104 protein-coding genes, 1 tRNA gene and 1 pseudogene (1 of these 106 running past the window's edge) are annotated in these 113,102 nt (G+C 66.4%); 81 read left to right on the top strand and 25 right to left on the bottom strand.

The window, feature by feature from the left end:
- The 5 genes from OIK44_RS22030 to OIK44_RS22010 all read left to right on the top strand — a co-directional run.
- On the top strand, nt 1-228 hold the 3' end of the coding sequence (locus OIK44_RS22030; RefSeq protein WP_273673933.1) for a cytochrome c biogenesis protein ResB. Its footprint begins 1,872 nt before the window's first position; the window shows 228 of its 2,100 coding nt (coding positions 1,873-2,100); its start codon lies off the left edge, out of view; the stop codon is at nt 226-228.
- A 57-nt stretch (nt 229-285) separates the two neighbouring features.
- Nucleotides 286-1,437 (top strand): c-type cytochrome biogenesis protein CcsB, encoded by a 1,152-nt coding sequence (ccsB, locus tag OIK44_RS22025; protein WP_273674043.1) that lies wholly within the window; start codon nt 286-288, stop codon nt 1,435-1,437.
- 98 nt (nt 1,438-1,535) lie between these two features.
- Nucleotides 1,536-2,516 (top strand): protein-methionine-sulfoxide reductase catalytic subunit MsrP, encoded by a 981-nt coding sequence (gene msrP, locus OIK44_RS22020; protein WP_273673932.1) that lies wholly within the window; start codon nt 1,536-1,538, stop codon nt 2,514-2,516.
- Complete coding sequence (locus tag OIK44_RS22015; protein WP_273673930.1) at nt 2,517-3,149, top strand: protein-methionine-sulfoxide reductase heme-binding subunit MsrQ; 633 nt, start codon at nt 2,517-2,519, stop codon at nt 3,147-3,149.
- Between the two features lie 43 nt (nt 3,150-3,192).
- Nucleotides 3,193-4,203 (top strand): Rpn family recombination-promoting nuclease/putative transposase, encoded by a 1,011-nt coding sequence (locus OIK44_RS22010; RefSeq protein ID WP_273673929.1) that lies wholly within the window; start codon nt 3,193-3,195, stop codon nt 4,201-4,203.
- 8 nt (nt 4,204-4,211) lie between these two features.
- Here OIK44_RS22010 and lptM read toward each other — a convergent pair whose 3' ends face one another.
- Nucleotides 4,212-4,409, bottom strand: coding sequence for an LPS translocon maturation chaperone LptM (gene lptM, locus OIK44_RS22005; protein WP_273673928.1), 198 nt, complete (start codon nt 4,407-4,409; stop codon nt 4,212-4,214).
- Nucleotides 4,410-4,449: 40 nt separating this feature from the next.
- On the opposite strand from lptM, the gene cyaY reads away from it, so the two are divergent.
- Nucleotides 4,450-4,779: an iron donor protein CyaY gene (cyaY, locus tag OIK44_RS22000; RefSeq protein ID WP_273673927.1), complete on the top strand. Its 330-nt coding sequence runs from the start codon at nt 4,450-4,452 to the stop codon at nt 4,777-4,779.
- Between the two features lie 53 nt (nt 4,780-4,832).
- Here the strand turns inward: cyaY and OIK44_RS21995 are convergent, their stop codons facing one another.
- The gene (locus OIK44_RS21995) at nt 4,833-7,175 is read right to left on the bottom strand and encodes a penicillin-binding protein 1A (protein WP_273673926.1); all 2,343 of its coding nucleotides are present in this window, start codon (nt 7,173-7,175) and stop codon (nt 4,833-4,835) included.
- A gap of 372 nt (nt 7,176-7,547) precedes the next feature.
- On the opposite strand from OIK44_RS21995, the gene OIK44_RS21990 reads away from it, so the two are divergent.
- The 12 genes from OIK44_RS21990 (at nt 7,548) to OIK44_RS21935 (ending at nt 23,968) form a co-directional block, all read left to right on the top strand.
- Nucleotides 7,548-8,582, top strand: a complete 1,035-nt coding sequence (locus OIK44_RS21990; RefSeq protein WP_273674042.1) for a pilus assembly protein PilM — start codon at nt 7,548-7,550, stop codon at nt 8,580-8,582.
- Nucleotides 8,582-9,250 carry a PilN domain-containing protein gene (locus OIK44_RS21985; RefSeq protein ID WP_273673925.1) on the top strand — a complete coding sequence of 223 codons (669 nt, stop codon included), beginning with the start codon at nt 8,582-8,584 and terminating at the stop codon, nt 9,248-9,250. The genes OIK44_RS21990 and OIK44_RS21985 overlap by 1 nt, the downstream gene beginning before the upstream one ends.
- Before the next feature lie 16 nt (nt 9,251-9,266).
- Nucleotides 9,267-9,926, top strand: a complete 660-nt coding sequence (locus tag OIK44_RS21980; RefSeq protein WP_273673924.1) for a type IV pilus inner membrane component PilO — start codon at nt 9,267-9,269, stop codon at nt 9,924-9,926.
- A complete protein-coding gene (locus OIK44_RS21975) occupies nt 9,923-10,471 on the top strand; it encodes a pilus assembly protein PilP (RefSeq protein ID WP_273673923.1) in 549 nt (182 codons plus the stop codon). The genes OIK44_RS21980 and OIK44_RS21975 overlap by 4 nt, the downstream gene beginning before the upstream one ends.
- Complete coding sequence (locus OIK44_RS21970) at nt 10,468-12,603, top strand: type IV pilus secretin PilQ (RefSeq protein ID WP_273673914.1); 2,136 nt, start codon at nt 10,468-10,470, stop codon at nt 12,601-12,603. The genes OIK44_RS21975 and OIK44_RS21970 overlap by 4 nt, the downstream gene beginning before the upstream one ends.
- A 53-nt stretch (nt 12,604-12,656) precedes the next feature.
- Complete coding sequence (locus tag OIK44_RS21965; RefSeq protein ID WP_273673913.1) at nt 12,657-14,576, top strand: Ig-like domain-containing protein; 1,920 nt, start codon at nt 12,657-12,659, stop codon at nt 14,574-14,576.
- A gap of 108 nt (nt 14,577-14,684) precedes the next feature.
- Nucleotides 14,685-16,301, top strand: a complete 1,617-nt coding sequence (aroKB, locus tag OIK44_RS21960) for a bifunctional shikimate kinase/3-dehydroquinate synthase AroKB (RefSeq protein ID WP_420213880.1) — start codon at nt 14,685-14,687, stop codon at nt 16,299-16,301.
- A 1-nt stretch (nt 16,302) separates the two neighbouring features.
- Nucleotides 16,303-17,439, top strand: coding sequence for a deoxyguanosinetriphosphate triphosphohydrolase (locus OIK44_RS21955; protein WP_273673911.1), 1,137 nt, complete (start codon nt 16,303-16,305; stop codon nt 17,437-17,439).
- Between the two features lie 174 nt (nt 17,440-17,613).
- On the top strand, nt 17,614-18,786 hold the full coding sequence (locus OIK44_RS21950) for a hypothetical protein (RefSeq protein ID WP_273673910.1): 1,173 nt from the start codon (nt 17,614-17,616) through the stop codon (nt 18,784-18,786).
- A gap of 142 nt (nt 18,787-18,928) precedes the next feature.
- Nucleotides 18,929-19,636 (top strand): sulfate reduction electron transfer complex DsrMKJOP subunit DsrO, encoded by a 708-nt coding sequence (gene dsrO, locus OIK44_RS21945; RefSeq protein ID WP_420213877.1) that lies wholly within the window; start codon nt 18,929-18,931, stop codon nt 19,634-19,636.
- Between the two features lie 3 nt (nt 19,637-19,639).
- A complete protein-coding gene (nrfD, locus tag OIK44_RS21940; RefSeq protein ID WP_273673908.1) occupies nt 19,640-20,767 on the top strand; it encodes an NrfD/PsrC family molybdoenzyme membrane anchor subunit in 1,128 nt (375 codons plus the stop codon).
- Nucleotides 20,768-20,776: 9 nt separating this feature from the next.
- Nucleotides 20,777-23,968, top strand: coding sequence for a molybdopterin dinucleotide binding domain-containing protein (locus OIK44_RS21935; protein ID WP_273673907.1), 3,192 nt, complete (start codon nt 20,777-20,779; stop codon nt 23,966-23,968).
- Nucleotides 23,969-23,998: 30 nt separating this feature from the next.
- On the opposite strand, the gene OIK44_RS21930 is transcribed toward OIK44_RS21935, so the two are convergent.
- The 5 genes from OIK44_RS21930 to mutM are packed head-to-tail and all read right to left on the bottom strand — an operon-like array spanning nt 23,999 to nt 30,370.
- On the bottom strand, nt 23,999-24,616 hold the full coding sequence (locus OIK44_RS21930; RefSeq protein ID WP_273673906.1) for a response regulator transcription factor: 618 nt from the start codon (nt 24,614-24,616) through the stop codon (nt 23,999-24,001).
- A complete protein-coding gene (locus OIK44_RS21925) occupies nt 24,613-26,403 on the bottom strand; it encodes a sensor histidine kinase (protein WP_273673905.1) in 1,791 nt (596 codons plus the stop codon). The genes OIK44_RS21930 and OIK44_RS21925 overlap by 4 nt, the downstream gene beginning before the upstream one ends.
- Nucleotides 26,404-27,570, bottom strand: coding sequence for an A/G-specific adenine glycosylase (gene mutY / locus OIK44_RS21920; RefSeq protein WP_273673904.1), 1,167 nt, complete (start codon nt 27,568-27,570; stop codon nt 26,404-26,406).
- Nucleotides 27,571-27,580: 10 nt separating this feature from the next.
- A complete protein-coding gene (locus OIK44_RS21915; protein WP_273674038.1) occupies nt 27,581-29,509 on the bottom strand; it encodes a dynamin family protein in 1,929 nt (642 codons plus the stop codon).
- Between the two features lie 27 nt (nt 29,510-29,536).
- Nucleotides 29,537-30,370, bottom strand: coding sequence for a bifunctional DNA-formamidopyrimidine glycosylase/DNA-(apurinic or apyrimidinic site) lyase (gene mutM, locus OIK44_RS21910; protein WP_273673903.1), 834 nt, complete (start codon nt 30,368-30,370; stop codon nt 29,537-29,539).
- A gap of 179 nt (nt 30,371-30,549) precedes the next feature.
- Here mutM and OIK44_RS21905 point away from each other — a divergent pair, with 179 nt between their 5' ends.
- The 7 genes from OIK44_RS21905 to pth all read left to right on the top strand — a co-directional run bounded on the left by OIK44_RS21905 (nt 30,550) and on the right by pth (nt 36,670).
- Nucleotides 30,550-32,301, top strand: coding sequence for a tetratricopeptide repeat protein (locus OIK44_RS21905; RefSeq protein WP_273674036.1), 1,752 nt, complete (start codon nt 30,550-30,552; stop codon nt 32,299-32,301).
- A 108-nt stretch (nt 32,302-32,409) separates the two neighbouring features.
- Nucleotides 32,410-33,018: an outer membrane lipoprotein LolB gene (locus OIK44_RS21900; RefSeq protein WP_273673901.1), complete on the top strand. Its 609-nt coding sequence runs from the start codon at nt 32,410-32,412 to the stop codon at nt 33,016-33,018.
- Nucleotides 33,015-33,899: a 4-(cytidine 5'-diphospho)-2-C-methyl-D-erythritol kinase gene (gene ispE, locus OIK44_RS21895; RefSeq protein ID WP_273673900.1), complete on the top strand. Its 885-nt coding sequence runs from the start codon at nt 33,015-33,017 to the stop codon at nt 33,897-33,899. The genes OIK44_RS21900 and ispE overlap by 4 nt, the downstream gene beginning before the upstream one ends.
- Nucleotides 33,900-33,976: 77 nt before the next feature.
- A tRNA-Gln gene (locus tag OIK44_RS21890) sits at nt 33,977-34,053 on the top strand.
- A gap of 159 nt (nt 34,054-34,212) precedes the next feature.
- Complete coding sequence (locus tag OIK44_RS21885) at nt 34,213-35,163, top strand: ribose-phosphate pyrophosphokinase (protein WP_273673899.1); 951 nt, start codon at nt 34,213-34,215, stop codon at nt 35,161-35,163.
- Between the two features lie 186 nt (nt 35,164-35,349).
- On the top strand, nt 35,350-35,973 hold the full coding sequence (locus OIK44_RS21880) for a 50S ribosomal protein L25/general stress protein Ctc (protein WP_273673898.1): 624 nt from the start codon (nt 35,350-35,352) through the stop codon (nt 35,971-35,973).
- Between the two features lie 112 nt (nt 35,974-36,085).
- A complete protein-coding gene (gene pth / locus OIK44_RS21875; RefSeq protein WP_273673897.1) occupies nt 36,086-36,670 on the top strand; it encodes an aminoacyl-tRNA hydrolase in 585 nt (194 codons plus the stop codon).
- Nucleotides 36,671-36,687: 17 nt separating this feature from the next.
- On the opposite strand, the gene OIK44_RS21870 is transcribed toward pth, so the two are convergent.
- Nucleotides 36,688-38,553 carry a DUF3857 domain-containing transglutaminase family protein gene (locus OIK44_RS21870; protein WP_273673896.1) on the bottom strand — a complete coding sequence of 622 codons (1,866 nt, stop codon included), beginning with the start codon at nt 38,551-38,553 and terminating at the stop codon, nt 36,688-36,690.
- Nucleotides 38,554-38,818: 265 nt separating this feature from the next.
- Here OIK44_RS21870 and ychF point away from each other — a divergent pair, with 265 nt between their 5' ends.
- Nucleotides 38,819-39,910 carry a redox-regulated ATPase YchF gene (ychF, locus tag OIK44_RS21865; RefSeq protein WP_273673895.1) on the top strand — a complete coding sequence of 364 codons (1,092 nt, stop codon included), beginning with the start codon at nt 38,819-38,821 and terminating at the stop codon, nt 39,908-39,910.
- Between the two features lie 188 nt (nt 39,911-40,098).
- On the opposite strand, the gene OIK44_RS21860 is transcribed toward ychF, so the two are convergent.
- The 3 genes from OIK44_RS21860 to OIK44_RS21850 all read right to left on the bottom strand — a co-directional run bounded on the left by OIK44_RS21860 (nt 40,099) and on the right by OIK44_RS21850 (nt 40,971).
- Nucleotides 40,099-40,404 (bottom strand): STAS-like domain-containing protein, encoded by a 306-nt coding sequence (locus OIK44_RS21860; protein ID WP_273673894.1) that lies wholly within the window; start codon nt 40,402-40,404, stop codon nt 40,099-40,101.
- Nucleotides 40,385-40,519, bottom strand: a complete 135-nt coding sequence (locus OIK44_RS21855; protein WP_273673893.1) for a hypothetical protein — start codon at nt 40,517-40,519, stop codon at nt 40,385-40,387. The genes OIK44_RS21860 and OIK44_RS21855 overlap by 20 nt, the downstream gene beginning before the upstream one ends.
- 119 nt (nt 40,520-40,638) lie before the next feature.
- Nucleotides 40,639-40,971: a DUF2917 domain-containing protein gene (locus OIK44_RS21850; RefSeq protein ID WP_273673892.1), complete on the bottom strand. Its 333-nt coding sequence runs from the start codon at nt 40,969-40,971 to the stop codon at nt 40,639-40,641.
- Between the two features lie 151 nt (nt 40,972-41,122).
- On the opposite strand from OIK44_RS21850, the gene gcvA reads away from it, so the two are divergent.
- The 4 genes from gcvA to OIK44_RS21830 all read left to right on the top strand — a co-directional run bounded on the left by gcvA (nt 41,123) and on the right by OIK44_RS21830 (nt 45,551).
- The gene (gene gcvA / locus OIK44_RS21845; protein WP_273673891.1) at nt 41,123-42,088 is read left to right on the top strand and encodes a transcriptional regulator GcvA; all 966 of its coding nucleotides are present in this window, start codon (nt 41,123-41,125) and stop codon (nt 42,086-42,088) included.
- Between the two features lie 154 nt (nt 42,089-42,242).
- On the top strand, nt 42,243-43,304 hold the full coding sequence (locus tag OIK44_RS21840) for a type II asparaginase (protein WP_273674034.1): 1,062 nt from the start codon (nt 42,243-42,245) through the stop codon (nt 43,302-43,304).
- A 142-nt stretch (nt 43,305-43,446) separates the two neighbouring features.
- Entirely contained in the window at nt 43,447-44,298 is an 852-nt protein-coding gene (locus OIK44_RS21835) for an MOSC domain-containing protein (RefSeq protein WP_273673890.1), read from the top strand.
- Between the two features lie 116 nt (nt 44,299-44,414).
- Nucleotides 44,415-45,551, top strand: a complete 1,137-nt coding sequence (locus tag OIK44_RS21830) for a GGDEF domain-containing protein (RefSeq protein ID WP_273673889.1) — start codon at nt 44,415-44,417, stop codon at nt 45,549-45,551.
- An 18-nt stretch (nt 45,552-45,569) separates the two neighbouring features.
- Here OIK44_RS21830 and OIK44_RS21825 read toward each other — a convergent pair whose 3' ends face one another.
- Nucleotides 45,570-47,549, bottom strand: coding sequence for a monovalent cation:proton antiporter family protein (locus tag OIK44_RS21825; protein ID WP_273673888.1), 1,980 nt, complete (start codon nt 47,547-47,549; stop codon nt 45,570-45,572).
- A gap of 109 nt (nt 47,550-47,658) precedes the next feature.
- Here OIK44_RS21825 and OIK44_RS21820 point away from each other — a divergent pair, with 109 nt between their 5' ends.
- The 8 genes from OIK44_RS21820 to OIK44_RS21785 all read left to right on the top strand — a co-directional run bounded on the left by OIK44_RS21820 (nt 47,659) and on the right by OIK44_RS21785 (nt 54,302).
- Complete coding sequence (locus OIK44_RS21820) at nt 47,659-48,657, top strand: KpsF/GutQ family sugar-phosphate isomerase (protein WP_273673887.1); 999 nt, start codon at nt 47,659-47,661, stop codon at nt 48,655-48,657.
- Nucleotides 48,657-49,190: a KdsC family phosphatase gene (locus OIK44_RS21815; RefSeq protein ID WP_273673886.1), complete on the top strand. Its 534-nt coding sequence runs from the start codon at nt 48,657-48,659 to the stop codon at nt 49,188-49,190. Before OIK44_RS21820 ends, OIK44_RS21815 begins: the two co-directional genes overlap by 1 nt.
- Nucleotides 49,191-49,250: 60 nt before the next feature.
- Entirely contained in the window at nt 49,251-49,841 is a 591-nt protein-coding gene (lptC, locus tag OIK44_RS21810; protein WP_273673885.1) for an LPS export ABC transporter periplasmic protein LptC, read from the top strand.
- A 38-nt stretch (nt 49,842-49,879) separates the two neighbouring features.
- Nucleotides 49,880-50,446, top strand: coding sequence for a lipopolysaccharide transport periplasmic protein LptA (gene lptA, locus OIK44_RS21805; RefSeq protein ID WP_273673884.1), 567 nt, complete (start codon nt 49,880-49,882; stop codon nt 50,444-50,446).
- Nucleotides 50,446-51,201: an LPS export ABC transporter ATP-binding protein gene (gene lptB / locus OIK44_RS21800; protein ID WP_273673883.1), complete on the top strand. Its 756-nt coding sequence runs from the start codon at nt 50,446-50,448 to the stop codon at nt 51,199-51,201. Before lptA ends, lptB begins: the two co-directional genes overlap by 1 nt.
- Before the next feature lie 5 nt (nt 51,202-51,206).
- Entirely contained in the window at nt 51,207-52,670 is a 1,464-nt protein-coding gene (locus tag OIK44_RS21795; protein WP_273673882.1) for an RNA polymerase factor sigma-54, read from the top strand.
- Between the two features lie 72 nt (nt 52,671-52,742).
- Entirely contained in the window at nt 52,743-53,096 is a 354-nt protein-coding gene (gene hpf, locus OIK44_RS21790; RefSeq protein ID WP_273673881.1) for a ribosome hibernation-promoting factor, HPF/YfiA family, read from the top strand.
- A 120-nt stretch (nt 53,097-53,216) separates the two neighbouring features.
- Nucleotides 53,217-54,302, top strand: a complete 1,086-nt coding sequence (locus OIK44_RS21785) for an enoyl-CoA hydratase/isomerase family protein (protein WP_273673880.1) — start codon at nt 53,217-53,219, stop codon at nt 54,300-54,302.
- Nucleotides 54,303-54,338: 36 nt separating this feature from the next.
- Here OIK44_RS21785 and rapZ read toward each other — a convergent pair whose 3' ends face one another.
- The 5 genes from rapZ to ilvA all read right to left on the bottom strand — a co-directional run bounded on the left by rapZ (nt 54,339) and on the right by ilvA (nt 59,634).
- Entirely contained in the window at nt 54,339-55,202 is an 864-nt protein-coding gene (gene rapZ / locus OIK44_RS21780; RefSeq protein ID WP_273673879.1) for an RNase adapter RapZ, read from the bottom strand.
- A 75-nt stretch (nt 55,203-55,277) separates the two neighbouring features.
- Nucleotides 55,278-56,213: an HPr(Ser) kinase/phosphatase gene (gene hprK / locus OIK44_RS21775; protein WP_273673878.1), complete on the bottom strand. Its 936-nt coding sequence runs from the start codon at nt 56,211-56,213 to the stop codon at nt 55,278-55,280.
- A gap of 38 nt (nt 56,214-56,251) precedes the next feature.
- Nucleotides 56,252-56,734, bottom strand: a complete 483-nt coding sequence (locus OIK44_RS21770; protein ID WP_273673877.1) for a PTS sugar transporter subunit IIA — start codon at nt 56,732-56,734, stop codon at nt 56,252-56,254.
- 498 nt (nt 56,735-57,232) lie between these two features.
- The gene (gene queF, locus OIK44_RS21765; RefSeq protein ID WP_273674032.1) at nt 57,233-58,066 is read right to left on the bottom strand and encodes an NADPH-dependent 7-cyano-7-deazaguanine reductase QueF; all 834 of its coding nucleotides are present in this window, start codon (nt 58,064-58,066) and stop codon (nt 57,233-57,235) included.
- 32 nt (nt 58,067-58,098) lie between these two features.
- On the bottom strand, nt 58,099-59,634 hold the full coding sequence (gene ilvA, locus OIK44_RS21760; RefSeq protein ID WP_273673876.1) for a threonine ammonia-lyase, biosynthetic: 1,536 nt from the start codon (nt 59,632-59,634) through the stop codon (nt 58,099-58,101).
- 200 nt (nt 59,635-59,834) lie between these two features.
- Between ilvA and OIK44_RS21755 the strand changes: the two genes are divergently transcribed.
- The 9 genes from OIK44_RS21755 (at nt 59,835) to OIK44_RS21715 (ending at nt 70,259) form a co-directional block, all read left to right on the top strand.
- Entirely contained in the window at nt 59,835-60,326 is a 492-nt protein-coding gene (locus OIK44_RS21755; protein WP_273673875.1) for a YqaA family protein, read from the top strand.
- 226 nt (nt 60,327-60,552) lie between these two features.
- Entirely contained in the window at nt 60,553-64,575 is a 4,023-nt protein-coding gene (locus tag OIK44_RS21750; protein ID WP_273673874.1) for an FAD/FMN-binding oxidoreductase, read from the top strand.
- Nucleotides 64,572-65,024: an HIT family protein gene (locus tag OIK44_RS21745; RefSeq protein ID WP_273673873.1), complete on the top strand. Its 453-nt coding sequence runs from the start codon at nt 64,572-64,574 to the stop codon at nt 65,022-65,024. Before OIK44_RS21750 ends, OIK44_RS21745 begins: the two co-directional genes overlap by 4 nt.
- A gap of 30 nt (nt 65,025-65,054) precedes the next feature.
- Complete coding sequence (locus OIK44_RS21740) at nt 65,055-65,501, top strand: gamma-butyrobetaine hydroxylase family protein (RefSeq protein ID WP_273673872.1); 447 nt, start codon at nt 65,055-65,057, stop codon at nt 65,499-65,501.
- A gap of 128 nt (nt 65,502-65,629) precedes the next feature.
- Complete coding sequence (gene ubiE, locus OIK44_RS21735) at nt 65,630-66,364, top strand: bifunctional demethylmenaquinone methyltransferase/2-methoxy-6-polyprenyl-1,4-benzoquinol methylase UbiE (protein WP_273673871.1); 735 nt, start codon at nt 65,630-65,632, stop codon at nt 66,362-66,364.
- A gap of 8 nt (nt 66,365-66,372) precedes the next feature.
- Nucleotides 66,373-67,332 (top strand): Tim44 domain-containing protein, encoded by a 960-nt coding sequence (locus OIK44_RS21730; protein ID WP_273673870.1) that lies wholly within the window; start codon nt 66,373-66,375, stop codon nt 67,330-67,332.
- Nucleotides 67,333-67,439: 107 nt separating this feature from the next.
- Nucleotides 67,440-68,072 (top strand): ubiquinone biosynthesis accessory factor UbiJ, encoded by a 633-nt coding sequence (locus tag OIK44_RS21725; protein ID WP_273673869.1) that lies wholly within the window; start codon nt 67,440-67,442, stop codon nt 68,070-68,072.
- Complete coding sequence (gene ubiB, locus OIK44_RS21720; protein ID WP_273673868.1) at nt 68,069-69,637, top strand: ubiquinone biosynthesis regulatory protein kinase UbiB; 1,569 nt, start codon at nt 68,069-68,071, stop codon at nt 69,635-69,637. Before OIK44_RS21725 ends, ubiB begins: the two co-directional genes overlap by 4 nt.
- A gap of 13 nt (nt 69,638-69,650) precedes the next feature.
- Nucleotides 69,651-70,259 (top strand): methyltransferase, encoded by a 609-nt coding sequence (locus tag OIK44_RS21715; RefSeq protein ID WP_273673867.1) that lies wholly within the window; start codon nt 69,651-69,653, stop codon nt 70,257-70,259.
- A 44-nt stretch (nt 70,260-70,303) separates the two neighbouring features.
- On the opposite strand, the gene OIK44_RS21710 is transcribed toward OIK44_RS21715, so the two are convergent.
- On the bottom strand, nt 70,304-70,909 hold the full coding sequence (locus OIK44_RS21710) for a PEP-CTERM sorting domain-containing protein (RefSeq protein WP_273673866.1): 606 nt from the start codon (nt 70,907-70,909) through the stop codon (nt 70,304-70,306).
- A gap of 366 nt (nt 70,910-71,275) precedes the next feature.
- On the opposite strand from OIK44_RS21710, the gene OIK44_RS21705 reads away from it, so the two are divergent.
- From OIK44_RS21705 to OIK44_RS21625, 17 genes are all read left to right on the top strand, one after another.
- Nucleotides 71,276-71,584 carry an FmdB family zinc ribbon protein gene (locus OIK44_RS21705; protein WP_273673865.1) on the top strand — a complete coding sequence of 103 codons (309 nt, stop codon included), beginning with the start codon at nt 71,276-71,278 and terminating at the stop codon, nt 71,582-71,584.
- A 57-nt stretch (nt 71,585-71,641) separates the two neighbouring features.
- Nucleotides 71,642-72,265 (top strand): DUF502 domain-containing protein, encoded by a 624-nt coding sequence (locus tag OIK44_RS21700; protein WP_273673864.1) that lies wholly within the window; start codon nt 71,642-71,644, stop codon nt 72,263-72,265.
- Between the two features lie 62 nt (nt 72,266-72,327).
- Entirely contained in the window at nt 72,328-74,142 is a 1,815-nt protein-coding gene (gene aspS / locus OIK44_RS21695) for an aspartate--tRNA ligase (protein ID WP_273673862.1), read from the top strand.
- Between the two features lie 73 nt (nt 74,143-74,215).
- Entirely contained in the window at nt 74,216-74,710 is a 495-nt protein-coding gene (gene nudB / locus OIK44_RS21690) for a dihydroneopterin triphosphate diphosphatase (protein ID WP_273673861.1), read from the top strand.
- A 111-nt stretch (nt 74,711-74,821) separates the two neighbouring features.
- Complete coding sequence (locus tag OIK44_RS21685) at nt 74,822-76,135, top strand: M48 family metallopeptidase (protein WP_273673860.1); 1,314 nt, start codon at nt 74,822-74,824, stop codon at nt 76,133-76,135.
- Nucleotides 76,136-76,223: 88 nt separating this feature from the next.
- Nucleotides 76,224-77,042 (top strand): endonuclease/exonuclease/phosphatase family protein, encoded by an 819-nt coding sequence (locus OIK44_RS21680; RefSeq protein ID WP_273673859.1) that lies wholly within the window; start codon nt 76,224-76,226, stop codon nt 77,040-77,042.
- 9 nt (nt 77,043-77,051) lie between these two features.
- Nucleotides 77,052-78,227: a phospholipase D-like domain-containing protein gene (locus OIK44_RS21675; RefSeq protein ID WP_273673857.1), complete on the top strand. Its 1,176-nt coding sequence runs from the start codon at nt 77,052-77,054 to the stop codon at nt 78,225-78,227.
- Nucleotides 78,228-78,233: 6 nt separating this feature from the next.
- On the top strand, nt 78,234-78,623 hold the full coding sequence (locus tag OIK44_RS21670; protein WP_273673856.1) for an RNA-binding S4 domain-containing protein: 390 nt from the start codon (nt 78,234-78,236) through the stop codon (nt 78,621-78,623).
- A 196-nt stretch (nt 78,624-78,819) separates the two neighbouring features.
- Nucleotides 78,820-79,446, top strand: a complete 627-nt coding sequence (locus OIK44_RS21665; protein ID WP_273673855.1) for a TetR/AcrR family transcriptional regulator — start codon at nt 78,820-78,822, stop codon at nt 79,444-79,446.
- Between the two features lie 70 nt (nt 79,447-79,516).
- Nucleotides 79,517-81,307, top strand: coding sequence for an acyl-CoA dehydrogenase C-terminal domain-containing protein (locus OIK44_RS21660; RefSeq protein ID WP_273673853.1), 1,791 nt, complete (start codon nt 79,517-79,519; stop codon nt 81,305-81,307).
- Between the two features lie 16 nt (nt 81,308-81,323).
- Nucleotides 81,324-83,720 carry a 3-hydroxyacyl-CoA dehydrogenase/enoyl-CoA hydratase family protein gene (locus OIK44_RS21655; protein ID WP_273673852.1) on the top strand — a complete coding sequence of 799 codons (2,397 nt, stop codon included), beginning with the start codon at nt 81,324-81,326 and terminating at the stop codon, nt 83,718-83,720.
- Nucleotides 83,721-83,728: 8 nt separating this feature from the next.
- Nucleotides 83,729-84,226: a PaaI family thioesterase gene (locus tag OIK44_RS21650; RefSeq protein WP_273673851.1), complete on the top strand. Its 498-nt coding sequence runs from the start codon at nt 83,729-83,731 to the stop codon at nt 84,224-84,226.
- Between the two features lie 63 nt (nt 84,227-84,289).
- Nucleotides 84,290-85,486: an acetyl-CoA C-acyltransferase gene (locus OIK44_RS21645; protein ID WP_273673850.1), complete on the top strand. Its 1,197-nt coding sequence runs from the start codon at nt 84,290-84,292 to the stop codon at nt 85,484-85,486.
- A 72-nt stretch (nt 85,487-85,558) separates the two neighbouring features.
- Entirely contained in the window at nt 85,559-86,338 is a 780-nt protein-coding gene (locus OIK44_RS21640) for an enoyl-CoA hydratase (protein ID WP_273673849.1), read from the top strand.
- A 28-nt stretch (nt 86,339-86,366) separates the two neighbouring features.
- Complete coding sequence (locus OIK44_RS21635; protein WP_273673848.1) at nt 86,367-86,897, top strand: GNAT family N-acetyltransferase; 531 nt, start codon at nt 86,367-86,369, stop codon at nt 86,895-86,897.
- 113 nt (nt 86,898-87,010) lie between these two features.
- A complete protein-coding gene (locus tag OIK44_RS21630; protein ID WP_273673847.1) occupies nt 87,011-87,433 on the top strand; it encodes a hypothetical protein in 423 nt (140 codons plus the stop codon).
- A gap of 286 nt (nt 87,434-87,719) precedes the next feature.
- Entirely contained in the window at nt 87,720-87,902 is a 183-nt protein-coding gene (locus OIK44_RS21625; protein ID WP_273673845.1) for a hypothetical protein, read from the top strand.
- A gap of 13 nt (nt 87,903-87,915) precedes the next feature.
- On the opposite strand, the gene OIK44_RS21620 is transcribed toward OIK44_RS21625, so the two are convergent.
- Entirely contained in the window at nt 87,916-88,755 is an 840-nt protein-coding gene (locus OIK44_RS21620; RefSeq protein ID WP_273673843.1) for a substrate-binding periplasmic protein, read from the bottom strand.
- A gap of 115 nt (nt 88,756-88,870) precedes the next feature.
- Between OIK44_RS21620 and OIK44_RS21615 the strand changes: the two genes are divergently transcribed.
- On the top strand, nt 88,871-89,785 hold the full coding sequence (locus tag OIK44_RS21615) for an SAM hydrolase/SAM-dependent halogenase family protein (protein WP_273673841.1): 915 nt from the start codon (nt 88,871-88,873) through the stop codon (nt 89,783-89,785).
- A 308-nt stretch (nt 89,786-90,093) separates the two neighbouring features.
- Complete coding sequence (locus OIK44_RS21610) at nt 90,094-92,649, top strand: TonB-dependent receptor (protein ID WP_273673840.1); 2,556 nt, start codon at nt 90,094-90,096, stop codon at nt 92,647-92,649.
- Here OIK44_RS21610 and OIK44_RS21605 read toward each other — a convergent pair.
- The gene (locus OIK44_RS21605; RefSeq protein ID WP_273673838.1) at nt 92,637-93,425 is read right to left on the bottom strand and encodes a response regulator transcription factor; all 789 of its coding nucleotides are present in this window, start codon (nt 93,423-93,425) and stop codon (nt 92,637-92,639) included. The genes OIK44_RS21610 and OIK44_RS21605 overlap by 13 nt on opposite strands.
- A gap of 213 nt (nt 93,426-93,638) precedes the next feature.
- On the opposite strand from OIK44_RS21605, the gene OIK44_RS21600 reads away from it, so the two are divergent.
- From OIK44_RS21600 to OIK44_RS21585, 4 genes are read left to right on the top strand one after another with little or no spacing between them, the layout of a single operon-like run.
- On the top strand, nt 93,639-94,157 hold the full coding sequence (locus OIK44_RS21600) for a Csu type fimbrial protein (RefSeq protein WP_273673836.1): 519 nt from the start codon (nt 93,639-93,641) through the stop codon (nt 94,155-94,157).
- An 8-nt stretch (nt 94,158-94,165) separates the two neighbouring features.
- Nucleotides 94,166-94,894, top strand: a complete 729-nt coding sequence (locus OIK44_RS21595; protein ID WP_273673835.1) for a fimbrial biogenesis chaperone — start codon at nt 94,166-94,168, stop codon at nt 94,892-94,894.
- Nucleotides 94,891-97,197, top strand: a complete 2,307-nt coding sequence (locus OIK44_RS21590; protein WP_273673834.1) for a fimbria/pilus outer membrane usher protein — start codon at nt 94,891-94,893, stop codon at nt 97,195-97,197. The genes OIK44_RS21595 and OIK44_RS21590 overlap by 4 nt, the downstream gene beginning before the upstream one ends.
- The gene (locus OIK44_RS21585) at nt 97,194-98,198 is read left to right on the top strand and encodes a Csu type fimbrial protein (RefSeq protein ID WP_273673832.1); all 1,005 of its coding nucleotides are present in this window, start codon (nt 97,194-97,196) and stop codon (nt 98,196-98,198) included. Before OIK44_RS21590 ends, OIK44_RS21585 begins: the two co-directional genes overlap by 4 nt.
- 16 nt (nt 98,199-98,214) lie before the next feature.
- On the opposite strand, the gene OIK44_RS21580 is transcribed toward OIK44_RS21585, so the two are convergent.
- Nucleotides 98,215-98,493 carry a hypothetical protein gene (locus OIK44_RS21580; protein ID WP_273673831.1) on the bottom strand — a complete coding sequence of 93 codons (279 nt, stop codon included), beginning with the start codon at nt 98,491-98,493 and terminating at the stop codon, nt 98,215-98,217.
- 635 nt (nt 98,494-99,128) lie between these two features.
- Here OIK44_RS21580 and OIK44_RS21575 point away from each other — a divergent pair.
- From OIK44_RS21575 to OIK44_RS21565, 3 genes are all read left to right on the top strand, one after another.
- Nucleotides 99,129-99,626: a winged helix-turn-helix transcriptional regulator gene (locus OIK44_RS21575; RefSeq protein WP_273673829.1), complete on the top strand. Its 498-nt coding sequence runs from the start codon at nt 99,129-99,131 to the stop codon at nt 99,624-99,626.
- Between the two features lie 126 nt (nt 99,627-99,752).
- Nucleotides 99,753-101,432 (top strand): alkaline phosphatase D family protein, encoded by a 1,680-nt coding sequence (locus tag OIK44_RS21570; RefSeq protein WP_273673827.1) that lies wholly within the window; start codon nt 99,753-99,755, stop codon nt 101,430-101,432.
- Between the two features lie 196 nt (nt 101,433-101,628).
- Nucleotides 101,629-102,426 carry a class I SAM-dependent methyltransferase gene (locus OIK44_RS21565; protein WP_273673826.1) on the top strand — a complete coding sequence of 266 codons (798 nt, stop codon included), beginning with the start codon at nt 101,629-101,631 and terminating at the stop codon, nt 102,424-102,426.
- Between the two features lie 21 nt (nt 102,427-102,447).
- Here OIK44_RS21565 and OIK44_RS21560 read toward each other — a convergent pair whose 3' ends face one another.
- The 3 genes from OIK44_RS21560 to OIK44_RS21550 are packed head-to-tail and all read right to left on the bottom strand — an operon-like array spanning nt 102,448 to nt 103,946.
- Nucleotides 102,448-103,059, bottom strand: a complete 612-nt coding sequence (locus tag OIK44_RS21560) for an FMN-binding negative transcriptional regulator (RefSeq protein ID WP_273673825.1) — start codon at nt 103,057-103,059, stop codon at nt 102,448-102,450.
- Nucleotides 103,060-103,061: 2 nt separating this feature from the next.
- Nucleotides 103,062-103,532, bottom strand: coding sequence for an OsmC family protein (locus tag OIK44_RS21555; protein WP_273673824.1), 471 nt, complete (start codon nt 103,530-103,532; stop codon nt 103,062-103,064).
- Between the two features lie 12 nt (nt 103,533-103,544).
- Nucleotides 103,545-103,946, bottom strand: coding sequence for a GNAT family N-acetyltransferase (locus OIK44_RS21550; protein ID WP_273673822.1), 402 nt, complete (start codon nt 103,944-103,946; stop codon nt 103,545-103,547).
- 104 nt (nt 103,947-104,050) lie between these two features.
- On the opposite strand from OIK44_RS21550, the gene pdxR reads away from it, so the two are divergent.
- The 7 genes from pdxR (at nt 104,051) to OIK44_RS21515 (ending at nt 111,854) form a co-directional block, all read left to right on the top strand.
- Nucleotides 104,051-105,520: a MocR-like pyridoxine biosynthesis transcription factor PdxR gene (pdxR, locus tag OIK44_RS21545; RefSeq protein WP_273673821.1), complete on the top strand. Its 1,470-nt coding sequence runs from the start codon at nt 104,051-104,053 to the stop codon at nt 105,518-105,520.
- Nucleotides 105,521-105,558: 38 nt separating this feature from the next.
- Nucleotides 105,559-106,119: a DNA-3-methyladenine glycosylase I gene (locus OIK44_RS21540; RefSeq protein ID WP_273673820.1), complete on the top strand. Its 561-nt coding sequence runs from the start codon at nt 105,559-105,561 to the stop codon at nt 106,117-106,119.
- The gene (gene mnmC1, locus OIK44_RS21535; RefSeq protein WP_273673819.1) at nt 106,116-107,804 is read left to right on the top strand and encodes an FAD-dependent 5-carboxymethylaminomethyl-2-thiouridine(34) oxidoreductase MnmC1; all 1,689 of its coding nucleotides are present in this window, start codon (nt 106,116-106,118) and stop codon (nt 107,802-107,804) included. The genes OIK44_RS21540 and mnmC1 overlap by 4 nt, the downstream gene beginning before the upstream one ends.
- A 104-nt stretch (nt 107,805-107,908) precedes the next feature.
- The gene (locus OIK44_RS21530) at nt 107,909-108,973 is read left to right on the top strand and encodes a DUF418 domain-containing protein (protein ID WP_273673817.1); all 1,065 of its coding nucleotides are present in this window, start codon (nt 107,909-107,911) and stop codon (nt 108,971-108,973) included.
- Nucleotides 108,974-109,057: 84 nt separating this feature from the next.
- The gene (locus tag OIK44_RS21525; protein ID WP_273673815.1) at nt 109,058-109,765 is read left to right on the top strand and encodes a sensor histidine kinase; all 708 of its coding nucleotides are present in this window, start codon (nt 109,058-109,060) and stop codon (nt 109,763-109,765) included.
- A 17-nt stretch (nt 109,766-109,782) separates the two neighbouring features.
- Nucleotides 109,783-111,531 carry a tetratricopeptide repeat-containing response regulator gene (locus OIK44_RS21520; RefSeq protein ID WP_273673813.1) on the top strand — a complete coding sequence of 583 codons (1,749 nt, stop codon included), beginning with the start codon at nt 109,783-109,785 and terminating at the stop codon, nt 111,529-111,531.
- A gap of 107 nt (nt 111,532-111,638) precedes the next feature.
- The gene (locus tag OIK44_RS21515) at nt 111,639-111,854 is read left to right on the top strand and encodes a hypothetical protein (protein WP_273673812.1); all 216 of its coding nucleotides are present in this window, start codon (nt 111,639-111,641) and stop codon (nt 111,852-111,854) included.
- A gap of 52 nt (nt 111,855-111,906) precedes the next feature.
- Here the strand turns inward: OIK44_RS21515 and OIK44_RS21510 are convergent, their stop codons facing one another.
- Nucleotides 111,907-112,569 carry a PhaM family polyhydroxyalkanoate granule multifunctional regulatory protein gene (locus tag OIK44_RS21510; RefSeq protein ID WP_273673810.1) on the bottom strand — a complete coding sequence of 221 codons (663 nt, stop codon included), beginning with the start codon at nt 112,567-112,569 and terminating at the stop codon, nt 111,907-111,909.
- Between the two features lie 181 nt (nt 112,570-112,750).
- Here OIK44_RS21510 and OIK44_RS21505 point away from each other — a divergent pair.
- Nucleotides 112,751-113,102: pseudogene (locus OIK44_RS21505) on the top strand (DUF3108 domain-containing protein); the annotation flags it as partial.

Here is a 113,102-nt window from a genome sequence, read left to right as displayed (position 1 = left end):
CTGCAGGTGACGCGCTCGCCGGGCAAGAGCGTGGTCTATCTGGGTTGCCTGTTCCTGGTGATCGGCGTGTTTGCCATGTTTTACATCCGCGAACGCCGCCTGTGGGTGTGGGTCAAGGATGGCGCCGACGGGGCCGAGGCGTTGATGGCGATGAGCACGCAGCGCAAGACCCTCGATTTCGAGAAAGAATTTGATAACCTGAAGACCAAATTGCCGCAATCGGCGTAATCTGGACACAGTCGTTTCCGGCCCGCGCTCAGCGGCGGCCCGGTTTGGGAGAAGATGATGGAATTGACACAGAAACAAACCTACACGCAGGCGCCGGGCTTTTTCAAGCGCCTGAGCCTGCTCGACTGGGCCTTCGGCGCCCTGTTGCTGGCCGGCTCGCTGTTCGGCCTGAACCGCTACGGCGCCTATATGGACATCTATGAGAAGGCGATCCTGCTGGCGTCCGCGCCCACCTTCGCCTGGCTGGGCTGGCACTGGAAGCCGGTGCGCTGGCTGATGCCGGCGATGGCCGTGCTGGCGCTGTTCGCCATCTCGCAATACGGCGCCAGCCTGGATGCGGCCAACAGCAAGTTCTTCCTCAAATATATGTTGTCGAGCCAGTCGGCGATTTTGTGGATGGGCACCTTTTTCGTGCTGTCGACGCTGTTTTACTGGATCGGCCTGCTGGCCCGCTCCGATTTCGGCTCCTCGGTCGGCTCGGTGCTGTGCTGGGCCGGCGTGGTGCTGGGCTTTACCGGCTTGCTGGTGCGCTGGTACGAATCCTATCTGATCGGCGCCGACGTCGGGCATATCCCCGTGTCGAACCTGTATGAAGTGTTCATCCTGTTCTCGCTGATCACGGCGATGTTCTATCTGTACTACGAGCAAAGCTACGCGACGCGCCAGCTGGGCGCGTTTGTGATGCTGGTCATTTCGGCCGCCGTCGTCTTCCTGCTGTGGTATACGGTGACGCGCGACGCCGCCGACATCCAGCCGCTGGTGCCGGCGCTGCAAAGCTGGTGGATGAAAATCCACGTGCCGGCCAATTTCATCGGCTACGGCACGTTCTCGCTGTCGGCCATGGTCGCCGCGGCCTACCTGCTCAAGTCGAGCGGCCACCTGGCCGACCGTCTGCCGTCGCTGGAAGTGCTCGACGACGTCATGTACAAGGCGATCTCGGTCGGTTTCGCTTTCTTCACCGTGGCCACCATCCTGGGCGCGCTGTGGGCGGCCGAGGCCTGGGGCGGTTACTGGTCGTGGGATCCGAAGGAAACCTGGGCGCTGATCGTCTGGCTCAACTACGCGGCCTGGTTGCACATGCGCCTGATGACGGGCTTGCGCGGGCGCGTGGCGGCCTGGTGGGCGCTGGTCGGCCTGCTCGTGACGACCTTTGCCTTCCTGGGCGTGAATATGTTCCTGTCCGGCCTGCATTCCTATGGCAAGCTGTAAGCGCGTTTGAGCGGCAGCGCATTCGGGCCGGATAGTGTAAGGTTTGTGGGGCTTGGCCAGACCAAGATGCAATCCCTTCTTTTCCGCCCGGAGTCGCCATGTTGATCCAACGTAGTCCCAACGGCATCGAATTGCCGTTTTCCTCAGAAATCACGCCGCGCGCCGTGTTCGAGTCGCGCCGCCGCTTTATCGAGCAGATCGCGGCCGGCTCGATCGCCGGCGCCTCGCTGCTGGCGATGGCCGGCCGCGAGGCCCTGGCGCAAACGGGCGGCAACGCCAAGTTGGGCGCCAGATTGAATCCGGCCTACTCGTCGATGGACCAGCCGAGCGCCTACAAAGACGCCACGACCTACAATAATTTCTACGAATTCGGCACCGACAAGGCCGATCCGGCCCAGAACGCCGGCACGCTGAAGCCGCGGCCGTGGACGGTGACGATCGAGGGCGAGGTCAAGAAGCCGATGACGCTGGACCTGGACGCGCTGCTCAAGCTGGCGCCGCTGGAGGAGCGCGTCTACCGCCTGCGCTGCGTCGAGGGTTGGTCGATGGTGATTCCGTGGATAGGCTATTCGCTGTCGGAATTGATCAAGAAGGTCGAGCCGACCGGCAACGCGAAATACGTCGAGTTCGTCAGCCTGGCCGACAAGAAGCAGATGCCGGGTGTCGGCAGCCGCGTGCTGACCTGGCCCTATGTCGAGGGCTTGCGCATCGACGAGGCGAACCATCCGCTGGCGCTGCTGACCCTGGGCATGTACGACGAAACCCTGCCGAACCAGAACGGCGCGCCGGTGCGCATCGTGCTGCCGTGGAAGTATGGCTTCAAGTCGGCCAAGTCCATCGTCAAGATACGCTTCGTCAAGGAGCAGCCGCGCACGGCCTGGAACCTGGCGGCGCCGTCGGAGTACGGTTTTTACTCGAACGTCAACCCGAACGTCGACCACCCGCGCTGGTCGCAGGCGAGCGAGCGGCGCATCGGCGAGGACGGTTTCCTGGCGCGCAAGCGCAAGACGCTGATGTTCAACGGTTACAACGACGTCGCCTCGCTGTATGCGGGGATGGACTTGAAGAAATTCTTTTAAATGAACACCTTACCTTTCTTCCCGAGCCCCAAACAACTGGGCTGGCTCAAAGCGGCCATCTTTGTGCTGGCCCTGCTGCCGTTCGTGCGCATGGTGTGGCTGACGGCCGCCGGGCAACTGGTTGAGCCGCTGGAGTTCATTACGCGCGGCACCGGTGACTGGACGCTGTACTTCCTCTGCATCACGCTGGCGGTGACGCCGCTGCGCCGTCTGTCGAAGTGGAACTGGCTGATCAGGCTGCGGCGCATGCTGGGACTGTTTGTGTTCTTTTACGCCGCCCTGCATTTCACCACCTTCCTGTGGTTCGACCACTTTTTCGACGTGGCGGAAATGTGGGCGGACGTGCTCAAGCGGCCCTTCATCACGGTCGGCTTCATCGCCTTTGTGCCGCTCATTGCGCTGGCCGCGACCAGCAGCAACGCCATGGTGCGCCGGCTCGGCGGCAAGCGCTGGCAGTACCTGCACCGCCTCGTTTACGTGATCGCGCCGCTGGCCATCCTGCATTTCTGGTGGATGAAGGCCGGCAAGCACAATTTCGCGCAACCTATTTTATTTGGTTTGATCGTCGCGCTATTGCTCGGTATCCGCGTGTATTGGCGCTACGTGAAATCCACCGCCGGCAAGCCGGCATAATACTTCCCCGCTTTCCTTGCGCCCGCCCAAGCGGGCGCAAGCGATGCGCGCCTACCATGCCTGCATGGCGCACGATCACGACACTGGCTATAGGCAGTTGTTTGCGCACCCGGAAATGGTGCGCGACTTGCTGGCCGGTTTCCTTCCCTATCCCTGGGCCAAGGACTTGGACTTGCGCGCCTTTGAGCGCGTCAACGCCAGCTACGCCAGCGATACGGGCCGCCAGCGCCACGACGACATGGTGTGGCGGCTGCGCCTGGGGGCGGATTGGATTTACGTCTATCTGCTGCTTGAGTTCCAGTCCCGCAACGATCCCTGGATGGCTCTGCGGATGCAAGTGTACGTCGGCCTGCTGTGCCAGGACTTGGTCAAGCGCCACGAGCTGAGCCGGCAAGGCAAGTTGCCGCCCATCCTGCCTGTCGTGCTGTACAACGGCGCCGCGCCCTGGCGCGCCAGCACCGACCTGGCGCAATTGATGCTGGCGCCGCCTGAGGGGCTGGCGCCTTTGCAGCCGGAACAAAGGTATTTGCTGATCGATCAAAGCAGTTATGACAGCGCCACGCTGGCGGAGCAGCGCAATTTGATTGCCGCCGTGTTCCGCTTGCAGCGCTCGCGCGCCTACAAGGATATCCGCAACGTTATCGCCAGCCTGGCCGCATGGCTCAAGCACGGCGAATGCGAGTCTTTGCGCACCACGCTGACGCACTGGATTGCGGCGCATCTGCAACGACAGTTCAGTGGGCTGGATATGCCATCATTGGAGCAATTTTCGGAGGTCGAGATCATGCTCAAGCAAGAGTTCAAAAGCTGGGAAGAAGAATGGGAATACAACGCCATTCAAAAAGGCTTGAAGCGGGGCCTGCGGCAAGGGCGGCAGGAGGGCCGGCTGCAAGCCGACCGGGCGTGGCTGGAGTCGCTGTTGCATAAGCGTTTTGGCAATATGCCGCCGTCGATCGGCGCGCGCATCGAGGCGGCGCCGGTGGCCCGGATCGAGTATTGGTATGACCGGCTGTTCGACGCGTCCAGTCTTGAGGAAATATTTGCCGACGAATAAATGTTGGCTTATTGCTGAGTCGCGGGCAGGGCGGGCGGCGGCGGCACCGGGGCCGGCGCGATGGCCGGCTGGCTCGCGCTTGCCGCCGCGGCCGGCGGCTTGGCCGGCGGTTTCGGCATGTACAGGGGGCCAGGCTGGCCGCAGCCCGCCAGCATGCCGGAGATGAACAGGGATATGCCGATATACAACGCTAAAGTTGACTTCACGATTAGAATCACGGTTTGATAAAAGATCTTGGAGTGTAGCATGAGCGAATCAGAATTCCTGGCCTTGGCGGAAGCGACCCTGACGGCGATCGAGGCCGCGCTGGATAGGCTGAACGACGAGGATGTCCTCGATGTCGAATGCAGCCGCAGCGGCAATGTGCTGGAAATCGAGTTTATCGACAATGGTTCGAAAATCATCGTCAATAGCCAGGCGCCGATGCAGCAACTGTGGGTGGCGGCGAAAGCGGGCGGTTTCCACTACAACCGCGTCGGCGCCCAGTGGATCGACTCGCGCGACGGCTCGGAGTTGTTCGCCGCGCTGTCCGGCCTGGCCAGCGCCCAGGCCGGCGTGGCCGTGACCCTGGCCTGAACCGCACACAAGGCGGCGCGCCGGGCTAGGTTCCCGCTGCGCCGCCCGCGCCGTCAGAACAGCTCGTTCTTGACGGCGTCCTTGGCCTTCTCCTCGGCCGGCGTGCCGCGCGCCGCCCCCTCCAGGCTGTGCACGGCCGTGCCCGGCGGATTCTCCGCGTAATAGTAGTCGTCGCCGGACTGGATCACGCCGTCCGGAACGGCGCGCTCCTCGATCGGGATGCTTTTCAGCGCCTTCTGCATATAACTCATCCAGATCGGCAGGGCCAGGCCGCCGCCCGTCTCGCGGTTGCCGAGGTTCTTCGGCTGGTCGTAGCCTATCCACGCAATGCCCACCAGCTTCGCCTGGTAGCCGGCGAACCAGGCGTCGATCGAGTCGTTGGTGGTGCCGGTCTTGCCCGACAGGTCGGAGCGCTTCAGCGCCATCGCCTTCGCGGCGGTGCCGAAACGCACGACGTCGTTCATCATGCTGTTCATGATGAAGGCGTTGCGTTCGTCGATGACGCGGTTGGCCGCGACGCCGGCCAGGTCCGGGTTGGCCTGCGACAGCACCTTGCCCTCGCTGTCGGTGACCTTGGCGATCAGGTAAGGGTTGACCTTGTAGCCGCCGTTGGCGAACACGGCGTAGGCGCCGGCCATCTGCAGCGGCGTCACCGAGCCGGCGCCCAGCGCCAGCGTCAGGTAGGGCGGGTTCTTTTCGGCGTCGAAGCCGAAGCGGGTCGCGTATTCCTGGCCGTACTTGGCGCCTATCTTGTTCAGGATGCGGATCGAGATCATGTTCTTCGACTTGGTCAGGCCGCGCCGCATCGTCATCGGACCTTCGTACTTGCTATCGTAGTTCTTCGGTTCCCAGGCCTGGCCGCCCGTCTGGCCGGCGTCGAAGGAAATCGGCGCGTCGTTGATGATGGTGGCGGGCGACAGGCCGCGCTCCAGCGAGGCCGAGTAGATGAAGGGCTTGAAGGCCGAGCCGGGCTGGCGCCAGGCTTGCGTGACGTGGTTGAACTTGTTGCGGTTGAAGTCGAAGCCGCCCACCATCGCGCGGATCGCGCCGTCGCTGGTGCTGGCCGAGACGAAGGCCGACTCGACTTCCGGCATCTGCGTGACGGTCCAGGCGTTGCCCTCCTGCATGACGCGGATCACGGCGCCGCGGCGGATGCGCCGGTTCGGCGCCGCCTTCTCCGACAACCAGGCCGCGCCGAAGCTCAGGCCCGGGCCGCTGATGCTGATTTCCTCGCCGGCCGCCGTGACGGCGACGATTTTCTGCGGCGAGGCTTGCAGCACCATCGCGGCGATGATGTCGTCGCTGTCCGGGTGGTCGGCCAGCTCCGTTTCGATGGCGTCGTCGGCCTCTTCCTTGCGCTGCGGGATGTCGATATACGCTTCCGGGCCGCGGTAGCCGTGGCGTTTTTCATAGTCCATCACGCCGCGGCGCAGCGCCAGGTAGGCGGCGTCCTGGTCGGCCTTGGTGATGGTGGTGAAGACGTTCAGGCCGCGCGTGTAGGTGTCTTCCTTGAATTGCTCGTAGACCAGCTGGCGGGCCATTTCGGCGACGTATTCGGCATGCACGCCGAATTCGCTGCTGTCGGTCTTGACCTTGAGCTGCTCGGCACGGGCTTCCTCGAACTGGGCGTCGCTGATGTAGCCGAGCTGGTGCATGCGTTGCAGGATGTATTGCTGGCGCGTGCGCGCCCGCTTCGGGTTCACCACCGGGTTGTAGGCCGACGGCGCCTTCGGCAGGCCGGCCAGCATGGCCGCCTCGGCCACGCTGATTTCCTTGAGGCTCTTGCCGAAGTAGATTTGCGCGGCCGAGGAGAAACCGTAGGCGCGCTGGCCCAGGTAAATCTGGTTCATATACACCTCAAGGATCTGGTCCTTGCTGAGGTTCTGTTCGATTTTCCATGCCAGCAAGACCTCATAGGCTTTGCGCTTCAGGGTTTGCTCGCTCGACAGGAAGAAATTGCGCGCGACCTGCTGGGTGATGGTCGAGGCGCCCTGTTTCGCGCCGCCCGTCAGGTTGTGCAGCGCGGCGCGCGTGATGCCCAGGTAGTCGACGCCGCCATGCTCGTAGAAGCGGTCGTCCTCGATCGCCAGCACGGCTTTTTTCATGACGTCGGGAATGTCCTTGATGTGCACGAGGTTGCGCCGCTCTTCGCCGAATTCGCCGATGAGCACGTTGTCGGACGAGAAAATCCGCAGCGGCATCTTCGGCCTGTAATCGGTCAGCGTGTCGAGCGCCGGCAGGTTCGGGTAGGCCATCGCCAGGCCGAAGACCACCAGCAGCACGGCGACCAGCCCCAGCCCGAACAGGGAGACGAGGGACATCAGGAGGAAACGTTTGGACTTGCTGCCGGCGGCGGGCTGGGGGGCGGGCGCGCCGGCGGATTTGGAAGAGGTCATGCGCGTCGAGTCTTTCGCTGTAGTTATGCGAATCAATTATAAGCGAGGTGCCGGGCCTGCGGCGCGCCAAGCGCTGCGGCGGCGGACAAGTGGCGCCGCGCCGGCCGGCGCACAGTGTGGCGGATACGGCCACGCTTCGAATCATGCGCAATAGAAATACCTTTACATGCACCAAGCCTTATTGCTAGGATTTAAAGCACAGTCCGATGTGTGCCGTTTAAACGCAGCTTTGCGAACGAGTCCCCTTATGCCCAGAGTTTCAATGTGTGACCGGAAACACAATAGCGGCAGCGTAAGCGATCGCGCGGCGCGGCGCGGGGGAGGACGGCCTTGATCTCTATCAAAAATTTGTTCGCTCAGGCGCGCGGCCCCATGCTGGGCATCGACATCAGCACCTCCGGCGTGCGTCTGGTGGAATTGTCGCTGGCCGGCAAGCAGGACTTGCGGCTGGAGCGCTACGCGGCCGAGCCGCTGCCGCGCGGCGCCGTGGTCGACGGCAATATCGAAAACATCGAGCAAGTCTCCGACGCGCTGCGCCGCGTGTGGAAAAAGAGCGGCACGCGGGCCCGCCTGGTGGCGCTGGGCATGCCGCCGGCCTCGGTGATCACGAAGAAAATCATTTTGCCGGCCGGCCTTTCCGAGGACCAGCTGGAGGTCCAGGTCGAGTCCGAGGCCAGCCAGTACATTCCCTTCGCCCTCGACGAGGTCAGCCTGGATTTCGACGTGCTGGGGCCGGCCCAGAATTCGCCCGAGGACATCGAGGTCATGCTGGCGGCGTCGCGCCGCGAAAAGGTCGAGGACCGCGTCGCCATCGCCGAGGCGGCCGGCCTGAAGGCGGTCGTCATGGACATCGAATCGTATGCGGCGCGCGCGGCGCTGGACCGGGTCACGGCGCTGACGCCGAAGAGCACGCTGGGCCAGGTGGTGGCGCTGTTCCAGATCGGCGCCCAGGTCACCCATATTTCCGTGCTGCTGGACGGCGTCACCATCTATGAGCGCGAGCAGCCCTTCGGCGGCAACCAGCTGACCCAGGACATCGTGCGCGCCTTCGGCCTGCCCTTCGACGAGGCCGAGGCGCGCAAGAAGGCCGGCGAGCTGCCGGACAATTATGCGGCCGAGATTCTCGCCCCCTTCCTTGAGAGCGCCGCGCTGGAGGTGACGCGGGCGATCCAGTTCTTTTTCACGTCCACCCCCTATACCCGCGTCGACCAGCTGTTCCTGGCCGGCGGCTGCGCCCAGTTGCCCGGCCTGCTGGAGATGATCGCCGGGCGCACCAAGATCGCCGCCGCCGTGCTGTCGCCTTTCCAGGGCATGCAATTGGCGGCGGGCGTGCGCGAGGCGCAGTTGCGCAACGACGCGCCGGCCTATCTGGTGGCCTGCGGCCTGGCCTTGCGGAGGTTTGGCTGATGATACGCATCAATCTGCTGCCGCACCGCGAGGAAAAGCGCAAACAGAAGCACGCCGCCTTCCTGGCGCTGCTGACCTTGTGCGCGGTCGCCGGCGCCGCCGTGGTGCTGGCCGTGGCCGGCTACAACGCGCGCCGCATCGCCATCCAGAACGAGCGCAACGGCGTCATTGCGGCGGAGATCGCCGTGCTCGACAAGAAGATCGCCGAGATCGCCACGCTGAAGCAGGAAATCGAGGCGCTGAAGGCGCGCCAGCAGGCCGTCGAGGACTTGCAGGGCGACCGCAACCAGCCGGTGTTTCTGATGGACGAGCTGGTCAAGCAGACGCCGGAGGGCGTCTACCTGCGCGCGTTCAAGCAGGACGGCCAGCGCGTCAACATGAACGGCTACGCGCAGTCGCAGGAGCGGGTGTCGGAATTGTTGCGCAATCTGGCCGGGCGTTCGCCGTGGTTGGAGCGGCCCGAGCTGGTCGAGGTGCGCTCGACGGGGCTGGGGCAGGGCCGCAGCGCGAAGAAGGTGGTGGAATTTAATTTATTCGTCGGTATCAAGCGGCCGCGCGACAAGGAGCAGGCACAGGAGAAGGGACAGGAGAGAGTGGACAAGGACCGCGCCGGCCCGGGCGGCAAGCCGGCGCAGGCCGGCGCGGGCGCCGCGGCGCCCCCAAGCTGAGATCGGAGCGAGCGAGATGGCCAACCTGAAACATGCAGCGCAAGCGCTGGCGGCGCAATTCCACGGCCTGAACGCGCGCCATCCCGGCCAGTGGCCGCTGGCGCCGCGCCTGCTGTGCGGCGCCGGCGCGGCGGCGGCCGTGGTGGCGCTGGGCTATTTCGGCTATTGGAGCGGCCAGTTCGAGGAGCAGCAGGCGGGCGCCGCCCGCGAGGTGGCGCTGCGCGAGGAATACACGATCAAGGTGGGGCGGGCGATCAACCTGGACGCGCTGCGCGCGCAAAAGGTGCAGGTCGACCATTACGTGGAACGGCTGCAAAAGCAGTTGCCCAGCAAGGCGGAGATGGCGGCGCTGCTGTCCGACATCAACCAGGCCGGCCTGGGCCGCGGCTTGCAGTTCGAACTGTTCAAGCCGGGCCAGGTGGTGGTCAAGGAGTATTACGCCGAATTGCCGATCGACATCAAGGTCAGCGGCAGCTACCACGACCTGGGCGCGTTCGCCGGCGACATGGCGAATCTGCCGCGCATCGTCACGCTCAACAATATGGCCTTGAGCGCGGGCAAGGACGGCAATTTGACGCTGGACGCCGTCGCCAAGACTTTCCGCTACCTCGACCCGGACGAGGTGATCGCCCAGCGCAAGGCGCAGGCCGAGAAGAAGAACAAGGGGCGGAAATGAGCGCCGCCGCGCGGCACAGGGCGGCCGCCGCGCTGGCCCTGGCGCTGGCCCTGGGCGGCTGCGGCGACAGCGACGTGCAGGAGGTGCGGCGCTGGATGGCCGAGGTGAAGGCGCAGACCCGCGTCGTGGTGCCGCCGCTGAGCGAGCCGAAGACCTTCATCCCCTTCGCCTACGAGGCCAAGGACGCGGTCGACCCGTTCAGCCCGAACAAGCTGCTGGCCGAGCTGGCCCGGGCGGCGCGCAGCAGCGGCGCCTTCAAGCCGGACCTGGAGCGGCGCAAGGAATTGCTGGAAAGTTATCCCCTGGACACGGTCAAGATGGTCGGCACGCTGCAGAAAGGCAGCGTCGTCTACGCCTTGCTGCAGATCGACCGCGCCGTCCACCAGGTCCAGGCGGGGCAGCACCTGGGCCAGAATTTCGGCCTGATCACCAGTGTCACCGAGGATGCGGTGGCGATCAAGGAAATCGTCCAGGATGCGGGCGGCGACTGGGTCGAGCGCATGACGAAGTTGGAGTTGCAGGACAGCAAGGAGACAAAAAAATGAGTCCATACAGACTGTCCATGGCCGCCGCGCTGGCCCTGCTGGCGCTGGCCGGCGCCGCGCGCGCGCAGGAAAATGCGATCGAGTCGATCAGCGCCAACCAGCAGGGGGCGAACGTGGTCGTCAAGGTGGCGCTGCGGGCGCCGCCGGCGCGCCTGCCGATCGGTTTTTCGATCAGCAATCCGGCGCGCATCGCGCTCGATTTCGGCGCCACCGCCAACGCCACCGGCAGCAGCGCGCTGGAACTGAATGTCGGCGACTTGCGCAGCATTAACGTGGTGCAGGCGGGCCAGCGTTCGCGCCTGGTGCTCAACCTGAAGCGGGCGCTGAACTATGCCACCGCGCTCGACGGCAACGCCGTCATCGTCACCATCGAGGGATCGGGCGGCGTGGCCACGGCCGTCAACGCGGCCGGCCTGCCGGCCGCGCCGGCCGCCGCGCCGGCGCCGGGCACGCGCCAGTTGCTGCGCGAACTCGATTTCCGCCGCGGCGCCAACGGCGAGGGCCGCGTCGTCGTCGACCTGCCGCACAGCCAGGTGGCCGTCGACGTGCGCCAGCAGGGCGCCAACGTGGTCGTCGACTTCCTCAAGACGGGCTTGCCGGAGACGCTGAGGCGGCGCCTCGACGTCAGCGATTTCGGCACGCCGGTGTCGCGCATCACCACCGTGCCGCAGGGCGAGAACGTGCGCATGACGATCGAGGCCCGCGGGCTGTGGGAGCAGAGCGTCTACCAGAGCGACACGCAACTGGTGGTCGACGTGAAGCCGCTCAAGGAGGAGCCGAACAAGCTGACCCAGGGCAGCCAGGGTTACCGCGGCGAAAAGCTGTCCTTCAATTTCCAGAACGTCGAGGTGCGCGCGGCGCTGCAGGCGATCGCCGACATCTCGGGCTTGAACATCATCACCAGCGACAGCGTCAGCGGCAATCTGACGCTGCGCCTGCGCGAGGTGCCGTGGGACCAGGCCCTCGACGTCATGCTGCAGGCCAAGGGCCTGGACATGCGCAAGAACGGCACGGTGCTGTGGATCGCGCCGAAGGAGGAATTGCTGACGAAGGAGAAGCTCGAACTGGAACAGCGCGCGCAGATCGCCGAACTGGAGCCGCTGCGCTCCGAGATCTTCCAGCTGAACTACCAGAAGGCCGAGGCCTTCCGCACCGTCTTCGGCCTGGACGGCGCCGGCGACGCCAAGAACCGCGTGCTGTCCAAGCGCGGCAGCGCCATCATCGAGCCGCGCACGAACCAGTTGTTCGTCACCGACATCGCCGCCAAGCTGGAGGATATCCGCAAGCTGATCCAGAAGACCGACGTGGCCACCAAGCAAGTCCTGATCGAGGCCCGCATCGTCGAGGCGAACGACGCGTTCAGCCGCAACCTCGGCGCCAAGCTGGGCTTTTCCGACATGCGCACCCTGCGCGGCGGCGACTCCGGTTACCAGATCGGCGGCGGCAACAACCGCATCGCCATCGGCGGCAACCTGACCGGCGTGGGCGAGGTCACGGGGCAGATCGCCGCCACCGGCTCGTCCTACAACAACACCCAGTTCGTCAACCTGCCGGCCGCCGGCATCAACGGCGTCGCGCCCGGCAACCTGGCCGTGAGCCTGTTTTCGGCCGCCGCCAACCGCTTCCTGAACCTGGAGCTGTCGGCGCTGGAGGCCGACGGCAAGGGCAAGATCATTTCCAGCCCGCGCGTGGTCACGGCCGACAAGGTGATCGCCCTGATCGAACAGGGCATCGAGCTGCCCTACCAGGTGGCCACCAGCAGCGGCGCCACGTCGATCACCTTCAAGAAGGCCAATCTGCGCCTGGAGGTGACGCCGCAGATCACGCCGGACGGCAATGTCGTGCTGGAGGTGGACGTCAACAAGGACAGCGTCGGCCAGGAAACGCGGGCCGGTTTCGCCATCGACACCAAGCATGTCAAGACGCAGGTGATGGTCGAGAACGGCGGCACGGTGGTGCTGGGCGGCATCTACCAGCAGTCCGAGCGCGAATCGGCCACCAAGGTGCCCTTGCTGGGCGACATCCCGGTGCTCGGCTACCTGTTCCGCAGCACGGGCCGGACCAACGACAAGACCGAGTTACTGGTCTTCATCACGCCGAAAATCGTGGCGGAGCGGCTGTCTACGCCTTAAGTCATTTCATTTCGGAACGAGGGGAAACGATGGGAACGACGCGAAACAGTGTAGTGAAACCACTCTCCGGCTGGCTGGCGCTGGCCGCCTGCGCCGCCCTGCTGCTGGCCTGCGGCGGCGGCGGCGGCAACCCCGGCGCCGTGCCGGGCAATGGCAACCCCGGCACCGGCACGACGGCCGCCGCCACCGTGGCCGTGTCCTTCGTCAACGCCAGCGGCCAGGCGGCCAATGCGGTGACGAGCGCCGCGCCGCTGACGGCCAGGGCCCTCGTCAAGGATGCCGCCGGCAAGGCCGTCGCCAACGCCCTCGTCACCTTCGCCACCGACGCCGAACTGGGCGTGTTCTCGCCGTCGGCCGGCACGGCGCTGAGCGACGCCAGCGGCGTCGCCTCGGTGACGCTGCGCCCGGCCAGCCTGGCCGCCAGCGGCGCCGGCACCGTCACCGCCTCGGCCACGCTGGCCGGCACGACCGTCAAGGGCGACGCCAATTTCGCCGTCGGCGCCACGGCGCTGACCTTGTCGCCGCTGTCGCTGTCGCTGAGCCAGATCGCCGCCTACGGCTCGACGGATGTGACCGTGGATGTGCTCAGCGGCGGCGTCAAATTCACCGAACAGTTGAATGTGGCGTTCTCGTCCGCCTGCGTGACGGCCGGCAAGGCCAGCCTGGCCGCGCTGGTGCCGACCAGCAATGGCACGGCGCGGGCCGTGTTCCGCGACCTCGGCTGCGGCAACAACGACACCATCAGCGCCACCGTCAGCGGCCTGTCCGGCGCCGGCAGCACGGCCAGCCTGAAAATCGCCAGTCCGGCGGCCGCCTCGGTCCAGTTCACCGCGGCGGCGCCGACCGACAAGTCGATCGTCATCAAGGGGCAGGGCGGTTTGCTGCGCACGGAAACGGCGACGCTGACCTTCAAGGTCTTCGACATCTTCAGCCAGCCGCTGGCGAACCAGGCCGTGACGTTTTCGACCAATTCGCCCGACGTGACGCTCAACAAGGCGAGCGACAACACGGACGCCAAAGGCGAGGTCATCACGACCGTCAACTCCGGCACCAAGCCGACCACGTTCAAGGTCACCGCCACGCTGGCCGGCGGCATTTCGACGCAGTCCGACTCCATCGTCGTCACCACCGGCCAGGCCGTCATCAAGGCCTTCTCGCTGAGCGTGAGCAAGGCCAACATCGAGGGCTGGTCCTACGACAGCGGGACGGTGACGCCGGCCAGCTCGATCAACATCCTGCTCGCCGACGCGTCGGGCAACCCGGTGCCGGACGGCGCCCCCGTGGTGTTCCAGACCAACCTGGGCGCCGTCGGCTCGTCCAGCAAGGGCGGTTGCACCACCGTCAACGGCGGCTGCACGGTGGACTTCCGCAGCCAGAATCCGCGCGTGGCGGACGCGCCGAACTCGCCTTCGACGCCGTGCAACACCGCCAGCGGCGGCGCCAACGACGCCCGCGTCAGCAGCGACAGCACGCGCGCCGGCCTGGCGACGGTGTGCGCCAGCACGACCGACGGCAGCAGCACGCTGTTCTCGAAAATCGCCATCTTCATGAGCGGCAGCAGCGCCAGCAAGGTCTACCTGGACGGCGCGCCGACGCCGCTGACGGGGGCGCAGGTGGATCTCGGCTCCGTCGGCGCCTACGAATCGAAGGTGTTCTCGCTGCAAATCAACGACCTGAACTTCAACCCGATGCCGGTCGACACCACGGTCGCCGTGGCCAATCTGGTCAACGCCACGGCCGCCGGCGTGGCGCCGGACAAGGTGCCGAACATCTTCCCCCATTCGCCGGCGGGGGACGACCAGAGCGGCAACGTCATCAGCGGCAACCAGGGCTCGACACATACCGTAACGATAGGCGGAACGCAACCGAAACCGTGCACCGGCCCTTTGGTCGGCACCTTCAATGTGGTAATCACAACGCCGCGTGGACTGGCCACCCCTTATCCGTTTAAACTAACGTTCACTTGCCCGTAACGGGCTGCGGGCAGAGGCCGGCCGTCGGGCCGGCCGTTCATCGGATTTTTGAGTGTTAGATGCACAGTGGCTGAAAATTTAAAAAACAATATCTTTATCGTCGGCCTGATGGGCGCGGGCAAAACCACGATCGGCCGCATCCTCGCCCGCAAGCTGGGGCAGCGCTTCGTCGATTCCGACCACGAGATCGAGGCCCGCACGGGCGCGTCGATCCCGTGGATTTTCGAAATCGAGGGCGAGCAAAGTTTCCGCCGCCGCGAGGCCGACGTGATACGCGACTTGACGCTGCAGCAGGGCATCGTCATGGCCACCGGCGGCGGCGCCATCCTGAACGCCGACAGCCGCGCCTACCTGAAGGCGCGCGGCACCGTCATCTACCTGCGCGCCAACGTCAACAGCATCATGACGCGCACCAGCCACGACAAGAGCCGGCCGCTGCTGCAGACGGCCGATCCGCGCAAACGCATCGAGGAGCTGGCCGAGCAGCGCGAGCCTTTTTACATGGAGGTGGCCGACGTCGTCATCGATACCGGCCGACCTAACGTACAATCGATGGTCCAAACTATTTTGATGCAACTGGCCAGCCGCGCGTGCGCGGCCTCGCCGAACTGCGTCACCCAAGCCGAGCCTTCGATGAATGAGCAATCCAATATCCTATTAAGCGTCGACCTGGACGAGCGCAGCTACCCCATCGTCATCGGCCCCGGCCTGCTGGCCGACGCCGCGCTGCTGCAGCGCCACATCGGCGGCAGCAAGGTCGCCATCGTCAGCAACACCACGGTGGCGCCGCTGTACCTGGCGCCGCTGCGGCAGGCGCTGGCCGCGGCCGGCAAGGAGGTCATCAGCATCGTGCTGCCGGACGGCGAGGAGCACAAGAACTGGGCCAGCCTGATGCAGATCTTCGACACGCTGCTGGCGCACAAATGCGACCGCAAGACGACCTTGGTGGCGCTCGGCGGCGGCGTCATCGGCGACCTGACCGGCTATGCGGCGGCCAGCTATATGCGCGGCATCGACTTCGTGCAGATCCCGACGACGCTGCTGTCCCAGGTCGACTCCTCCGTCGGCGGCAAGACCGGCATCAACCATCCGCTCGGCAAAAACATGATAGGCGCCTTCTACCAGCCGCGCGCCGTCGTCGCCGACACGTCGACGCTGGAAACGCTGCCGGCGCGCGAGCTGTCGGCCGGCCTGGCCGAGGTCATCAAGCACGGCGCCATCATCGACGCCGCCTTCTTCGAGTGGATCGAGGCGAACATCGGCAAGCTGATGGCGCGCGACAAGGGCGCGCTGGCGTATGCGATCGCGCGCTCATGCGAGATCAAGGCCGACGTGGTGCGCCAGGACGAGCGCGAGGGCGGCCTGCGCGCCATCCTCAATTTCGGCCACACCTTCGGCCACGCGATCGAGGCCGGCATGGGCTACGGCAAGTGGTTGCACGGCGAGGCCGTCGGCTGCGGCATGGTGATGGCGGCCGACCTGTCGTGCCGCCTCGGCCTGGTCGACGCGGCCACGGTGGCGCGCGTGCGCGCGCTGGTGGCGGCCGCCGGCCTGCCGGTGACGGCGCCCGACCTGGGCACGGCGCGCTGGCTCGAACTGATGGAGGTGGACAAGAAAAACGAGGGCGGGGCGATCAAGTTCATCCTCCTCAAGCCGCTCGGCAGCCCGAGCATCGGCACGGCGCCGCACGAGCAGGTGCTGGCCACGCTGGCGGCCGGCGTCTGACATGCCGGAAACCGACTTCCTCGCTCCGTATGCCGCCCACTCGGCGCAAGGGCGGGGGCGTCGCGTCGCCGAGGCCCCGCCGGCCTCGCGCAGCCAGTTCCAGCGCGACCGCGACCGCATCATCCACTCGACGGCCTTCCGCCGCCTCGAATACAAGACCCAGGTCTTCCTCAACCACGAAGGCGACCTGTTCCGCACGCGCCTGACGCACAGCCTTGAGGTGGCGCAGATCGGCCGCTCGCTGGCGCGCAGCCTGCGCCTGAACGAAGACCTGGTCGAGGCGATCGCGCTGGCGCACGACCTCGGCCACACGCCCTTCGGCCACGTCGGCCAGGACGTGCTGAACGACTGCATGCGCGAGCACGGCGGCTTCGAGCACAATCTGCAAAGTCTGCGCGTGGTCGACGAGCTGGAGCAGCACTACGGCGCCTTCGACGGCCTGAACCTGATGTTCGAGACGCGCGAGGGCATCCTCAAGCACTGCTCGCTGGCGAACGCCCAGCAATTGGGGCCGCTGGGCCAGCGCTTCATCGAGCGCACCCAGCCTTCGCTGGAGGCGCAACTGACCAATCTGGCCGACGAAATCGCCTACAACAACCACGACATCGACGACGGCCTGCGCTCGGGCCTGATCACCATGGCGCAACTGGAGCAGGTCGAACTGTTCGCGCGCCACCGCCGCGCCGTCGATGCCGCCTTCCCCGGCCTGGCGGGCCGGCGCGCCGTCCATGAAACGCTGCGCCGCATCATCGGCGCGCTGGCGGCCGACCTGGTCGCCACGTCCACCGAGCGCATCCTCGCCGCCGCGCCAAAGCACATCGACGACGTCCGCGCCGCGCCGCCGCTGATCCGCTTTTCCGATGCGATGCGGGCCGACGCGACGGCGCTCAAGCGCTTCCTGTACGCCAATCTGTACCGCCATTACCAGGTGAACCGGATGCGCGTGAAGGCCAGCCGCATCGTGCGCGAATTGTTCGACGCCTTCCAGGCCGAGCCGGTGCTGCTGCCGCCCGACTACCAGGCCGCCGCCGGCGCGCCGGACCGGCAGGCGCGCCAGATTGCCGACTACATCGCCGGCATGACGGACCGCTACGCGATCCGCGAACACCGCCGCCTGTTCGCCATCGACGAGCTGTAGCGGCGGCGTTTGATTCCCGTCAACGCGGCGCGCTGGCGCGGGTAGAAGCGCGCCCGGCTTTGCCCACGCATAAGGCCGCGCGCCGCGGCGCCCGCGACAATCAGACGTCGGCGGCGCAGCCCGCCCCCCATCATTCATTTCCTTGCCGCCATGCGCACATCTCAAGGACCAAGCTTGTCGTTGCGCGCTCAGCTTGACAATGGGCGGACCGACGACGAGTATGAAAATATGGATGAACAGACGACAGCGCTTGCCAAGGACATGGCTTCCGTGAAGACGGACGTCGCCGTGTTGACGTCCGATATGGCGGTGTTGAAGGCGAATGTCGGCGAAATAAAGGCCGACGTCGGCAACTTGAAATCGGATCTGGCCACCGTGAAATCCGATGTGGCGGTCATGTGCTCGAACTACGTGACGAAAGCCGAGCTGGCCCAAAGTGTAGGTGCGCTGCGGGTCGATATGGACATTCAGTTTGCCGCCGTAGGGACTGAATTGGGTGCAGTGCGGACAGAGATGTCCAGCGGATTTGGCGCAGTGCGGACAGAGATGGCCAGCGGATTTGGCGCAGTGCGGACAGAGATGGCCGACGGCATTGGCGCTGTGCGGACAGAGATGGCCAGCGGATTTGGCGCAGTGCGGACAGAGATGGCTGATGGCATCGGCGCCGTGCGGGCAGAGATGGCCAGCGGATTTGGCGCAGTGCGGACAGAGATGGCCGACGGCATTGGCGCTGTGCGGACAGAGATGGTCAGCGGATTTGGCGCAGTGCGGACAGAGATGGCTGACGGCATCGGCGCCGTGCGGACAGAGATGGCCAGCGGATTTGGCGCAGTGCGGAAGGAGATGGCTGACGGCATTGGCGCTGTGCGGGCAGAGATGGTCAGTGGATTTGGCGCAGTGCGGACAGAGATGGCTGATGGCATCGGCGCAGTGCGGGCAGAGATGGCCAGCGGATTTGGTGCAGTGCGGGCAGAGATGGCCGACGGCATTGGCGCTATGCGGACAGAAATGGCCGACGGCATGGGCGCTATGCGGGCAGAGATGGCTAACAGTATTGGCGCTGTGCGGACAGAGATGTTTACCGGCCTGGGCGCCGTGCGGGCTGAGATGGCCGCCGGCCTGGGGGGAGTCCGAACCGAAATGGCGAGGGAATTTGGTGCCGTTCGGACAGAAATGGTTGCCGGTTTGGGCGCCGTGCGCACAGAGACGGCCGCCGGTTTCGGCGCCGTCCGGGCGGAGATGGGGGCCATGGAGGTGCGCATCATCAAATGGTTCATCGCCACCGCCGTCACCTTAAGCGTCACCCTGAGCGGTATCGCCTTCGCCATTGCCAAACTGGTTCATTAGGCGCCGCCCTAGCATATTTCAAAATAGATGTAAATTGGCAACTTCATGTAGGCCGCGCCATAAACACCCAATATCCGCAGGGAAACTTTCTTTCTATTATGTAGCCTTCAATAAGGCTGTCGTGTATAGCAAAGGAGGTCATGTGATTGAATCCCGCCGCAAATTCCTGCGCGCCCTGCCGGCCATCAGCGTCGGCGCGGCGCTGGCGCCCACGCCGGCGATCGGCGCCACCGGGCAAGGCGCAACGCGCTGGGCGATGGTGGTCGACGTGCGCAAATGCATAGGCTGCCAAGCCTGCACCGTCTCCTGCATCATGGAAAACGCCGTCCCGGAAAATAGCTTTCGCACCATCGTGTCGACCTACGAGGTGCGCGAAGGCAATCGCTGCGGCACCTACACGCTGCCGCGCCTGTGCAACCACTGCGAAAAACCGCCCTGCGTTCCTGTCTGCCCGGTCGGCGCGACCTTCCAGCGCAAGGATGGCGTCGTCGTCGTCGACGGCGACCGCTGCGTCGGCTGTGCCTACTGCGTGCAAGCCTGCCCCTACGACGCCCGCTTCATCAACCACGACACCGGCAAGGCCGACAAATGCACCTTCTGCGCCCACCGCGTCGACGTCGGCCTGCTGCCGGCCTGCGTCGAAACCTGCGTTGGCGGCGCGCGCATCTTCGGCGACCTGAACGACCCGCACAGCGAAGTGCGGCGCCTGCTCGACGCCAATGAGGTGAAGGTGCTGAAACCGGAAATGGACACCCAGCCGCATGTGTTTTACCTGGGCCTCGACGAGCGTTTCGAGGGGCGCGTCGAAGGCGAGGCGACGCTGTGGCAACCGAGCAAACACGGAGCGTAAATCATGGACAGCCACATCACCGAAGTGCTCAACGTCACGCGTGAAGCGTCCTGGCTGCCGTGGGCGGTGCAGTATTTTTTCTTGATCGGATTGAGTTACGCCAGCTTCATGCTGACGTTGCCGTATTTCGTCTTCCGCCGCCAACAGTTCGAGGCCCTTGGCCGCCTGTCGCTGCTGGCCGCGCTGGCCTGCGGCGTGGCGGCGCCGGTCGCGCTGCTGGCCGACTTGCACGGCCCCGGCCGCTTCTACCACTTCTACCTGCACTTCCAGCCGCAGTCCTGGATGGCCTGGGGATCGTTTTTCATCCCGCTCTACCTGGGCAGCCTGATGCTGTACGCCTGGCTGGCGCTGCGCGCCGACCTGGCCGCCTGGGGCGCGGCCGGCCGGCGCGGTGCGCGCTGGTATCGTCTGGCGGGGCGGGGCGGTCAGGCGCCGCGCTGGGCGCTCAACGGTGCCGCGCTGGCGACCCTGGCCGGTGCCCTGCTGCTGGCCCTGTATACGGGCATGGAAGTGGCCGTCGTGCGCGCCCGTCCGCTGTGGCACACACCCTTCCTGCCGGCCCAGTTCGTGGCGACGGCCGGCACCGGCGCCATCGGCCTGGCGCTGCTGTTCAACCACTTCCTCGGCGGCCGCGACCGCCAGCTTGAAGTCGTGCTGAACCGCGTGCTGGCGCTGGCGCTGGCCTTCGTGCTGATCCTCGGCGGCGGCTGGCTGTTCGCCAGCCTGTCCGGCCTGAGTCCCGTGCACAGCGCCGCCTTCAACCAGGTGGCCGGTCTGCCGGCCTGGCAGTTGAGCGCCGTCTGGGCCGTGCTGGCCACCGTCGTGCCGATGGCGCTGGCCGTGTGGCGGCCCGCCTCCAGCGGATTGCTCAACGGCGTGATCGCCCTGCACAGCGCCTGGATGATGCGCTGGACCATCTTCATCGGCGGCCAGGCCATTCCCAAGACCGGCGCCGGCCTGTACGACTACCACCTGCCGCTGGGCAGCGACGGCTTGCTTGGCATCGTCGGCACGCTGGGCTTGTGGACCGTGCTGCTGATACTGATGCTGGAATGGCTGCCCTGGGCCGGCGCCGCCGCGTTCCCCCGATCTGGCAAGGCTGGCGCCGCAGGCGCGCCGGCGATTCAATAGGAGAGAGTCATGGAAGACAAACGTCGCATCTTTTTGCGCAACGCCGCGCTGGGCGGCGGCCTGACGGCCTTCGCCGCCAGTTTCTCCACCACGGCGGGCCGCATGCTCGACCACGTGCGCGGCAAGGACCAGCCGCAGAATAAATTGCATGGCAATTCCCTGAAGCCGGAATTCTCCGTCGACCCCGCCAGCGGCAAGCTCAGCGTGAACCCCGAGCAGCAAGTCAGTTACACGATGTGCATGGGTTGCACGACGTTTTGCGGCGTGCGCGTGCGCATCGACAAGCCGAGCGGCAAGGTGCTGCGCGTCGCCGGCAACCCCTACAGCCCGATGTCGGCCGATCCGGCGCTGCCCTACCAGACGCCGGTGCGCGACAGCTTCGTCGCGCTGTCGCGCTTCAAGGAAAAAGGCTTGGCGGGGCGCTCGACGGCTTGCGGGCGCGGCAACGCCGTGCTGGAACAGATGGAGTCGCCGTTCCGCGTGCTGGCGCCGATGAAGCGGGTCGGCCCGCGCGGCGGCGGCCGCTGGCAGCCCATCGCCTTCGAGCAATTGGTGAAGGAAATCACCGAGGGCGGCAATCTGTTCGGCGAAGGGCCGGTGCAGGGTTTGCGCGCGCTGCGCGAGCTGGACACGCCGATCGATCCGCAGCAGCCGGAACTGGGGCCGCGCGTCAACCAGGTCGGCCTGATGGCCAGCACCGACGACGGCCGGCTGGCCTTCGCCGACCGCTTTTTCAAGCAGTCCTACGGCAGCCTGAACATGGTGAACCACGGCAGTTACTGCGGCGGCGCCTACCGTTCCGGCTCGGGGGCGATGTTCGGCGACATGAAGAAAATGCCGCACGCGAAAGCGGATTTGGAAAACGTCGAATTCTGTCTCTTCGTCGGCACCGCGCCCGGCAACGCCGGCAATCCGTTCAAGCGCCAGGGCACTCTGGTGGCCAAGGCCCGCTCGGGCCAGCGCCAGTTCAACTACGTCGTTGTCGACCCGGTGTTGACGAACGCCGACAGCCTCGCCTCGGGCGACCGCAGCCGCTGGGTGCCGATCAAGCCCGGCACGGACGGCGCGCTGGCGATGGCGATGATACGCTGGATCATCGAGGAGCGGCGCTATGACCGGAGCTTCCTCGTGCAGCCGAATTTGCAGGTGGCCGAGGCGGCCGGCGAGGCCGCGTGGTGCAACGCTAGCCATCTCGTCATCAGCCAGCCGGGCCACCCGCGCGACGGCCGTTACCTGCGCGCTTCCGACATGGGCCTGGAATTGCCCGAGGACGAGCGCTACCAGGAGCAAGACCCGTATGTCGTGTTCGACGCGGGCACGCAGCAAGCGCTGGCGCACACGGCGGCCAAGGGCGAGGCCGAGCTGTTCTTCGACGCCGAGCTGCAGGTCGGCGGCCAGGCGCTGCGCCTGAAAAGCGCGATGACGCTGCTGCGCGAGGAGGCTTGCCGGCACACGCTGGCCGACTACTCTGCGGCCTGCGGCGTGCCGGCCGACGTCATCGTCGGACTGGCGCGCGAGCTGACCAGCCACGGCAAGCGCGCCGCCGTCAACGCGCATGGCGGCATGATGGCCGGCAGCGGCTTCTACAACGCCTATTCGCTGGTGATGCTGAACACCCTGATCGGCAATCTGAACCGCAAGGGCGGCACGCTGATCAACGGCGGCAGCTTCAAGGACGCCGGCCCGGGGCCGCGCTACAACCTGGAAAGCTTCGCCGGCCAGATCAAGCCGGCCGGCACGCCGATCGGGCGCAACGTCGCCTATGAGAAAAGCGCCGAGTTCAAGCGCAAGAAGGCGCAGGGCAAGGGCTACCCGGCGCAGGCGCCGTGGTATCCGAACGCGCCGGCGCTGGCCACCGAATGGCTGACCAGCGCGATGAACGGCTACCCCTACGGCCTGAAGGCGCTGATACTGTGGAGCTGCAATCCGCTGTACGGCGTGCCGGGGCTGCGGGCGCAGATCGAGCACGACCTGGCCGATCCGAAAAAGCTGCCGCTGATCGTCGCCGTCGACCCCTTTATCAACGAAAGCTCGGCCTTTGCCGACTACCTCGTGCCGGACTCGCTGCTCTACGAGAGCTGGGGCTGGGCCGGCGCCTGGGGCGGCGTCGCGGTGAAGATGAGCACGGCGCGCTGGCCCGTGGTCGAAGCGAAGGCGGCCAAGCTGCCGGACGGCCAGGCGATAGGCATGGAAACCTTCTTCATCGCGCTGGCCAAGGCCATGCAACTGCCCGGCTTCGGTCCGGGCGGCCTGAGCGACAGCGACGGCGTGCCCTGCGCGCTGGAGCGGCCCGAGCACTGGTATCTGCGCGGCGGCGCCAACATCGCCTGGCAGGGCAAGACGGCCGTGCCGGAGGCCAGCGACGACGACATCGCGCTGTCCGGCGTGGCGCGCATCCGTCCGCTGCTGGAGGCGGCGCTGAAGCCGGAGGAGTGGCGCAAGGTGGCCTTCATGCTGGCGCGCGGCGGCCGCTATCAAAGCTATGGCGAGATGTTCGGTGTGCGCCTGCCGCCGCCGCCCGCCAAGGCGGCGCCCGGCGCGGCGCCCGCGGCCGCGCCCGCGCCCGCGCCGATGGCGGAGCTGCCGCCGTATCCGGCGGACTGGGCCACGCACCGCTACACCAAGCCGATGATGGTGTACAACGAGAACCTGGGCGCCAGCCGCAACAGCGTCAGCGGCAAGCGTTTTCCCGGCACGCCGGCGTGGCGCGAGGCCGCGTTCGCCGACGGCACGCCGGTGCGGGGAAAATATCCGGAGGCGGACTGGCCGCTGCAGCTGATCAGCTATAAATCGCCGCTGCAGAATTCGTACAGCATAGGCGCGCGCCGCCTGCGCGGCATCCACCCGGACAATCCGGTGGCGCTGCACGCGGACGACGCGGCCCGTTTCGGCGTGCAAAACGGCGACCGCGTCTACCTGGAAACGCCGGGTGGGCGGGCCAAGGCGACGGTGATCGTGCGGCATGGCGTGCAGCGCGGCGTCATCGCCGTCGAACACGGTTTCGGCCACCGCGAAATGGGCGCGCGGGCGCACCGCTTCGGCGCCGTGACGCAGCCGGGCGAAGCGGCCATCGCCGCCGGCGTCAACCTCAACGACCTGGGCTTGAGCGACCCGACCCGCAGCGGCCGCAACGTCTATGTCGATCCGGTGTCGGGCAGCGCCGTGCGCCAGGGTTTGCCGGCGCGCATAGTGCGGGCTTGAGGCAGCCGGGCTGGCGCCGGCAGCCCGTTTTTAGTCGAGCTGGCCGCCCGCCATCAGCAGGCGCGCCACCTCGGCCGCCGAGTGCACGCCCAGTTTGGCCATGGTGTTGTGGCGGTGCACCTGGACGGTTTTTTCGCTGATGTCCAGCTCGCGCGCGATCACCTTGTTCGGTTTGCCGCTGGCGAGCGCCTGCGCCACCTCGCGCTCGCGCGCCGTCAGCGCGGCCAGCGCGCCCTGCGCCGCGCGCGCCTGCGCGTCCTGGGCCGTCTCGCGGACGCTGCGCGCCACCGCGCGCGTGACGGCGTCCAGCAGCACCTGATCCTTGCATGGTTTTTCGAGGAAATCGCAGGCGCCGTTCTTCATCGCCTGCACCGCCATGCCCAGGTCGCCGTGGGCGCTGAGGAAAATCACCGGCAGGGTAATGCCGCGCTCCTTCAGCGCCGGCTGCAATTCCAGGCCGCTCATCAGCGGCATGCGCACGTCGAGCAGCAGGCAGCCCGGCGCGTGGCCGTCGTAGCCATCGAGGAAGGCGCGGGCCGACTCGAACACCGCGACGCGCCAGCCGGCCGAGTCGAACAAATAGGCCAGCGAGCGGCGCATCGCCGCGTCGTCGTCGACCACAAACAGGATGGCGTCGCTTTCATTCATGGGTGTTCCATATTGGGCAGGGTGAAGCAGATGGTCAGGCCCGCCGCGTCGCCGTTGGGGCGCGCCGACAGCGTGCCGCCGAAGGTTTCGATGATGCTCTTGCTGAGCGACAGGCCGAGTCCCAGACCCTCCGCCTTGGTCGTGAAAAAAGGTTCGAACAGGCGCGCAAACTGCTCGGGCGCGAGGCCGCAACCGCTGTCGCGCACGCTGACGCGCCAGGCGCCCGCGTCGGCGTCCAGGCCGACCTCGATGGCTTGCTCGGCGCGGCCGGCGCTGCGCTGCGCGTCCAGGGCATTCTTCAACAGATTCAGCGTCACCTGCTGGATTTGCAGCGCGTCGGCCAGCACCGGCGCCGGCGCCCTGGCGCCGCGCCAGGCCAGTTGCGCCTGCGGATGGGCGGCGCGGAACAGGGCGAAGGCGTCTTCCAGCACGGCGGCCAGGTCGAGGTGGCGCCGCTCGGCCGGCTTTTTTTGCGCCAGCGCGCGGACATTGCGCATGATGTTGCCGGCCCGTTCGCTTTGCGCCGCGATCTCGTTGGCGCCCTCAAGCAGCGGCGCCGCCTCCATCCTGCCGGCGTCGATGCGGCGCGCCATGCCGCGGGCGAAATTGCCGATCGCCGCCAGCGGCTGGTTCAGTTCGTGGGCGATGGCGCTGGCCATTTCGCCGAGGATGGCCAGGCGCGCCGTGTGGTCCAGCGCCGCCTGGCGCGCCTGCGCCTCGTCGGCCATGCGCCGCTGGGTTTCCTGCGCCGCGCGCAGCTGCCCGGTGCGCCGGCCCACCAGGTGTTCGACCCGCACCGTGTGCACGGCCCAGCCCACCAGCAGGGCCAGCGCCAGCAGCATCAAGCCCCAGTAGCGCCGCAGCACGGTTTCGAAGCTCCACTCGCGCAGGTAGGCGTAGGGGCCGATGCGCAGCTCGCGGAACAGCGTGTCGACGCCCTGGTAGTCGCCCGGCACGGCCCAGCTGTAGCCGTCCGGCGTGCGCGCCATCGTCAGCAGCGCCACCGCCACTTGCTTGGACAATTGCGGCGCCGTGTGGCGCAGCGCCGCGAAGGGCCAGTCGGGATAGAGCCGCGAGGAGCTCTGGCATGCCGAGCCGGGGCTGGCAACGGGGGCCAGCACGCGCAGGTCGGCGGCGTCCAGCTCGCCGCTGCGTATCATCTGTTCCAGCAGGCAGATGCGGACGATGCCGGCGTCGGCCCGGCCGGCGCGCACGGCCAGCAAGATCTTCTGCGTCGGGAAGCCGGAAAATTCCAGCCTGCCCAGGTCGTGCTCCGGGTCGACGCCGGCCGCCAGCAATTCGCGCGCGGCGATCTGATAGCCGCCGAACGCGTCCGGGTCGACGGCCAGCACGTGCTTGCCGGCCAGCTCGGGCAGGGCGGCGAGGGCGGCGCCGCGGCGCACCACGATGGCCGAGCCGATCGACTGGCGCGGCGAGGCCGCCCACGGCGACTCCAGCGTGGCGATGCGGCTGGCGCCGGCGGCGTGCTCCAGCGCGACATAGTGGCCGCTGCTGGTGATGACGAAATCGACGGCCCGCTCGCGCGCCGCCCGCGTCAGCCCGGCCTGGTCGAAATCGAGCAGCACGAAGCGCCGCCCCGGCACGCTCGCTTCCAGCCACAGGCGCAGGCGCGACCAGTCGCGCTGCACCGCCTCCGGCCCCTTGTAGGCCAGCACGCCGATGCGCACGGGCGCGTCGGCGCCGTCCTGCGCGCGCGCCGCCGGCAGCAGGCACAGGGCCGCCAGCGCCGTCAGCGCCAGCCGCGACAAGCGGCGCGCCGCGCGCATCTAGAAGGCCATGCGCGTCTGCGCCGCCGCGGCGTCGCCGAACAGTTCCAGCAGCAGCTTCTTGACCGGCGCCGGCAGCGGCGCCTGGCCGATGCCGGCGCCGTCTTGCCAGACGTGGCCGGCCTCGCCGGCCAGGTCGAGGCGGCGCGCCAGCGCGATCCGGCACGGCACGATGTGCAGCTTGTAGTGGGTGAACACGTGGGTGATCGGCAGCAGGCGCTGCTGCGATTCGACCTCGCCGAAGCGGCCCGCCGCCAGCGCAATGGCGGCGTGGTCCGGCTGCGGCACGCCGTCCCCGTCGAGCGGCATATGCCCGTCCAGCTCCGGCAGCGACAGCAGGCCGCCCCAGATGCCGGTGGCGGGGCGCTGCTGCAGCAGCACCTGGCCGCGGTCGATGATGACCAGCATCGTCGCGTGTTTTTCCGGGTTGGTTTTTTTCGGTTTGCGCACCGGCAGATCCTTGACGCGGTGCGTGGCGTAGGCGACGCAGCGCGGCTGCAGCGGGCAGCGCTGGCAGTCCGGGCTGCTGCGCGTGCACAGCGTCGCGCCCAGGTCCATCAACCCCTGCGTGTACGACTCGATGCCCTGTTGCGGCAGCAGCGCCTCGGCGCGCAGCCACAGCGCCTGTTCGACCTTTTTCTCGCCCGGATAGGCGGCGATGCCGAACACGCGGGCGAACACGCGCTTGACGTTGCCGTCCAGGATGGCGGCGCGCACGCCGCCGGAAAACGCGGCGATCGCCGCCGCCGTCGAGCGGCCGATGCCGGGCAGCTCGGCCAGCAGCAGCGGATCGCTGGGGAACACGCCGTCGTATTCGGCCAGCACGCGCTGGGCGCACTTGTGCAGATTGCGCGCCCGCGTGTAATAACCGAGGCCGCTCCACTGCGCCATCACGTCCTCGACGGGGGCCTCGGCCAGCGTCCGCAGGGTCGGGAAGCGCGCCAGGAAGCGGGCGTAGTAGTCCAGCACGGCGGCGACCTGGGTCTGCTGCAGCATGATTTCGGAGAGCCAGACCAGATAGGCGTCGCGGGTGTTTTGCCACGGCAGCGCGTGGCGCCCGTGGGCCCGCTGCCAGGCGATGACGGTGGCGGAAAAATCCGCATCGGCGAAGGAGGCATTGCTGGCCGCGCCCAGTGCGGGCGGCGGCGGGTGAAGCGGACTTGTCATGTGTTCTCTATTATGCGGCCGCGTCGAGCGCGACGATTTGTGTATTGATGGCGATGCTGATGGCGCCGGCCAGTTCGCCGAGGCGGCTTTTCTGCTGCTCCAGGGTGTCCAGGCTGGTTTCGAAGACGTCGATTTTCTGCTCCAGGCTGTCGGTGGCGTCGTGGATGCGCTGGATCGACGCCAGCCGGTGTTTCAACTGCTCCTTGTGCTGGCGGATCTGCGCCTCCAGCGGCGCCATGATGACCTTCAGCCAAGCCTCGGCGTCGTCGTTGGCGGTCTTGAAGCTCTTGCGCACGCGCGAGGCGATGGTGTCGAAGAATTTCTCCATCAGCACCACGCGGCTGGTCGTGATCAGCGTCGCCGTGCCGAACTGCTTGTGGTAGACGGCCTCGATGTCGTCGATCTCCTGGCGGTGGCGCTGCAGCGAAAACGGCATCGGCAGCGCCAGCGCCAGGCCGTTCTCGTTGGAGAATTTGCGGTACATCACGCCCATCATTTCGGTGATTTCCACCGTCTTGCGCTCGGACTGCGCGACATTGTCCTTGATGCGCTCGAAGTACTGGCGCACGGCTTCGCGCACGCCGGTGAAAAAGCGGCTGCGCTGCATCTCTTCGCGCACCTGGTCGATATCGTCGCGCACGATGTCCATGCCCAGGCTGGTGTACAACTCCGTCGACAGGCGCGTGAACACGGAGCGCGTCGCCTGCAGCTTGAACAGGCTGCTGTCGAACTCCTTTTTCTCGGCGTCGATGCGGCGCATCATGTGCGCGACCACGCTCTGGTTCTTGCCGCGCAGGCTTTTCAGCTCGTGCAACTGCTCGGCGATGCCGCGGATGCGCGCCGCCACCAGCGCCTGCTGGGCCGCGCCGATGGCCTGCATGTCGTCGGCCAGTTGCTTGCGGACGATGTCCTGCTTGGCCGGAATCAGCTCGTTGAACAGGGCTTGCTCGAGCGCCTCCAGGCGGCTTTTCGCCAGCAGCGCCGCGTCGCCGTTGATCTTGCCCACCAGCGCCTTTTGCGCCGACACGGGGAACACCTGGCGCGCGTCCAGGGCCAGCATGTGCGCGGCGCCGGCCTGCTGGCGCGCGATGTCCTGGTCGACCTCGGCGTCGCTGCGCAACTCGTCCCACATGCTGTCTATCTTGTTGAGCACCACCAGGCGGCCGGCGCCGGCGCCGATGTGCTGGCGCCACACCTCGATGTCGCTCTTCGTCACGCCCGTGTCGGCGGCCAGGATGAACAGCACGGCGTGGGCGTTCGGGATCAGGTTCAGCGTCAGCTCCGGCTCGGTGCCGATGGCGTTCAGGCCGGGCGTGTCGAGGATCACCAGGCCCTGCTTGAGCAGCGGGTGGGGGAAGTTGATGATGGCGTGGCGCCACAGCGAAATCTCGACCATGCCGTGCTCGTCCTGCACCGCGGTGGCGTCCGGGTCGTCGGCGTCGTACAGGCCGTAGCGCTGCGCCTCGGCCACCGTCACGCGCTTGCTCATGCTGACCTGCTTCAGGGTTTCCTGCAGCGCCCCGCCGACCTCCAGGTTCAGCGGCAGCACGGTCCAGGCGGCGGCGTCGTCGCGGTAGTCGCTGGTCGACAGATTGCGCTCCCGCGTCTCGATCGGCAGCAGGCGGATCGACGGCGGGCTGGCCGGGTCGTACAGCAATTCGGTCGGGCACATGGTCGTGCGCCCGGCGGCCGAGGGCAGGATGCGCTGGCCGTAGTCGGCGAAGAAAATCGCATTGATCAATTCGGATTTGCCGCGCGAAAATTCGGCGACGAAGGCCACCGCCAGCTTGTCGTCGGCCAGGCGGGCCAGGGTGCGGGCGATGCGCAGCTCGGTGGCGCCGTCGGCCAGGTCGGCGGCGCCGACAAAGCCCTGGTATTGCTCTAGCGCCGAGACGACGCCGCGGCGCCACGCGCTGTAATGTTGCAAATCCCTGAGCATCATGCTGACCTTGCCTCCATGCGGGTCTTATTTCTGGCAATTGACACAATAAAAAGTCGAGCGCTGCCCCTGCTTGATCTGGCGCACGGTGGCGCCGCAGACGCGGCAGGGCAGACCTGCCCGATCATAGACGAAATAGCTCTGCTGGAAATAGCCGGACTGGCCGTTTACGCCGATAAAGTCGCGCAGCGTGCTGCCGCCCTGGATGATGGCCGCCGCCAGCACCTCGCGCACGGCCTGGGCCAGCTTGTCGTAGCGGGCCAGGCTGACGCGCCCGGCCGGCGTCTTCGGATTGATGCCGGCGCGGAACAGGCTCTCCGAGCAGTAAATATTGCCGACGCCGACGACGATGTCGCCGGCCATCAACGCCTGCTTGACGCTGACGCTGCGCCCGCGCGTCTGCTGGTACAGCAACTGACCGGAAAAGCCCGCTTCCAGCGGCTCGACGCCCAGGCCGCGCAACAACTGGTGGTTGTCGACGCCGCCGTCGCGGGCGTCGTGCCACAGCACGGCGCCGAAGCGGCGCGGGTCCGTCATGCGCAACACCTGCGGGCCCTGCGCGCCGGCGACGACGAGGTCGAAATGGTCGTGCCGGTTCGCCAGCGTCTGCGGCGGCAGCACGCGCAGGTGGCCCGACATGCCCAGGTGGATGATCAGGGTGCCATGCTCGAACGGCAACAGCAGGTATTTGCCGCGCCGCCCGGTCAGGCCGATGGTGTGGCCGGACAACTGCTGCGCCAGGTCCGGCGGAAACGGCCAGCGCAAGCCGCTGCGGCGCAGCACCACATCCTGCACGGCGCGGCCTTCGAGGTGGGGCGCGACACCGCGCCGTGTGACTTCAACTTCGGGCAATTCTGGCATGGCGGACTCGAACGAGGGTGAAAACGCCGGCGGCCGGCGGGGGGCATTGCTCTGGCAATAAATTTCCTTACACTGGGCGCACACGCAATTGATGTGTTGGGCGTAGAATCATTCTTTGCCCGCACAGCCAGGAATGCCTTTTGAAAAATGCTTTCGCCATTGTAACCCTCTCCGCCCTGATGTCGGCGTGCGCCGTGGTCGCGCCGCCGCAGGCGCCCGTCGCCAGCGCAGCCGCGGCGGCGCCGCCGCAGCCGCCGGAGGAAACCGCCGCCGAGCCAGCGCCTGCGCCCGCGCCCGCGGACGAAGTCTTGCCCAGCCTGGCGCTGAACAGCGAGCTGCTCTACAAACTGACCAAGGCCGAGCTGGAATTCAAGACGGGCCGCTGGCAAGGCCCCTTCGTCACGCTGATGAGCGTGGCCCAGCAAACGCGCGACCCGCGCATCGCCCGCCGCGCCGCCGAGATGGCGCTGGCGGCCAAGCAGGGCGGCGAAGCGCTGGCGGCGATCCGCCTGTGGCGCGAACTGTCGCCCGACTCGGAAGAGGCGAAACAGTACTTCCTCGGCTTCGTTGTGCTGGGCGAGCAGATGGGCGAAGCCGAACCGATCTTCGTCCAGCGCCTGAACGACGCGGCGCCGGCCGCGCGCCCGCTGAGCATGTTCCAGATGCAGCAATTCTTGGCCCGGGCCAGCGACAAGGCGGCCGCCTTCGCCATGCTGGAACGCGTGCTGGCGCCGTATCTGGCCATGCAGGAAAGCCACCTCGTGCTGGCGCAAAGCGCGTTCGCGATGGGCCAGCGCGAGCGCGCCACCCAAGAAGCGCAGCGCGCGCTGCAGATCAAGCCGGCCTCCGAGCTGGCGGCGCTGACGCTGGCCCAGGTGGCGGGCACACCGGAGGAAGCCCGGGGCGTGCTGACGACCTTCCTTGCCAGCAATCCCGGCGCCCGCGACGTGCGCACCGCCTACGCGCGCCTGCTGATCGACCAGAAACAGTTCGACCCGGCGCGCCAGCAATTCCAGATGCTGCTCAAGGCCCAGCCCGACAACGTCGGCACCCTGTACGCGCTCGGCATCCTCTCGATGCAACTGCGCGACACGGCGGCGGCCGAAGCCCACTTCAAGCAATTCCTCGCCGTGCTGGCGGCCAAGCCGAACGACGAGCGCGACCCGGCCAAGGTGCACATGATACTGTCCCAGATCGCCGAGGAAAAAGGCGACACGGCCGGCGCGCTGCAATGGCTGGACCAGATCGACGGGCGCGACGGCCGGCCTTACTTCGAGGCCAAGATACGCCGGGCGCAACTGATGGCCAAACACGGCGACCTCGACGGCGCGCGCAAGGTGCTGGCCGACATCAAGACCGAGGAAGCCGACGAGCAGGCGCAAACCTTCCTGACGGACGCCCAGTTGCTGCGCGACGCAGGCTATACACAGAGCGCGTTCACGGTGCTGGAAAACGCCCTCAAACGCTTCCCCGACAACGCCGAACTGCTGTACGACTTCGCCCTGCTGGCGGAAAAACTGGGCAAGCTCGACATCATGGAAACGAGCTTGCGCCGCGTCATCGCGCAGAGCCCGAACAACCACCACGCCTACAACGCGCTGGGCTACTCCCTGGCCGAGCGCAACATCCGCCTGCCGGAAGCGCACGCGCTGATCGACAAAGCCCTGAAAATGGCGCCGGGCGACCCCTTCATCATGGACAGCATGGGCTGGGTGCAATTCCGCCTCGGCAATCTGCAAGATGCCGAAGACATGCTGCGGCGCGCCTACACCTTGCGCAGCGACCCTGAAATCGGCGTCCACCTTGGCGAAGTGCTGTGGGCAAAGGGCGACAAAGCCGAAGCGGAAAAACTGTGGCGCGAAGCGGGTGCCAAAGACCCGCACAACGGCGCCCTGAAAAGCACGCTGGCGCGCCTGAACCTGAGCCTGTAAACTTGCTTCACCCCCTGGGGTCAGGTCTAGACATGGCGGTTTTTCGGTGAAAACCGCCATGTCTAGACCTGACCCCAATGTTGCTAATTTCCCCAATCTATTTTTCTTATGACTTTGTTCCTGGCGCGAAAGAATTTTCTTGTCCTTGCCTGCGCGTGCGCGCTGTTGGCGGGCTGTGTGACGACCGCTGTGCCGCCGTCGGCGCAGCCGGTGGCGCCTTACCGCGACAGCGTGGAGTTGGCCGGCCGTTTGATGGTGAATTATCAGCGCGATGACAAGCCGGAGTCTTTGTCGGGCAAGTTCGTCTGGCAGCAGCGCGGCGAGCGCGTCGACGTCAGCCTGGCCTCGCCGCTGGGGTCGACCATTGCCACGATCGCCGTCGCGCCCGGCCTGGCGACGTTGACGCAGGCCGGCCAGGCGCCGCGCGCGGCCGCCGACGTCGACGCGCTGAGCGCGCAGGCGCTGGGCTGGCCGTTGCCGGTGTCCGGCTTGCGCGACTGGTTGCAGGGCTATGCGGTGGGCGCCGACGGCGGCCGTTTCGTTGCCTCGCCGCTGCACGCCAGCGTCACCACGCGCGATGGCTGGCGCCTGAATTTTGTGTCCTGGCAGGACGGCGCCGGCGCGCCGCGGCCCAAGCGCATCGACGCCGAGCGCGCCGCCAGCCTTGACTCGGCAGCCGTGGCGATCCGCATTGTCATCGTTGAGGAGCAGCCATGACGCCCGCCAGCCTGCTCGATTGCCCGGCCCCGGCCAAGCTGAATCTGTTTTTGCACGTTAACGGCCGCCGCGCCGATGGCTATCATTTGCTGCAAACCGTGTTCCAGTTGATCGACCGCGGCGATGTGCTGCATTTCCAGTTGCGCGGCGACACGGCGATCCGCCGCGTCAGCGAGGTCGCCGGCGTGCCGGAGGAGCAGGATTTGATCATGCGCGCCGCCCGCTTGCTGCAGGCCGAGGTGCTGCGCCGCAGCGGCGCGCTGCCGCCCGGCGTCGATATCGCCATCGAGAAGGTGTTGCCGATGGGTGGAGGCCTGGGCGGCGGCTCGTCCGACGCCGCCACCACGCTGATGGCGCTGAACCGTCTGTGGCGGGCGGGCTTGACGCGCGCCGAGTTGATGGCGCTGGGCTTGCCGCTGGGCGCAGACATTCCGTTTTTCATTTTCGGCGAGACGGCCTTCGCCGAGGGTGTGGGCGAGGCTTTGCAGGCGGTGGCCGCGCCCGATTGTTGGTATGTCGTCATCGAGCCGGGCGTGGCCGTGCCGACGGCGAAAATATTTTGCGCCGAGGATTTGACACGGGATACAAAACTCGTCACAATAGCGGACTTTTCCAGGCACCTCATGGTTGAAAACGATGTGGGCGGCTTTGGTAGGAACGATTTACAGCAAGTGGCAAGCCGATTATTCCCGCCGGTAGCAGCAGCGGTGGAGTGGTTGGGGCGTTACGGCAAGGCCAGGATGACTGGCTCCGGTGCTTGCGTGTTTTGCGCGTTTTCCAGCGAGGACGATGCCGATGCGGTGCTCTGTAAAGTGCCCCCCGTCTGGACGGCCTGGAAGGCGAAGGCGCTGAGCCGCCACCCGATGTTTGCGGTGTTGTAAGTAGGAAAAATAAATTTGGCTTTACGTTGATTAGGCGCTAGAATACTGGCCTAGTGACGGAAAGCAGTCAGTTGCGTAGGGGAATCGCCAAGTTGGTTAAGGCACTGGATTTTGATTCCAGCATGCGAAGGTTCGAATCCTTCTTCCCCTGCCATTCATTTTCCCTGCAGATCTGTCGATGCGAAGTTGGCGTCCAGTCAGGGCAAGATTGATGCTCCCGCCCTGCGGGTCATCCTAAACACAGCGCCAGCCGGGCTTTCGCCTGGCTAGTGACTTTTCAAGATATCAACGCTTACCTCTTGGGACTCCTCCAATGGCTTACGAAAACCTGATGGTTTTTACCGGCAACGCTAATCCGGCTTTGGCAGAAGGGGTCGCAAAAAATCTCGGCATCCCCCTCGGCAAGGCCAACGTTTCCAAATTCTCCGACGGCGAAGTGATGGTCGAGATCAATGAAAACGTCCGCGGCAAGGATGTCTTCGTTTTGCAATCGACCTGCGCTCCGACCAACGACAGCCTGATGGAAATCATCCTGATGGTCGACGCCTTGAAACGCGCTTCCGCCGGCCGCATCACCGCCGCGATCCCGTATTTCGGCTATGCCCGCCAAGACCGTCGCCCGCGCTCTGCGCGTGTGGCGATCTCCGCCAAAGTCGTCGCCAACATGCTGGAAGAAGCCGGCGTCGAGCGCGTCCTGATCATGGACTTGCACGCCGACCAGATCCAGGGCTTCTTTGATATCCCGGTCGACAATATCTACGCCTCGCCGATTTTGCTGGGCGACCTGCAAAAGAAGAATTACCAGGACTTGCTGGTCGTGTCGCCGGACGTGGGCGGCGTCGTGCGCGCCCGCGCGCTGGCGAAACGCCTCGGCTGCGACCTGGCCATCATCGACAAGCGCCGCCCGAAGGCGAACGTGTCGGAAGTGATGAACATCATCGGCGAAGTCGAAGGCCGCAACTGCGTGATCATGGATGACATGGTCGACACGGCAGGCACCTTGACGAAAGCGGCCGAAGTGCTGAAAGAGCGCGGCGCCAAGAAAGTCATCGCCTATTGCACGCACCCGGTGCTGTCCGGCCCGGCGATCGAGCGCATCAGCGCCTCGCCGCTGGACGAGCTGGTCGTCACCGACACGATTCCCCTGTCGGAAGCGGCCCTGGCCTGCGGCAAGATCCGCCAACTGACCTGCGCGCCCCTGCTGGCTGAAACGTTTAAACGCATTATCAAAGGCGATTCCGTTATTTCGCTGTTTATCGACTAAGTATCGACTAAGATACGGGCAGCATCAGCAGTATTTTCAGCGGCGCGGCCGGCACAATTGCCGGTTGCGCCGCTGTAGTTTTCACCGTCTTCTTGGGCGCGGCTGCCGCGCCCATTTCTCGACATCCCCTGGTCGCGGGGGATGTCGCAACGCAAGGCGCAAGCCTTGTTCTTTTTGGAGCAACAAATGAAAGTTATCGCATTCAAACGTGATCTGCAAGGTACCGGAGCGAGCCGCCGCCTGCGTATTTCCGGCCAAACCCCAGGTATCGTCTACGGTGGCACCGAAGCCCCGGTGACGATCTCGCTGGACCACAACGCGCTGTACCACGCGCTGAAAAAAGAAGTGTTCCACTCGTCGATCCTGGATCTGGAAATCGACGGCGTCAGCCAGCCAGTGCTGCTGCGCGACTTCCAAGTCCACGCGTACAAACAATTGGTCCTGCACGCTGACTTCCAGCGCGTTCTGGCTGACAAAGCGATCCAGATGAAAGTGGCGCTGCACTTCGCCAACGCTGAAGTATCGCCAGCCGTGAAACTGCACGCCGCAACGATCAGCCACGTGCTGAACGAAGTGGAAGTGTCCTGCCTGCCAGGCAAACTGCCAGAGTTCATCACCGTTGACCTGTCGAACATCGACGTCGGCCACTCGGTCCACCTGGCCGACCTGACCTTGCCAGAAGGCGTGACCGTGATCGCTCACGGCAAGAACCAAACCGTTGCCACCGCTCTGGTGCCACCAGGCCACGTGTCCGCCGAAGCCGCTCCAGCAGCCGACGCGGCTCCTGCAGCCAAAAAAGGCAAGAAGTAATTTTTGCCTGAAGCGGCCGCCCCGCGCGGCCGCATCGATAAAAAACCCGCCTGGCGGGTTTTTTATCGCCCATTTTCCGCGATAATCGGATTTTTCTTTTTGTCAGAACGCCATGCCCATTCGCCTGATCGTCGGCCTCGGCAACCCCGGCCCCGAATACGAACAAACCCGCCACAACGCCGGCTTCTGGCTGGTGGACCAGCTGGCCAACAGCCTGCCCGGCACGCGCCTGCAGCGCGAGTCGCGCTTTAACGCATTCGTCGCCAAGACGGCCATCGCCGGCCGCGAAGTGTGGCTGCTGGAGCCGCAAACCTTCATGAACCGCTCCGGCCAGTCGGTCGGCGCGCTGGCCCGCTTCTACAAGATCGCCCCCGACGAGGTGCTGGTGGTGCACGACGAGCTCGATCTCGCGCCCGGCATCGCCAAGCTGAAGAAGGGCGGTTCGGCGGGCGGCCACAACGGCTTGAAAGACATCAGCGCCGCGCTCGGCACGCAAGACTACTGGCGCCTGCGCCTGGGCATCGGCCACCCGCGCACGACGGCGTCGCAGCAGGCCGTGGCCGACTTCGTGCTGCACCGGCCGCGCAAGGAAGAGCAGGTGCTGATCGAGGAAGCGATCGAGAAAAGCCTGCGCGTGCTGCCGCTGGCCTGCGAAGGCAAGCTCGACATTGCCACCATGCAGTTGCATACAGTTTAAGTTGCATACAGTTTAGCTTAGCGCACCTCGACGATGACCTGGCTTTTCAGGTCGCGCACCATCTGCTCGACCAGCGGCCGCAGGCGCTGGAAGTCGGCGGCCGTGCAAACCATGCCCGCCGGCTTGAACTTCAGGCTGCGCCGCACCGTCACGGTATTGCCCGCGCGCCGATAGTCGGCGCGGTAGTCGAGCTGCCCCTGGCGCAGCGCCAGTTCCGCCGGCAGCGCCAGAATGCTGACCTCGGGCGCAAACTCGAAGCGCGTTTCATCCTCGCTGTCGACGGCCGGGCAGATATAGTCCTGGCTGCGCTCCTTCTCCTGCGCCAGCGCGTAGACCGTTTCGGCGACCCCGCCCCAAAAACTGAAGGCCGTGGCGATGCCCGCCTGGCCGGGCAAATTGGCGAAGTTGTCGCTCACTCCCGCAAACACCATCTGATACTCGTCGCCGTTGCCGTCGAGCCGGCCCGGATCGACGACGCCATAGCCGCGCTGGCCGACACCCTGCAGCATGCGCTCGACGAGGGCGTCGCGCTCGGCCTGGCCGGTGCCGCGCAGCGCCTGCCGGTAGGGCTCGGCGATGGCGCCGGCGCTGGTCTTGGTGACGCGGAACAGGCTGTTGCCGTTCTTGCCGATCTGGAAAGTGATCCTGTTCCGGCTGTGCTCGGCCTGCGACGCCGGCGTCGCGGCCAGCCGGCCGGACTTGAGCAGCAGCACGGGCTTGCCCAGATCCTGCTTCGGCAGATAGCCGGCCGCGATCGTCTCGGCGGTCGGGTCGAGATACAGGTCCAGGCTGGGAATATAGGTGATGATGTGGTTGAAAATGCCCAGCGTCGGCGCGTCCGGCAGGCGGAACACATTGCCGTTGTTGAGCAGCGCGCCGCTGCTGTCGATGCCGGCCGCCGCCAGCAAGGCTTCCAGCAGCACCGCATGGTCCTTGCAGTCGCCGTAGCGCTGCGCCAGCACGCTGTCGGCCGCGTGCGGCACGACGCCGCCCGGGCCGATGTAGACGGCGACATAGCGGATATGCTTGCGCACCCAGTCGCTCAGCGCCAGGGCCTGGCTGCGAGGGTCGGTGCGGCTGGCCGTCAACTGCCGCGCCAGCGCGGCGATGGCCGGCGTCACGGCCGCCTTGCCGCGCGCGCCGGCCTCGTAGGCGCGGGCGAAGGCGGCGTAGCCGCCGAAGGTCGACACGGCCAGGCGCTTGCCGTAGTCGAGGTAGCTGACGGAGTCGGCCTCGATGCGGCTGTTTTCGCCCGGTATGTAATTCCACTGGTAGCGCCGCCGTCCCGGCGGGCTGGCGATGGCGACGGGCGCGAAGCCGACGGCGTCCGCGTACAGCGGCATATCCTCGGGCAAGTCGTAGCGCAGGCTGAAAGCCTTGTTGAGGAAAAACTGCGACGACGACAAATCCTCGAAGTGGCCGGGGAACAGGGCGCCCGAGCGCGTCAGCACATAGTGCAGCACCAGCCGGTCGCCGACGGCCACGTCGGGGAAGACGATCACCTTGACGCGGATATCCTGGAACATCGGCGCCTCGGCCGACAGCGGTTCGTGCTGGTCGCGGATCTGCGCCGGGCCGACGGCGAGGCGGCGCCCGTCCGGCTTTTCCGTATAGGCGGCGATGGCGCCGACGCTGTCGAGCGTGCCGTTGTAGCTGATGTAATACTGGCCATGCGGGCCGATGGCCCGTTCCAGCACGATGCTGCGCTCATCGTCGACCGTCAGCGTGTAACTGCCGTCGGCGGCGACGACATACGATTGCGCGTAGCGCTCGATGACGACGGCGGCGTCGGTGCCGGTGTCGCGGGCCTGCGCGCCGCAGCAGGCGGCCGCGCACAGCAGGGCGGCCGCGACGCGCCGCGGGGACGGGAAGGCGATGCGCATGTCGGACTCCTTGGCGGACGGCGGACGGCGGACGGGTTCCGGAATGGTAGTGTGCCGGCCGCAAAGCCTCTTGAGCCAACGCAACTTGGCCTCCCCGCAGCATAACTCTTTTGAATACCATCGGCGGGAAGGTTACAATTGACCCCTGAACGCTGCAAAACAACACCATTTCCCGGAAATGCGGCGATGCGCCCCGTTTTCGCTAACAGCACCGCCGCCGCGCCGCTCTCCGGCGCAGCCGTGCTTTGATTATTAAAGGTTTTCCATGAGTCTCCAATGCGGCATCGTCGGCCTGCCTAACGTCGGCAAGTCCACCCTTTTCAACGCCCTGACCAAGGCCGGCATTCCGGCCGAAAACTACCCGTTCTGCACCATCGAGCCGAACGTCGGCGTCGTCGAAGTGCCGGACCCGCGCATGGCTGCGCTGGCGGCGATCGTCAAGCCCGAGCGCATGGTCAACGCCATCGTTGAATTCGTCGACATCGCCGGCCTCGTGGCGGGCGCGTCGAAGGGCGAGGGCCTGGGCAACCAGTTCCTCTCGCACATCCGCGAAACGGACGCCATCGTCAACGTCGTGCGCTGCTTCGAGGACGACAATGTGATCCACGTGGCCGGCAAGATCAGCCCGCTGGACGACATCGAAGTGATCCAGACGGAACTGGCGCTGGCCGACATGGGCACCGTGGAAAAAGCCATCCACCGCGAAAACAAGAAAGCCCGCTCCGGGGACAAGGACGCGACCAAGCTGGTCGCGCTGCTCGAACGCATGATGCCGCACCTGAACGAAGCGAAGCCGGTGCGCGCGATGGGCCTGGACGCCGATGAAATGCTGCTGATCAAGCCGTTGTGCCTGATCACGGCCAAGCCGGCCATGTACGTCGGCAACGTCTCCGATTCCGGCTTTGAAAACAATCCGCTACTGGACCAGCTGGCCGCCTACGCCAAGTCGCAGAATGCGCCCATGGTCGCCATCTGCGCCTCGATCGAATCGGAAATCGCCGACCTCGACGACGCCGACAAGGAAGCCTTCCTGAGCGACATGGGCATGGCCGAGCCCGGCCTGGACCGTCTGATCCGCGCCGCCTACAAGCTGCTCGGCCTGCAGACCTACTTCACGGCCGGCGTCAAGGAAGTGCGCGCCTGGACCATCCACATCGGCGACACGGGCCCGCAGGCGGCCGGCGTGATCCACACCGACTTCGAGCGCGGCTTCATCCGCGCCCAGACCATCGCCTACGACGACTTCATCACCTACAAGGGCGAGGCCGGCGCGAAAGAGGCGGGCAAGATGCGCGCCGAGGGCAAGGAATATGTGGTCAAGGATGGCGACGTGTTGAACTTCCTGTTCAACGTCTAAGTTGTCAAAGCGCTTTCTAGCGATTTCAGAATATTTCTGATCTGCGTGGAAATGCCCGGTTCGCCCTCTGCAAAGAGGGCGTTTTCATTTCCGCTGCCTGCCCGCGTACTCTTGGCTGCTGATGGCGTGGTTTTGAAATGTGATCCCGTCGATGCTGTCCGCACCATGGAAGCGGTCGCAGGGGGCGTTTAATGCGGCATGGCGGCGGCGCAACGGGTGAGTATCACGTGCTTGACCAGGGGGCGGCTCGATGCGCTGAGGTTCCTTAGCTTGACGCGCTGCTTGAAATCCTCCAGTCCAAGCTGAGCCGCGAGCTGGCCTATGCATTCGTCGGCAAACGAGGGCGTCAGGCTGCGGTTGTGGAAGTCGATATCAATGCCGTCGTGTTCGTCTAGCAAGGCCAGCAACTGTGCTCGCGCCTGTGCGCCTACCGGCCGGGTCGTCAGCTCTTTGGCAAGGTCCTCAATGCCAACGCTAAAAATTGCAATCGTCATCACGCATTCCCTCCGGCAGCGGAAAACTATCGTAGACAGCGCTGATATCCATTTGCACGGTGTTGCGCAGCGCATGAGCAAGCGTGGCGATTTCAGTCACGCTGCTCGTTTCCATTCGCCCCTCCTGCAGGCGTGCGCGCCGCCATTGCACAGTAGGACACAAAAAAAGCCGCGAAATTCAATATTCGCGGCTTTTTTTTCGTGGCGGCGGCGCCGCGATCATGCCGGGGCGCCTTAGCGCGAGGCGCACGGGGCGGCGCCGGGTTTGCTGGCGAGCAGGCGCTGTGCCAGCTGGCTCAGTTGGGTGAGCAGGCCGCCGGCGGCGGACGGCTTGCGGCTGCTGATGAAGTCGACGCGGCTGGCCTGGTGGTCGGCCTCGATGACGAGCAGGCGGCCGGTCGGGACGGTGAAGGTGTCGCCGGCGCCGAGCCAGTAATCGCACAGTTCGCCCTCGACGGTGATCCAGACGCGGCCGCTGGCGATGCGCAGGTTGCGTTTCTGGCGGGCCACGCCGGACACTACCTGGCCAGCTTCGAGATTCAGGCTGTTTGCGAATAATTCTCTCATGATGTTCACCATTCAGTAGGGGCCGGCGTGCTGGATCGAAGGTTTCGATCCTCGGATGTCAGCGCCGGACAACGTCATCTTACGTCTTGTGTGCGTCGCAGCAAAATGATATATTTTCCCATCGCTTGCTCATTTTTCTCACATAAAAAATATGGCCGATCTGCGTCGCTTGCCCAACCTCGCCGCCTTGCGCGCCTTCGAAGCGGCGGCCCGCCACGAGAATTTTTCCCGCGCCGCCGAGGAAATCCATGTCACCCACGGCGCCGTCAGCCACCAGGTCCGCGGCCTGGAGGAGGAGTTGGGCGTGGCCCTGTTCCTGCGCAAGGGTAAGCGCCTGACCGTCACGGCCGAGGGCCAGCGCTTCGCCTCCACCGTGCGCAAGGCCCTGATGGAAATCGCCACGGCGGCCGAGGCCCTGAAGGCGACGGCCGGGCAAAAGCGCTTGACGATCACGGCCATGCCCTCGTTCGCCGCGCGCTGGCTGGCGCCGCGCCTGGGCAACTTCATCGACCTGTATCCGGACGTCGAGGTGGTGCTGCAGTCGAGCGGGCAATTGGTCGACCTGGAGCGCCAGGCCGTCGACGTCGGCATCCGCTTCGGCACCGGCAACTATCCCGGCTTGACGGTGGAAAAACTGATGGCCGACTATTACTATCCGGCCGTCAGCCCCAAATACAACGGCGGCAAGTTGCCGGCCACGCCGCACGAGCTGGCGCAATTCCACATGCTGCGCGGCGACGACGAGCCCTGGCTGCCGTGGCTGCGCGCGGCCGGTACCGACGTCGCCGAGCCGAGCGGCGGCATCGTCTTCCACGACCTGGCGATGCTGATACGGGCCGCCGCCAACGGCGACGGCATCGCGCTGGCGCGCCACGTCATCGTCGCGCCGGAACTGGCCAGCGGCGACCTGGTGCGCTTGTTCGACACGGCCGTCAAGTGCCCCTACGCCTACTACTTCGTCTGCACGCCGCACACCCTGCTGCGGCCCGAGGTCCTCGCCTTCCGCAACTGGCTGTTCGCCCAGGTGGCGCAGTTCGGCGCCCAGTCCGGCTGGCCTGAGTTGCCCAATTGTAACTTGCAGTTGTACGAACATGACTACCGGCAGGAGTGGCAATGAACTATAATCCGGGCGCGAAATATATTAATGCTTGCCGCGCCCTCGCATGTCGGTTGGGTATGTGAAGTAAAAAAAGACAGCCTCTCCGACAGGCCCGGCCCTAACCGACTGGAGACCCATGTTTTCCCACACCCTCAATGTACGCGCGCGCGCCATGTTCGGCGCTTTCCTGACGGCCGGCCTGCTGGCCGCCGCCCCGGCCCAGTCCCAGGACGCCGCCGCCAAGCTGCCCCATGTCGTCATTCTGGCGACCGGCGGCACCATCGCCGGCAGCGGCGCCGACAGCACCACGACGGTGGGCTACACCTCGGCCACCATCGGCGTCGAACGCCTGATCGCCGCCGTTCCCGAATTGCAGAAGGTCGCCAGCGTCAAGGGCGAGCAAGTGTTCCAGATCGCCAGCGAAAGCATGACCAATGCGCACTGGCTGAAGCTGGCCAAGCGCGTCAATGTGCTGCTGGCCCAGTCCGACGTCGACGGCATCGTCATCACCCACGGCACCGACACCATCGAGGAAACCGCATATTTCCTCGACTTGACGGTGAAGAGCCGCAAGCCGGTGGTGGTGGTCGGCGCGATGCGCCCGGCGACGGCGATCTCGGCCGACGGCCCGATCAATCTGTATAACGCGGTGTTGCTGGCCGGTAGCCAGGAAGCCGTCGGCAAGGGCGTGCTGGTGGCGCTGAACGACCAGATCAACGCCGCCCGCGAAGTGAGCAAGACCAACACCTCGACCACCGACACCTTCAAGTCGACGGAGTTGGGCATGCTCGGCTACATCCAGGGCAACAAGCCGTATTTCTACCGCCAGTCGACGCGCAAGCACACGGCCGACAGCGAATTCGATGTCAGCCAGCTCGACGCGCTGCCGAAAGTGGACATCATCTATGGTTACGCCGACATGAACCGGGTCGCGCTGGACGCCTTCGTCGCCGCCGGCGCCAAGGGCATCATCCAGGCCGGCGTCGGCGACGGCAGCATCGCCGCGCAGATGAAGGGTCCGCTGGTCGAGGCGCGCAAGAAGGGCGTGCTGATCGTCCGTTCCAGCCGCGTCGGCCAGGGCATCGTCGCCCGCAACGGCGAGGCCAACGACGACGAACTCGACACCGTCGTGTCGGACACGCTGAACGCGCAGAAGGCGCGCATCCTGCTGATGCTGGCGCTGACCAAAACGGCCAGCAGCAAGGACATCCAGCGCATGTTCTACACGTATTGATCGTGTCGCAGCGGGTGCGCCGCGATGGCGCGCCCGCTGCGCCGCAGCCCTGCCGCGCCGCGTGGATTTACGCTGGCGTGCTTTGCTGCCATACTTCGCCTTTGAACAACAAAACGGCGGCGCCCAGCGCGGCCCCGGGCGTATGGCCATCCTCACCGACATCACCCTGTATCCGATCAAATCCTGCGCCGGCATCGCCCTGCGCGAGGCGACGCTGACGCGCGCCGGCCTGATGACGGAGCAGATCTACGACCGCGAGTGGATGGTGGTCGACGCCGCCGGCCGCTTCCTGAGCCAGCGCGAGCATCCGCGCATGGCGCTGATCACGCCGCGCCTGAAGGCGAATACGCTGGAGTTGCGCGCCCCCGGCATGCTGCGCCTGGAAATCGAACTCGGCCTGCCCGATCCGGAGCTGGCGCCGACCCTGGCCGTGCAGGTATGGGACGACACGCTCAAGGCTTACGACTGCGACGCCGTCACGGCCGCCTGGTTTTCCAACGCCATCGGCGTGCCCTGCCGCCTGGTGCGCTTCCATCCGCACGCCCGGCGCCTGGCCAGCCGCAAGTGGACCGGCGCCGTCGACGCGCCGACGCTGTTTTCCGACGGCTACCCGGTGCTGCTGGCCGGCGCCGCCTCGTTGGACGACTTGAACGACAGGCTGCTGCGGGCCGGCCGCGCCGCGATCCCGATGAACCGCTTCCGCCCGAACCTGGTGCTGGCCGATCTCGCCGCCTTCGAGGAGGATTATGTCGAGTCCTTCGCCTTCGGCGCGATGGCGCTGAAACCGGTCAAGCCGTGCTCGCGCTGTTCGATTCCGGCCAACGACCAGGCCAGCGGCGTGCCCGGCCCGGACCCGCTCGACATCTTGCAAAGCTACCGCGGCAAGCCGGAGCTGGACGGCGCCATTTGCTTCGGCATGAATTGCATCGTCGTCGACGGCGCCGACGAGCGTATCCGCGTGGGCCAGGAAATCGGCGTCGAACTGGCATTCTGACAAGATATCATGTCGTCTTTATACGCTTTGACATATCCAAGCATGCCGACTTGGCGTAATGTTCTACCATGCCGGCGCGCCGCGCGAGCCGGCGCGCTTTTGGATAAGGGTTTTTTATGACGCACAAAGTGACAGCAAACATCTCGGCGGCCAGCCTGGCGGCGGAGAATCAAGCCTTGCGCGAGCGCATGGCGGATTTGCTGCAGCAGGCCGAGCAGAACCACGCGATCATGTGCCGGCACCAGGCCTTCGATCTGGAAATCGTCGGCTCCGCCACCTTTCCCGAGCTGGTCGGCACGATTTTCCGCACGCTGCCGGTCATTTCCGAACTCGACAGCGTGACCCTGAGCCTGCTCGACGAGGACGCCGACATTTTGCTCGTGATGGAAAAGCTGGGCGTCGATTTCGCCGATTTCCCCAACTTGTTGTTCGTGCGCGAGGAGGCCGCCCTGGGCTTCGCGCCGACGCGCAGCGCCCACGCGCTGCCGCCGAAGCCGCTGCTTGGCCCCTTCGAGCGCGGCGTGCACGGCAAGCTGTTTCCGGAGATTAAGGGCGGCCTGCGCAGCGTCGCGCTGGTGCCGCTGCTGCGCAACAAGCGCGTCATCGGCAGCCTGAACCTGGGCAGCGTCGACGCGTCGCGCTTCACGGCGCAACTGGGCACCGACTTCATCGAGCACATGGCCTCGATCATCGCGATCTGCCTGGAAAACGTCATCAGCAACGAGATGCTCAAGTACATAGGCTTGACCGATTCGCTGACGGGCGTCTACAACCGCCGCTACATCGACCGCCGCCTGCTCGAAGAGATCGCCCGCGCCCGCCGCCAGGATTACCGCATCTCCTTCATGTACATCGACATCGACCATTTCAAGCGCGTCAACGATTCGGTCGGCCACCAGGGCGGCGACGAGGTGCTGCGCGAAGTGGCCGTGCGCATCAAGGACGAGTTGCGCCGCTCGGACGCGCTGGCCCGCTTCGGCGGCGAGGAATTCGTCGTGCTGCTGATCGACGCCGACCTTGACAGCGCCGCCATCGTCGCCGAGCGCATCCGCGCCAGCATCGCCGACGCGCTGTTCCACCTGCCGGCCGGCGTCAAGGTCAACGCCAGCGTGTCGATCGGCGTCGCCAGCCTGGGCGACTACGACCACGACTGCTCGATCGAGGCCGTCGCCCAGCAGCTCATCGCCCACGCCGACAGCGCGCTGTACCAGGCCAAGGAGCGCGGCCGCAACCAGGTCGTCAGCTACCGCTAGAGGACTAGGCGGGAGGCGTCAGCGCAGCAGCCGGCTCTCCGCCCGCGTCACGGCGTCGGCCGCGCCGCGCAGCACCACCACGTCGCCGGCCTCCAGCACCGTCTCGGCGTCGACGCCGACGCGCGCCTTGCCGCGGCGTATGCTCGCCACCTCGGCGCCGCAGCCGGCCACGTCGACGTCGCCCAGCGCCAGGCCGACGCTGCCGGCGCTCTCGCCCAGCGTCACGGAATGCAGGCGCACCAGCTCGGCGTCGTCGCCGACGTCGCTGGCGCCGTGGAAGTAGCCGCGCAGCGAGGCGTAGCGCTCTTCGCGCGCGGCTTGCACGCGGTGCACCACGCGGCGCAGCGGCACCCCCAGCATGATCAGCGCGTGCGAGGCCAGCATCAGGCTGCCCTCCATCAATTCCGGCACCACCTCGGCCGCGCCCGCCGTCTTCAGCAGGTCGAGGTCGCTGTCGTCGTGGCTGCGCACGATCACCGGCAGCGTCGGCGCCAGTTCGTGCACGAGGTGCAGCACCCGCAGCGCCGACGGCGTGCTGGCGTAGGTGATGACGACGGCGCTGGCCCGGTAGATGCCGGCCGCGACCAGGCTTTCGCGCCGCGCCGCGTCGCCGTACGAGACGCTGGCGCCGGCCGCCTGCGCCTCCTGCACCCGCTCCGGGTCCAGGTCGAGCGCGTGGTAGTCGATTTTTTCCTCGGCCAGCAGGGTCGCCAGGCTTTGCCCGCTGCGGCCGAAGCCGGCGATGATGACGTGCCTTTGCGTCGACATGGTGCGCGTGGCGATGCGCGTCAGCGCCAGCGACTGCATCATCCACTCGTTGCTGGCCACCTTCATGACGATCTGGTCGGACTTGGCGATGATCAGCGGCGCCACCAGCATCGACAGCACCATCGACGCCAGCACGACCTGGATCAGGAAGGCGTCCATCAGCGCGACGCCGCCGGCCAGGTTCAGCAGCACGAAGCCGAATTCGCCGGCCTGGGCCAGCGCCAGGCCGGTGCGCATGGACACGCCCGTCGAGGCGCCGAACAGCTTGGCCAGCACGGCGATCAGGGCGAATTTCAGCAGCACGGGGCCGCACAGCAGCAACAGCACCAGCCACCAGTTGTCGAGCACGACGCGGACGTTGAGCAGCATGCCGACGGTGATGAAGAACAGGCCCAGCAGCACGTCGCGGAAGGGCTTGATGTCTTCCTCGACCTGGTGCTTGTATTCCGTCTCGGAGATCAGCATGCCGGCGACGAAGGCGCCCAGGGCCAGCGACAGGCCGGCCCGCTCGGTGATCCAGGCCGCGCCCAGCGTGATCAGGAGCAGGTTCAGCATGAACAGCTCCTGCGAGCGGCGCTTGACGACGATGGTGAACCAGCCGCGCACCAGTTTCTGGCCGATGAACAGCAGCAGCAGCAGCACGACGACGGCCTTGCCGCTGGCCCAGGCCAGCGTGGCGAGCAAGTCGTCGGGGTTTTTCGCCAGCGAGGGGATCAGGATCAGCAGGGGCACCACGGCCAAGTCCTGGAACAGCAGGATGCCGATGATCTTGCGGCCGTGTTCGCTTTCAAGTTCGAGCCGCTCTGTCAGCATTTTTGACACGATGGCCGTCGACGACATGGCCAGCGCGCCGCCCAGGGCGAAGCAGGCTTGCCAGCTCAGGTGTATGGTGGCGGGCAACTGGCTGGCGACGAGCCAGCCGAACAGCATCGTCGCGGCGATCGTCAGCACCACCTGGGCCATGCCAAGGCCGAAGACGATGCGCCGCATCGCCATGAATTTGGGCAGGGAAAACTCCAGGCCGATGGAAAACATCAGGAAGACGACGCCGAATTCGGCCAGCGTGTGGGTGGTGGCGCTCTGCGCGGCCAGGCCCAGCGCGTGCGGGCCGATGATGATGCCGACCGTCAGATAGCCGAGCATGGGCGGCAAATGCAGCATGCGGAAGGCGACCACGCCGAGCACGGCGCTGCCCAGCAGCAGGAGGGTCAGTTCGAGCGAGGAAAACATGGCGCGGGCCTGGACGGTCGGGGGATTTCGTTGTTTGTTGTGACTGGCAAGTTTTTTGCTTTCCTAATTCGTTTATACTTTGGGCATGAGTGTAACCCATGAAAAAACAATGCTGAAAGCTTTTGATGTCCCCACCGCGCAGCGGGCGCTGCAACTGGCGCGCGACACCTTGCAAATCGAGGCGGACGCGATCACCGCGCTGCACGCCCGCCTGGCCAGCGACGACAGCGTCGGCCGCGCCGTCGCGCTGCTGCTGAACTGCCGCGGCCGCGTGGTCGTGTCCGGCATCGGCAAGTCCGGCCACATCGCCCGCAAGATCGCCGCCACGCTGGCCTCGACGGGCACGCCGGCCCTGTTCGTCCATCCGGCCGAGGCGGCCCACGGCGACCTCGGCATGGTGACCTCGGACGACGCCTTCATCGCCATCTCGAACTCCGGCGAAAGCGCCGAGCTGATGGCCATCGTGCCCATCGTCAAGCGCATGGGCGGCATCCTCATTTCGATGACGGGCAAACCGCAATCGAGCCTGGCGCAGCTGGCCGACGTCCACCTCGACGTGTCGGTGGCCAAGGAAGCCTGTCCGCTGAACCTGGCGCCGACGGCCAGCACCACCGTCACGCTGGCGCTGGGCGACGCGCTGGCCGTCGCGCTGCTCGACCTGCGCGGCTTCAAGGAAGAGGATTTCGCCCGCTCGCATCCGGGCGGCGCGCTGGGGCGGCGCCTGCTGACCCATGTGCGCGACGTCATGCGCAGCGGCGCCGCCGTGCCGGCCGTCGCCGCCACGGCCACGCTGACCGAGGCGCTGGAGGAGATCACCCAGAAAGGCATGGGCATGACGGCCATCGTCGACGCCGAACAGCGCCCGCTGGGCGTGTTCACCGACGGCGACCTGCGGCGCATGATCGAGAAGGTGCAGGACTTCACCCGCGTGCTCATCCGCGACGTCATGCACGCCAATCCGCACAGCATCGGCCCGGAGCGCCTGGCCGTCGACGCCGTCGCCGTGATGGAGCGCTACCGCATCAACCAGATGCTCGTCGTCGACGCCGACGGCAAGCTGGTCGGCGCGCTGCACATCCACGACCTGACCCGCGCGAAGGTGATCTGATGGCGCCCACCGAAGACACGCTGCAGCGCGCCGCCCGCGTGCGCCTGATGATTTTCGACGTCGACGGCGTCCTCACCGACGGCAGCCTGCACTACGGCGCCGACGGCGAGGCGCTGAAGACCTTCAACGTCCACGACGGCCTCGGCATCAAGCTGTTGCAGGAGTCGGGCGTGCAGACGGCCATCATCAGCGCGCGCCGCTCGGCGATCGTGACGCGCCGCGCCGCCGACCTCGGCATCGCCCATGTGCACCAGGGCGGCCACGACAAGCTGACGCCGTTCCACCAGTTGCTGGAAACGACGGGCCTGACGGCCGAGCAGTGCGGCTTCATCGGCGACGACGTCGTCGACCTGCCGATCCTGGCGCGCGCCGGCTTCGCCGTCAGCGTGCCCGACGGCCGGGAGGAGGTGCGCCAGCGCGCCCACCATGTGACGACGGCCGCCGGCGGCCGCGGCGCCGTGCGCGAGGTGTGCGAGCTGCTGCTGCGGGCCCAAGGCAATTACGCGCGCGTGCTGGCGCAGTTCATCGTATGAGCGGCCGGCCCGATTCGCGCCGGGGGCGCCATGGCCGGGGGCGCTATGGCCGGGGGCGCTATGCGTAAGCGCGTCGCCCACCGCTGGCGCACTGGCGGCAGCGTGCTGGCCATCGCCGCGCTGGCGCTGGGCAGCTTCTGGCTGCTGCAGCTGGTGAACCAGCGCGGCCAGGACATGCAGAGCGACCAGCAGCGCAACGAGCCCGATTATTTCGTCGATAATTTCAGCATCGTGCGCATGGACAAGGTGGGCCGGCCCGCCTACATCGTGTCCGGCACCAAGCTGACGCACCGGCCCGTCGACGACTCGGCGGACATCGAGCTGCCCTATGTGCGCAAGCTGTCGACGGACGTGCCGCCGATGGACGTGCGCGCCGAGCGCGGCCGCATCGACCAGGATAACAGCCGGGTCAGGCTGACGGGCAATGTCGTCGTCGACCGCGCCGCCGGCCCCACCGTGCAAAGCTTGAACTTGAAGACGCCGGCGCTGACGGTGTTTCCCGACGCCGACCGCATGGAAACGGACCAGGCCGTGGCGCTGCTGCTGGGCAGCACGCGCATGAACGGCATTGGCATGCGCGCCAACAACGCGACGCGCCAGATCGACGTCGCCCACCAGTTGCACATCACGATACCGCCGGCGCCGCGCTGACAGGCGCGCCGGCACCGATCTTATTCAGGAGTGAGTATATGAAGAACATGTTGCTATTCGCGCTAATGTGCGCAGCCTTCGGCGGCGCCGCCCGCGCGGAAAAGGCCGATTCGGGCAAGCAGACGGAAATCACCGCCGAACAGGGCGTCGCCGACGAGGTCAGGCAGACCCGCACGCTGACCGGCAACGTCGTGCTGACCAAGGGCACGCTGACGATGAAGGCCGGCCGCGCGCTGGTGACGATCGACCCGCAGGGCTACCAGTTCGCCACCTTCTGGGCCGCGCCCGGCAAGCTGGCGACCTTCCGCCAGAAGCGCGACGGCGAGGGCGACCTGTGGGTCGAGGGCGAGGCCGAACGCGTCGAGTACGACGACAAGACGGAGATGGTCAAGCTGTTCGCCAAGGCCAAGCTGACCCGCCTTGAGGGCAGCAAGAAAACCGAGGAGGCCGAGGGGCCGTTCATCTCGTATGACAGCCGGCGCGAATTGTTCGCGATGGAAAACACGGCCACCGGCGAAAGCAAGCCGGGCGGCGGTTCGGTGCGCATGGTGATCCAGCCGCACGGCGCCGCCACCGCGCCGGCCGCGCCGCAGGGGAAGAAGTAATGGCCGACACCCGCTGCGGCAGCACCCTGATCGTGCGCGGCCTGCAAAAGAGCTACGGCAAGCGCCAGGTCGTGCACGACGTCTCGCTGCAGGTCGAGTGCGGCGAAGTGGTCGGCCTGCTGGGGCCCAACGGCGCCGGCAAGACCACCTCCTTCTACATGATTGTCGGCCTGGTGCCGTCGGACGCCGGCAGTATCGACATCAGCGGCGTCGACATCTCGGCCCTGCCGATCCACCGCCGCGCCCAGCTCGGCCTGTCCTACCTGCCGCAGGAGGCGTCGGTGTTCCGCAAGCTGACGGTGGAGGACAATATCCGCGCCGTGCTGGAGATCCAGAGCGTCGACGGCCGCGCGCTGACGAAGGCGGAGATCGAGACGCGCCTGGACACGCTGCTGGCCGACCTGCAGATCGAGAAGCTGCGCGAGAACCAGGCGCTGTCGCTGTCGGGCGGCGAGCGGCGCCGCGTCGAGATCGCGCGCGCGCTGGCGACCAACCCGCGCTTCGTGCTGCTCGACGAACCCTTCGCCGGCGTCGACCCGATCGCCGTCATCGAGATCCAGCGCATCGTCCGCTTCCTCAAGGAGCGCGGCATCGGCGTGCTGATCACCGACCACAACGTGCGCGAAACGCTGGGCATCTGCGACCGCGCCTACATCATCAACCAGGGCGCCGTGCTGGCCTCGGGCCGGCCCGACGACATCATCGCCAACGAATCGGTGCGGCGGGTCTACCTGGGTGAACACTTCCGCATGTAAAACCGATGAAACAATCCCTGCAGCTGCGCACCTCGCAGCACCTGGCGCTGACGCCGCAATTGCAGCAGTCCATCCGCCTGCTGCAACTGTCGACCCTGGAGCTGCACCAGGAGCTCGAACAGCTGCTCGGCGATAATCCGCTGCTCGAACGCCTAGACGACCCGCTGGACCGCTCGCTGCGGCTGCTGGCCGACGGCGCGCTGAGCCCGGGCACGGCGCCGGCCGAGACGCCGGCCGAGGCGTCGGCCGAGGCGCCGGCGCAGGACGGCGCGGCGGCCGACGCCGAACCCTACGAGGCTCCGGACGGCGGCGAGGCCGGCGACTGGGGCGAGGCCGGCCGCGCCAAGGCGCCCGAGGACGACGACGCCCGGCCGCAGCTGGAGGCGAGCCAGCGCACGCTGCGCGAACACCTGATGGAGCAGATGCGCGTCACCGTGCAGCCGCTGCGCGACCGCGCGCTGGTCGAGCTGATCATCGACGCGCTCGACGACAACGGCTACCTTGAGGAGGGCCTCGACGCGATCCTGGCGCGCCTGCCGGACGAGCTGGAGATCGACGCCGACGAGCTGCGCACGGCGCTGGCGCTGCTGCAAAGCTTCGACCCGGCCGGCGTGGGCGCGCGCAACGCGGCCGAATGCCTGGCCCTGCAAATCAAGCGCCTGCCGCACATTGCGCTGGTGACGCGGCGCATGGCGCTGTTGATCGTCGAGCAGCACCTGGGCTGGTTCGCCCAGCGCGACTTCAACAAGCTGAAAAAGGCCCTGGCCTGCGACGACGAGGACTTGCGCGAGGCGCAGACGGTGATCCGCCTGTGCAATCCCCATCCGGGCGCCGTGTTCGCCGCCGACGTCGCCGACTACGTCGTGCCGGACGTCATCGTCAAGCGCGCCCGCAGCGGCTGGCAGGTCAGCCTGAACCACGAGGTCATGCCGCGCCTGCGCGTGAACGCCCTGTACGCCAACCTGCTCAAGCAGGGCAAGGGCGAGGGGGCGATGGGCGCGCAACTGCAGGAGGCAAAATGGTTGATCAAGAACATGCGCCAGCGCTTCGACACCATCTTGCGCGTGGCCCAGGCAATTGTTGAACGGCAGAAAAATTTCTTCTCGCACGGGGCCGTGGCGATGCGCCCCCTTGTACTCCGTGAAATAGCTGATACACTGGGTTTACACGAGAGTACTATTTCTCGGGTAACAACTCAGAAATATATGCTGACCCCGCATGGCATGTTTGAGTTGAAGTATTTTTTTGGTAGCCATGTCGCCACCGAAGCGGGGGGCGAAGCCTCGTCGACGGCGATACGGGCGTTAATTGTGCAATTGACAGGAGCTGAAGACCCGAAAAACCCTTTATCCGACAGTAAGATTGCGGACATGCTGGGAGAACAAGGCATGGTGATTGCGCGGCGTACTGTTGCCAAATACCGGGAAGCGCTGAAGATCCCGCCAGTCAGTCTGCGAAAATCGTTGTAGTTTTACTTTGGTTCCTCTGCGCGCCAGCGCATCGGCGAAGGCAAGAACCCGACATTATCTTTAGGAGTGTGTATGAATCTCACTATCAGCGGACATCATCTCGAAGTGACACCGGCCATCCGTGAATACGTACAAACCAAACTGGAGCGCGTCAAACGCCATTTCGATCAAGTCATTGATATTGCTGTCATTCTGACCGTAGATAACCTGAAAGAAAAAGAAAAGCGTCAAAAAGCGGAAATTAACCTGCGCATGTCCGGCAAGACCGTGTACGTGGAAAGCCTGTCGCAAGACCTGTATGCTGCCATCGACACCTTGATCGACAAACTGGACCGTCAGGTCATGAAGTACAAAACCAAAGTGCAAGAGCACGGTCACGAGGCCATCAAACACCTGCCTGACTCCTTCGAAGCCGCCGCCGTCTAATCCGGCCGCCGCTTTTCCACCCCAACTAAGGGCGCGCATCTCGCGCCCTTTTTTGCGCCCGTGCCGCGCGCGGCGCCGGGCACGCTACAATACCTTTCCTTCCACCACAGCGATCCTGTCATGAGCGAATTCGTCCACACCTGCGTCCGCAACCGCACCGGTTGCATCACCCTCGACCGTCCCAAGGCGCTGAACTCGCTGTCGCTGGACATGGTGCGCGCGCTGGCGCAGGCGTTGCTGGCCTGGCGCGACGACGCCGGCGTCGACGCCGTGGTGATACGCAGCAGCAGCGCGAAAGCCTTTTGCGCCGGCGGCGACATCCGCTTCTTCCACGACGCCGGACGCGCCACGCCGCTGGACGGCAGCGCCTTGCTGGAGGATTTCTTCAGCGAGGAATACGCGCTGAACCACCTGATCCATTACTACCCGAAAGCCTATGTGGCCTTGCTCGACGGCGTCGTCATGGGCGGCGGCATGGGCGTGGCCCAGGCCGGCCCGGACAGCCGCGTGCGCATCGTCACCGAGGGCACGAAGATGGCCATGCCGGAGGTGAACATCGGCTTGTTCCCCGACGTAGGCGGCAGTTATTTCCTGTCGCGGGCACCGGGCCGCCTGGGCCATTACCTGGGGCTGACGGGGTTGACGATAGGCGCGGCCGACGCGCTCTACGCCGGCCTGGCCGACCACTTCGTGCCGCAGGCGCGCATGGCCGAGCTGGCGGCGCTGATCGAGGCGACGCCGGGCGCGCAACTGCGCGGCGCCATCGCCGCCTTTGCCGCGCCCTTGCGCGGCGACGCCGGCGCCAGCGCGCTGGAGGGCGCGCGCGCCGCCATCGACCGCCATTTCGGCATGGACTCCGTGGCGGCCGTGACGGCCTCGCTGGCGGCGGACGACTCGGCGTTCGCGCAGCGGGCGCTGGCGGCGATGGCGCAGCGCTCGCCGCTGATGATGTCGGTGACCCAAGAGCTGTTGCGCCGCGGCGCCGCGCTGGGCGTGGCCGACTGCCTGCGCATGGAACGCACCCTGGTGCGCCACAACTTCGCCAACGGCGAGGTGCTGGAGGGCGTGCGCGCGCTGGTCATCGACAAGGATAATGCGCCGCGCTGGACGCCGGCGGCGCTGGCCGACGTGACGGCGCAGATGGTGGAGGGTTTCTTCGCGCCCGTGTGGCCGGCGTATGCACACCCGCTGCGCGACTTGACCTAGGGCCGTCGGCTAGCCGGGGCGGCAAGCCGGGGCGGCCTACGGTTGCTCGCGGTGGCGCAGCACCACCCGTTCGCTTGGTCCGAAGTACTGGGCCAGGCGCTCGGCCATGTACACGGAACGGTGCTGGCCGCCGGTGCAGCCGACGGCCACCGTCAGGTAGCTGCGGTTGTCCGTCTTGAAAGAGGGCAGCCATTTTTCGATGAAGTCGCGGATGTCGGTCAGCAGTTCGGCGGCGGCCGGCTGGGCGTCGAGAAAGGCGATGACGGGCGCGTCGCGCCCTGTCAGCGGGCGCAGCGCCAGGTCGTAATAGGGGTTCGGCAAGGCCCGCACGTCGAAGACGAAGTCGGCGTCCAGCGGCACGCCCAGTTTGAAGGCGAACGACTCAAAAAACAGCGTCAGCGGGGCGCGCTCGATGGCGACGATTTCCTTGATCCAGCCGCGCAATTTGCTGGCGCTCAGCTCCGAGGTGTCGATCACGTGGCCGAGTTTCTCGATCGCCGACAGGCGCTCGCGCTCTTCCGAGATGCACTCGATCAGCGTGCGCCTGGCCGCCGGGTTCTGGCCCGGGCGCAACTCGTGCGACAGCGGGTGGCTGCGGCGGGTTTCGGAAAAGCGCGCCACCAGCGAATGGGTGGTGGCGGTCAGGAACATCACCTTGACGTCGTGGCCCGCCGTTTTCAGGCGGCCGACGTCCTGCGGCAAGCCGGCCAGCGATTCGGCGCTGCGGGCGTCGACGGCGACGGCCAGCAATTCCGTGCCCTCCTCGCGCAGGGTGGAGACGAGGCTGTTCAGCAGCGCGGGCGGCAGGTTGTCGACGCAGTAATAGCCGGCGTCTTCGAGCACGTTGAGCGCGACCGATTTGCCGGAGCCGGAAATACCGGTGATGAGGACGATATGCATAGGCCCCGATCATACAATAACTTCCCATTTGGCGCTGAAGGCAATCTTGCTTACATTTTATTGCAATTGGGGGTCTTAGTCGCCGCTCATCGCCTGGCGCTGGCGCTCCATGAATTCCTGCAGCGTGTCGATGCCGCGCAGTTGCAGGATGGTGTTGCGCACGGCCGCCTCCAGCAGCACGGCGATGTTGCGTCCGGCCGCGACGGGAATGACGACCTTGCGCACCGGCAGGCCCAGCACGTCCTCGGTGGGGAAGAGGAAGGGCAGGCGCTCGACCTCTTCCTCCAGCGCGCTGCGGCGCACCAGGTGGACGATCAGCTTCAGGCGCATCTTGCGGCGCACGGCCGTCTCGCCGAAGATCGCCTTGATGTCGAGCAAGCCGAGGCCGCGCACTTCCAGCAGGTTTTGCAGCAGCGGCGGGCAGCGGCCCTCGATCATGTTCGGCGCGATGCGCGAGAATTCGACGGCGTCGTCGGCCACCAGGCCGTGGCTGCGCGAAATCAGCTCCAGCCCCAGCTCGCTCTTGCCGAGGCCGGAGTCGCCGGTGATCAGCACGCCCACGCCCAGCACGTCCATGAACACGCCATGCATGATGATGCGCTGGGCCAGTTTTTTCGACAGGTAGACGCGCAGGAAGTCGATCACCTGGGCCGCCGGCAGCGGCGTGGAAAACAGCGGGATGTTTTTTTCGTCGCAGATGGCGAGGATGTCGGGCGGCGTTTCCAGCCCCTGGGCGATGATCAGGGCGGGCGGGCCGCCGGCGATCAGCTCGCCGATGACGTGGCTGCGCGAACCCGTCTTCAAGCGCTGGTAGTAATTGATTTCCTGGTGGCCGAAGACCTGGATGCGGCCCGGGTGGATCAGGTTCAGGTGGCCGACCTGGTCGGCGGCCGAGGCGACGTCGCCGGAAATGAGGCGTTCGCCGCCGGGGAAGCCGGCGAACCAGCCCAGTTGCAAGCTTTCACGATTGTCGTCGTACAGGCGTTGTATCGTCAGCGGTGTTTGCAGCATGGGCGGTGCTCACTCAAAAAATGATAGTGACCCGCAGTTTAACCCGCCGTTTGCAAGCTGGGTTGCCAATTGATGATGCGCGAGTGCACCGATTTGGGGTCGGCGTCCGTCGCCAGCGCCGTGCGGAAGGCGTCGTCGGAAAACATTTCGGCGATTTCCGACAGGATTTCCAGGTGTTGCTGGGTCACATGGTCGGGAATCAGCAGGAAAAACAGCAGGTTCACGGGCTTGCCGTCCGGCGACTCGAAGGGGATGGGCTCGGCCAGGCGCACGAAGGCGGCCAGCGGCGACTTCAGCGTCTTCGCGCCCTTGATGCGGCCGTGCGGCACGGCCACGCCATGCCCCAGCCCGGTCGACCCGAGGCGTTCGCGGGCGAACAGGTTGTCGGACACGGTGGAGCGGGCGATGCCGCAATTGTTCTCGAAAATCAGGCCGGCTTGTTCAAAGGCGCGTTTCTTGCTGGATACTTCTAAATCAAGCAGGACGTTTTCGAGTGATAATATTTTGCTGAGGTTAGTCATAACACGAAGTGAAATGGTGCGATGCACAAAAGGGGGCTTGCGAGCAGAATTATAGGCTTGTTTTTACCGCGTGTAACATGAAATCTCTTTCGGCTGAGGCCGCTTGAAACGCCGCCAATCCGCTTGCCGCAGCGGGCGCTACTTTAGGCATCAAATAGTCGCGCCGGCCGGATTTTCCCATCATGCAAAGGCTTTTTACCGATTTTTCAGCGCCGTGGCGATATCCGGCGAATTTGCCGCCACTTGTTGTATTGTAAATGAAAACGCGTGCAGTCTCATTTTGTCGCGTTGGCGGTGGGGAAAAGGGCGTTCAGGATATCAGGAAAGGGCCGCCTGGGGCGGGCGCCGGCGGGAGCGGCGCCGAACGGCGGTGCCGAACGGCGGCAGCTGGGAACAAGCTTGGCGGTATCGCGCGAGGCTGTCAAGGCGCGAACACGGCGTCCGCGCGCGCGTTTGCGCTGCCTCAACAGTGGCCTTCGGACCGCCGCGCCCCGGGTCCTACTGGCGGGCGTTGCGCAGGTTGGGCGGGCGCTGGCCCGTGCTGAAGTTGCTGCGCCAGGGGTTGATGTCGAGTCCGCCACGGCGGGTGTAGCGGGCGTACACGGCCAGTTTTTGCGGCGCGCACTGGCGCAGGATGTCGACGAAGATGCGCTCGACGCATTGCTCGTGGAACTCGTTGTGCTCGCGGAAGCCGATCAGGTATTTCAGCAGGCTTTCCTGGTCGATCTGCGGCCCCGCGTAATGGATTTGCACGCTGCCCCAGTCCGGCTGGCCCGTCACCAGGCAATTCGACTTGAGCAGGTGCGACACCAGCTTTTCCTCGACGGGGGCCTCGTCCAGCGCCGCCTTCAACAGCAGCGGCGAGGGCGTGTACTGGCTGATCTCGACGTCGAGGCGGTCCAGCAGCAAACCGTCCAACTCGCCCATCTGCAGGCTGGCGAAATCGTCCTGCAAGGTCAGCGCCACCTGCACGGGGGCGCCGAAGCCCGCCGACAGGTCCTGTTGCAGCAGCGCTTGCAGGGCGTCCGCGCTGGCCAGCCGGGTCTGGTTGTAGGAGTTCAGGTAGAGCTTGAACGATTTCGACTCGACGATGTTGGGCGAGTCGGCCGGCGCCGTGATGCGGGCGATCGCCACCTGCGGCTTGCCGCGCAGATTGAGCCACGACAGTTCGTAGGCGTTCCAGATGTCGACGCCGAAAAAGGGCAGGGTGCCGTGCAATTGCAGCTCGTCGCGCTTGCCCTGGCGGGGAATGGGAAACAGCAGTTCGGGGGCGTAGTCGCTGCGGTAGGCGGCGGTTTTGCCCAGTGGCGAAAGGTCGGCGGTGTTGTTCATCATAATGGCAGGTAAAAGTGGCTAAACCGGGCTTAGCCCAGGAACAGCTTGTAGACGGGATTGCTGCTCTCGTCCCAGTAACGGTAACCGAGGGTGGTGAGGAATTTCCCGAACGCGTCCATCTCGTCGGGCGGCACCTGCAGGCCGATCAGGATGCGGCCGACGTCGCCGCCCTGGCTGCGGTAGTGGCACAGCGAAATGTTCCAGTTCGGCGCCATGCTGTCGAGGAAGCGCATCAGCGCCCCCGGCCGCTCGGGGAACTCGAAGCGGTACAGCAACTCGTCCTGGGCCAGCCGGCTCTTGCCGCCGACCAGGTGGCGGATGTGCGACTTGGCCAACTCGTCGTGGGTCAGGTCCAGCGTCTGGAAGGCGTGTTCCTCGAACTTGCGCGCCAGCGCGCCCGATTCGTTGCGGTTGGCGATTTGCACGCCGACAAACACGTGGGCCTGGGCCTCGTCGCTGATGCGGTAATTGAATTCCGTGACGTTGCGCGCGCCCACCAGCGCGCAGAAACGCTTGAAGCTGCCGCGCTGCTCCGGCAGCGTGACGGCGAACACGGCTTCGCGCGACTCGCCCAGCTCGGCGCGCTCGGCGACGAAGCGCAGGCGGTCGAAATTCATATTGGCGCCGCAGGCGATCGTCACCAGCGTCTCGTGGCGGATCGGGTGCCGGCCCAGGCTGGCGCGCTCGACATAGGCCTTGGCGCCGGCGATGGCCAGCGCGCCGGCCGGTTCGAGTATGCTGCGCGTGTCCGTGAAGACGTCCTTGATGGCGGCGCAGATGGCGTCCGTGTCGACGATGATGATCTCGTCGACGTATTGCCGGGCCAGGCGGAAGGTTTCCTCGCCGACCAGGCGCACGGCCGTGCCGTCGGAGAACAGGCCGACGTCGGGCAGGGTCACCCGCTCGCCCGCCTTCAGGCTGCGCGCCATGGCGTCCGAGTCCAGCGTCTGCACGCCGATGATCTTGATGTCGGGGCGGATCTGCTTGACGTAGGCGGCCACGCCGGAGATCAGGCCGCCGCCGCCGATGGCGACGAAGATGGCGTGGATGGGGCCGGCGTGCTGGCGCAGGATTTCCATGCCTATCGTGCCCTGGCCGGCGATCACGTCCGGATCGTCGAAGGGGTGGACGAAGGTCAGCTTCTGCTCTTTTTCCAGCGTCAGCGCGTGGTTGTAGGCGTCCGTGTAGGATTCGCCGAACAGCACCACCTCGACGTTGGCGCCGCCGCGCGCCTTGACGGCGTCGATCTTCACCGGCGGCGTCGTCGTCGGCATCACCACCAGCGCGCGGCAGCCCAGCCGCGCCGCCGACAGCGCCACGCCCTGGGCGTGGTTGCCGGCCGAGGCGCAGATGACGCCGCGCTGCAATTGCGCCTCGCTCAGGTGGGCCATCTTGTTGTAGGCGCCGCGCACCTTGAAGCTGAACACGTCCTGCATGTCCTCGCGCTTGAAATACACCCGGTTGTCGAGGCGCTGCGACAGCGCCGGCGCGAATTCCAGCGGCGTTTCCACGGCGACGTCGTAGACGCGGGCGGTCAGGATTTTCTTCAGATAGTCGATAGTCATAGTCTGCAAACAGAGTGGTTCTGGGCCAGGAAGTGTCTGGAACGTATTCGGTGCTGCAAGGCTCGTCGCGGCGGATAGCCGAAGTCGGCGCCGCGGGGCGGCCACGGGCCGGTGGGCCTGGCGCCGCTCTGCGGCGGTGGTACTGCGCGGGTACTGCGCTTCATTATAATGGACACCTTTCGCCAACCTCAAAGAGTTCGATGATCGAATCAACAATCGCCTGGCTGCTGCAACTGTTGGCGGCGCCGGAAGTGGGGCTGACGTCGGTATTCATCATCAGCTTTATCTCGGCCACCCTGCTGCCGCTGGGCTCGGAGCCGGCCGTGTTCGCCGTCGTCAAGGCCAACGCCGCGCTGTTCTGGCCGGTGATCGGCGTCGCCACCGTCGGCAACACCCTGGGCGGCGCCGTCGACTACTGGCTGGGCTACCGCGCCAAGCAAGCCTTCGCCAAGGAGCGCGACACGCGCTGGTTCCGCTGGCTGGCCCGCTACGGCGCCAAGACCATGCTGCTGGCCTGGCTGCCCGGCATAGGCGACCCGCTGTGCACGCTGGCCGGCTGGCTCAAGCTGCCGTTCTGGCCCAGCGTCGCCTACATGGCGCTGGGCAAGCTGGCGCGCTATCTGACGATGACGACGCTGTTGTTGTACGTGCCCGACGGTGTTTGGCGGGCCATTGCGCGCCTGGCCGGATGAGCCGCGCCGGCATGGTTTGTTTGCAGAACACACCATTTCGTGGCATGTTTTGTCGTAAATGAGCTATTTTTGAAGCATTAATTTTGCGGATTGCGTCATTTGCGAACTATTCAATGGTGTCAAAATGACCATATTGTCCTTGACTGGCCGAGGGCTGTTACGGCATGGTGCGGCGCAATACGCTAAAATGCTCCTTTAGGGTCAGTCCGCAAAGTCCACGCACACAATGAACGCCCCCGCACACCTCCACGCTCTCCAGGCCGAAACGCCGCATGGTCCCGCCGCCACCCGGCTGCGCGAAATCCCCTACAACTACACGTCGTTTTCCGATCGCGAGATCGTCATTCGCCTGCTGGGGGAGGACGCCTGGAGCCTGCTCGACGAGTTGCGCGGCGCCCGCCAGACGGGCCGCTCGGCGCGCATGCTGTACGAGGTGCTGGGCGACATCTGGGTGGTGCGCCGCAACCCCTATCTGCAGGACGACCTGCTGGACAATCCGAAGCGGCGCCAGGAGCTGATCAATGCGCTGCACCACCGCCTGGCCGAGGTCGACAAGCGCCGCCTGACGGTGGACGCCGTCGGCGCCGACGCGGCCGCCGGCGCGGCCAAGGCGCGCAGCGCCAACGTCGAGCTGCTGCTGAAGGCGGCCGGCAAGGCCGTGGCCGACTTCGGCGACGCGTTCCGCCAGACCTACGACTTGCGCAAGCGCACCGTCAAGGTGCTGGGCCGCTACACGGAAAAACACAACATCAAGTTCGACGGCATGTCGCGCGTGGCCCACGTCACCGACGCCACCGACTGGCGCGTCGAATACCCCTTCGTCGTGCTGACGCCCGACACGGAAGACGAGATGGCCGGCCTGGTCAAGGGCTGCATCGAGCTGGGGCTGACCATCATCCCGCGCGGCGGCGGCACCGGCTACACGGGCGGCGCCATTCCGCTGACGCCGCTGTCGGCCGTCATCAACACGGAAAAGTTGATCACGCTGGGCGCCGTGGAAATGACCATGCTGCCGGGCGTGGACCGCGAGTACGCGACCGTCCACTCGGGCGCCGGGGTGGTCACCAAGCGCGTCTCGGACGCGGCCGAAAAGGCCGGCTTCGTGTTCGCCGTCGACCCGACCTCGGCCGAGGCTTCCTGCATCGGCGGCAACGTGGCGATGAACGCCGGCGGCAAAAAAGCCGTGCTGTGGGGCACGGCGCTGGACAACCTGGCGTCCTGGCGCATGGTCGACCCGAACGGCGACTGGCTCGACGTGACCCGGCTGGAGCACAACCTGGGCAAGATCCACGACGCGCCGGTGGCCAAGTTCAAGCTGGAATGGACGCACCCGACGCCGCGCGACGCCGCCAGGGCGCAGCCGTTCAAGACGGAGCTGCTGGAAATCCCCGGCCGTAAATTCCGCAAGGAGGGCCTGGGCAAGGACGTCACCGACAAATTCCTCGCCGGCCTGCCGGGCATCCAGAAAGAGGGTTGCGACGGCTTGATCACGTCGGCGCGCTGGATCTTGCACAAGATGCCGAAACACGCCCGCACCGTCTGCCTGGAATTCTTCGGCCAGGCCCGCGACGCCATCCCGTCCATTGTCGAAATCAAGGATTACCTGGACGCCTTGCCGGCCCGCGGCGAAGGCTACACGACGATACGCCTGGCCGGCCTCGAACACCTGGACGAGCGCTACCTGCGCGCCGTCGGCTACGCCACCAAGTCGAAGCGCGGCGTGCTGCCGAAGATGGCGCTGTTCGGCGACATCGTCGGCGACGACGAGAACGCGGTGGCCGTGGCCGCCTCGGAAGTGGTGCGCCTGGCCAACACCCGCGTCGGCGAGGGCTTCGTCGCCGTCAGCCCCGAGGCGCGCAAGAAGTTCTGGCTCGACCGCGCCCGCACGGCCGCCATCGCCAAGCACACCAACGCCTTCAAGATCAACGAGGACGTCGTCATCCCGCTGAACCGCATGGGCGAGTACACGGATGGCATCGAGCGCATCAACATCGAACTGTCGATCAAGAACAAGCTGGAACTGGCGGACGCGCTGGCCGACTTCTTCGCCGCCGGCAACCTGCCGGTCGGCAAGAGCGACGACGCCGCCGACGACCGCGTCGACGACGCCGAAATGCTCGGCGACCGCGTGCAGCAGGCCGCGGCGCTGCTGGCGCAGGTGCGGGCGCGCTGGAGCTATGTGCTGGCCGAGCTGGACCGGCCGCTGGCGGACGTCCAGGAGCGGCTGGCCGAGCTGGGGCTGGAGCGCCTGGCGCCCGTGTTCGAGGCGCGCCTGGCGCAGCAGCCGGGCGCCAGCCTGCTCGACGTTGTGCAGGACCGCACCGTGCGCATCACGTGGAAGCAGGAAATCCGCGCGCAACTGCGGCAAATCTTCAACGGCGCCGCCTTCAAGTCCATCCTCGACGAGGCGACGGCGATCCACGCCCGCGTGCTGCGCTCGCGCGTCTTCGTCGCGCTGCACATGCACGCCGGCGACGGCAACGTCCACACGAACTTGCCGGTCAACTCGGACAACTATGCCATGCTGCAGGACGCCCACCACGCGGTGGCCCGCATCATGGTGCTGGCCCGTTCGCTGGACGGCGTCATCTCGGGCGAGCACGGCATCGGCATCACCAAGCTGGAATTCCTGACGGAAGAGGAAATCGGCGAATTCCGCAGCTACAAGCAGCGCATCGACCCGGAAGGGCGCTTCAACAAGGGCAAGCTGCTGAACCTGGAGGGCATGGGCGCCGACTTGCGCAACGCCTACACGCCGTCGTTCGGCCTGATGGGCCACGAATCGCTGATCATGCAGCAAAGCGACATCGGCGCCATCGCCACCAGCGTCAAGGATTGCCTGCGCTGCGGCAAGTGCAAACCCGTGTGCTCGACCCACGTGCCGCGCGCCAACCTGCTGTACTCGCCGCGCGACAAGATATTGGCGACCTCGTCGCTGATCGAAGCCTTCCTGTACGAGGAGCAGACCCGGCGCGGCATCTCCATCAAGCACTGGGAAGAGTTCGAGGACGTGGCCGACCACTGCACCGTCTGCCACAAATGCGTCACGCCTTGCCCGGTCAACATCGACTTCGGCGACGTGTCGATGAATATGCGCAACCTGCTGCGCAAGATGGACAAGAAAAGCTTCAACCCCGGCACGGCCGCGACGATGTTCTTCCTCAACGCGACCGACCCGGTGACCATCAACGCCACCCGCAAAGTGATGATAGGCTGGGGCTACAAGGCGCAGCGCCTGGGCCACGACTTGCTGAAGAAATTCGCCAAAAAACAGACCAAGGCGCCGCCGCCGTCGACCGGCAAGCCGCCCGTCAAGGCCCAGGTGATCCACTTCATCAACAAGAAAATGCCGGGCAACCTGCCGAAGAAATCGGCGCGGGCGCTGCTCGACATCGAGGACGACAAGGTCATCCCCATCATCCGCAACCCGCACAAGACGACGGCGGACACGGAAGCCGTGTTCTACTTCCCCGGCTGCGGCTCGGAGAGGCTGTTCTCGCAAGTGGGGCTGGCGACCCAGGCCATGCTGTGGGAAGTGGGCGTGCAGACGGTGCTGCCGCCGGGCTATCTGTGCTGCGGTTATCCGCAGCGCGGCGCCGGCGAGTTCGACAAGGCCGAGAAGATGATGACGGACAACCGCGTGCTGTTCCACCGCATGGCCAACACGCTCAACTACCTCGACATCAAGACCGTGCTGGTGTCCTGCGGCACCTGCTACGACCAGTTGGCGACCTATGAGTTCGACAAGATTTTCCCCGGCTGCCGCATCATGGACATCCATGAGTACCTGCTGGAAAAAGACGTCAAGCTGGCCGGCGTCAACGGCACCCGCTATATGTACCACGAGCCTTGCCACAACCCGATGAAGTTGCAGGAGTCGAGCAAGACCGTCAACGCGCTGATCACGACGGTCGACAACGTCAAGATCGAGAAGAACGACCGCTGCTGCGGCGAGTCCGGCTCGCTGGCCGTGACGCGGCCCGACATCTCGACCCAGGTGCGCTTCCGCAAGGAAGAGGAAATGCTCAAGGGCGCAGACAAGCTGCGCGCCGACGGCTTCGACGGCGACGTCAAGATCCTGACCAGCTGCCCGTCCTGCCTGCAGGGGCTGTCGCGCTACAACGACGACTCCGGCACGACGGCCGACTATATCGTCGTCGAAATGGCCAAGCACTTGCTGGGCGAAAACTGGATGCCCGACTACGTCAAGCGCGCCAACGACGGCGGCATCGAGCGGGTGCTGGTGTGACGCCGGCCTGCGAGCTGTGTTCCCTGCTGGCCGGCTTCGACGCCGACGCGGGGCAGGGCGGCGCGCTGTTGTGGCGCGACGCCCGCCTGGCCGTGGTGCTGGTCGACGAGCCGGCCTACCCGGGCTTTTGCCGCGTCGTCTGGCACGCCCACGTCAAGGAAATGACGGACCTGCCGGCGGCCGAGCGCAGCCACATCATGGACGTCGTGTGGCAAGTGGAACTGGCCCAGCGCGACGTGATGCGGGCGGAAAAAATCAATGTGGCCAGCTTCGGCAACATGACGCCGCACGTGCACTGGCATGTGATTCCGCGCTACCGCGACGACGCCCATTTCCCCAACCCAACCTGGGCCGCCGCCCAGCGGCAGACGCCGGCCGAGGCGCTGGCCGCGCGCCGCGCCCTGCTGCCGCAATTGCGCGCGGCCATCGTTCAACGTCTGGCCGCCTGAGCGGCCCGGACACGTCAAAAAGGCAGCACCATGACAGTTTCCCGAACATCGGCCCCGACACCGCAGGCAACCGGATTGACGGTGCACAGCAAGTCGCGCGTGCTCGAAGTGAGTTTCGACGACGGCGCCAGCTTTTCCCTGCCGTTTGAACTGCTGCGCGTGTATTCGCCGTCGGCCGAAGTGCGCGGCCACGGCCAGGGCCAGGAAGTGCTGCAACTGGGCAAGCGCGACGTCGCGCTGACGGGCCTGGAGCCGGTCGGCAACTATGCGGTGCAGCCGAGCTTCTCGGACGGCCACAACACCGGCCTGTATTCCTGGGACTACCTGTACAAGCTGGGCGCGCAGCAGGCCGCGCTGTGGCAAAACTACCTGGAGCGCCTGCACGCGGCCGGATTCGCCGGCGACAGCGGGCGCGACGCCGGCGCCGCGCTGCCTGCCGCGCCGGCCAAGGGCCATGGCTGCGGCCACCAGCACTGAGCGGATCAGCCGCGCGCGGCGAGCCGAACAGGTTGAATCCGGCCTAAGCTTCACCCAGGTCAAGCTGCGGCCAGCGTTAATCCGCGCCCCGCTTGTATAATGCGTGCAGATCAATCAGGCTGCTTACCATGACCAATACGACTCATTTCGGCTACAAAACCGTTTCGGAAGACGACAAAGTGCACGAGGTGGCGAAGGTGTTCCACTCCGTCGCCGCCAAATACGATGTGATGAACGACTTGATGTCGGCCGGTTTGCATCGCCTGTGGAAGACCTTCACCATCGCCAACGCCGGCGTGCGCCCCGGTTTCAAGGTGCTCGACATCGCCGGCGGCACCGGCGACCTGGCCAAGGTGTTCGCCAGGCAGGCCGGCCCCAGCGGCGAGGTCTGGCTGACCGACATCAACGAGTCGATGCTGCGCGTCGGCCGCGACCGGCTCTTGAACCGCGGCCTGCTGACCCCCACCTTGCTGTGCGACGCGGAAAAACTGCCGTTCCCGGACAATTATTTCGACCGCGTCAGCGTGGCCTTCGGCCTGCGCAATATGACGCACAAGGACCAGGCGCTGGCAGAAATGCGCCGCGTGCTGAAACCGGGCGGCAAGCTGCTGGTGCTGGAATTCTCGAAAGTGGCGGCGCCGCTGCAAAAGCCGTATGACGTGTATTCGTTCTCGGTCTTGCCGTGGCTGGGCCAGAAGATCGCCGGCGACGCGGAAAGCTACCGCTATCTGGCCGAATCGATCCGCATGCATCCGGACCAGGAAACCCTGAAAACCATGATGCAGGACGCCGGCCTGGAGCGCGTGCAATATTTCAATTTGACGGCCGGCGTCGCGGCTTTGCACACGGGCATCAAACTGTAGGAGCAGTCATGAAGATGAAGAAAATGCTGGTCGGCCTGATGTTGGCCGCGTTCACCGTGTCGATGCTGGCCGAGGCGATGGCGCGGCCGATGGGCGGCGGCCGTTCGATCGGCCGGCAGTCGCAAAACGTCACCCGCCAGGCGCCGGCCGCGGCCCCGGCTCCGGCCGCGCCGCGCCAGGCGCAGGCGGCGCCCGCGCCGGCCGCAACGCCGGCCATTCCGCCGAAGCCGGCCAGCCGCTGGAAAGGCATCCTCGGCGGCGCCCTGCTGGGCCTGGGCCTGGGCGCCTTGCTGTCGCACTTCGGCCTGGGCGGCGCCCTGGCCAGCATGATCGGCTCGCTGCTGATGGTCGCGCTGCTGGCCGGCGCCGCCTTCTTCATCTACCGCCTGGTGCGCGGCAAGCGCGCCGGCAACAACAGCACGCCGTTCGCCGGCGGCTTCGGCGGCAACGCGCCGCAGCCCCAGGGCGCCGGCAACGCGCTCGACATCGGCTCGCACCTGCAGCCGCGCGCCTTCGAACCAGTGGCGCCGGCGCCGCCGGCCGCCTCGGACAGCATGCTGTACAAGCCGGTCGCCGCGCCGGCGCCGTGGGGCGTGCCGGCCGACTTCGACACTGCCGGCTTCCTGCGCCACGCGAAAAGCAATTTCATCCGCCTGCAAGCGGCCTGGGACAAGGCGGACGTCAACGACATCCGCGAGTTCACGACGCCGGAAGTGTATGCCGAAATGAAGCTGCAACTGCAGGAGCGCGGCGCCGTGGCCGACTTCACCGACGTCGTCACCATCGAGGCCGAATTGCTGGGCATCGAAACGGGCGCCGCCGACTACCTGGCCAGCGTCAAGTTCGCCGGCATGATACGCTCGGCGCCGAACGCCGCGCCGGAGCCGTTCGCCGAGGTGTGGAACCTGTCGAAACCGCTGTCCGGCAATGGCGGCTGGATGCTGGCCGGCATCCAGCAGCTTTCCTGAACACAAGCAGTAAATTCGTGATGCTGCCGGGGGAAAGCCCGGCAAGCTGGTAAGATCAACCGCCCACGATGTCCCCGGGCGGTTTTTTTTTGATATACATAGACCGAATGCCCCTACCTATTCCAAGCAACGCCGCACTCAGCGCGCCCGTCGTCGCGACGATCAACCATCTGCTGGCGCAGGAGCCCTGGGCCCAGCAGCAACTCGCTCTGCACGGCGGCAAGGTCGCCTGCATCGACGCCGGTGCGCTGGCGCTGCGCCTGCGCGTCAGCGCCGGCCTGTTCGAGGTCGCGCCGGCCGACGCGGCGGCCGACGTGACGATACGCGTCAAGCCGAGCGACCTGCCGCTGATCCTGCAAAACCGCGAGCGCGCCTTCGCCTACGTGAAGATCGACGGCGACGCCGAATTCGCCAACGCCATCTCGCAATTGAGCAAGACGCTGCGCTGGGAAGCCGAGCACGACCTGGAAAAGCTGGTGGGCCAGGTGGCCGCCCAGCGCCTCGCCTCGGGCGCCCGGGCCGTCGTCGCGGCGCTCCGCGGCGGCCAGAAAAAACTGGCGGAAAACGTCGCCGAGTTCTTCCTGGAAGAGCAGCCGCTGCTGGTGCGCCCGCTGGCCGTCGCCGAATTCTCCGGCGACGTGACGCGCCTGCGCGACGACGTCGAGCGCATGGCCAAGCGCCTCGACAAAATGGAGCAAAAACTGGCGCGCTCCGCGCCATCCTCACCGGACCTCACATGATCTTGAAATTCCTGCGCCTGCTGAAAATCCTGCGGGTGATTATCAAATACGGCCTCGACGAAATCGCCATTTCCGGCTTGAAAGTGCCGCGCACCGCCAAACTGATCGACACCGTCATCTTCTGGCGCGACATCAGCGCGCCGCGCGGCGAGCGCATGCGCATGGCCCTGGAGGAGCTGGGGCCGATCTTCGTCAAGTTCGGCCAGGTGCTGTCGACCCGGCGCGACCTGATGCCGGCCGACCTGGCCGACGAACTGGCGCGCCTGCAAGACCAGGTGCCGCCGTTCGACTCCGACCTGGCCATCGCGCAAATCGTCAAATCGCTGGGCGCCCACCCGGAGCAACTGTTCGCCAACTTCGAGCGCACGCCGGTGGCGTCGGCCTCGATCGCCCAGGTGCATTTCGCCACGCTCAAGGACGGCAAGGAAGTGGCCGTCAAGGTGCTGCGGCCGGGCATGAAAAAGCTCATCGACGAAGACGTCGCGCTGATGCACATCGCGGCCGAGTGGATAGGCCGCATCTGGGCCGACAGCAAGCGTTTGAAACCGAAGGAAGTCGTCGGCGAATTCGACAAATACCTGCACGACGAACTCGACCTGATGCGCGAGGCGGCCAACGCCAGCCAGTTGCGGCGCAACTTCGCCAACTCGAACCTGCTGCTGGTGCCGGAAATGCACTGGGACTACTGCTCGCCCAGCGTCATCGTCATGGAGCGCATGGTCGGCATCCCCGTCTCCCAGCTCGACCGGCTGGCCGCGGCCGGCGTCGACCTGAAAAAACTCTCCAGCGACGGCGTCGAAATCTTCTTCACCCAAGTGTTCCGCGACGGCTTCTTCCACGCCGACATGCACCCGGGGAACATCCTCGTCTCGGTGGCGCCGGCCACCTTCGGCCGCTACATCGCCCTCGACTTCGGCATCGTGGGCACGCTCAACGACTTCGACAAAGACTACCTGTCGCAAAACTTCCTCGCCTTCTTCCGGCGCGACTACAAGCGCGTGGCCGAAGCCCACATCGAATCGGGCTGGGCGCCGAAAGAGACGCGCGTCGACGAACTGGAATCGGCCGTGCGCGCCTGCTGCGAACCGATCTTCGACCGGCCGCTGAAAGACATCTCCTTCGGCCAGATCTTGCTGCGCCTGTTCCAGACCTCGCGCCGCTTCAACGTCGAAGTGCAGCCGCAACTGGTGCTGCTGCAAAAGACCCTGCTCAACATCGAGGGCCTGGGCCGCCAGCTCGACCCCGAACTCGACCTGTGGAAAACCGCCAAGCCCTACCTGGAAAACTGGATGGCCGAGCAGGTCGGCGTGCAGGGCCTGTTCGAGCGCCTGAAAGCGGAGGCGCCGCGCTACGCCCACATCCTGCCGGCGCTGCCGCGCCTGGTGCACCACGCGCTGACGGTGGCGGGCGAGCCGCGCGACAACGACACCCAGCTGCTGAAAACCCTGATCGCCGAACAGCGCCACACCAACCGCCTGCTCAGCTTCGTCGTCTACTTCGTCGGCGCCTTCGCCGTCGGCGCGCTCGGCCTGCAACTGCTGCTGCGCTGGCAGCACGCGGCATAAGGGACGCCCCGCCATGCCCAGCTTCGCGGCCCGCGACCCGCTCACGCCAGCGTTCTGGGACGAACGCTTCGAGCGCGGCTTCACGCCGTGGGACCGCGGCGGCGTGCCGGAGGCGCTGCGCCGCTTCGTGCAAGACGCCGGCGCGCCGCTGCGCTGCCTGATCCCCGGCTGCGGCGCCGCCTACGAACTGGCCTACCTGTGCGAAGCCGGCTGGGATGCCACCGCCATCGACTTCGCGCCGGCGGCCGTGGCGGCCGCGCGCGCCGCCGTCGGCGCCTGGGAAGGGCGCGTGCAGCAGGCCGACTTCTTCGCCTACGAACCGCCCCAGCCGCTGCAACTGATCTACGAACGGGCCTTCCTGTGCGCGCTGCCGCGCGCGCTGTGGCCGCAGGTGGCGGCGCGCTGGGCCGCGCTGCTGGCGCCGGGCGCGCTGCTGGCCGGCTACTTCTACTTCGACGACGGCCTGCGCGGCCCGCCGTTCGGCATCGCCCGCGCCCAGCTCGACGGCCTGCTCGCGGCGCACTTCGACTGCATCGTCGACGCAGCCGTCGGCGACTCCATCGCCATTTTCGAGGGCAAGGAGCGCTGGATGGTCTGGCGCCGCAAGGCCGGACAGGCGTAAAAAAGCCCGCGTCAAGCGGGCTGCGGATAGATCGCGGCGATGTTTTATGCCTCGGCCTTGGCCTTCGTTTTGCGGCGCAGGCTGAAGCCGAGGATACCCAGGCCGGCCAGCAGCATGGCATAGTTTTCCGGTTCCGGCACTGCGGGCAGCGGCGTGTCCGAGACAGACATGGCGCGGAACAGCGCCAGGTCGGGAGCGCTAATATTGTACTGTTCGAGCGTCAAGTGGACCGAGGCGGCGTTGACCAAGCTCGCGTCGAAGGCGACGCTGTAGTGGTGCCAGGTGCCGTCGTTGACCAGCGTGGTTGGCGTAGGATAGGCCCCGCCGCCCGCCAGCCAGGTATGGACGCCAGGCAAGCCTTGGCTAATGCCGACGAAGCCGCCGCCGTTAACGCCCAGCGAGCTTGCGCCGCGGTAGTCGAAATTGATATAGCCGGACTTGAACGTGGCCGTGCTGAAGATATCCCCGCCGCCGGTGCCGTTGCTGAAACCCAGCACATTGCCGCTGCCGCCAAACGGATCGGCCATGACATGGGCGTAGGTTGGCGTGGTCCAGGCGTTCAAATTGCTAAAATCTTCGGTAAAGGTGGTTGCCGCGAAAGACGGGGCGGTGGCGGCGCAAAACAAACCGGCGAGCAAGATTTTTTTCATTTTCGTGTCCATTTAGTCATTTCCTTGATGTGCATGTCTGCGGCGAGGGACGGCGCCCATACTTGCCGGATCCGGCAGACTTCCTTGCATTTCCAACATCAATTTAATCACGGCTAGGTGTGCATTGACAAGAAATATGTCTAAATTATAATTATTTGTGCATTAGCCTGAGCGCAACAATGGGGTCAGGTCTAGACATGGCGGTTTGTGCGGCGAGGCAACAGCTTGGCGCCGCCGCCGGCGTGGCCGAAAGGACGTAAACCGCCATGTCTAGACCTGACCCCATTGTTGGCGGGATGGAAATGCGTGAGGGGAGGCAAAAAGCTTTATAATTCAGGGTTTTTGATGATTTTTGCGGAGTAATGAATGCCGATTTACGCTTACCGCTGTGACGATTGTGGTTTCGCCAAGGATGTCTTGCAGAAGATTTCCGATCCTGTGCTGACGGTGTGTCTGTCCTGCGGCAAGCCGACGTTTAAGAAGCAGTTGACGGCCGCCGGCTTCCAGTTGAAGGGCACCGGCTGGTATGCGACGGATTTCCGCGGCGGCACGCCGCCTAGCACGGTGGTGCCGACCGGTCCGGTCGAGGCGGCCCCGGCGAAGGAGGCCGCGCCCGCCACAGCTGTGCCGGCCGCACCCGCCGCAGCCACGCCCGCGCCGGCCAAGGTCGACTGAGGATGCGCCACGGGGACGGCGCGCGCCGTCCATTTGCCACCATGAACTGAGAGATCAATGCGTAAATATTTTATTACCGGATTGCTGATTTTGGTGCCGCTGGCAATCACGGCCTGGGTGTTGAATTTGGTGATCAGCACGATGGACCAGTCGCTGTTGCTGGTGCCCGACAGCTGGCAACCGAAGGAGTTGTTCGGCCATAAGATGCCGGCGCTGGGGACGATTCCCGGCCTGGGCACGGTGCTGACGATCTTGATCGTCTTCGTCACCGGTTTGCTGACGAATAATCTGGTCGGCAATTATGTCGTGCGCGTGTGGGAAAATGTGCTACAGCGCATTCCCATCGTCAATTCCCTGTATTCGAGCGTCAAGCAGGTGTCCGACACGCTGTTTTCCTCGTCCGGCAATGCTTTCCGCAAGGCGGTGCTGGTGCCTTATCCGCACCAGAATTCCTGGACCATCGCTTTCCTGACCGGCGCGCCCGGCGGCGATGTGAAGAACCATTTGGTGGGAGACTATGTCAGCGTGTATGTGCCGACGACGCCGAATCCGACTTCGGGGTATTTCCTGATGATGAAGCGCAGCGACGTCGTCGAGCTTGATATGAGCGTCGACGTGGCCTTGAAGTACATCGTTTCCATGGGCGTCGTCGTACCCGAGCCGACGGCGGCCAAAGAATAAACGGCACGCGTCTCCGAAGAAGAGCGCGGCCATCTGAATAACTAACCTGGACTGAGAAATTTATGTCAATGCGTACTCACTACTGCGGCCTCACCACTGAAGCCTTGCTCGGACAAACCGTCAATCTGTGCGGCTGGGTGCATCGCCGGCGCGACCACGGCGGCGTCATTTTCATCGACTTGCGCGACCGCGAGGGTCTGGTGCAGATCGTCTGCAATCCGGAGCAGGCGGAAGTGTTCAAGGTGGCCGAGGTGGTGCGCAATGAGTTTTGCCTGCGCGTCACCGGCGTCGTCAAGCACCGCCTCGAAGGCACCGTCAACAACAACCTGAAGTCGGGCAAGATCGAAGTGGTGTGCTCGAACCTGGAAGTGCTGAACGCCTCGGTCACGCCGCCGTTCCAGCTGGACGACGACAATCTGTCGGAAACGACCCGCCTGACGCACCGCGTGCTGGACCTGCGCCGTCCGCAAATGCAAAACAATCTGCGCCTGCGCTACAAGGTGACGATGGAAGTGCGCAAGTATCTGGACGAGCTGGGTTTCATCGACATCGAAACGCCGATGCTGACCAAGTCGACCCCGGAAGGCGCGCGCGACTATCTGGTGCCGTCGCGTGTGAACGCCGGCAATTTCTTCGCGCTGCCGCAGTCGCCGCAGTTGTTCAAGCAGTTGCTGATGGTCGCCAACTTCGACCGCTACTACCAGATCACCAAATGCTTCCGCGACGAGGATTTGCGCGCCGACCGCCAGCCTGAGTTCACCCAGATCGACTGCGAAACCTCCTTCCTGTCCGAGCAGGAGATCCGCGACCTGTTCGAGAACATGATACGCATCGTCTTCAAGAACACGCTCGACATCGACCTGCCGAACCCGTTCCCGGTGATGGACTTCGCCACGGCGATGGGCCTGTACGGTTCGGACAAGCCGGACATGCGCGTCAAGCTGGCCTTCACCGACCTGACCCACGTCATGAAGGACGTCGACTTCAAGGTCTTCTCCGGCGCGGCGAACATGGAAAACGGCCGCGTCGTCGGTCTGTTGGTGCCGGGCGGCGCCAAAGAGGGTTCCGGCATGCCGCGCTCGGAAATCGACGCCTACACCCAGTTCGTCGCCATCTACGGCGCCAAGGGCCTCGCCTACATCAAGGTCAACGAGAAGGCCAAGGGCCGCGACGGCCTGCAATCGCCTATCGTGAAGAACCTGCACGACGCGGCGCTGGCGCAGATCGTCGAGCTGACCAATGCCCAGGATGGCGACTTGATCTTCTTCGGCGCCGACAAGGCGAAGGTCGTCAACGACGCCATCGGCGCGCTGCGCGTGAAGATCGGCCACAGCGAGTTCGGCAAGAAGGCCGGCCTGTTCGACGACAGCTGGAAGCCATTGTGGGTGGTCGACTTCCCGATGTTCGACTACGATGAAGAGTCGGACCGCTGGACCGCGACCCACCATCCGTTCACGGCGCCGAAAGACGGCCACGAAGACATGCTGGAAACCAATCCGGGCGCCTGCATCGCCAAGGCTTACGACATGGTCTTGAACGGTTGGGAACTGGGCGGCGGTTCGATCCGTATCCACCGCGAAGAGGTGCAGAGCAAGGTGTTCCGCGCGCTGAAGATCGACGCCGAGGAAGCGCAGCTGAAGTTCGGCTTCCTGCTCGACGCGCTGCAGTACGGCGCGCCGCCGCACGGCGGCCTGGCGTTCGGCCTGGACCGTATCGTGACCATGATGACCGGTTCCGATTCGATCCGCGACGTGATCGCCTTCCCGAAAACCCAGCGCGCCCAGTGCCTGCTGACCCAGGCGCCGTCGGAAGTGGATGAGAAGCAATTGCGCGAACTGCACATCCGCCTGCGCAGCGCCGAGCCGAAAGTCGTTTAATCGCCGTGCGGCCCGCTGAGGCGGGCCGTAGGATGGATAAAAAGGCGCGGGTGACTGCGCCTTTTCTTTTATTATGAGCCATAAAATCCCCGAATCCGTGTTGGTCGTCATCCATACCGCCGGGCTGGACGTGCTCTTGCTCGAACGCGCAGACCGTCCCGGTTTCTGGCAATCCGTCACCGGTTCGCTGGACGCGCCCGACGAGCCGCTGCTCGGCACGGCGGCGCGCGAACTGCGCGAGGAAACCGGCATCGTCGCCGACGGCGCGGCGATCCGCCTGCGCGACTGGCAGTTGTCGAACGTCTACGATATTTATCCGGTCTGGCGCCACCGCTACGCCCCCGGCGTGACGCAGAACACCGAGCACGTCTTCAGCGTCGAGGTGCCGCGCGACATCGCCGTCACGCTCAGCCCGCGCGAGCATCTGCGCTACGTCTGGCTGCCCTATCTGGAGGCGGCCGACCGCTGCTTTTCCTCGTCCAACGCGGAAGCCGTGCTGCAACTGCCGCAGCAGCTCAAGCAGGCGCGCCCATGCGCGGCGCCGCCAGTTGCCAAAAAAGATTTTTGAAAGCACCACGCGTCCTGTAAACTGCCGGGATTATTTCGTATCGGCAATGTTGAGTGCTTGCAAAGCAAGCGCGACCGATCCGCTTTCCCGTTTGATAGGATGAGGTGCTGGATGGAAGATGGTTTTGTTGTGCGGGACTACCCGCCGTTCTCGGTTCCCGGCAAGATCCGCACCTACGCGAAGGAGCAGTCCCTCTTCAAGATACTGGCCGTGTTCGCCGCCCTGTTCTGGTTGCTGCTGACGGTGGTGACGGTCGGCACGGTCTTGCTGGCCTTGCCCGTGTTATACCTGTTCGGCTTGCTGGGGCGCTCGTATTTCATCGCGCAGTTGCAGGGCAATGCCGTGCAGATCGGCCCGCAGCAACTGCCGCAATTGCATGCGCGTTTGCAGGCGTGCTGCCAGGCGGTCGGGCTGGACTTGCAGCCGGAGTTTTATCTGATGAGCGGCAACGGCGTGCTGAACGCCTTCGCCACCCGGTTCCTACGCCGCTACTACGTGGTGCTGTTGTCCGACATCGTCGATGCCCTGCACGACGATGAAGATGCCTTGAATTTTTACATAGGCCACGAGCTGGGCCATATCGCGCAGAAACATCTGGCGCGCCACTGGTGGCTCAGCTTCGTGATGCTGACGCCGCTGTTGGGCGCGGCGTACGCGCGCGCGCGCGAATACAGCTGCGATCAGTACGGCCTGGCCTGCTGCCACGACACGGACAGCGCGATGCGCGCCCTGGCGGTGTTGGCCGCCGGCAGCAAGCGCTGGAAAACCGTCAACCTGGACGCGTATATGGGGCAGAGCGAACGCAGCGGCGGTTTCTGGATGTCGCTCAACGAACTCACCGGTGACTACCCGTGGTTGTGCAAGCGCATCGCCCGCGTGCAGCGGGGCGACGCCGTGCAATTTCCCCGCCGCCACTGGCTGGCCTGGGGCTTGTCTGCGCTGGTGCTGCGCACCGGCTTCGGCGCTGTCGGCGGCTTGTTGCTGTATCTGTATCTGGGTGTCACGGCTGTCAGCCTGGCCATTCCCGCTTACGAGCAATACCAAAAGAACGCCGGGCGGGCCGAGAGGCATGCGCGCGGCAGGGTGGTTGAGCATGCCTACGCCAACGGCCTGGCGGCGGCCAGCAACGTCGAGCTCTTCCTTGTGCGCCACAAGCGCCTGCCCGCAACGGTGGCCGAGGCCGGCTTCACGCTGACGCCGCAGATGGTGCGGGACATCAGCATTGACCAGGACAGCGGCCGCCTGAGCATCGCCATGGTCGCGCCGTTGCAGGGCCAGCTCCTGTACCTGACCCCCGTGCCGCAGACCCCCGCCACCGGGGACGGCAAGTTCAACTGGATCTGCAGCGCCAGCCCCGCCGTGCCGGAGGCGGCCTTGCCGCGGGAGTGCCGCGCGGCGCCGGAGCCGGCTGCAGACGACGCCTGAGGCCGCGGCTGTGGCGCGGCCGCGCCGCGATTCGCCAAAGCATCATCGTTTGCGCCGGAAAGGGCGGCGATGGGGGTAAAATCATCCCATGAAGATCCGCGTAGCAACTTACAACATCCACAAAGGCGTTTCCTCGGTGCGCGGCCAACCCCGCGTGCATGCCTTGAAGCAGGCGATCGGCTTGTTCGACGCCGAAGTTGTCTTTTTGCAAGAGGTGCAGGGCCGCCACGACCGCCACGCCGCCCAGTACGGCGCCGCCAGCCACGGCCACAGGCACTGGCCGGACACGGCCCAGCACGAATTCTTCGCCGGCGCCTCGCACCACTCGGCCTACGGCATGAACGCCGTGTACGACCACGGCCACCACGGCAACGCGCTGCTGAGCGCCTTTCCCATCGGCGCCACGCGCAACCACGACGTCTCCGACCACGCCTTCGAGCAGCGCGGCATCCTGCATTGCGTGCTGAACACCCCGGCCGCCGACGTCCATTGCTACGTCGTCCACCTGGGGCTGTTCGAGGCGGGCCGCGGGCGCCAGACGGCGGCCCTGATCGAGGCCGTGATGGCGTCGGCGCCGCACGGCGAGCCCGTCATCATCGCCGGCGACTTCAACGACTGGCGCAACAGCCTCGGCGGCAAGCTGCGCGACGCCCTCGGCGTCAGCGAAGTGTTCGACCAGCGCGCCTCGAACTCGGCGCTGGGCGATCTGGTGCGCCAGTTGGCGCGCCGCCAGGCGCGCCCGGCGCCGGCGCCGGCGCGCACCTTCCCGGCCGCCTTGCCCTGCTTCCGCCTCGACCGCATCTATGTGCGCGGCTTCGAGGTCGAGACGGCGCAGGTGATGCACGGCACGCTGTGGGCGCGCCTGTCGGACCACGCGCCCATCGTCGCCACCCTGAAACTGGCGTAGACTGAGTCCATGCGCTCAGTTACCTATATCGCCGACAACGACATCACCCTGCTGCACAGCGGCACCGATTATTTCCCCGCCCTGATAGGCGCCATCGACGCCGCCCGCTTCGACATCTATTTTGAAACCTATATCTTCGCCGACGACGACACCGGCGCGGCCGTGCAGGCGGCGCTGATGCGCGCCGCCGCCCGCGGCGTCGTCGTCTGCATGATCACCGACTGGTTCGGCACCGGCAATGCGCGCGTGCGGCGCATGCACGCCGAGCTGGAGGCGGCGCAGGTCCAGCACCGCATCTTCAACCCCTGGTTCCGCCGCGGCGTCACGCGCACCCACCGCAAAATCTGCGTCGTCGACCGCCAGCTGGCGCTGGTCGGCGGCATTAACATCAACGACGATATGTATTGCGACCATGACCGCAGCATCCGCCTGGCCGCGCCGCGCTGGGACTTCGCCGTGGCGGTGCGCGGCCCGCTGGTGGCGGCCATCCACCAGGAGGCCCAGGCGCAGTGGGCGCGGCTGGGCAAGCTGGGCCTGTTCAAGCGCCTGCACCTGTACCGCGAAATGCGCGCCGTCAACAAGGAGCAGGCCCTGGACCAGGCCCGCAACGTCGTCAAGGCCGGCTTCGTCGTGCGCGACAACCTGCGCAACCGCCGCACCATCCAGCGCGCCTATCTGCAGGCGCTGGGCCGGGCGAAAAACAGCGTGCTGCTGGCCAATCCGTATTTCGCGCCCGGGCGCAAGTTCCGCGAGGCGCTGGCGTCGGCCGCCCGCCGCGGCGTCGAGGTGGTGCTGTTGATCGGCGTCGGCGAAATCTGGCTGCAGGACGCCGTCGCCCACTCCTTCTATCCGAAGCTGCTGGAGGCCGGCGTCAAGCTCGTCGAATACCGCAAGACCCAGTTGCACGCCAAGGTCGCCGTCGTCGACGACGACTGGGCCACGGTGGGGTCGAGCAATGTCGACGGCCTGAGCCTGTTCCTCAACCAGGAGGCGAACGTCGTCATCAAGGACGCCGCCTTCTCCCGGCACTTGCGCGGCCACATAGAGCGGGCCATCGCCGACGGCGTCGTCGTCCACCAGGACGATTTCGCCCACGTCGGGCGGTTCCGCCGCCTCGGCTACGAGGCCGCCTTCGTCTTGTACAAACTGGCGATGCGCGTCTTCGCCATCGGCAAATACGCTTAGGGAACCATGACAGAGACGGTAAGAATCGATAAATGGCTGTGGGCCGCGCGCTTTTTCAAGACCCGTTCGCTGGCCGCGGACGCCGTCGAGAAGGGCAAGGTGCGGGTCGCCGGCGAGCGCGTCAAGCCGGCCCGCCCGGTGCGCCTGGGCGACGAGCTGCTCGTCGACAACGGCGCCGACAGCTGGGAGCTGCGGGTGCGCGGCTTGTCGGAGCAGCGCGGCGGCGCCAGCGTGGCGCGCCTGCTGTACGGGGAAACGCCGGCCAGCGTGGCCCGCCGCGCCGCCGCGGCCGAGCAGCGCAAGCTGTACAGCGAGCCGGGCGCCGCCATCAAGGGCAGGCCGAGCAAGCGCGAGCGGCGCCAGTTGAGCCGGGTCGGCGGCGACACGCAGCAATAGCGGGGAAATGCTGCGCCGCAGCAATAGAACGCCGCCTCTAATGTTCCCGTTTGACTTTTATGCCCCGGTGGATAATAGTACGAGCGTTCGGAATTCTTTTCACACGAAGCGGGTTCATATCGTTGCGGACGTCTTCTTCCTCTGGACTAGAAACTCAGCTTTGAACGGAAATATCATCAATACATCAATTAAATTCATGCGCAAGGGGGAACTGACCCGCGCGGCCATCCTCGACGTCGCCCTGGACCTGTCCAGCCGCGACGGCCTGGAGGGCCTGACCATCGGCTTGCTCGCCGACAGGATGAACATGAGCAAGTCGGGGGTGTTTGCGCATTTCGGTTCGCGCGAAGACTTGCAGATGGAAGTGCTGAAGCTGTACCACCATCGCTTCGAGCAGGAAGTGTTTTTTCCGAGCATGAAGGAGCCGCGCGGGCTGGAACGCCTGAAGTCGATGTTTGCCCGCTGGATCAAGCGCGTCAGCGTCGAAATCGCCTCCGGCTGCATTTATATCAGCGGCGCGGTCGAGTACGACGACCGGCCGGGGCCGATCCGCGAGGAGCTGGTGTCGATGGTGCGGGCCTGGCAGGGCGCCTTGTTGCGCTGTGTCGAGCAGTCGGTCGAGACGGGCGATTTGAAGCCGGACACGGACCCGCAGCAGCTGGTGTACGAGATGTACGGCCTGATCCTGGGCTTGCACCACGATGCGCGCTTCCTGCGCATCCCCGGCAGCGTCGACCGGGCCAGGCTGGGCTTTGAGCGCCTCATCGAGAATTACCAGAATCCGCAGCCGCGCGTGCCGGCGGCTGCACCACAGACTTCGTAAGCCGTTGCGCGCCGCCGGCGCGCAACACCAGAACCACATTTAGAGCTAATTAGCCGCCAGGAGAAAAAACATGGGTCAATACGTCGCGCCAATCCGGGATATGCAATTCGTGCTGCATGAATTCCTGCAGGTTGAGCAAGAGTTGAAGCAAATGCCGCACTACGCCGAGGTCGACGCCGACATCATCAACCAGGTGCTGGAAGAGGGCGGCAAATTCACGTCCGAGGTGCTGTTCCCGCTGAACCACTCCGGCGACCGCGAAGGCTGCCACCACGACAAGACGACGCACGCCGTGACGACGCCGAAGGGCTTCAAGGAAGCCTACAAGCAGTATGTCGAGGGCGGCTGGGCGGCGCTGTCGTGCGCCCCGGAATACGGCGGCCAGGGCTTGCCCCTGGTGCTCAACAATTCCTTCTACGAAATGCTGAACTCCTCGAACCAGGCTTGGTCGATGTACCCCGGCCTGTCGCACGGCGCCTATGAGTGCCTGCTGGAGCACGGCACCGACGAACAGAAGCAACTCTACCTGCCGAAGCTGGTGTCGGGCGAATGGACCGGCACGATGTGCCTGACCGAATCGCACTGCGGCACCGACCTGGGCATGCTGCGCTCGAAGGCGCTGCCGCAGGCCGACGGTTCCTGGCTGATCACCGGCAGCAAGATCTTCATCTCGGCCGGCGAGCACGACATGTCGGAAAATATCTTGCACCTGGTGCTGGCCCGCGTGCCGGACGCGCCGGAAGGCTCGAAGGGCATTTCCCTGTTCCTGGTGCCGAAGTTCCTGCCGAACGCGGACGGCAGCGTCGGCGCGCGCAACCCGATCAGCTGCGGCGCGATCGAAGAAAAAATGGGCATCCACGGCAACTCGACCTGCCAGATGAACCTGGACGGCGCCAAGGGCTGGATCATCGGCCAGCCGAACAAGGGCTTGAACGCGATGTTCGTCTTCATGAACGCGGCCCGCCTGGGCGTCGGCATGCAGTCGCTGGGCCTGACCGAAGTGGCTTACCAGAACGCCCTGGCCTATGCCAAGGACCGCATCCAGATGCGCAGCCTGTCGGGCGTGAAGGCGCCGGAAAAAGCCGCCGACCCGATCATCGTGCATCCGGACGTGCGCCGCATGCTGTTGACGGCCAAGGCCTACGCCGAGGGCGCGCGCGCCTTCACCTCCTACGCCGCCCTGCAGATCGACCGCGAACTGCACCACCCGGACGAGGAGGTGCGCAAGGAGGCGGCCGACGAGGTGGCGCTGCTGACCCCGGTCATCAAGGCTTTCATCACCGACAACGGCTGGATCGCCACGTCGGAGGCGATGCAGGTGTTCGGCGGCCACGGCTACATCGCGGAATGGGGCATGGAGCAGTATGTGCGCGACGCCCGCATCAACCTGATCTACGAAGGCACCAACACGATCCAGTCGCTCGACCTGCTGGGCCGCAAGGTGTTGATGGACAACGGCGCCAAGCTGCGCAAGTTCGGCGCGAAGATCCAGGCGTTTGTTGAAGAAAACGGCACCGACGAGGCGATGAGCGAATTCGTCACGCCGCTGGGCGACCTGGGCGCGAAAGTGTCCAAGCTGACCATGGAAATCGGTATGAAGGCATTCCAGAACCCGGACGAAGTCGGCGCGGCGGCGGTACCTTACCTGCGCGTCGTCGGCCACCTGATCTACAGCTACTTCTTCGCGCAAATGGCGAAGATCGCGCTGGAAAAGGAAGCTTCGGGCGACAATTTCTACAAAGCGAAACTGGCCACGGCGCGCTTCTACTTCGCCCGCCTGCAACCGGAAACCGCCACCCTGATCCGTCAGGCGCGCTCCGGTTCGGCCAGCCTGATGGCGCTCGACGCCGACTTGTTCTAAGGGATAGAGGATTATTATGACCAATTTCATCGTTAAAAAAGTTGCCGTCCTCGGCGCCGGCGTGATGGGCGCGCAGATCGCCGCCCATTGCATCAACGCCAAAGTGCCGGTGGTGCTGTTCGACCTGCCGGCCAAGGAAGGCGCGAAGAACGGCATCGTGCTGCGCGCCATCGACAACCTGAAGAAACTCAGCCCCGCGCCGCTCGGCAACAAGGACGACGCGGCCCTGATCCAGGTGGCCAACTACGAAGACAATCTGGACCTGCTGGCCGGTTGCGACCTGATCATCGAAGCCATCGCCGAGCGCATGGACTGGAAGCACGACCTGTACCAGAAGGTCGCGCCGCACATCGCGCCGAACGCGATCTTCGCCTCGAACACCTCGGGCCTGTCGATCAACAAGCTGGCCGACGGCTTCGACGCGGCGCTCAAGCAGCGCTACTGCGGCGTGCACTTCTTCAACCCGCCGCGCTATATGCACCTGGTGGAATTGATCCCGACCGCCGCCACCAAGCCGGAAATCCTCGACCAGCTGGAAGCGTTCCTCACCACCACGCTGGGCAAGGGCGTCGTGCGCGCCAAGGACACGCCCAACTTCATCGCCAACCGCGTCGGCGTGTTCGGCATGCTGGCCACCATCCACGAAGCGGAGAAATTCGGCCTGTCCTGCGACGTCGTCGACGACCTGACCGGCGCCAAGCTGGGCCGCGCCAAGTCCGGCACCTTCCGCACGGCGGACGTGGTCGGCCTGGACACGATGGGCCATGTGATCAAGACCATGCAGGACAATCTGGCCGACGATCCCTTCTTCGCCGCCTACCAGACCCCGGCCGTGCTGGCCAAGCTGGTCGAAGCGGGCGCCCTGGGCCAGAAGTCCGGCGCCGGCTTCTACAAAAAAGTCGGCAAGGAAATCCAGCGCCTGGACTTCGCCACCGGCCAATACGTGGCCGGCGGCGGCAAGGCCGCCGACATCATCGCCCGCATCCTGAAGGAAAAGGATCCGGTCAAGAAAATGAAGGCGCTGCGCGAATCGACCAATCCACAGGGCCAGTTCCTGTGGGCGATCTTCCGCGACATTTTCCACTACATCGCCGTGCATCTGGACACCGTTGCCGACAACGCCCGCGACATCGATTTCGCCATGCGCTGGGGCTTCGGCTGGAACGTCGGTCCGTTCGAGACCTGGCAGGCGTCGGGCTGGAGCCAGATCGCCACCTGGATCAACGAAGACATCGCGGCCGGCCAGGCGCTGTGCGACGCGCCGTTGCCGGCCTGGGTGTTCGAGGGCGCGGTCGCCGAAAAAGGCGTGCACACGCCGGCCGGCTCCTACTCCGCCGTGTCGAACAGTTTCGTGCCGCGCTCCTCGCTGGCCGTGTATGAGCGCCAGCCATTCCGCGCGCCGGTGTTCGGCAGCGGCGCCATCGACGGCAAGAGCGCCGGCACCACCGTCTTCGAGGACGAGTCGGTACGCCTGTGGCACTGCGACGACGAGGTGCTGGTGATCTCGCTGAAAACCAAGATGCACGTGATCGGCGAAGGCGTCATCAACGGCCTGAAAATGGCCCTGGCCGAAGCCGAGAAGAACTTCAAGGGCCTGGTGATCTGGAACGCCGACGCGGCCGAAGGCGGCGCGTTCTCGGCCGGCGCCGACCTGCAGGCGGCCCTGCCGCTGTTCATGCAAGGCGGCGCCAAGGCGATGGAGCCGGGCATCAAGCTGTTGCAAGACACCTTCATGGCGATGAAATACTCGAACGTGCCCGTGGTGGCCGCCGTTGCCGGCCTGGCCCTGGGCGGCGGCTGCGAGCTGGCGCTGCACGCCTCCAAGCGCGTCGCCTCGATCGAATCCTACATCGGCCTGGTCGAAGTGGGCGTCGGCCTGATCCCGGCCGGCGGCGGCCTGAAGGAAGCGGCGGTGCGCGCGGCCAAGGAAGCCCAGGGCACGGACATCCTGCAATTCCTGAAAACCGGCTTCACCAACGCGGCCACCGCGAACGTGTCGAAATCGGCCCTGGAAGCCAAGAAGATGGGTTATCTGTCGGCTTCCGACGTCATCGTCTTCAACCCTTACGAGTTGCTGCACGTCGCCAAGGTGGAGGCGCGCGCCATGTTCGACGCCGGCTTCCGTCCGCCGCTGGCGACGCTGGTGCCGGTCACGGGCCGCTACGGCTGGGGCACGATCAAGGCGCAGCTGGTCAATATGCGCGACGGCGGCTTCATCTCCGCGCACGACTTCAAGCTGGGCGAGATGATCGCCGAGATCGTTTCGGGCGGCGACGTCGACCAGGGCAGCCTGGTCAGCGAACAGTGGTTCCTCGACATGGAGCGTAAAGCCTTCCTGGAGCTGCTGAACCATCCGAAATCCCAGGAACGTATCATGGGCATGATGCAAACCGGCAAGCCGGTGCGCAACTAAGCGGGTCCATGTCTATCCTGACCCTGGCATTTAAAGTATTACTGCGCGTGAGGCCGAGCATGGTGTACCAGAGAATCAAGCAGCAAATGATGGACACCTTGCCCTTCGTGCGCCTGCTGGGGATATCGATAGACGAGATCGGCGCCGGCACCTCCGCGGTGTCGATGCCGGCGGACCCGAAGCTCAACAACCACCTGGGCACGCAGCACGCCGGGGCGCTGTTCACGCTGGCCGAAACGGCCTCCGGCGCGGCGATGGCGGGCGGCTTCGCCGACCTGATCCTCGGCCTGCGCCCGGTCGCGAAGGAGTCGCGCATCCAGTACCAGAAGGTGGCCAAGGGCGCCACGCGCGCCGTCGGCCGGGTGCCGGGCGACCTGGCCGCGCTGAAGGCGCAACTGAAGGCGGACGGCAAGGTGGCGTTCCCGGTCGAGGTCGACATTTTCGACGCGGCCGGCACGCTGGCGGCGCAGGTGCAGGTCGACTGGTATTTATCGGAAAAGCGCTAAGGCTGGTTTCCAGGTTTTCAGAACTTCGACAGAACTTCGATCAAAAATTTTTGAAAGAACAAAATGAGCAAACAACTTCAAGACGCATACATCGTCTCAGCAACCCGCACCCCGATCGGCAAGGCGCCGCGCGGCATGTTCAAGAACACCCGTCCGGACGACCTGCTGGTGCGCGTGCTGCAATCGGCGCTGGCGCAGGCGCCCGGCCTGGACCCGGCGCTGATCAGCGACGCCATCATCGGCTGCTCGTTCCCGGAAGCGGAGCAGGGCTTCAACATCGCGCGTAACGCGGTGCTGCTGGCCGGCCTGCCGAAAACCATAGGCGGCGTCACCGTCAACCGCTACTGCGCGTCCGGCATCACCGCCATCGCCATGGCCGCCGACCGCATCCGCGTCGGCGAGTGCGACGCCATGATCGCCGGCGGCATCGAGTCGATGTCGATGGTGCCGATGATGGGCCACCACCCGTCGATGAACCTGAACATGTTCAGCGACGAAAACGTCGGCATGGCCTACGGCATGGGCCTGACCGCGGAAAAAGTGGCGACCCAGTGGAAAATCTCGCGCGAGGCGCAGGACGCCTTCGCCGTCGAATCGCACCGCCGCGCCATCGCCGCGCAGCAGGCCGGTTTCTTCAAGGATGAAACCACGCCGGTCGAGATCATCACCCGCACGCCCAACCTGGCCACCGGCCAGGTCGACGTCAAGACCCGCACCGTCGACACCGACGAGGGCGCGCGCGCCGATTCGAGCCTCGAATCGCTGGCGAAACTCAAGCCGGTGTTCGCCGCCAAGGGCTCCGTCACGGCCGCCAACAGCTCGCAGATGTCGGACGGCGCAGGCGCGCTGCTGATCGTCAGCGAAAAATTCCTGCGCGAGCACAACCTGACCCCGCTGGCGAAATTCTCCTCGTTCGCCGTGCGCGGCGTGCCGCCGGAAATCATGGGCATCGGCCCGAAAGTGGCGATTCCGGAAGCCTGCAAGGCGGCCGGCATCACCCAGGACCAGCTGGACTGGATCGAGCTGAACGAGGCGTTCGCCGCGCAGGCGCTGGCCGTCATCGGCGACCTGGGCCTGGACCCGGCGAAAGTGAACCCGATGGGCGGCGCGATCGCCCTCGGCCACCCGCTGGGCGCGACCGGCGCCATCCGCGCCGCGACGACGATCCACGCGCTGCGCCGCAACAACCTGAAGTACGGCATGGTCACCATGTGCGTCGGCGCCGGCATGGGCGCCGCGGGGATTTTCGAGCGCATGTAATATTGGGTTAAAATCAACATCAAAGGGCGCGACAGGAATTCCTGGGCGCCCTTCTTTACATTTGGAGACAGCATGGATATTTTGTGCAGCAAGGCCGACGGCATCCTGACGATAGAATTCAACCGCCCGGAGCGCAAGAACGCGATCACCTCGCTGATGTACCAGGCGATGGCCGACGCCCTCAACGACGGCGAGCAAGACGCCGCCGTGCGCGCCATCCTGATCGTCGGCAAGCCGGAGATCTTCACGGCCGGCAACGACCTGGACGACTTCATGAAGGGCGCCAAGCCGGTTGCCGGCGAAGTGTTCGAGGAGCGCCCCGTGTTCCGCTTCATGCGCGCCCTCAACGGCGCCAGCAAGCCGGTGGTGGCGGCCGTCTCCGGCGCCGCCGTCGGCATCGGCACGACGCTGCTGATGCATTGCGACCTCGTCTACGCGGCCGATAACGCCAAGTTCTCCATGCCCTTCGCGCAACTGGGCCTGTGCCCGGAGTTCGCCTCCAGCCTGCTCTTGACGCAACTGGCCGGCTACCCGCGCGCGGCGGAAAAACTGATGCTGGGCGAAGCTTTCCCGGCCCAGGAGGCGCTGGACATGGGCCTGGTGTCGAAGGTGCTGCCGCTCGACGAGCTGCTGCCGTTCGCCCGGCGCCAGGCCGCCAAGCTGGTGGCGCTGCCGGCCGCGTCCATCCGCACCACCAAGCAATTGATGAAGAGCAGCCGCGCCGCGCCCATCGTCAGCACCATGGCCGAGGAAAACAAGCTGTTCGGCGCGATGCTGCTGGCGCCGGAGGCGAAGGAAGCCTTCACCGCCTTCTTCGAGAAGCGCAAGCCGGACTTCAGCAAGTTCGCCTGAGCGCCTTGCGGCAAGACAGGGAGCCTTCGTGACGCCACTCTCGTCCCGCGAACTATGCCTGCGCCCGTATGAAGAGGGCGACGCGGCGGCGTTCGCGGCCGCCGTGCGCGAGTCCGTTGCCACGGTGGGCCGCTGGATGCCGTGGTGCCACGACGGCTACACGCTTGCCGACGCCCTCGACTGGTTCGCGTTCTGCGCGCGCGAGCGCGCCAGCGGCGCCGCCCACGAGTTCGGCGTCTTCAGCGCCGACGGCGGCGAACTGCTGGGCGGCGCCGGCTTGAACCAGATCAACCGGCAGCACAATTTCTGCAACCTCGGTTACTGGGTGCGCCAGTCGCGCCAGCGGCGCGGCGTCGCCACGCGCGCCGTGCAGGCGCTGGCCGCATTCGGTTTCGCCGAACTGGCGCTGACCCGCATCGAGATCGTCGTCGCCCAGGGCAACGCGCCCAGCGATGCCGTGGCGCGCAAGGCCGGCGGCCACTTCGAATGCCTGGCGCGGAACCGCCTGCTGGTCGACGGCCAGCCCGTCGCCGCCTCCGTCTTTGCGCTCTTCCCATAGGCTGCCATTGCCGCGAGGCGGCGCGCGGAAAATAAATTTCCACGAGGCATTGTTATTTTGTCATATGCCACCCATATCCATGCTTCCTCCTCCTTTTCTCGAAATGGGTCGTGATGTCCGCTTATCTGCTTGTCGCTTTGCTGGCCGCCGTTGATCTGTGGCTGGCCGTTCCCGCCACCCTGGCGTTAAAGATCGATCCGCTCGCGGCCTTCTTCCTGATCGCCACCACCTCATCCGTCGGCGCCCTGCTCACCATTTTCTGCGCCAGCAAAGCCCAACTGCGCTTGGCGGCGAGATTCGGCTCCGCCAGCTTCTTCGGCGGCAGAACAAAAAAGCACATGGATAAATTCGGCACGGCTGGCCTGGGCCTGATGGCGCCGCTCGTGCTCGGCCCCCTGCTGACCTGCGTGTGCGGCGTGGCCTTGGGCGCCAAGCCGCGGCAACTGGCCATGTACGCCGTCGCCGGCGCCGTGATCTGGTCCGGCCTGATCTACTTCCTGCTGGCGGCGCAAGTGCTGCATTTTCCCGGGCGCTGAGGCGCGCGCGGGAAGCGTTTGACGCGGGCGGCGAATTGCCGCAGAATTGCGCCTCTTGATTAACCCAATTTAATGAAAGGACCGAGCATGTCAGGTAAGGCTAGCAGTCAAGCGCATCACAACTAGCCTCGGGCATGCCTGCCCGGGGTCGTCGGCCATTGTTGCCGATCCCGAGCCGGTCGTTCCATTCTTGAACCCCGGTGAGGAAACTCGCCGGGGTTTTTGTTTTTTTGGGCGCGCCGCAGCGCGCCGCCAGCCCCGGCATGACAAAGCATAGGAGATGGTTATGTCGATTAAAATCAAGATCCCCGTAGCCAAGCCGCGCAACCGGCTGGCGCTGGCGGGCCGCTTGCGCCGGGCCGGCTCGCATGAGGGCGAGCAGCCGGCGCGGCGCGCGCGGCGCGCGGAAAAACACAGCCTGCATCTGCTGCTGTCGGGCCGTAAAACCGGCCGCGAGGAGGATTCCTGAGGCGCGCCGCGCCTCAGTGTTCGCCGTAGCGGGCGCGGATGGCGGGCAGGGTGCCGCGCTTTTCCAGGCGGGCGATGGCGGCGTTGATGTCGTCGAGCTCGGCCTGGCTGGTGCTGCTGGCGTTGAGCATCAGGTGCACGGGCGCGCGCAGCACGACGAAGGGCAGGGCGGCGATGGCCAGCCCCTGCCGCTTCGCCTCGTAGCGCAGCGCCGCCGAGTCGCCGAGGATCAGCTCGGCGCGTTCGGCGTCGAGCATGCGGATGCCCTGGCGGAAACTGCCGAAGGTGTTCAGGCTGCCGCTCGCTTCCAGGCCCGGCATGGCCCGCGCGTAGTCGCGCCCGTACCAGCCGACGCGCGGCGCCAGCAGGGGCACGTGCGCTTGCTGGATCGCGGCGAAGGTGTCGAGGTGGCGGTATTTGGCCAGTTTCGCCGACATCGTGAACAGGCCGACCGATTCGTGCCGGTAGGCGACGCTGAAGCGGGCGTAGGCTTGCCTGTCCTTGGTTTCGGAGGCGGCCAGCATCAGGTCGAGCTCGCCTTGCTGGAACAGCATCTGGCGCCGCGCCGCCGGCAATTCTTTTTCGACCACGAGGGTGCAGCGAGCTTCCTTGAGGATGGCGGCGACCAGCTCGAAGTCCAGGCCGGTCGGACGGGCCTGGGCGTCGCGGTAGACATACGGCGGCCAATGCTCGAACGCCAGCTTCAGGTTGCAGGGGAGGGCCGGCACGCTGATCGCTGGGAGCGCCAATGCGAGAAGAAAATGGCGCGCGCGCATATCGGTTCCTTTCGTGCCGGAAGTGTTCAAGGTGACGGCGATGGAGCCGTATTGCCTGGCCACTATACTGCCGGCCATGAAACGATGATACTCTTTATCCGCGCCGGCTTTCAATGCATATCGAACAGATAGTTACCGGCGCCGTGTAACGAACATGGCGGTTTTCCACTCATTCAAATCGAGGTGTGCTCCGATGCGCTGCCGACTGCTCCGTTGTCTCATCGTGGCGCTGCTCGGCGCGCTGCTGTCCATGCGCGCCCACGCCGGCGCGGCGCTGGTGCTGCTGAGCGACTTCGGCACCGCCGACGGCGCCGTCTCGGCCATGCACGGTGTCGCCTACGGCGTCGACCCGGCCTTGCGGGTGGCCGACCTGACGCACCAGATCCCCGAGTACGACATCTGGCTAGGCGCCTACCGCCTGTACCAGACGGCCAACTACTGGCCGGAGGGCAGCGTCTTCGTCGCCGTCGTCGACCCCGGCGTCGGCACCAGCCGCAAGCCGGTGGTGCTGAAGACGCGCGCCGGGCGCTACTTCGTCGGCCCCGACAACGGCCTGTTCACGCTGATCGCCGAGCGCGACGGCGTCGCCGAGCTGCGCGAAATCGACACGGCGCGCCAGCGCCTGGCCGGTTCGGCCGACTCGCACACCTTCCACGGCCGCGACATCTTTGCCTATGTCGGCGCGCGCCTGGCCTCGGGGGCGATCCGCTACGACGAGGTGGGGCCGGCGCTGCCGTCCGACGCCGTCGTGCGCATCGCCTACCAGAAACCGTCGCGGACCGGCGCCGTGCTGCGCGGCATCATCCCGGTGCTCGACGAGAAGTACGGCAATGTGTGGACGAGCATTCCCAAGGCCCTGCTGGACGAATTGCAGGTGGCCGCCGGCGACCGGCTGGAGGTGCGCATACTGCACCGGGGCCGCCAGGTGGCCAGGGTGGTGGCGCCGTTCCAGCACAGCTTCGGCGCCGTCGCCAGGGGCCGGCCGCTGGTCTATCTGAACAGCATGCTCGACGTCGCCGTCGCCGTGAACCAGGGCAGTTTCGCCGCGCGCCACCGCATCGGCGCCGGCGTCGACTGGCAGGTCGAGCTGCGCAAGGCGGCCCGCTAGTTCCGCTTTAGATTCAAATTGCATATACAAGCGATTTTTAATTCGTTCCGGTAATGAAATCATGTGGTTATAGTGGACTTTCCCTGCCTCCACTGATCGATTTTATGTTGCGCTTCACTTTAGCCCCGTTTGCCATCCCCCGCCGGCCGCTGCTCTACATGCAATGCATGTCGCAGTGCATGCGCCGCGCCGCGTAGTCCCCGCAACCCTGTCTCACTTGCAGCACTGACCGCCCCGGCCCACAAGGCGGGTGGCCCCCTTACGCCCCTTTTCATCCAAAAGGGGGGCAATCCCAACAAGAGGAAACCATGTTCAAACCACTCAGCATCAGTTTAGCCATCACCGCCGCCTTCCCCTCGTTCGCCGTGGCGGACACGCTGGAGCGCGTCGTCGTCACCGGCTCGAATATCCGCGTCACGGAGAAGGAGGGCGCCAGCGCCGTCCAGGTCATCACGGCGAAGCAGTTGAAGGCCAGCGGCTCGGCCAGCATCGCCGACGTGCTGCGGGCCATTTCCGCCAACAGCGGCAACAGCTATAACGAGCAGTACACGGGCAGCTTCTCGGCCGGCACCTCGGGCCTGTCGCTGCGCGGCATCGGCCAGAAAAACACCCTGATCCTCGTCAACGGCAAGCGCGTCAGCAGCTATGCGACGGCGCAGGATTTGCAGGAAACCTTTGTCGACCTGAACAGCCTGCCGATGGCGGCCGTGCAGCGCGTCGAAATCCTCAAGGACGGCGCCTCGTCCGTCTATGGCTCGGACGCCGTGGCCGGCGTCGTCAACATCATCCTGTATAAGGAGTTTGCCGGCACCGAGCTGAGCGCGCAGTTGGGCGGCGCCACCGGCGGCACGGGCCAGCGGGAAAAGAGCGCCACGCTGCAAACGGGTTTCGGCCGCCTGCAGGACGACGGCTACAGCGTCGTCCTCTCGGTCGACGCGCAGCAGCGCGACAAGCTGCAGCAAAGCGATGTCAGCTGGATGCGCTCGGCCGACTTCCGCGGCCAGAACGGCGGCGCGCTGTCCTGGCCGGTGACGAACTTCACGGGCGGCGATCCGACCCGCCTGCTCGGCGGCGCCCAGGGGCCGCTGCACCTGACGCCCTACAACACCATCGACCCGGACAAGAGCGGCACCGTGCTGGCCTACAATCCGGCGCCGTACACGACGCTGATTCCCGGCATACAGCGGGTCCACTCTTCGCTGCGCGGCACCTTGCGCCTGAACGCCGACACCGAGGCGTATGCGGAATTGCTGCACAGCTATTCGCGCGCCGACCAGACCTTCGCCGCGCCGCTGTCGGTCAGCAGCAGCCTGCGCGCCTGGAACAATGCCAGGCAGGCGCTCGACACCATCCCGGTCGTGCTGCCGGTGGGCCATCCGAACAACAGCACCGGCGCGCCGCTGCCGTTCACGGCCACGCTGTTCGACCTGGGCGAGCGCCAGAAGTCCGACAAGGTGACTTTCTACCGCTTGCTGGCCGGCGCCCGCGGCAACCTGGCGGGCTGGGATTGGGACGCGTCCTTCGGCCGCTCCGGCAGCCGGCTGGAGGAAACGGTGAACAATTTCGTCAACCGCTACGAGTTTGAAAAGGTGCTGGCGGACGGCAGCTACAACTTCGCCGACCAGTCGAAGAACAGCGAGCAGGTGCGCCAGCGCCTGCGCCTGTCGACGCTGCGCCCGGCCGCCTCGACGCTGAGCACCATCGACCTGTCCGTGTCGAAGGACTTGCTGGACTTGCCGGCCGGCCCGCTCGGCTTCGCCGCCGGCGCCCAGTGGCGCCGCGAGAAGATGGATTCGCAGACCTCGACGGCCGTGCTGTCGGGCACCGAACTGCGCCCGGCGCTGAACATCATCAACGGCAGCCGCGACGTCTCGGCCCTGTTCGCCGAGTTCAATGTGCCGGTGGCGCAGAAGCTGAGCCTGAACCTGGCCGGCCGCGCCGACCATTACAGCGACTTCGGCAACGCCTTCTCGCCGAAGGCCGCGCTGCGCTACCAGGCGGCCGACTGGCTGCTGTTGCGCGGCACCGTGTCGCGCGGCTTCCGCGCCCCGTCGCTGCCGGAAGTGACCAACAGCACGGCCGTCAGCTACACCACCGTCGTCGACAAGCTCGACCCGATTTCGCCGAAGCAGGCGCGCGGCGTCACCTTGATCACCGGCGCCAACGCGGCGCTGCGGCCGGAGCGCTCGGAGAACCTGAACCTGGGCTTCGTCATCGCGCCGAGCAGCGACAGCAGCGTCGGCATCGACTACTACCGCATCCGCCAGCACGGCGTCATCGGCACGGAAAGCGGCACGACGATCCTGGCCAACGAGGCGCGCTCGCCGGGCAAGGTGACGCGCGACGCGCAGGGCCGCATCAGCACGCTGTATGTGCAGTATGGCAACCAGGGCGAGCGCAGCGTGTCCGGCTTCGACCTCGACCTGCGCCACCGCTTTGTCGGCAAGGAGTGGGGCAGCCTGACGCTGAACGGCCAACTCAGCCGCGTGCTGCGCTTCGCCGCGCCGCTGTCGCTGGGCGAGGCGGCTACCGAGGGCGCCGGCACCAACCACTTCGGCGCGATCCCGAAATGGCGCGGCGTCAGCGGCGCCACCTGGGAACTGGGCGCCTGGTCCAACACGCTGACCTGGAACTATGTCGGCGGCTACACCCAGGGCAAGCGTCCGGAGGAGAAGGTGGCGGGCTTCAGCACCATCGACGTCAACCTCGCGTGGAAGGCGACGCCGGCGGCGACCGTCAGCTTCATCGTCCAGAACCTCGGCGACAAGCGGCCGTCGTGGGATTCGTCGACCGACTTCTTCGACTACACCCAGGCCGACCCGCGCGGCCGCTTCGCCTCGGTCAAGCTGAACTACAAGTTCTGAGGGGCCGCGTCCCGGCCGTCCGGCGCCTGGCGGTAGGCGCTGGGCGTGACGCCGACGCGGCTGCGGAAGGCCGTGGCGAAGTTGCCGGCGTTGTTGTAGCCGACCAGCAGGGCGATGTCCTGCACGTCGATGTCGGTTTGGCGCAACAGTTCCATGCCGCGGGCGATGCGCGCCTCGCGGATGAAGGCGAACACCGTCATGCCGGTCTGGGCGCGGAACATCAGCGACAGCTTTTCCCGGTAGGTGCCGACGCTGCGGGCAATCTCGGCCAGCTCGGGCAGCGTCGCCAGATTGTCGAGGATCAGGCGCTTGACGGCGTTGACGAAGACGGCCTCCGGCGCCAGCGCCGGCGCGGCGGCGGACGCCGGCGGCGCGTCGCCGCGGCGCACCAGGTTCAGGTGGACGCGGATGCGCGCGGCCAGTTCGGCCGGCGTGAACGGCTTCGACACGTAGTCGACGGCGCCCACCGACAGGCCCATGACGCGCTCCTCGTCGGCGTCGGCGCCGCTGAGGAAAATCACTGGAATGGGCTCGGTTTTCGGGTTCGCCTTGAGCAGGCGGCAGGCGGCGTAGCCGTCCATGTCCGGCATGCGCACGTCGAGCAGGATCAGGTCGGGGCAGGTGCCCAGCGCCAGTTGGTAGCCCTGGAAACCGCTGAAGGCGACGCTGGTGCGGTAGGGGCCGTCGCTGAGCAGGTCGGCCAGCATGCGCTGCTCGAACGGCGAGTCGTCGACGATGAGGATGCTTTTTTCGCTCGGATCGTGTGCTGGATGCATGAGTTTGCTCAGGACAAAGACGATGTGTTGCTTATTATGCCTTTATTCCGGTTTATTTTATGCTTTTCCCTTTATTGCGAATAGCTTTCTCTGCAGGCAAAAGCGGGCTTTTTTCAGATCCATAATAATGGGGGTACGCATTGATTTAAGACAATATCAATCGCTGGAAATGTCCGTGCCTTGCCTATCGCCGTGCCGCCATCAGGAGCCGCCATGTTCCGCGCCAGACGCCCCAGCCGCCTCGCATTCGCCGCGCTGTCCCTGCTGGCGCCCAGCCTGACGGGGGCGGCCATCTACCTGAACGGCAGCGCCAACACGACCTTCGACGTGACGCTGAAAATCGTCGCCAACTGCGTCATTTCCGCCACGCCGCTGGACTTCGGCCAGACCCAGGGCGTGCTGGCCAGTGCCGTCAACGTCAACAGCACCCTCAGCGTCACCTGCACCAACACGACGCCGTACAACGTCGGCCTGAACCCCGGCACGGGCGCCGGCTCGGTCGGCACCACGCGGTATATGAGCGGCACCGGCGGCAACACGGCCACCGTGCAGTTCAACCTGTTCCAGACGGCCGGCGCCACCGTCTGGGGCGACACCCAGGGCACCGACACGCACGGCGGCACCGGCTCCGGCCAGGCCCAGACCATCACCGTGTACGGCCAGGTGCCGGCGCAGGCGACGCCGGTGCCCGACACCTACAAGTCGACGATCACCGCCACCGTCTACTTTTAAGCGCGGCGATGCCACCGCGTCGTCGCCTCGGGTTGTGTGCCGCCGTGCTGGCCGGCTGGCTGTGGGCGGCCGGCGCCGGCGCCGCGAATTTGCAGATTTCCCCCGTCGTCATCAACTTCCGCGCCGACCAGGGCGCCGCCGGCATCCATCTGCACAACCTGGGCGAGGCGCCGATCTACGGCCAGGTGCGGGTGTTCGCCTGGGACCAGCAGGGCGGCGCGGAGGTGTTGACGGCCACCCGCGAGCTGCTGGCCAGTCCGCCCATCGTGCAGATCGCCGCCAACGGCCGCCAGACGATACGCCTGGTGCGCGGCGGCGAGGCGGCGCCGGCCGGCGAGCGCACCTTCCGCGTGCTGATCGACGAGCTGGCGCGCGACGACGGCCCGGCCGGCAGCGGCGTCGACATCCGCCTGCGCTATTCGGTGCCGGTGTTTGTCGCGCCGCCGGCCGACGCCGGCAAGGAGGCGCTGAGCTGGCATTTTTTCAAGAAGGACGGCGACTGGATGCTCAGGGTGAGGAACAGCGGCACGCTGCACGCGCAGATCGGCGCGCTGAGCGTGGCCAACCGCGCCGGCAAGGACTTCCCGATCAGCGAGGGCCTGTTCGGCTACGTGCTGGCGGCGCGCATGCGCGAGTGGCGCCTGCCGGTGGCCGGCGACGCGGACTTGAGCGGGCCGCTGACGATCAGGGCGAACATCAATGCCAAGGCGCTCGTTGCCAGCAATGCGGCGGAATGAGGCGCCCCGGCCCCTGGCTGTTGTTCTGGCTGGGCCTGGCCGGGGCCGGCCCGGCGCCGGCGCGCGCGCAAACGGCGCCGCCCGCGCAGGCCGCCGCCGCCGACAATGAACTGTATCTGGAGGTGAGCTTGAACGCGCAGGCGAGTGGCTTGATTTTGCGCTTTACCCAGTCCGGCAAGGGCTTGCGCAGCAGCGTGGAGAATTTCCGCCGGCTGGGGCTGGACCCGGCCCGCTTCGGCCTGGCCGGCCAGGCCGAGGTGGAACTCGACGCCGTGCCCGGGCTCAGCTATGTCTACGACGCCGGCCGGCAGAGCGTCGCGCTGCGCCTGGCCGACGCGCTGCGCACGCCGCTGGCGCTGAGCGCGCGCACGCTGCGGCCGGCGCCGCCGGCGACGGCGACGCCGGGCGCCGTGCTCAATTACGACGCCTACGCGCAATTCGGCGGACAGACGCGGCTGGCGCTGTTCCACGAGCTGCGCTATTTCGATGCGCGCGGCGTCTTCAGTTCCAGCGCCAGCGCCCGCGAGGGGGGCTATCTGCGCTACGACACCTTCTGGCGCCACGCCGACGTGGGGACGCTGCGCACCTTCCAGGTGGGCGACCTGATCGCCTCGTCGCTGTCGTGGAGCCGCGCCGTGCGCCTGGGCGGCCTGCAATGGCGCAAAAATTTCGAGCTGCGCCCGGACCTGCTGACGTTTCCCCAGGCGTCGCTGGGCGGCTCGGCGCTGGTGCCGTCGGCGCTGAGCCTGTACATCAACGGCGTCCAGCACTACACGGCCAGCGTGCCGGACGGCCCCTTCGTGCTGAACCAGGTGGCCGGCGTCAACGGCGCCGGCCAGGCCACGCTGGTCACGCGCGACGCGCTGGGCCGCGCCGTCTCCTCGACCGTGCCGCTGTACGTCGACACGCGCATGCTGGCCCAGGGGCTGAGCGATTATTCCTTCGAGCTGGGCGCGCTGCGGCGCGACTACGGCACGCGCTCCTTCGGCTACGCGGCGGCGGCGGCCGGCGCCTCGGTGCGCCACGGCCTCAGCGACGCGCTGACCGTCGAGGGCCACGTCGAGCTGGCCCGCGGCCTGTACAACGGCGGCGCCGGCGCCCTGCTGCGGCTGGGCCAGGGCGGCGTCCTCAACGCCTCGCTGGCGGCCAGCGGCGGCCGCGGCGGCGGCGCCCAGGCCGGCGTCGGCTACCAGTACATCGGGCCGCGCTTCAGCGTCGACGCGCAAACGCTGCGCGCCAGCCGCGGTTACGCCGACCTGGCGGCGCACGACGGCAGCCCCGTGGCGTCGGCCAGCGACCGCCTGTCGCTGAACGCGGTGCTGGCCGACGGCCACAGCGTCGGGCTCAGTTATATCGGCTACCGCGCGGCGGCGGCGACGGCGCGCATCGCCGCGCTGTACTACTCGGCCAGCGTGGGCGGCGGCGCTTTCTTCAGCGTCAGCGCCTTCCAGGATGCCGGCAACCGCCGCAACCGCGGCGTCGCCGCCGCCCTCAGCTTCGCTTTCGGCGAACGCCTGGTTGGCGGCGCCGGCGCCGGCCAGCAGAACGGCCAGCGCAACAGCAGCGTCTATGTGCAGCGGGCGCCGGACTTCGGCGGCGGCGTCGGCTGGGGATTGCAGGCGGGCGCGCTGGGCGGCGTCGCATACCGCCAGGCCCAGTTGCAGTACCTGGGCGCCAACGGCCAGCTCGGCGCCACCACGCACAGCGGCGGCGGCCGGCGCATCTCCTCGGCCAACGCGGCGGGCGCCCTGGTGCTGATGGACGGCACGCTGTCGGCCGCGCGCCAGGTCGGCAGCGGCTTTGCGCTGGTGTCGACGGCCGGCGTGGCGGACGTGCCGGTGATCCACGAGAACCGCCGCATCGGCGTCACCGGCCGCAGCGGCCATCTGCTGGTGCCGAACCTGAATGCGCACAATAACAATCTGATCGCCATCGACACCGAGCAACTGGCCGTCGACGCGCGCGTGCCGACGACGCGCCTGAACATCGTGCCGCAAGCGCTGTCGGGCGTGCTGGCGCGCTTCCCCGTCGAACGCTACAGCGCCGCCACCGTCGTCATCCACGACGCCGCCGGCAAGGCGCTGGCGGCCGGCCTGCCGGTGCTGCACGTGGAAAGCGGCGCGCGCACGCTGCTCGGTTACGACGGCATCGCCTTCGTCGACGATCTGCGCGCCGAGAACCGCCTGCTGGTCGGCGAGGGCGAGTCCGCCTGCGAGGTGCGCTTCCGCTACCGCCGCGGCGAGGGCGGCGCCTTGCCGGTGCTCGGTCCGCTGCGCTGCGCGGCGCCGGAGCCGGGGCGATGAGGCGGCGCCTGCCGCTGGCGCTGCTGCTGTGCTGCGGCGCCGGCCACGCCGCCGACACCTGCAGCGCGACGCTGTCGGATGTCAGTTTCGGCCCGCTCAGCCCGATCACGGCCAGCGACGTCACCATCACGGCCAGCGGCAGCGTCAGTTGCACCTGGGGCCTGCTGTCGCCGCTGCCGCCGTATATCCTGTTGTTTCCCAAGGTGGTGGTCTGCCTCAACGCCGGCCTGGGCAGCAACTCGCTGACGGCCAATCCGCGCACGCTGGGCAATGGCGCGAACCGCATGGAATACAACCTCTACCGCGACGCCAGCTACGCGGCCGCGTCGATCTGGGGCGGGCCGGGGGTGAGCGGGGCGACGACGCCGATCTCGTTCTCGATGACGGCGCCGAATCTGGTGACGGGGGGCACGCTGGCGCAGCCCTTCACCGTGTACGGAAAAATCGCCGCCGGCACGGCGCTGGCGGCGGTGAAGACGGTGGCCAACGCCGACACCGTGTACACATCCAGCTTCAGCGGCGCGGCGACGCTGACGTATGCGTTCTACAACCTGGTGCAGCCGGCCTGCACACCGGGCGGCAGCGCCAGTTTCAGCTTTACGGCGCAGGCGACGGCGGTGAACGACTGCACGATCAGCGCCACGGCGATGAATTTCGGCACGCAGAGCATCCTCAGCGGGGCCGTGCGCAGCACCAGCACGCTGTCGGTGCGCTGCGTCAACGACAACGCCTACCAGATCGCGCTGAACGGCGGCAGCGTCGCGGCGAATGTGGCTGGCAGGCAGATGAAGCGCGCGGGCAGCAGCGACAAGGTCGCCTATCGGCTGTCGGCCGCGCTCGATGGCGCGCTGTGGGGCGATGGCACGGCCGCGACGACGCTGTATTCGGGCACGGGCAATGGCGCGGCGCAGGTGCTGACGGTGTACGGGATGGTGCCGGCGCAGGCGGCGCCGCGTCCGGGGGATTACCAGGATACGGTGACGGCTACCGTGTATTTTTGAGCGGCGCCGCCGGCCGTCAGAATGTGACGGTCCAGACCTGCGCGCGCGGGGTGGTGGTGATGGTGGTGGTGGTGGTGGTCGCGGCGGGGCCGGCCGGCCCGGCGTCGGCGCGCACCTGCGACGGGGCGCCGTACTGGCATTGCACGAGCGGCCGCCCGGCGTTCGACTTGACCGCGCACGCTTCGTTGACGGTGAAGGTGGACTGAAACGAGGCGGTGCTGGTTTTGCCGGCGGCGCAGTTCGCCACGGGACAGGCCAAGGCGGCAAACAGCAGGGCGGACGTCAGTCGTTTCATTTTTAACACAGTCTTTCAGTATGCCGCAGGCCGGCAGGTCAGGGTAAGCGGCGCGGGGGGCAAGCAAGTTGAGCTACTGCATGGTGTGGGGCTGGCGTCGCGGAATTTTGATTATTGCTGCAAGGCATATTTTACAGAGATAAAGTAATGGTGAGTATGTGCGTATATTCGGGCGCAAAAATGGCGGCGGCGGGCGGTGATTTTTGGTGAGAATGTCGCGTCCAATTCTCACCAATTTCCACTATTGCCGCGCTGCGCCGGGGCGTGAGGTTTTCATAGGGAAAACCTGCCCGTGGCGGCGGCCTGCGGCACCGGCGCGCGCCGGCCCTTCTGGACGGGAATTTGCGCCGGCGATGCGGCGGCGGGAAAGGGCGCTTGCGCGGCTCTCGATTCGATAGTTACGGATCGGGGCGACGGCGGATTGCGCCGTGCTAGATAGCACGACAAGTTCAAGCGAGGTCAGCTATGATGTCTTTTTTATATATTTTTTCGACTTTTCTCGTGTTTCAAAATCGCTTTCGCTCAATGCAAAAGCGCGTATTTTTTAGATGGCTAATAATCGACTCATACCTACGCGGTACGCGCCTAGAGAAAAATCATCGCCGGTGCGTTTTCATCCGATCCTTGGAGGACTTATGAAACATACGGATTTTGGCAGTATGCCTTGCCCGATCGCGCGCAGTCTCGGCAAAGTCGGCGAGTGGTGGAGCATCCTGATTTTGCGTGAGGCATTCTATGGCAAGACCCGTTTCGATGAATTTGAAAAGAGCCTGAAGATCGCGCCGACGATCCTGACGCGGCGCCTGGCCGACCTGGTCGATGGCGGCTTGATGGCGCGCCGGCTGTACTGCTCGAAACCGCCGCGCTACGACTACGTGCTGACCAAGTCGGGGCGCTCGTTCAAGCCGGTGCTGCTGGCCTTTGTCGCCTGGGGCAACGAGCATTTTGCGCCGGAAGGGGCCAGCCTGGTGATCGCCAGCCGCGACACCGGCCTGGCGGCCGACCCGGTGCTGGTCGACGCCATGACGGGGCTGCCGATCAACGACGAGTACTATGGCTTCGCGCCGGGGCCGGCCGCCAGCGACAGCATGCGCCGCATCATCTCCGAGGCGGAAAAGGGCCACGCCGCGTAAGCATGCCGGGCAAGGTTGGCGGCGCGGCGGCGCCGGGAATAACTGAGGAAACATTCTGAACTGCGTCACGCGCAGGTCATATGTTTTTGCTACTGTTGTCGATTCTTTCTTTTCGGAATCAGCCAGATGAGCACTCAGAATTCTCGCCGCCAATTCATCCGCACCTTTGCACTGAGCACCGCCGCCGTCTCGCTGGTCGCCTGCGGCGGCAGCGGCGACGGCACACCGTTTTCCGCCGCGTTTCTGCACGGCGTCGCCAGCGGCGACCCGCAAGCCGACCGCCTCATCATCTGGACCCGCGCGACGCCGTCCGAAGCGCGCGATTTTGACGTCAAATGGGAAGTGGCCAGCGACGCGCAGTTCGCCAGCATCGTCAAGAGCGGCAGCTTCAGCACCGGCGCGGCGCGCGACTTCACGGTCAAGGTCGACGTCACGGGCCTGAGCGCCAACACCGGGTATTTTTACCGTTTCGCGGTCAACAACAACACCTCGCCGGTCGGCCGCGGCAAGACGCTGCCGGTCGCCAATGTGGAGCAGGTCAAGCTGGCCGTGTTCACCTGCTCGAACTATCCGGCGGGCTACTTCAACGTCTACGCCGAGGCGGCCAAGCTGAACGACATCGACGCCGCCATCCACCTGGGCGACTACATCTACGAATACCCGCGCGAGGGCTACGCCTCGAAGGACGCGGCGGCGCTGAAGCGCGAAGTCGAACCGAAAAACGAGATCGTCACGCTGACCGATTACCGCAGCCGCTACGCGCAGTACCGCAGCGACGTCGACCTGCAGGCGCTGCACGCCAAGCTGCCCTTCATCGCCGTCTGGGACGACCATGAATTCGCCAACGACACCTGGAGCGGCGGCGCCGAAAACCACGACCCGGCCAGCGAAGGCCCGTTCAGCGCGCGCCGCGCCGCCGCGCTGCAGGCCTACCACGAATGGATGCCGATCCGCCTGCCGGACGCGGCCCGCCACGACCGCATCTACCGCTCCTTCGACTTCGGCAAGCTGGTGTCGCTGCACATGCTCGACACCCGCGTGATCGGGCGCGACAAGCAGCTGAGCTACAGCAGCTATATCGGCGCGGCCGGCTTCGACGCGGCAAAATTCGGCGCCGACATGGCCAATCCGGCGCGCCAGCTGATGGGCGCGGAACAAAGCGCATGGCTGCAGCAGCAACTGGGCGCCTCGACGGCGACCTGGCAAATCCTCGGCCAGCAAGTGCTGATGGCGCGCATGAACATCCCGGCGCCGCTGGCCCTGCAACAGATCGGCTTCGGCGCCTACCTGGCGCTGGTGGCCAAGGCGCAGCAGGCGCCGGCCACGCTGACGCCGGCCGAGCAGCAGATGCTGGCGCAACCGTCCGTGCCCTACAACCTGGACGCGTGGGACGGCTACGCGGTGGCGCGCGAAAGCGTGCTCGGCATGGCCAAGGCGATGGACAAGAACCTCATCGCCCTGGCCGGCGACACCCACAACTCCTGGGCCAGCGACCTGGCCGACATGAACGGCAAGGCCGTCGGCGTCGAATTCGGCGTCACCTCGGTGACCTCGCCGGGCTTCGAGGACATCTTCCCGAACGAAGACCCGCTGAAAGTCGCGGCGGGGCTGGAACAGGTGATCGGGCCGCTCGTCTACGCCGAAACGGCGCACCGCGGCTTCATGATCGTCACGGCCACGGCCAGCCAGGCGACGGCCGAATGGCGCTACGTCAGCACCGTCAAATCGAAGACCTACACCATGCTGCCGGGCAAAACCCTGCGCACGCTGCCGGGCGCCGCGAACCGCAAGCTGCTCGCCGTCTAAACAGCTGGGGACAGACCACCATTTTCCGAGAAATATTTCTCGAAAAATGGTGGTCTGTCCCCGGCTTTGATGTAATATCGCCCATCTTTCACAAAGGATAATTCGACATGCGCCATTGATGCTGCCGTCCCGTTACGGCTCTTGACACGTCCCCGCTGACCCGGGTTCCATAGCCTGACTTTAAGGAGCATGCCGCATGCCCGCCATTCCCTCTTCTTTCGATTTACTCGCCCACAACGCCGCCGCCTGGGACCGGCAGGCGCGCGCCGACGGTCCCTGGTCGCAAGCCGTCGACAGCGCCGTCATCGCCGCCGCCCGCCAGGGCCGCTGGCATGTGCGCCTGACGCCGGGGCCGCTGCCGGCCCACTGGCTCGGCGACGTCACCGGTATGCGCATCCTGTGCCTGGCCGCCGCCGGCGGCCAGCAGGCGCCCGTGCTGGCCGCGGCCGGCGCCGATGTCACCGTGCTCGACCTGTCGGCCGAGCAGCTGGCCAAGGACGCCCTCGTCGCCGCCCGCGACGGCCTCGCGCTGACGCTGGAGCAGGGCGATATGCGCGACCTGTCGCGTTTCGCCGACCAGTCCTTCGACCTGGTGTTCCATCCGATCGCCAACCAGTACGTGCCCGCCGTCGAGCCCGTGTGGGACGAGTGCTACCGCGTGCTGCGCCACGGCGGCGCCTTGCTGTCGAGCTTCTTCAATCCGGCCGTCTTCATCACCGACCGCGATCCGGCCTATGCCGGGCAGGGCTTGATGCGGCCGCGCTACCAGGTGCCGTATTCGGATTTGACGGACCTGGACGAGGCGGCCGTCGCCGCCAAGCAGGCGCAAGGCCAGCCCATGCTGTTCGGCCACAGCCTGGCCAGCCAGATCGGCGGCCAGATCGCGGCCGGCTTCGTCCTCGCCGGTTTCGTCGAGGAGATGCAGACGCCGGCGCGCTTCGAGATCGAAAAATTCATGCCGAGCTTTATCGCCACGCGCAGCCTGAAGTTGTAGGCGGCCGCCACGCCGGCCCGGTTACAAGGCGGCCACCAGCGCCGCCATCGGGTGGCCGGCGCCCAGCCCGGCGGCGATGTTGAGCTTGTTTTGCGCCGAGTGGTTCTGGCTGGCCTTCCATTTTCCTTCGATGCGGTCCAGCGGGATTTCGATGCCGACGATGGCCTTCAGCAGCTTGGCGATGTAGTCGGGCGGCGCGTCGGCGACCCGCCACGGCGCCGGCATGGCCGCTTCGTGGCGCCTCGTCAAGTCTTCCAGCAGCGCCAGCAGCCATGCCGGGTCGTGGATCGCGCGCAGCCGGCCGTGCCCGTGCACCACCGCGTAGTTATAGGTTGGCACGACCTTGCCGCTGTGCGCTTTTTCTTCGTACCAGGCCGGGCTGATGTAGGCCTGCGCGCCCTGGAACACCGTCAGCACCTCAGCCTCCCTGCGCCACAGCGGATTGGCGCGCGCGACGTGGCCGCGCAGCACGCCGAACGGCGCCTCGCTTGTCGGCGCGCCGATCTCGAAGGGGATGTGGTCGGCGCATAAGCCGCCGGCGTCCTGGCTGACCAGGGTGCCGAGCGGGTGGGCGGCGATCAGGGCGTGCATCACGTCGAGGCGCGATTCTTCATGGTGGGCGACTTGGTACATGCTCAGCCCTCCGCGGCGGCGGCGATGACGACGTCGGCCTTCAAGGAGTTGGCGATGTAGCATTTCTCGTGCGCCAGATGGTGGATGGCGGCCAGGGCCGCCGCGTCCGGCACGGGCGCGCCGGAGAAGGCGATGGCGGGGCGCAGCGTGATGCGCGTCATCGCCATTCTGCCGTCCGCGCCGCGTCCCAGTGCGCCGACGGCGTGGTCCTGGTAGCGGTCGACGGTGAAGCCGCGCTGCGCCGCGATCGACAGGAAAAACAGCATATGGCAGCTTGACGCGGCTGCCACCAGCGCTTCCTCGGGGTCGACGGCGGCCGGGTCCGACATCGGCAGCGGCACCGACAGCGGCGAGGACGAGGCCGGCACGCGCAGGCCGCCGTCGAAGCGCCATTCGTGGGCGCGGCTGTAGCGCTGGTCGGTGAATTCCTGCCGGCCCCGTTCCCAGAGCAGTGTTGCGGTGAATTGTTGCATGTGTTCTCCTTGCTATCGTGGTGTGCGGATGACCCAGCCGTTGTCGACGGCGGCGAAGCCAATTTTGGGGTAGTAGGCCATGGCGCCCGGCGCCGCCAACAGCAGCAGCGTGGGCACGGCGCCGAGCGCCGCGCGGGTGCGCTCGACCAGCATGGCGCCGATGCCGCGCCGCTGGTAGTCGCGGTCCACCGCCAGGTCGGCCAGGTAGCAGGCGGCGCAGAAGTCCGTCAGCGAGCGCGCCACGCCGACCAGCCGCCCGCCGTCCCAGGCGGTGACCAGCAGGTCGGCCGACTCGGCCATATTGCGCATCAGCGCCGCGTCGTCGCTGCGGCGGTTGATGCCGGAGCGGGCGAAGACGCCGGCCAGTTCCGCGGCCGTGACGCGGCGTTCGGTGTCGATGAGGATATCGGGCATGGTGAATGTGGCGGAGTGGATGGTGAGTCATCTTAAATGCCGCTTTGGCTGTTTAAAAGAGCCAATAACTGCTATTTTAAAAAGACCAATTTATGGGGCGCATGATGCACATCACTCAAATCCTGGCGGCGCTGCCGCTCGACCGCGCCGATCCGGCGCCGCTGTTCCGCCAGTTGTACGCGGCCATCAAGGACGCGATCCTGCGCGGCGCCATCGGCCCCGGCATGCAGTTGCCGCCGACGCGGGAGTTTTGCCGCCTGCTGGCCATTTCGCGCCAGACCGTGCTGAACGCCTACGCCCAGCTGACGGCCGAGGGCTATCTGAGCGGCAGCGTCGGCAAGGGCACCTTCGTCAGCGCCGACCTGCCGATCGCCGCCAAGGACGCCGCCGCGCCCGGCCTGCTGCGGCCCCTGTCGGCGCGCGGCGAGGGCTTCGTCGCGGCGATGCGCCAGGTCGCCTACCACCGCGGCAAGTTGCGCGCCTTCCGCGTCGGCATGCCCGCCATCGACCATTTCCCCTTCGACGTGTGGAGCCGGCTGGAGGCGCGCCGCTGGCGCCGGCCCGACCATCTGATGGGCTACAGCGACCCGGCCGGCTACCTGCCGCTGCGCGAGCTGCTGTGCGTCTACCTGAAGGCGGCGCGCGGGGTGATTTGCGAACCGGAGCAGATCATCATCACCTCCGGTTCGCAGCAGGGGCTGTTCCTGCTGTCGACGCTGCTGCTCGGCCCCGGCGACGCCGTGTGGATGGAGTCGCCCGGCTATCGCGGCGCCAGCGGGCCGCTGCACGCCGGCGGCGCGCGGGTGTTCCCCGTGCCGATCGACGCCCAGGGCCTGGACGTGGCCTACGGCGCCGCGCACTGTCCGCAGGCGAAGCTGGTCTATGTGACGCCGTCGCACCAGCTGCCGCTGGGCGTGAGCATGAGTCTGCAGCGCCGCCTGGAATTGCTGGCCTGGGCCGCGAAGGCCAGGGCCTGGGTCGTCGAGGACGACTACGACAGCGAGTACCGCTACACGGGCGCGCCGCTGGCCTCGCTGCAAAGCCTGGACCGGGCCGCCTGCGTGGTCTACGTCGGCACGCTGTCGAAGGTGCTGTTCCCCGGCCTGCGCCTGGGATACCTGGTGGCGCCGCCGGCGCTGGCCGGGGCGCTGACGCAGGCCAAGGCGGTGGTCGACCGGCACACGGCGATCGTGCCGCAGATGGTGCTGGCCGACTTCATCGCCGAGGGGCATTTCGGCCGCCACATCCGCCGCACGCGCGAGGTCAACGCGGCGCGGCGCGCGGCGCTGATGGACGGCATCGCGCGCGACCTCGGCGAATATCTGGCGTGCGGGCCGGCCGACAGCGGGCTGGAATTGTGCGTGCATTTCCGCCGCGGCCACGACGAGGAGGCGGTGGCGCGGGCCGGCCTGGAGCGGGGCATCGAGCTGCGCCCGCTCGGGCATTATGCCGATCCCGGCGCCAGCGCCGCCTGCCGCGCCGCGCCCGGCCTGCTGCTGGGCTTCGCCGCCATCGCGCCGGCCGAGATCGCCCACGGCCTGCAGGTGCTCGGGGCGATTCTGCGCGGCCGCTGATTTATACTGTGCGTCCCCACTCCGGATAAGGCATCGTCATGAGCGTCACCCGCTGCACCTGGGCCAAACTGGCCAATCCCCGCTATATCGAGTATCACGATACGGAGTGGGGCGTGCCCTGCCATGACGAGACGCGGCTGTTCGAGATGCTCAATCTGGAGGGCGCGCAGGCGGGCCTGAGCTGGGAGACGATACTCAACAAGCGCGACACTTACCGGCTCGCCTTCGACGGCTGGGACGCGCGCAAGATCGCCGCCTACGACGCCGCCAAGGTGGCCGAGCTGCTGGCCAATCCCGGCATCGTGCGCAACCGCCTGAAGGTGGCCGCCGCGATCAGCAACGCCCAGGCCTACCTGCGGCTGCTCGACGAGGGGAGCAGCCTGGACCAGTTCCTGTGGGCCTATGTCGACGGCAAACCCATCGTCAACCACTTTCAGCCCGGCGAATTCCCCGCCAGGACCGAGCTGTCCGACCGCCTGTCGAAAGACCTGGCGAAGCGCGGCTTCAAATTCGTCGGCTCGACCATCGTCTACGCCTACATGCAGGGCATCGGCATGGTGGACGACCACGCCCCGGCCTGCCTGTGCCGCACGCGATGAGCGACTACCTCGAAGGCTGCGGCTTGCCGCTGCGCTGGGCCGGCCTGGCGCGTTTCGTCATCCTCGACAGCGGCTTCGGCCAGGGCGAACGCCTGCTGGCGACGCTGGCCGCGTGGCGCGCCGACCCGCGGCGCGCGCGCCGCCTGCACTACATCGCGCTGGCGGCCGAGGCCGTCGACGCGGCGGCGCTGCCGGCCGAGCTGCGCGAGCAATGGCCGCCGGCCGTGGCCGGCCTGCAGCGCCTCAGCCTGGACGGGGGCATGGTCACGCTGGACCTGATGCCGGGTCCGCCGGACGCCGGCCTGGCCCAGCTCGACGCCCGCGTCGACGCCGTCTACCTGGCGGCGCCGCTGCGCTCGGCCACCGCGCTGGCGCGGCTGGCGCGGCCGGGCGCCGCGCTGTGCGCGCCGGCGCTGGACGGGGCGCGGCGCGGCGCGCTGTCGGCCGCCGGTTTCGTTTTCGCGGCGCAGGGCGGGGACGCCGTGTTCGCCGGCCGCCAGCCGGAGCCGGCCGCGCCGGCGCCGGCCGAGCGCCACGCCGTCGTCATCGGCGCCGGCGTGGCCGGCGCGGCCGCCTGCGAGCGCCTGAGCGCGCGCGGCTGGCGGGTCACGCTGGTCGAGCGCCACGCGGAGCCGGCGCAAGAGGCGTCCGGCAATCTGGCCGGCATCTTCATGCCGCTGCTGTCGAAGGACGACAACCTGGCCACGCGCCTGAGCCGGGCCGCCTTCCTGTACGCGCTGCGCCACTGGCAGCGCCTGGGCGGCATCGGCACGGCCTTCATGGGCGCGCGCTGCGGCGTGCTGCAACTGGCGCGCGACCCGGCCCACGCGGCGCAGCAGCGGCAGATCGCCGCCGCCGCTTATCCGCCCGAGTATGCGCGCTGGCTGGAGCCGGACCAGGCCGGCGCTTTGCTGGGCGCGCCGGCGCCGGACGGCGGCTGGTGGTTCGAGCAGGGCGGCTGGGCGCGCCCCTCGACGCTGTGCGGCGCGCTGCTGGACGCCTGCGGCGCCGGGCTGGAGCGCATCTTTTCGAGCGGCGTGCTGGCGCTGGAGCGGCGCGACGGCGTATGGCTGGTGCATGGCGACGGCGGCGTCATCGCGCAGGCGCCGACGGTGGTGCTGGCCAACGGCTGCGGCGCGACGGCGCTGGCGCAGGCGGCCGGCCTGCCGCTGCTGGCGGTGCGCGGCCAGGTCACCCACCTGGCCGAGGGCAGCCTGGCGCAGCCGCCGCTGGTGGTGTGCGGCGACGCCTACATGACGCCGCCGTCCGGCGGCACCGTCTGCGTCGGCGCCACCTACGACAGCGACGCCGATCCCGGCCTGCGCGCCGCCAGCCAGCAAGACAATCTGCAACGGCTCGCCGCCATGCTGGGGCAGCCGGTGCTGCAGGCGCCGCTGGCCGGGCGCACCGGCTTTCGCTGCGTCGCGCCGGACCGTCTGCCGCTGGTGGGCGCGCTGCCCGACCCGCGCGCGCCGGGGCGCTGCGAGCGTCTGCGCGACGTGCCGCGCTGGCCCGGCCTGTACGGCCTGCTGGCTTACGCCTCGCGCGGCATGATCTGGGCGCCGCTGGCGGCCGAGCTGCTGGCCGCCCAGCTCGACGGCGAGCCGCTGCCGCTGGAGGCGAACCTGGCGGCGGCGCTCGATCCGGCCCGCTTCCTGCTCAAGGAGCTGCGGCGCCGGCCCTGAGCGCGCGCCCGGCCCGACATTGAGGTTTTTGTAACAAATTGCATCCACGCTGCGCGGCACGGGGGAGTGCCGCTACATTATTGTTTTCTCAATGGGAATTCGATATGGATAAGCGGGTGGTCGGTTTCGACCTGGCGCGGGCCCTGGCGGTGATCGGCATGGTGATCGTCAATTTCAAGATTGTCATGCACGCCAAGGCCGAGGGCGCGCCCGCCTGGCTGCGGGTGTTCGACGTGATCGACGGGCGCGCCTCGGCCATTTTCGTGATACTGGCCGGCGTCGGCCTGTCGCTGCTGTCGGCCAAGGCGCGCCTCGCCAACGATGCCGCGCAGATCCGCGCCGACCGCCTGATGCTGGTCAAGCGCGCCGCCTTCCTGTTCGTCGTCGGCTTGCTGTATGTGCAGGTGTGGCCCGCCGACATCCTGCATTTCTACGGCGCCTATCTGATCATCGGCGCGGCGGCCCTGACCTGGCGCAGCCGCACCCTGGTGGCCGCGGCGGCGCTGATGGTGCTCGGCTTCGTCGTGCTGGTCAGCCAGTACAACTACGAGCAGGGCTGGAACTGGCACACGCTGAGCTATGCGCACTTCTGGACGCCGTCGAAGTTTTTCTACAATCTGTTTTTCAACGGCTTCCACCCGATCTTCCCCTGGGCCGGCTTCCTGCTGCTGGGGATCGCCCTGGGACGGCTGGACTGGCAGGCGCCCGGCACGCGCGCGCGCATCTTCGCCGCCGGCCTGCTGGTGGCCGTCGCCGCCGAGTCGCTGGTGTGGTGGGGCGCCAGGCAGACCCACACCGGCTGGGGCATCTGGGGATTCCTGTTGTCCTCGCAGTCGATGCCGCCGCTGCCGCTGTACTTCGTGGCGGCGTCCGGCACGGCCTGCGCCGTCATCGCCGCCTGCATCGCCGTGGGCGAGCGCTGCCGCGGCGCGCGCTGGTTGGCGCCGCTGATCCACACGGGCCAGATCGCGCTGACCCTGTATGTGGCCCACGTCGTCATCGGCATGGGCATGCTGGAAGCCTTCGGCAAGCTGGAAAACCAGTCGCTCGGCTTCGCCATCGGCAGCGCGCTGCTGTTCTGCTTCGGGGCCGTGGTGTTTTCCCATCTGTGGCGCCAGCGTTTCAAGCTGGGGCCGCTGGAGTGGCTGATGCGGCGCAGCACCGGCTGATTGCCGCTCCGGGCGCCGCCACAGGCGCTATAATTGGGTTTTGGCAATGTTTTGCCTTGGCCCGGTCCTGTGGAGGCAATCAAATTGGAAGACCCAAGCAGCGCGCCGGAGCTATTCCTGTTCCTGGCGTCGACCGTGCATGACATGAAAAATTCGGTGAGCGTCGTCAGCGGCACGCTGGAGTCGCTGCTGGCCGCCAGCCCGGCGCCGGCCGAGGCGCCATATCCGCAGATGGCGCAGATGCTGTACCAGACCAAGCGCCTGAACGACAATCTGATCCAGCTACTGGCCCTGTACAAGCGGGTCGGCAAGCCCGGCTACCCCTTCGACGTCCGCCCGCAACTGCTGGGCCAACTGGTCGAGCAGGTGGTGGCGCAGGAAAAAGTGCTGCTGGCCTCGAAAGGCATCGCGCTGCACACCAGTTTCCCCGCCGAGTTGATCTGGTGTTACGACGAAGACTTGATCATCGGCGTGCTCGGGCACGCCATCAACAACGCCATCCGCTACACGAGCGATACGATCCGCCTGTCGGTGCGGCAGGTCGACGCGATGCTGGAAATCCGCGTCGAGGACAATGGCGGCGGCTTCTCGCCGGCCTTGCTGGCGGCCGGCGCGGCGGCGATGGACGGCGCCACCAGCGGCGTCAACTTTGCCACCAACAGCACCGGCCTGGGCCTGTATTTCGCCAGCGAGGTGGCGAAGATGCACAAGCACCGCGACGCCAGCGGCAGCATCGCGCTGGAAAACGGCGGCGCGCTGGGCGGCGGTTGCTTCGTCCTGCGCCTGCCTTGAGACGATAGGGCACAGCCATGGACACAGCAGCGAACCCGCCCGCCACGCCGGCGCCGGCCCAGCCCGAGGCGGACGGCGCGGCGCCGGCCGTACTCAGCGCCGCGCCGACGGCCTGGGCCGACAAGCACTACCTGCTGGTGGACGACTTCATCGGCATCCGCATCCTGCTGCGCGAATCGCTGCGCAACCTGGGCGCGCGCCACATCGACCAGGCCGCCAGCGGCGGCGAGGCGATGAAGATGCTGGCCAAGACGCGCTACGACGTCGTGCTGTGCGACTACAACCTGGGCGAGGGCAAGAACGGCCAACAGGTGCTGGAGGAGACGCGCGTGCGCAATCTGACGGCGCCCAGCAGCGTGTGGCTGATGGTGTCGGCCGAAAAGAGCGTCGAGTCGGTGATGGGCGCGGCCGAGCACCAGCCGGACGCCTACCTGATCAAGCCGATCACGGAGGGCGTGCTGTTGACGCGCCTGAACCGGGTCTGGCACAAGAAGCAGGTGTTCCGCGAGATCGACCAGGCTTGCCTCGACAAGGACTATCTGCGCGCGGCGCGGCTGTGCGACGAGCAGATCGAGCACAACAAGATCCACGAAATCGACTTGCTGCGCATGAAGGCCAGCCTGCTGCTCAAGAGCGGCGAGCCGGAGAAGGCGCGCGCCGTCTACGAGCGCGTGCTGGCCGAGCGCGACTACAACTGGGCCAAGGCGGGCCTGGGCAAGATCCGCATGAACAACGGCGAGCACGAGGCGGCGCGGCAGATGTTCCAGGGCGTGATCGCGGAAAACCGCTATTACATCGACGCCTACGACCAGTTGGCCACGGCCTACCAGCTGATGGGCCGCCACGAGGAGGCTTGCGACGTGCTGGAGAAGGCCGCCAAGCTGTCGCCGAACTCGGTGCCGCGGCAGCGCAGCCTGGGCATGATCGCGCTCAAGCTGGGCAATGTCGGCATGGCGGAAAAGGCTTTCCGCAAGTGCATCGCCATCGGCGAGTATTCGGTGATGAAGACGCCCGACGCCTACCTGGGCCTGGCGCGCGTGTGCGGCATCAAGAACGAGCCGAAGGAGGCTTTGCAGTGGCTGTTGATGGCGCAGCGCGAATTCGCCAGCGAGTTGATCGGCCTGCGCGCGAAGATCACCGAGGGCATGGTCTACCACGAGAGCGGCGACTACCGGCGCGCCCGCAAGTGCGGCGATGAGCTCGAACACATGCTCAAGGAAGACCCGCTGCGCCCCGACATGCCGGTCTGCATGGACCTGGCGACGCTGCTGTTCGCCGTCGGCGTCAAGGAGGCGCCCGTCGAGCTGCTGTGCTACGTCATCAAGAACAACCACGACAACCCGGTGCTGCAGGACGAGGTGCAAAAGATTTTCGACAAGGCGCGCATGGGCGAGGAGGGCAGCGCGCTGATCCTGTCCTCGCGCAAGGAGGCGTCGGACTTGATGAACAAGGGCGTGCTGCTGTGGAAGACGGACAAGCTGGGCGAGGCCGTCGCGTGGATGCGCGCGGCGCGGCTGAAGTTGCCGAACAATCTGCGCATCCTGTTCAACAGCGCGCAAATCCTCATCTCGCATTTGCAGCAGCACGGCTTCGACCGCACCCTGTCGGACGAGGCCATCGGCGTGCTGCTGCACGTCGACCGCATCGCGCCGGGGCAGCAGCGCTTCGCCCAGTTGATGGAGCAACTGGCCGCGCTGGCGCCGCTAGCCGTCGTCGTTCCCGGGGCGGACGCGGCGGATACGGCGGCGCCGGAAGGGGCGGCGTGAGGGCTGTTGTTTTGCTGAATATTGTTTCTGCCGTGTCGAGTGATAAACTACGGGGCGGTACGGGCTGGCCCGTGCTTTCAGTGCTTAACAACGATAAGGAAGAAAAAATGCGTGATGTCGCCAAAGAAGTGTATAAAAAAATGAAGGTCGGCAGCATGGCCTGGGTACGTCCGGTGGCCGCCAAGGGCGATACCCTGCCCTCGTTCCAGAGCGCGCACGACAGCGCCAAGCAACTGGAAGAAGAGGGTTTGATCAGCATCGGCGAAGTCAAGCGCCAGGACGACGGCTTGATCGAGGCGATCCGCATCCAGCGCCTGGCCTGAGCCAGGCGGCATAACCGCCGGGGCCCGGCCCCGGCGTCCCCGGCCTTGCCCCTCAGGCCTTGCCGGCCTTGAGCGTCTTCGGCTTGGCCGGCGCGCGCTTGGGCGGCGCCTTGCGGACCGGCGCCTTGACGCTGCTGGTGTCGGCGACCGGCGCGGCGGCCGGCTTGCCCTTGGCGGCCTTCAGCTTGTCCGCCGCGTCGGCCGCCAGCGCGTTCGCGCCCGTTGCCGCGTCCGACGTCAGCGTCGTGCTCACCGCATGTTTAAATTGCTCCTGCAATAGATTCCACCACGCGCCGGGATTCGTCATCGGCGCGGCCGCGGCCGCCTCCGGCAGCGCCGGCGCGGCTGCGGCGGGCGCGCTGGCGGCAGCTTGCGCGGCCGGCCCGGCCGCCGCCTGCTGGAAAAACGCCGACGCGTAGGGCACCGTCTCAAACAAGGACTTCTCGCTGGCGCCCGGCTGCTTGACGGCGGCGGCGAACGAGGCGCCCATCGACTTCAGCGTGACGATGGTGCCGCGCTGCACTTCCAGCGCCTGGATGCTGCCGCGCAGCATGCTCATGTTCAGGCTCAGCCAGGCTTCGACGGCCTTCAGGTCGTTGATCTTCTTGTCGAGTTCATCGACCGACAGCGTCGGCGCGGTAATGCCTGGAATGCCCATGCCCGGCACGCTCATGCTGCCCCACAGGTTTTTGACGAAATCGAGGGTGTCCGTCATGACAGCGGCGCCTGGCATCTTGGGCATTTGAGGTGTGGCCATGTTGAAGTCTCCGTTGGGGATAATGTGCCCTTAGCGTAGCAGATAAAACGGGGGGCTTCAAACATAGTTGACGGCCTTGACGCGGGGCAAACTGCTGCGGCGGCCGCCCCCGGCGGCGCGAACACGTTACACTAGCGCCATGACGATAGCCTCCCTTTTTTCGCCGCCGCGCCGCCGCGTTCTCGTGCTGGGCGCGGCCACCATCGCCCTGCATTACCTGACCATAGACTGGGTCGGCGCGCGCATTGGCCCGCTGGGCGAGGCGGCGCAGCCGCCGCGGACGATGACGGCGCAGTTGCGGCTGGCGCCGGCGCCGGCCGCCGCGCCGGCGCCGCCGGTCCCGGCCGCCAAGCCCAAGCCGGTGCGCAAGCCCAAGCCGCCCAAGCCGCCAGCGGCGCCGCCGCTCGCCGCGCCGGCGGGCGGGGAGGCGGCCGCCGCGGCCGAGCCGGTCGCGGACGCGGCGCCGGGCCAGGCGGACGGCGAGCCGGCCG

This window comes from Janthinobacterium fluminis, assembly GCF_028595325.1.
In the GTDB taxonomy this organism is placed as follows: domain Bacteria; phylum Pseudomonadota; class Gammaproteobacteria; order Burkholderiales; family Burkholderiaceae_D; genus Janthinobacterium; species Janthinobacterium fluminis.
This window is presented reverse-complemented; position numbering and strand designations above follow the sequence as displayed.

Bases quoted from the DNA above. Each gene is read 5' to 3' on its own strand.
- ccsB (WP_273674043.1), top strand. From the start codon at position 286: ATGGAATTGACACAGAAACAAACCTACACGCAGGCGCCGGGCTTTTTC.
- msrP (WP_273673932.1), top strand. From the start codon at position 1,536: ATGTTGATCCAACGTAGTCCCAACGGCATCGAATTGCCGTTTTCCTCA.
- OIK44_RS22015 (WP_273673930.1), top strand. From the start codon at position 2,517: ATGAACACCTTACCTTTCTTCCCGAGCCCCAAACAACTGGGCTGGCTC.
- OIK44_RS22010 (WP_273673929.1), top strand. From the start codon at position 3,193: ATGCGCGCCTACCATGCCTGCATGGCGCACGATCACGACACTGGCTAT.
- cyaY (WP_273673927.1), top strand. From the start codon at position 4,450: ATGAGCGAATCAGAATTCCTGGCCTTGGCGGAAGCGACCCTGACGGCG.
- OIK44_RS21995 (WP_273673926.1), bottom strand. From the start codon at position 7,175: ATGACCTCTTCCAAATCCGCCGGCGCGCCCGCCCCCCAGCCCGCCGCC.
- OIK44_RS21990 (WP_273674042.1), top strand. From the start codon at position 7,548: ATGCTGGGCATCGACATCAGCACCTCCGGCGTGCGTCTGGTGGAATTG.
- OIK44_RS21985 (WP_273673925.1), top strand. From the start codon at position 8,582: ATGATACGCATCAATCTGCTGCCGCACCGCGAGGAAAAGCGCAAACAG.
- OIK44_RS21980 (WP_273673924.1), top strand. From the start codon at position 9,267: ATGGCCAACCTGAAACATGCAGCGCAAGCGCTGGCGGCGCAATTCCAC.
- OIK44_RS21975 (WP_273673923.1), top strand. From the start codon at position 9,923: ATGAGCGCCGCCGCGCGGCACAGGGCGGCCGCCGCGCTGGCCCTGGCG.
- OIK44_RS21970 (WP_273673914.1), top strand. From the start codon at position 10,468: ATGAGTCCATACAGACTGTCCATGGCCGCCGCGCTGGCCCTGCTGGCG.
- aroKB (WP_420213880.1), top strand. From the start codon at position 14,685: ATGGGCGCGGGCAAAACCACGATCGGCCGCATCCTCGCCCGCAAGCTG.
- OIK44_RS21955 (WP_273673911.1), top strand. From the start codon at position 16,303: ATGCCGGAAACCGACTTCCTCGCTCCGTATGCCGCCCACTCGGCGCAA.
- nrfD (WP_273673908.1), top strand. From the start codon at position 19,640: ATGGACAGCCACATCACCGAAGTGCTCAACGTCACGCGTGAAGCGTCC.
- OIK44_RS21935 (WP_273673907.1), top strand. From the start codon at position 20,777: ATGGAAGACAAACGTCGCATCTTTTTGCGCAACGCCGCGCTGGGCGGC.
- OIK44_RS21930 (WP_273673906.1), bottom strand. From the start codon at position 24,616: ATGAATGAAAGCGACGCCATCCTGTTTGTGGTCGACGACGACGCGGCG.
- OIK44_RS21925 (WP_273673905.1), bottom strand. From the start codon at position 26,403: ATGCGCGCGGCGCGCCGCTTGTCGCGGCTGGCGCTGACGGCGCTGGCG.
- mutY (WP_273673904.1), bottom strand. From the start codon at position 27,570: ATGACAAGTCCGCTTCACCCGCCGCCGCCCGCACTGGGCGCGGCCAGC.
- OIK44_RS21915 (WP_273674038.1), bottom strand. From the start codon at position 29,509: ATGCTCAGGGATTTGCAACATTACAGCGCGTGGCGCCGCGGCGTCGTC.
- mutM (WP_273673903.1), bottom strand. From the start codon at position 30,370: ATGCCAGAATTGCCCGAAGTTGAAGTCACACGGCGCGGTGTCGCGCCC.
- OIK44_RS21905 (WP_273674036.1), top strand. From the start codon at position 30,550: ATGTCGGCGTGCGCCGTGGTCGCGCCGCCGCAGGCGCCCGTCGCCAGC.
- OIK44_RS21900 (WP_273673901.1), top strand. From the start codon at position 32,410: ATGACTTTGTTCCTGGCGCGAAAGAATTTTCTTGTCCTTGCCTGCGCG.
- ispE (WP_273673900.1), top strand. From the start codon at position 33,015: ATGACGCCCGCCAGCCTGCTCGATTGCCCGGCCCCGGCCAAGCTGAAT.
- OIK44_RS21885 (WP_273673899.1), top strand. From the start codon at position 34,213: ATGGCTTACGAAAACCTGATGGTTTTTACCGGCAACGCTAATCCGGCT.
- OIK44_RS21880 (WP_273673898.1), top strand. From the start codon at position 35,350: ATGAAAGTTATCGCATTCAAACGTGATCTGCAAGGTACCGGAGCGAGC.
- pth (WP_273673897.1), top strand. From the start codon at position 36,086: ATGCCCATTCGCCTGATCGTCGGCCTCGGCAACCCCGGCCCCGAATAC.
- OIK44_RS21870 (WP_273673896.1), bottom strand. From the start codon at position 38,553: ATGCGCATCGCCTTCCCGTCCCCGCGGCGCGTCGCGGCCGCCCTGCTG.
- ychF (WP_273673895.1), top strand. From the start codon at position 38,819: ATGAGTCTCCAATGCGGCATCGTCGGCCTGCCTAACGTCGGCAAGTCC.
- OIK44_RS21860 (WP_273673894.1), bottom strand. From the start codon at position 40,404: ATGACGATTGCAATTTTTAGCGTTGGCATTGAGGACCTTGCCAAAGAG.
- OIK44_RS21855 (WP_273673893.1), bottom strand. From the start codon at position 40,519: ATGGAAACGAGCAGCGTGACTGAAATCGCCACGCTTGCTCATGCGCTG.
- OIK44_RS21850 (WP_273673892.1), bottom strand. From the start codon at position 40,971: ATGAGAGAATTATTCGCAAACAGCCTGAATCTCGAAGCTGGCCAGGTA.
- gcvA (WP_273673891.1), top strand. From the start codon at position 41,123: ATGGCCGATCTGCGTCGCTTGCCCAACCTCGCCGCCTTGCGCGCCTTC.
- OIK44_RS21840 (WP_273674034.1), top strand. From the start codon at position 42,243: ATGTTCGGCGCTTTCCTGACGGCCGGCCTGCTGGCCGCCGCCCCGGCC.
- OIK44_RS21835 (WP_273673890.1), top strand. From the start codon at position 43,447: ATGGCCATCCTCACCGACATCACCCTGTATCCGATCAAATCCTGCGCC.
- OIK44_RS21830 (WP_273673889.1), top strand. From the start codon at position 44,415: ATGACGCACAAAGTGACAGCAAACATCTCGGCGGCCAGCCTGGCGGCG.
- OIK44_RS21825 (WP_273673888.1), bottom strand. From the start codon at position 47,549: ATGTTTTCCTCGCTCGAACTGACCCTCCTGCTGCTGGGCAGCGCCGTG.
- OIK44_RS21820 (WP_273673887.1), top strand. From the start codon at position 47,659: ATGCTGAAAGCTTTTGATGTCCCCACCGCGCAGCGGGCGCTGCAACTG.
- OIK44_RS21815 (WP_273673886.1), top strand. From the start codon at position 48,657: ATGGCGCCCACCGAAGACACGCTGCAGCGCGCCGCCCGCGTGCGCCTG.
- lptC (WP_273673885.1), top strand. From the start codon at position 49,251: ATGCGTAAGCGCGTCGCCCACCGCTGGCGCACTGGCGGCAGCGTGCTG.
- lptA (WP_273673884.1), top strand. From the start codon at position 49,880: ATGAAGAACATGTTGCTATTCGCGCTAATGTGCGCAGCCTTCGGCGGC.
- lptB (WP_273673883.1), top strand. From the start codon at position 50,446: ATGGCCGACACCCGCTGCGGCAGCACCCTGATCGTGCGCGGCCTGCAA.
- OIK44_RS21795 (WP_273673882.1), top strand. From the start codon at position 51,207: ATGAAACAATCCCTGCAGCTGCGCACCTCGCAGCACCTGGCGCTGACG.
- hpf (WP_273673881.1), top strand. From the start codon at position 52,743: ATGAATCTCACTATCAGCGGACATCATCTCGAAGTGACACCGGCCATC.
- OIK44_RS21785 (WP_273673880.1), top strand. From the start codon at position 53,217: ATGAGCGAATTCGTCCACACCTGCGTCCGCAACCGCACCGGTTGCATC.
- rapZ (WP_273673879.1), bottom strand. From the start codon at position 55,202: ATGCATATCGTCCTCATCACCGGTATTTCCGGCTCCGGCAAATCGGTC.
- hprK (WP_273673878.1), bottom strand. From the start codon at position 56,213: ATGCTGCAAACACCGCTGACGATACAACGCCTGTACGACGACAATCGT.
- OIK44_RS21770 (WP_273673877.1), bottom strand. From the start codon at position 56,734: ATGACTAACCTCAGCAAAATATTATCACTCGAAAACGTCCTGCTTGAT.
- queF (WP_273674032.1), bottom strand. From the start codon at position 58,066: ATGAACAACACCGCCGACCTTTCGCCACTGGGCAAAACCGCCGCCTAC.
- ilvA (WP_273673876.1), bottom strand. From the start codon at position 59,634: ATGACTATCGACTATCTGAAGAAAATCCTGACCGCCCGCGTCTACGAC.
- OIK44_RS21755 (WP_273673875.1), top strand. From the start codon at position 59,835: ATGATCGAATCAACAATCGCCTGGCTGCTGCAACTGTTGGCGGCGCCG.
- OIK44_RS21750 (WP_273673874.1), top strand. From the start codon at position 60,553: ATGAACGCCCCCGCACACCTCCACGCTCTCCAGGCCGAAACGCCGCAT.
- OIK44_RS21740 (WP_273673872.1), top strand. From the start codon at position 65,055: ATGACAGTTTCCCGAACATCGGCCCCGACACCGCAGGCAACCGGATTG.
- ubiE (WP_273673871.1), top strand. From the start codon at position 65,630: ATGACCAATACGACTCATTTCGGCTACAAAACCGTTTCGGAAGACGAC.
- OIK44_RS21730 (WP_273673870.1), top strand. From the start codon at position 66,373: ATGAAGATGAAGAAAATGCTGGTCGGCCTGATGTTGGCCGCGTTCACC.
- OIK44_RS21725 (WP_273673869.1), top strand. From the start codon at position 67,440: ATGCCCCTACCTATTCCAAGCAACGCCGCACTCAGCGCGCCCGTCGTC.
- ubiB (WP_273673868.1), top strand. From the start codon at position 68,069: ATGATCTTGAAATTCCTGCGCCTGCTGAAAATCCTGCGGGTGATTATC.
- OIK44_RS21715 (WP_273673867.1), top strand. From the start codon at position 69,651: ATGCCCAGCTTCGCGGCCCGCGACCCGCTCACGCCAGCGTTCTGGGAC.
- OIK44_RS21710 (WP_273673866.1), bottom strand. From the start codon at position 70,909: ATGAAAAAAATCTTGCTCGCCGGTTTGTTTTGCGCCGCCACCGCCCCG.
- OIK44_RS21705 (WP_273673865.1), top strand. From the start codon at position 71,276: ATGCCGATTTACGCTTACCGCTGTGACGATTGTGGTTTCGCCAAGGAT.
- OIK44_RS21700 (WP_273673864.1), top strand. From the start codon at position 71,642: ATGCGTAAATATTTTATTACCGGATTGCTGATTTTGGTGCCGCTGGCA.
- aspS (WP_273673862.1), top strand. From the start codon at position 72,328: ATGTCAATGCGTACTCACTACTGCGGCCTCACCACTGAAGCCTTGCTC.
- nudB (WP_273673861.1), top strand. From the start codon at position 74,216: ATGAGCCATAAAATCCCCGAATCCGTGTTGGTCGTCATCCATACCGCC.
- OIK44_RS21685 (WP_273673860.1), top strand. From the start codon at position 74,822: ATGGAAGATGGTTTTGTTGTGCGGGACTACCCGCCGTTCTCGGTTCCC.
- OIK44_RS21680 (WP_273673859.1), top strand. From the start codon at position 76,224: ATGAAGATCCGCGTAGCAACTTACAACATCCACAAAGGCGTTTCCTCG.
- OIK44_RS21675 (WP_273673857.1), top strand. From the start codon at position 77,052: ATGCGCTCAGTTACCTATATCGCCGACAACGACATCACCCTGCTGCAC.
- OIK44_RS21670 (WP_273673856.1), top strand. From the start codon at position 78,234: ATGACAGAGACGGTAAGAATCGATAAATGGCTGTGGGCCGCGCGCTTT.
- OIK44_RS21665 (WP_273673855.1), top strand. From the start codon at position 78,820: ATGCGCAAGGGGGAACTGACCCGCGCGGCCATCCTCGACGTCGCCCTG.
- OIK44_RS21660 (WP_273673853.1), top strand. From the start codon at position 79,517: ATGGGTCAATACGTCGCGCCAATCCGGGATATGCAATTCGTGCTGCAT.
- OIK44_RS21655 (WP_273673852.1), top strand. From the start codon at position 81,324: ATGACCAATTTCATCGTTAAAAAAGTTGCCGTCCTCGGCGCCGGCGTG.
- OIK44_RS21650 (WP_273673851.1), top strand. From the start codon at position 83,729: ATGTCTATCCTGACCCTGGCATTTAAAGTATTACTGCGCGTGAGGCCG.
- OIK44_RS21645 (WP_273673850.1), top strand. From the start codon at position 84,290: ATGAGCAAACAACTTCAAGACGCATACATCGTCTCAGCAACCCGCACC.
- OIK44_RS21640 (WP_273673849.1), top strand. From the start codon at position 85,559: ATGGATATTTTGTGCAGCAAGGCCGACGGCATCCTGACGATAGAATTC.
- OIK44_RS21630 (WP_273673847.1), top strand. From the start codon at position 87,011: ATGTCCGCTTATCTGCTTGTCGCTTTGCTGGCCGCCGTTGATCTGTGG.
- OIK44_RS21625 (WP_273673845.1), top strand. From the start codon at position 87,720: ATGTCGATTAAAATCAAGATCCCCGTAGCCAAGCCGCGCAACCGGCTG.
- OIK44_RS21620 (WP_273673843.1), bottom strand. From the start codon at position 88,755: ATGGCCGGCAGTATAGTGGCCAGGCAATACGGCTCCATCGCCGTCACC.
- OIK44_RS21615 (WP_273673841.1), top strand. From the start codon at position 88,871: ATGCGCTGCCGACTGCTCCGTTGTCTCATCGTGGCGCTGCTCGGCGCG.
- OIK44_RS21610 (WP_273673840.1), top strand. From the start codon at position 90,094: ATGTTCAAACCACTCAGCATCAGTTTAGCCATCACCGCCGCCTTCCCC.
- OIK44_RS21605 (WP_273673838.1), bottom strand. From the start codon at position 93,425: ATGCATCCAGCACACGATCCGAGCGAAAAAAGCATCCTCATCGTCGAC.
- OIK44_RS21600 (WP_273673836.1), top strand. From the start codon at position 93,639: ATGTTCCGCGCCAGACGCCCCAGCCGCCTCGCATTCGCCGCGCTGTCC.
- OIK44_RS21595 (WP_273673835.1), top strand. From the start codon at position 94,166: ATGCCACCGCGTCGTCGCCTCGGGTTGTGTGCCGCCGTGCTGGCCGGC.
- OIK44_RS21590 (WP_273673834.1), top strand. From the start codon at position 94,891: ATGAGGCGCCCCGGCCCCTGGCTGTTGTTCTGGCTGGGCCTGGCCGGG.
- OIK44_RS21585 (WP_273673832.1), top strand. From the start codon at position 97,194: ATGAGGCGGCGCCTGCCGCTGGCGCTGCTGCTGTGCTGCGGCGCCGGC.
- OIK44_RS21580 (WP_273673831.1), bottom strand. From the start codon at position 98,493: ATGAAACGACTGACGTCCGCCCTGCTGTTTGCCGCCTTGGCCTGTCCC.
- OIK44_RS21575 (WP_273673829.1), top strand. From the start codon at position 99,129: ATGAAACATACGGATTTTGGCAGTATGCCTTGCCCGATCGCGCGCAGT.
- OIK44_RS21570 (WP_273673827.1), top strand. From the start codon at position 99,753: ATGAGCACTCAGAATTCTCGCCGCCAATTCATCCGCACCTTTGCACTG.
- OIK44_RS21565 (WP_273673826.1), top strand. From the start codon at position 101,629: ATGCCCGCCATTCCCTCTTCTTTCGATTTACTCGCCCACAACGCCGCC.
- OIK44_RS21560 (WP_273673825.1), bottom strand. From the start codon at position 103,059: ATGTACCAAGTCGCCCACCATGAAGAATCGCGCCTCGACGTGATGCAC.
- OIK44_RS21555 (WP_273673824.1), bottom strand. From the start codon at position 103,532: ATGCAACAATTCACCGCAACACTGCTCTGGGAACGGGGCCGGCAGGAA.
- OIK44_RS21550 (WP_273673822.1), bottom strand. From the start codon at position 103,946: ATGCCCGATATCCTCATCGACACCGAACGCCGCGTCACGGCCGCGGAA.
- pdxR (WP_273673821.1), top strand. From the start codon at position 104,051: ATGCACATCACTCAAATCCTGGCGGCGCTGCCGCTCGACCGCGCCGAT.
- OIK44_RS21540 (WP_273673820.1), top strand. From the start codon at position 105,559: ATGAGCGTCACCCGCTGCACCTGGGCCAAACTGGCCAATCCCCGCTAT.
- mnmC1 (WP_273673819.1), top strand. From the start codon at position 106,116: ATGAGCGACTACCTCGAAGGCTGCGGCTTGCCGCTGCGCTGGGCCGGC.
- OIK44_RS21530 (WP_273673817.1), top strand. From the start codon at position 107,909: ATGGATAAGCGGGTGGTCGGTTTCGACCTGGCGCGGGCCCTGGCGGTG.
- OIK44_RS21520 (WP_273673813.1), top strand. From the start codon at position 109,783: ATGGACACAGCAGCGAACCCGCCCGCCACGCCGGCGCCGGCCCAGCCC.
- OIK44_RS21515 (WP_273673812.1), top strand. From the start codon at position 111,639: ATGCGTGATGTCGCCAAAGAAGTGTATAAAAAAATGAAGGTCGGCAGC.
- OIK44_RS21510 (WP_273673810.1), bottom strand. From the start codon at position 112,569: ATGACGGACACCCTCGATTTCGTCAAAAACCTGTGGGGCAGCATGAGC.